The following is a 115343-nucleotide window of genomic DNA, read 5'->3' on the forward strand; positions in this document are numbered from 1 at the left end:
AACGCCGGCCACGGCTCCCAAGCCGTCATCATCACCCAAGACCACAACGGCCGCGCCCACGCCTGGAACGTCGTCAACCACAACGGCAACCTCACCTACATCGACGCCCAAACCGGCCAACGCAGCAACACCCCCCTCCACGACGGCACCAACGGCGTCCACGCCATCCCCCTCAACCCCAACCGCCAACCCATCCCGAGTTCCGCGCCCAAGCAGAGCGGCTCAGGGAACCCAGGGCCTTCGAAGCCGACCGGCGAGGACCGTCGGCCTCCCGCAGAACCAGCGGGCGGCAAGCACAAGGCGGAGAACGAGAGTCCGGACGGCAGTGAGGGCCCGAGCAAACCGAAGAAGCCCAAGAGGGACAGCGCCGAGAAGAGGCGGCAAAACCTAGCTGATTCTGAACGTCGATTCGACAGTTCCGAATACAAGGGGTCCGCCGAATACAACACAGCGCAGGAGGCCACCGACACGCATGACGGCATGTTGGGCGACGACGCGCAACGACGCCTGCGTCAGACGCACGACGTGCTCCAGATGGACATCGGCCCGGTCGTGGATGCAGTACACAGGTGGGCTGAACCGAAGACCCCTGGGACTGAAGCGCCGCTGCTCCAAGCTGTCCGTGAGATCAAGGCACACGGCGCTCTGGACGTGGAACACCTCAACACCATTCTCCCGGGATTCCGCGACCTGGACCGGCATCAGAGAATGGCCGCGCTCGCCGGCATCGCCCGTCTGAGCAACGCTGTGCACCGCGAATACTCGCCCCTCAATGTCCCCGTCAAGGAAGAAGGCGCACCAAACGGCGGAGTGCGGATCCACGACGGACATTCGATTAAGGGTGGCTCGCTGGCGAATGACCCCAAGGCGTTTGCTCGCGAATACGCAGCACGACAGAGCGTCCCGAAGAGCGACGACGACTCAAAGGCCGCCAAGGAAAAGCGCCTGAAGGACATCAACGTACAGAAGCGGCGCCTCACAGCCCTGTGGACCCAAGAGGTCGAGAAGGCAGCGGACGACATCTTCCGCCCCGATATGTCCGGCCGAAATTACATGGCGCTCGAAGTCACTGAAACCGACAAGGACGGAAACAGTCGAATACATTACGTGATCGACTCTTCCGTTCCACCCGGCTCCGCAGAGGGAGATGAAGTTTCCGCTCACTCTGAGCCGCTGGGCGGAGAAGCGCTGCGACGGGCACAGGCGACCAATCCTGACCGGCAGTTCAAGCTGACCGGCCTGTACACCGAGTACGAACCCTGTGGAAACAGTGGCGAATTGGGCGGGCAGGGCTGCTCTCACTACATCAGTGAAAACTTGGAGCGCCCTGCCAAGGGGCCCGGATCGGAACGCACCAAGTTCAGCGACTTGACGGAACAGCAGATCAAAAATGTCCCTGACGAGAAGAGCGGCGTAGAGGTTTCGTACGCCATTCCCTACCGATACGGCGATGTGGAAGCCGACACTCTCGGCGAAAACGAAGCCACGGTGCAACGACAGGAGAACCTCAAGATCAAGTGGGGTGTCGGCATGAACCAGGTACGCGGAGAGCTTCTGATCGCATGGGACAAGGCGATACAGACCAGGCAGCCCCAGGTGCCGTCACCGGCAGCACCGTCGCAGCCGTAGTACGGTCGAGTCCACTACCTGCCCTTCACTGTCGACATCGATCGGAGCCGTCACCCCGTGCTCTACGACGAAGCACTCGCTCGCCTTACTCGTTGGCTGGAAGAGCCGCTGGAGGGGAGCTGCATCCTCCCGGTCAGAGGGGCTGTGGGGGCAGGTAAGACACGACTTGTCAAGGAAATCCGCGAGCGTGCCACAGCAGCGTCCTACGTGGATTGCCGTGGCCTGGACATGGATGGCGTTATCGCCGCCCTACTTGCTGAATGGGGGTACGAGCCCGGGTTCCTCCGAAAGCGGAAAAACCCCCTGGATGACGCGGTCCGGGAACAGTCCAGAAACCGGACGGAACTCGTCGTTCTCCTCGGAAACGTGCAATGGGCAGGCAGATCCGCCACTTCGACGGAACCTCGGCGCATCGCCGAATCCTTGGTGCCGGCACTCGCGGTCTATGGCGGGCGAGCGGTACGCATCATTATGGAAGGTGATGCCGAGCAGGCGTCGGTACGACCCCCTCTCGCCGACGCTGGCGGGATTCTCCTGGACGATGGTGATACTCATGAGCCATACGGCCGGGTTTCCCGGCTCATCACACAACACCCGCGCCTTCGAGCACTCGCGGCAGCAGAGGCTCGGCAGATCGCTCTGCCCGTCTGGGAAGCTTTGTGTGACGCACTGGAGGTCCCCGGGACCATCGAGGACCTGCGTGAATCCCTGCTCACCATGCCGTCGGATATCGTCACTTCACACATTGACACCACGGGCGTGGAACGAGTCGGTTTCCGAACCGACGGCATACATCACCTCTTTCGATCGGAACAGGGTGCAACGGTTGCGGAACAAGGCCGTATCACTGACGCCCTGCTGACCGGTGTCACACACTCCGAGCACCCACAACGGGCTCAGGTCGGTGACCATTTCACAGAGTACGCGGCGTTTGCGTTGCCCGTGCATGCGGCGCTCGCCGGCCGACTTCCTGAATTGCTCGATTCGACCACGTTCCTGGTTCACGCGGATTACCGCACGATCTTCACCGGATTGGCGCTGGCCTATCCACACGGTGTTCCGTTCGGCACGCGGGCTTCCGCCATCCACTACTTGGAGGCGGATGGCGTCGAGCCCGCCAGCCAAGAGGAGTGGCTTTCCTGGCTGCACTGGGCCGAAATGAATCGCGGTGAAACGGAGTTTGCTTCCCAACTGGCCAGCGCCGCCCCTTCATTGCCATGGACAACCCGATGGACACGGTGGCGACCGTACGGAGTCCTCGGCCCCTCCCCCAGCGACCAAGCGGCCGCCGAGAACCTGGTCATGGGAAACCTCCACGGTTCTCCCGTCGTCGCTACGCAGACTGCACTCGATGAGGACGAACTGCCGGACGACTGCGATTTCGACGCCGATGGCTGGTCTCAGGAGCAGGTCTGGAGTCTGCAGGACGGCACACCTTTGAGCGGAACTCGCATCGTCACGGAGTACTGGGCCGTGACAGGGGAGATCGAGCGCGTCGAAGGACGCGAGTTTGAAGAATATGAAATCCCCCTCGACCAGAACGGCGGCCCTGCCCCCCGGGCACCGGAGTCCGCCGAACGTCTGGCGGCCGGCGGTGACGGTGTGTGGGTCTACGGCGGTGGTGGTGGCGTCTTCGTCATCGATGTGGCCGATCCGAACAGAGTCGTCGAAAGCCCGTCCTGGCGCGATGCACCGCTTCTGAGCACGCACAACCTGTCCGCGCGCTGGCCGGTGCCGGAGGCCGCAATCCGCCCGGACGCACCGACGCATCGGTGGCTGGAGGAAATCTTCGAGGACGCCCCCTGCGTTCTCCTTGATGCCACGCAACTGCCCAGCGGCCTCTCGGATACGCGTAGCCGCGCCTTCCTGGCTGGTAGCGGTCTCCCCGCCCTCGAAGACGACCTCCCTTTCGCCGCCCTCTCGGACCTCTCGGAGACGGGCCTGCAAGAAGGCTCGTGGCCCGCACATACGCCTCGCCCATCAGAAGCAGGCACCTTTTACCGCCTAGGCCGATGGATGCGTTCCGACTTGCTGCTGGACGGGGCCACGGGGCGGGTCTTCCAGGGCTCCGACAGTGATGAGAACGAACGACAACTCGCCAGCAGCCTTCCCCAATTCCTTACTGTGCTTGCCCTCTACTGGCTCGTCCGCTGGAGCAATGTCACGACTACGGAAGAGCGCCGGGATGCCACGCGAAGCCTGCAAGCCTGGGCCGCAGACATTGACCCGATCACTGCTGGACACCCACATTGGGACGCCATTTTCCGCGGCCATTGGGATGATCGTGAACAGCTCTGACCAGCGCACAGCCAGAAACCCTCGGCCCCGAGTTCTCGCGAATGCATGACGGTCATAACTTTTGCCCTCATCGCCATGTGGGCCGCATGGGCTTGACCTTCCCTACATATAACAGTGTAAGAAGCAGCCCCAAGCCCAAGCGGGGACGTCAGTAGAGGCATAATGGGCAACCAGGAACGGTCACCGAACATCACGTCGAACGAGGATGCCGTTTCCCTCATCACCGAGTGGTGGGGGGACGAGCGCCCCGGCGGCAAGTGGACCCATGTGGCGGATACTTCAGGACGCGACGGCGCCGAGGTGCTGCGCGAGGTCCACCGCACCATCGCCGGCAGCGTTCTGCTCGATGCCACCGGGCGTACCGCCGAAGAGTTGCACGCCGAAATACTAGGGATTCTTGGCGTTGACCTCTCTCCAGGCAGCCGCCGGAATTGGCGTGTGTCGTTGCGGAGGCTGGAAGAGCCCCGGCTCGTCCTCGTCATCAATGCTCACCGGGCGGGAGTCACGCGCTTCTCGTACGAGCCGGAAAGCCTCCTTTCCCGAACGGTTCAGGGATTGAGCGGTGGCAAGGCTGGACTTGTCGTTCACAGCGGGCCGGTGAGGCGCTCCGTACGTGCACCCATCGCGGTGCAGGTGGAGGGGCAGGAGTCCACGAATCGCGACTGGCCGCAGTCTGTCCGTGCCCTGGCTTTGTCGGAGCCGCGCGTCGTGCCCCTGCGCATGTGGGCTGAGCTCACCGCCGCTCTGACCGGCGAACGACCGACGGAGTCCGCCCTTTCGGAAGTCCTGACGGAGTTCCCGGACGCGCTTGCCTCCGACGAGAGCGGCGTCCGGTTCATGGACGAAAGCCTCGCCGAAGAACTGCGCCGCGGTACGGACGAGCGGGAGGTCGAAAACGTCAACCGGCATCTGGTCCGGTGGCTGTGTGACCTCTCTCCGGAATTCCAGCACCCGGAGGGGTGGAGCAAGCACGGCCCCGAAGGCGCCTATGCGGCGACCGGACTTGCCATGCATGCCGCACGTGCCGGCTGTTACCAGGGGCTTCCCGCAGACTACGAGGGGCCTGCGCGGGTCTTCGGTGATCTGCTCCAGGACGGGCAAGCGATGGCGAACGTCCCCCAGCTTTTGCTGCTGGACGCCGCCGCCTGTGCGAGCTTCGGCACCCTTCCCGGCAACTCGGCCGCCGCGGACGCCTCCTACCTTTGGCTGTACGGCATGATTCCGGCCGCGCAAGGGGAATGGGCCGCCTGGCTGTACCTCATGGCCACCGCGCGCGGCGACGACTCGTTCGCCTCCGCCGTCGCCGCATCCGGCGTGGACCTCCCGTGGAAGGTGAAGTGGACGCAGTGGCGGCCACCGGGTGCCTACCACCATCGCTACCTCTCATTCCGCGCCTGCGACGGCATGGCGGAAGTGCAATGGCAAGGACGGCCGGCCGTTGCCGGCCTCTACGACGCCGACGAGTCCACGACTCTCTGGGACCCCCTCACCGGCCAGCTGCTGGCCGGGCCCTGGTACGGGGAGGACATTCCGGAGGAGCATCTTCCCGACCTGTCGTGGCCCGATGAGGAGGAGGATGCGGGACCCACGACGTTTGACGAGCTTTTCGAGTCCATGCCGGACGAGCCTGCGGCCCACGAGCTGCTGCTCGCCGCTCCCCCGCTGGCTCTTGAGGATGTGACCGTCCTGGGTGGTGCCGGTGGCCTGTTCGCCGTCGAACCTGCGGCAGGGGGACCTTTCGCCGGTACCACCTCCTCCGAAGTGCGTCCCCTCTCCGGTCCATACGTGGCGGCAAACGAAACGACACCCGTCGATGCACCGCCGCCCGGCCCGGCAGATCTGATCGAGTTGTACGGCGCCGACGCGTTCCGGAAGTTCGGAGATGGGGACCTCCCCGCCGCACTCACCGACCCGGCAACCCGGCGCGCTCTCACCGACCTCGGCCTTCCCGCCGTGGATGAGAGCGGCATGGCGCTCTACCCCTGGGGGTGGGCCGGCCGGCTGCCCGAAGCCCTGGACCAGGTCTCCTGGCCGTCGGGCATCGATGCCCTCGAAGAGACCGGCCCGCTCTTCCAGATCGGGATCTGGATGGGCGGCGACCTGGTCATCGACGGCCACTCAGGTCACGTACTCCGCATCCCCACAGAGCCCGACGAGGAACATCTGGCAGCCCTGCCCGCGGCCTGCAGTCTGGAGAGCTTCCTGACGCTGCTCGGTCTGTGGGTCACTGGCCTCCGCCTCAAGGCCGTCATCGAGGACGACGAGCTCTACCTGTTGCGGCAGCACGTGCAGAGCGCCCAGTTGCTCGTCGACGAAACAGGCGCGGAAGCTCCTGCGTGGTCATATGCCTTCCTCAACGACTGACCGATGCCGCACGGCAGAAGTTGAGTGTGGCCCAATAGAGCCTCGCGAGGGCCGGCGACAAGGCAAACGCGAGCCACCGGAGTGCCGTCAAACCGCCAAGGCGGAAGTCACCAAGGCGGAACAAGCTCACAAGAAAGCCGGCGGCGCACTCAAGAACTCGGTGGGTGAACCGCGATCCAAGACTCAAGCTCGCATGGTCAGGCTGGAGAGGGCAAGGGGAACTTCCTGACCATGGTCGCGCTGTGGATGGCCGCCCACCTCACACCTCACCAGGGACCTGGTCGACGGCGACGAGGCATACCTCCTGCCCCACCATGTCCTCACCGCCCACCGGAACATCGACCCGACCGGAGCCGAAGCCCCCGCCTGGTCGTACGCCTTCCACAATCCCTGACACACACCCACGCGTTGTCGCGCGCCCCTGCCCCTGAGCCAGCTGAAGAGGAGAGAGGCTCCATGCCGGAGACCGAGCCGCCGGCGGAATCGGCACCCCAGATTCCTGCAACTCCCGCGGAAGCACTGGAGATCGCCAGTTCAAGCTTCAAGCCCCGTTGCCACGACGGCACCCTGGCACCTCTGCACGTCGAAGAATTCGACATCGGCTACCTCATCTACGCCACCTTCCCGCCCACGGAGCCACGCTCATTCGGCGGCAGCCATCTCGTGATCTCCAAGAGCGACGGTGCGCTGACATACGTCCCCAACTTCCCCCCGCAATCAGCAATCGGCCTCTATCGCAAGCGCCACCACCCCAACCCCTAACCCTCGGCGTTGCGCGGTAAATGCCGTCATCGATCGGTAGGGGCTCAATACAACGGCTGGACCCGTCGGATTTCGTCAGGCATCGGCGGCACATGGCCTCCGCCGCCGTGCGTACATCCACCTGCCTGCCCATGGCGGGCGAACTACGGAACGAGGCGGCCCACGCCTGTACGGACCGTTTCGATCGCGAGAAGCAGCAGCAGGGAGTGGGATGACCGAGCGCGAGCCGACGTCCGGGGAGGTCGCTCCCCACGAGGTGATGCCCCTTCTCCTGCGCTGGTGGAACGAGTGGCACACCGGTGACCCCTGGGCGCATCTGGCCGACCCTTCGGGAATTGCCGGTGCTGCGGTGCTGCGGGAGCTGCACCAGCAGATCGGGGGCAGCATCCTGGTGGATGCCTCGGGGCGTACCGCCGAGGAAGTCATGGCCGAGGTGTTGCACCGAGTCGGTATTGACGTGTCACCCGCCAACCGGTGGAACTGGCGCGCCGAGCTCGACCGATTGGGAGAGCCGCGGCTCGCCCTCATCGTGAATGCACATCGTGCGGGCCGCACTCGTAGCTCGTCCGAAGGGCGGCGCCTGGTGACTCAGGTGACCGACCGCCTCAGCGGGGGCCCCGTGGGCGTGCTCGTCCACACGCTTCCCGAGGCGCTGCCGCCGCTCGCCGATGCCGTCTTCTCCCTCCGTGACCGTGCAGACGGCGGTGGCTCCTGGCCGACGCCGCTGCGTGCGCTGGCGCTCTCCCAGCCCCGGGAGGTGCCGGTGCGCGTCTGGGCCGAACTCACGCACGCGCTCGGCAAGGAACCGGTGGCCGAAGGCGTGCTCCACGCCGTACTGGAGGACTTCTCCGACCACCTGATGTCCGGGACGCACGGAGTGTCCTTCGCCGACGAGGGCCTGGCGGAGGAACTGCGACGGAGCGCCACGGACGACGAGATCAACCGCGTCGACCGGCACATGACCGAGTGGCTGACATCGGTCTCACCCGAGTTCCGCCATGCCGAGGGATGGGCCGCAGCGAGTCCCGAAGGGCGCTACGCGGCCTTCGGGTTGGCCATGCACGCCGCACAAACGACCCTCGTCGCGTCGGGACCGGCCGAGGATCCGGGTCCGGCCACCCCCTTCGGCGCTCTCCTCCAAGACGGCGGGGTACTGGCCAACATCCCGCAGACGACCCTGATGGACGCCGCACGGTGCGCGTTCCTGGGTGACCTGCCGGGAGGTACCGCCGCCGGCGACGCGGTCCATCTCTGGTCCTACGGCGTGATCCCGTCCCGTCAGCCGGAGTGGGCCGCGTGGCTGCACCTGATGGCCATGGCCCGTTCGGACCGCTCCTTCGCCGCGGCCGTCGCGGACTCCGGTGTGCGGCTGCCCTGGAAGACGACGTGGTCGCATTGGCGTCCACCGGGTGGGTACCACTGGCGGTACCTCGAACCGGGCCCCGTCGACGGACTGACCGCAGTGTGCTGGCAGGGCCGTGCCGCCGTTGCCGGCCTCCACACCTGGACGTCCCGCGCCGACATCTGGGACGCGGTCACCGGCGAACACCTCGCCGGCCCCTGGCACGAGGAGATCCCGGAGGCTCACCACGCCGATCTGACCTGGCCGCAGCCGGACGACGCGGGAGCTGAGGCGAAAGCGGACGAGGACCGTTCGGGTCCCGAAACCGTCGAAGACCTTGAGGACGCCATGTCGGACGCGGAAGCGCTCCACGACACGCTTCTCGCCGGCCCCCCGCTCTCCCGCAACGGCCAGATAACTATCGGTGGTTCGGGCGGCCTCTTCGCCATCGAAATTCCGGAGGACGCAGAGTTCTCCGGTTTCCACTCACCGAACGTGGAACCCTTCTCCGGTCGCTACGCCTTCACCACGGCGACCGTTCCCGTGGACGCCTCCCCGCCCAGCCCCGCAGATCTGGTCCAGATGTACGGGGCCCATCGCCTCCACACCTTCCCGGCACAGTTGCTGCCCGACGGCCTGACGCTCGAAGCCACGCGCCGCGTGCTCATGGAATACGGCCTGCCGGAAATGAGCGATGAAGACGGTATGGGTATTTACCCGCGCGGTGACCACCGAATGAGCATCTTCGACGAAGTCACCTGGCCAACGGACATCGACCCCATCGAGGAGTCCGGCCCCTTCTTCCACATCGGTTTCTGGATGGGCGGGGAGCTCGTCATCGACAGCCCTACAGGACACGTACTGCGCATTCCCACAGAGCCCGGAGAGGAACACCTCGCGGCCCTACCGGCGGCGCACAGCCTGGAGAACTTCCTCACCATGGTCGGTCAGTGGGTCACCGGCCACCTCATCAAGGAACTTGTCGACGGTGATGACGAGGCACGTCTCCTGCCCGATTACGTACTCGCCGCCCACAAGCGCATCGACCCGATCGGAGCGGAGGCTCCGGCCTGGGCCTATGCCTTCCACTCGCAGTGACGGGGCGGTGCCTTCGACGTCCGCAACCGACCTCTGCGACAAGGGCCAGGCTTTCCTCTACGCGTAGCGACTTGCTGCTGGACGGAGCCGTGGGACGGGCCTTCCAGGGCTTCGACGATAATGAGAACGAACAACAACTCGCCGGCGGTCTTCCCCGATTCCTGACGGTGCCGGGCCACTACTGGCTCGCCCGCTCAAGCAACGTCACGACGGCGGAAGAGCGTCGAGATGCCAGGCCGAGCAGGCAAGCCTGGGCCGCGGCCACTGGGATGATCGTGAACAGCTCTGACCAACACGCAGCCACAAGACTTCAAGACGCCGTAACCGTCATCAGCGACTGGTGGCAGGAGTGTCCCCCCGGTGGCCGTCCGGCGTATGTGCTCGACCCGTCCGGGACGGACGGCGCGTCGGCCCTCCAGGAAGCCCACCGGCGCATCGAGGGAAGCGTCCTCGTTGATGCGCAAGGACTCACCTCGGAAGAAGTTCACCAAGAGGTCCTCGTCGCCCTCGGGGTGGACCTCTCGCCGGGCAGCCGGAGTCGCTGGCGGAGTTCCGTTCGGCAGCTGACCGAGCGGCGGCTCGCGCTCGTCACCAATACACACAGGGCGGGCCAAACCCGGCGTTCCTACGAACCGGAACGCCTCATCTCCCGCACCGTCCCGGGATTGAACAGCGGCAATGTCACCGTGCTGGCGCATACCACTCCCCGCGACCTCCCCGCCCGGTCCGAGGTGATCCTTCGGCTGTCGGAGAGCGAGCCCTCGGAAGCGCTGGAATCCCCTCTTCTGCGGGCGCTGGCCTTGGCGGAGCCGCGCGACGTTCCCCTGCGGATATGGGCTGAGTTGGCGAGCGCCCTGACCGGTGAGCCGGTCGCCGAGACAGCCCTCACCCAGCTTGTCGACGACCGTTCCGATCTGGTCCAGCTGGGCCCGAACGGCGTGGCCTTCCTCGACGAGGGTGTGGCGGAGTGGCTGCGGAAGGAGACGCCCCCAGCGGAGATCGCGCGGGTCAGTCAGCACCTCGTCGACTGGCTCCAGCGCACCGCGCACGAATTCCGGCATTCCGAGGGATGGGACCGTTCCGGCCCCGAAGGCAGGTACGCGGCGGCCGGGCTCGCCGCTCACGCGGTTCAGGCGGGAGCGCTGGAAGAGCTGTTCCCCCGCGGCGATGTGCTCGCCAATATTCCCCAAACCGCCTTGATGGATGCCGCGTGCTGCGCGTTCGGCGGTCATGTACCGGGAAATTCAGCCGCCGGTGACGGCATTCACCTGTGGTCGTACGGAGTGGTCCCGGCCAGCCAGTCGGAATGGGCGGCCCTGATGCACCTCATGGCCACCGCACGGCAGGACACGGCATTCGCCTCCGCGGTCGCCGGGTCCGGGGTCGAGCTGCCGTGGAAAACCGCATGGACTCACTGGCGGCCGCCCGGTGGCTACCACGTCAGCTACACCCAGCCGATGGTGCTGACCGCGCTGGCCGAAGTGCGCTGGGACGGCCGCCCCGCTGTTGCCGGTCTCTGTGAGCGCAAGCGCCCGGACGCAGCGATCTGGGACGCCGAGACCGGTGAGCTGCTCGCCGGGCCCTGGCAGGGAGACGACATCCCCGAGGGTCATCTGGACGCTCTCTCCTGGCCGCACCCGGCCGACGCCGGCTCCCCGGACGAAGCCGGCCGACGCCCGGGGCCCCGGACGTTCCACGATCTGTACGACGGCGTCCCTGCAGGCCGCAGCGCGCACCGCACCTTGCTGGAAAGCCCCCCGCTGCCCGTCGGCGATTTGGTGATCCTCGGCGGATCGGGCGGCCTCTTCGCGCTCGAGCCACGTGCGGGAGAGGAGTTCGCCGGCTTCGGATCCGGCGCTGCCGAGCCGCTGTCCGGTCCGTATGCCGCAGTCGGCCCGACCGCGCCCGTGGGCGCCCCGCCGCCCAGCCCGCAAGATCTCATCCCGCTGTACGGCGAAGGGGAGATCTTCGAGCTCGACGAGGAGGAAGTGCCCGACGACCTCACGGACGAAGCGGCACGGCGCACACTCCTTGAATTCGGTCTTCCCGACATGCGGGAATTCGGTATGGGCCTCTACCCGTACGGGGATTCCCGCTTCGACGTGATGGACGAAGCCTTCTGGCCCGACGACGTCCCCCCGGTCCAGGAGACCGGACCGTTTTTCCAGATCGGCTTCTGGATGGGCGGCGAACTGGTCGTCGACGGCCCCACCGGGCACGTGCTGCGCATTCCCACAGAACCCGATGAGGACCATCTCGCGGGCCTGCCCGCCGCATGCAGCGTCGAGCGTTTCCTCACCATGGTCGGATTGTGGGTCACCGGTCTCCGCATCAAGCAGACGATCCACAACGACCTCGAAGCCGTCTTGCTGCCGCAGTACGTGGCGCACGCGCAAGCGTCCGTCGACAGCACCGGCGCCGAGGCTCCCGCCTGGTCGTACCTCTTCTACAACGAGTGATGCCCGGCCGCCCTCAGCGCGTCGCGGACCCCAGGGCGAATTGTGAGCTGTTGCGGTCGTCGCTCAGTTCGACGTTGGTGATGCTGACGGAGATATGGGTGTCGTCGGAGAAGCGGAGTCGCAGGCGCATGTCGAAGCGCCAGGTGTCGTCGCCGTTCGGGTGGATGGTGACGGTTGCCGTGCCGTTTTCCACGTCGGACTTCTCGATGCCGGTCAGTACCGCGAGCGGGTAGGGGCCTGAGGTCATGCCGTCCTTGAATTCTCCGAACGGTACGGAGAGGGAGGCGACTTCCACCGCGTCGGGTGTCGCGAGGGAAAGATTGATGCCGGTGTCCCAGTCACGGTTCTCATTCGCGGTGATGAAGCTGACCGCTCCTGCCGCGAGCGTCACGTTGTCGGTCATGCGAGCCCCCCTGGCCTCCGCGGGGGCCTTCCGGTCCGCCCCCGGCGTCGCCTGGTTCTTTGCCAGGCAGGCAAGCGCACACGCGTAGGACCGGGAGAGTTCCCACAAAAGAGTGAACTGCCGGTGCCGGGTTGATGGTTGGCGGACGATCCGCGCGGTGGCGGCGCTGCCTCCGTCGCGATGCAGGGGAATCTGTGGGGGCGATTGTCAGTGGGGCGGTTCATCATTACGGCATGACTGACAGCGCCGAAAGCATCCGGGAAGTCCTCGCCGACGACGACCAGGTCGCGGCCCACGCGAGGGCGAACACGGCCGCCCTGCTGGCGGAACTCGTCGACGGGGGGTGTGTGGAGCCGTGGGCGGCTCTCGACGACGGGGAGGCGGATGACGAGTGGCCCGGCTGCCTTCAGTTCTCCTTCGAGTGCCCGCAGGGGTACGAGGGCGATCTCGTCATGCCGGGCGTGCCGCTCGCGGTCGTGAAGGAGGGGACTGCGGAGGGGCCTTGGGCGCTGCTGCACAACGGCGTCGCGTACGGGTGGGCAGATCTGGTGGCGGAGCTCTGTTCGTTCGACGCGGCTCGGCAGACCATCTGGGCCAACGTGGAGCGGCTGGTGGGTGCGCTCAACGAGCGGGGACTTCCGCTGGGGGAGGCGGAGGTGAACGCCGATCCGGATGCGAGTGGCGATTCCTGGGTGACGTACCTGCTCGCGGTGAACGGGCGGACGGTGCGGGTGTCGGTGCCGGACGTGGCGGTGGGGCCGGGGCTTGCCCAGGAGATGTATGTGGAGGGGTATCCCTTTGCCTGGGAGGCGGCGTTGGAGGCGATAGGTGGTGCGGCCGCGGGGGCGGTGGTGGGCTGAAGGGGCTTTGCGACGGCTGGGCGTGCGTCGGCCGTTTCGTAGAGATGCAATGCGGGCGTCACGGTCGTGCGGCAGAGTGGACGGTCGCGCGGTGGTGATCGACGATCACTGGCGGAGACGCACCGAAGCAGTGGTGAGCGAGCGGTAAACGGAAGTTACTGGCGGGGTACGAGCTCAGGGGGCGACGGCCATGGCGGGGACGTTCGGCAGGCGACGGTTGATGGCGGGCGGCGGTGGGGCGGTCCTCGCCGCGGCGCTGGCCACGGCTTGTGGGTCCAACACCGGCCGTGGGGGCGGTGGTTCGGGGGTCGGGCTCCGTCAGTGGTACCACCAGTACGGGGAGCCGGGGACCGAGCAGGCCGTGAAGCGGTACGCCGCCGCGTACAAGAAGGCCGAGGTCACCGTGCAGTGGCGGCTCGGGGACTACGACCGGCAGACCGCGGCCGCGCTGCTCACCGACTCCGGGCCCGATGTGTTCGAGGTCAACGGGCCACTGCTGGACCAGATCCAGGCCGGGCAGGTGGTCGATCTGACTGCCGAGATCGAGCCGGTGAAGGACGACTTCAACCAGGCCGTGCTGGCGCCGAAGATCTGGCAGGGGAAGGTCTGGGGCATTCCGCAGGTCATCGACATGCAGATGCTCTACTACCGCAAGAGCGCGCTGAAGGACGCCGGGGTGGAGCCGCCGCGGACGCTCGACGAGCTGGTGGACGCGGCGAAGGCGGTCAGCGCGAAGAAGAAGACCAAGGGGCTGTTCCTGGGGAACGACGGCGGGGTGGGGGTGCTGAGCGGTACGCCGCTGTTCGCTGCCGGGCTGAGCCTGATAAGCGAGGAGGGGAAGGTCGGGTTCGACGATCCGGCCGCGGCGCGGGTGCTGGGGAAGATCCGGCAGCTGTACGCGGACAAGTCGCTGCTGCTCGGAGCCCCGACGGACTGGTCCGATCCGGCGGCGCTCGTCCAGGGGCTGACCGCGATGCAGTGGTCGGGGCTGTGGGCGCTGCCGCAGATCAAGAAGGCGTTGGGGGACGACTTCGGGGTGCTGCCGTTCCCCCCGGACGGGAGCGGCGGCAAGCCCGCCGTTCCGGTGGGGGCGTACGGCTCCGCGGTGAGCGCGCGGAGCAAGCACACCGCGCAGGCGAAAGCCTTCGCCAAGTGGCTGTGGGTGGAGCGGACCGATTTCCAGCGCGACTTCGCGCTGTCGTACGGCTTCCACATCCCGGCCCGGATCTCGCTCGCGAAGCAGGCCGAGCAGCTGCGGGAGGGCGCGGCGGCCGACGCGGTGCGGTTCGCGACGGAGTACGGGCACGCGGAGCCGCTGCTGTGGACCTCGGCGAGCCGCACGGCGTATCAGGACGCGCTGAGCCGGATCATCAAGGACGGCGCCCACCCGGAGGGTGAGCTGAAGGGCGTGGTGCGGAAGGTCAGCGCCGAGCTCCAGCGGGTCAAGAAGAAGTGAGGGCCGGAGTGCTGGGGCCACAGCGGCGGAATCTGTGGTTCTGGGTGTTCGTCGGGCCGTTCGCCCTCGGGCTGGGGCTGTTCACGTACGTGCCGCTGGTCTGGAGCCTCTACCTCAGCTTCTTCGACGCCCACAACACGGTGAGCCCGGACGCCTCGGACTTCGTCGGCCTGGGCAACTACGGCGCGATGCTCAGCGACGGCGCGTTCCTGGCCAGCCTGGGGACGTTCGTGCTGTTCACGGCGTTCATCGTGCCGGCGACCTATGTGCTCGCGCTCGCGCTGGCGCTGATGGTCAACCGGCTGCGCGTCGCCCAGGCGTTCTTCCGCTCGGTGTTCTTCCTGCCGACGGCCTGCTCGTACGTCGTCGCGGCGCTGATCTGGAAGCTGTCGATCTTCAACGGGGTGCGGTTCGGGCTGGCCAACACCGTGCTGGGGTGGTTCGGCGCGGACCAGACCGCCTGGCTGTCGACGACCCACCCGCCCTGGTACTGGCTGGTCATCGTGACCGTACGGCTGTGGCTGCAGGCCGGGTTCTACATGATCCTCTTCCTGGCGGGGCTGCAGCGGATCTCACCGCAGCTGTACGAGGCGGCGGCGGTGGACGGGGCCCGGCCGGGCTGGCAGACCTTCCGGCACATCACCTTTCCGCAGCTGCGGGCCACGTCGGTCGCCGTGGTGCTGCTGTTGGTGATCAACGCGTTCCAGGCGTTCGACGAGTTCTACAACCTGCTGAGTGACGCGCGCGGGTATCCGCCGTACGCCCGGCCGCCGTTGGTCTACCTGTACTACACGGCGCTGGGCCAGGATCAGAACCTCGGGCTGGGCAGCGCAGGTGCGGTGATCCTGGCGCTGATCATCGCGGTGGCGACGGTGGTACAGGCCCGGTGGTTCGGGCTCGGCCGCAAGGGGGAGGACTGAGCGCGATGCAGGATGCGCTGACGAGGGCGGGGCGGGCGCTGCGGGTGGTGCTGCTGGTCGCCCTGGCACTGCTGTTCCTGGTCCCGTTCTATCTGCTGGTGCGCAACGGGCTCGCCAGCGAACGGGACATCACGGCACCGGACTGGACGTTCTTCCCGCACGCGCTCCAGTGGTCGAACCTGACCGAGGTCTTCCGGGACCCGAACCTCCCCCTGGGGCGGGCGCTGCTCAACTCCACGCTGATCGCGGTGTCGACGACGGCCGGCACGGTCGTGCTGGCCTCGCTCGCGGGGTACGGCCTGGCCAGGATCCCGTACCGGCACGCCAACGTCGTCTTCTACGCGATCCTGGGGACGCTGATGGTGCCGGCGGCCGTGACGTTCGTGCCGAGCTTCGTGCTGGTGTCGACGCTGGGATGGATCTCGACCCTGCGCGGGCTGATCATTCCGACGCTGTTCAGCGCGTTCGCCTGCTTCATTTTCCGGCAGTACTTCCTGGGCTTCCCCAAGGAGCTGGAGGACGCGGCACGGGTCGACGGCCTCGGCTACTGGCGGACGTACTGGAAGATCGTGGTCCCGAACTCCCGGCCGGTGTTCGCCGCCGTCGGCACCATCGTCTTCATCGGGGCCTGGAACGCCTTCCTGTGGCCGCTGGTGATCGGGCAGGACCAGGAGTCCTGGACGGTGCAGGTCGCACTGTCCACGTTCACCACCGCGCAGAGCCTCAATCTGCATGAGCTGTTCGTGGCCGCGGGGGTCTCGATCGCCCCGCTGGTGGTCGTCTTCCTGCTGCTCCAGCGGTACATCGTCGCGGGAGTGGAGCGCAGCGGGATCGACGACTGAGGCGCGAGGCGCGACCGGGGCATTGAGCGCTCCGGCACCGAGAAGGTACGGTGCGTGGCATGAGCACGCACTTGGAGGTCCGTGAGGTGGCGCCGCGCGACCGCGGCCCCCACGGCACGTGCGCGCCCCGCGGCCTGAGCTTTCTGCGCCGCCGTGGCCGGGTGGGGTCTCCCCCGGCCTGTTGTCGCCGTACCGCCTGAGCCGTCCGGCGGTCGCCCGGGCTGATGCCCGGCCGGCCTACGTCCGCCCCGGTGGCCGCCGCCTCCCTGACGCGGCGCTGCTCACGCCCTCGTGAGCCCCAGCCCTCCCTGGCAGGCCCCGCCGCCCCGGCTCATCCTCCGTACGCCCTGCACTCCTGTCCCGTACACCCCCGTACGCCCCGTAGGCCCCCGCCTCCCCGCCTCGCCGCTCCCCGCCCCTCCAGGAGGACCCGTTGACCACCGTCGCCGATGCCACCACCCCCGCCGCTCCCGCCGCCTCCGCTACCTCAGCCGCCTCCGTCGCTCCCACCTCCCCCGCCTCCCCCATCACCCCCGCCGCTCCCGTCCTGCGCTCGCACCGCATCCCGGCGGACGGGCTGTACGAGGGACCGCGGACGCTGCGCCGTACGCCCGACGGCTGGGAGGACCGGCCGTACGAGCGCTTCGAGGTCGTGCCGCAGGCCGCGACGATCGGGGCCGAGATCCGTGGGCTGGACCTGTCCCGACCGCTGTCCGGGGGGCTGCGCGCGGAGCTGAACCGGGCGCTGCTGGAGTGGAAGGTGCTGTTCTTCCGCGGCCAGCACCTTACTTCCGAGTCACAACGTGAATTCGCCGCCAATTGGGGGGAGTTGGAGACCAACCCACTGCTCGCACAGGGTGATTCCCGGGACGTGGTGCGGTTCGACAAGACGGCCGGCGGGGTGCCCACGTTCGAGAACGTATGGCACACGGACGTCACGTTCCGGGAGCGGCCGGCGCTCGGTGCGGTGTTGCAGTTGCAGTTGCGCGAGGTGCCGCCCACCGGTGGAGACACCATGTGGGCCGATATGGCCGCGGCGTACGACAATTTGCCTTCGGAAATCAGGGCCGCGATCGACGGGGCGCGGGCGGTGCACGACTATCTCCCGGGCTTCGCTCGCTTCTACTCCCCCGCACAACTCGCGCCATTCCAGGAGCAGTTCCCGCCCGTCGAGCATCCGGTGGTGCGCCGGCACCCGGAGACCGGGCGGCGGATGCTGTTCGTCAACGCGTCCTTCACCACGCGGATCGTGGGCTGGGACGAGACGGCCGGTGACCGGATGCTACGACTGCTGTTCCAGCAGGCGCACGTACCGGAGTTCCAGGTGCGGTGGCGCTGGCAGGCCGGCGATCTCGCGTTCTGGGACAACCGCGCCACCCAGCACTACGCGGTGAACGACTACGGGAGCGCGCGCCGGGTCGCCGAACGGGTCGCCATCGCGGGCGACCGCCCGTACTGACGGGTGCCTCGCCACCTGTACGGGCGGGGTGCACCACCCCGCCCCGGCGGCGGCCTCCCCGGCCCGCCACCCCGCCGACGACGCCTGGCCCACCACCCGGCCGAGGACGCCCGCCCCGCCCGCACTCCGCTCACCCAAGCACCGCGCACCCGCGCACCGCTCCCCCTCAGGCCGGTCGCCCGTAGGCCGCCTCCTCCGCCGGCCGCGCGCCGCGCAGCAGGGCCGCGCCCAGCGGGGTGAGGGTGTGCAGCACCGCGTTGCCCTGCCGCAGCGTGTTCAGCAGCCCGGCATCCCGCAGTACGGTCGCGTGCTGGCTGGCGGAGGCCACCGAGACGTCGGCGCGGCGGGCGAGTTCACTGGTGGTGCAGCCGACTCCGATGCCCTGGAGTATCGCGGAGCGGGTCTGGCCGACGAGCCGTCCGAGGGAACGTTCCTGCGGAACGTGCGGCGTGAGCCGCGGCGCCGGGTGCTCCACGGGGTAGACCAGGACCGGCGTCAGGTCCGGGTTGTGGAACGTGACCGGGGTGCGGCGGCAGAAGTACGAGGGCAGCAGGAGCAGCCCCCGGCCGTTGAGATGCAGTTCGCGGTCCACCGGGTAGTCGGCCTCCAGGACCGGCGGGCGCCAGCGCATCATCGGCGGGAGCGAGGCGAGCAGCCGGTCCGCGCCGCCGTCGAGCAGGGCCCGGCCGCGGGCCGCCCGGTCGGCCTCGATGCGGCCCTGGACGCGCGACCAGTACGGGGCGACGGCCACTTCGTAGTAGCGCTGGAGGACCCCGGCGAGCCGGCCGAGGCCGCGGCTGTCGCCCTCGGCCATCGCCCGTATCCACGACGGGAGCGGGCGGGTGGCGGTGGACAGCCGGGAGAGCTCGTCGTGCAGCCGGACGGCGGGTGTCTCGCGCAGTGCGGCGAGGGCATCCCCCATCCCGAGGAGCCCTTCGGCGGGCGTCAGGAAATCGGGGAAATAGCCGCGCGTGGGCACCAGCGGCGCCAGCAGACGCGCTTCGCCATTCAACTTTCCACGTGTTTCCGATCGCCATTTGCCGAACGCGGAATCGTCCCGCCGGTCGCGCAGTCGGTGAAAGCTCAACACCGTCTCCCACAGCGCGTCCGGGCGCGCCGCAATGCGCACACGGGCCAGATCGAGTCCACTGAAATGGACGCGTAACACCGAACCTCCACCCCTGTTTGCTCAGTCGGCCCCCGGCACGCCTGAGTATGCACGCCAACACGCGCGGTCACCATGCCCTTTTGGCCAGACTTGAAAGGGCTCGCGCGACCCGGCGGGCGACGGCAATGCTTGTACTCAATTCGACGGCGGCGCGACCGGCCCGGATTGCTCGATCCCGTGGGGGGTGATGGGCAAATAACCGGCCGCTCGGCAGCCCCGCCGAAGGCCGCCTTCCCGCGCCGACCGGGGTGGCGGCAGCTCCCGAGGGGGGAGTCCGGAGAAAGCGAGGGCGGCACCTCCGCACAGGTGCCGCCCCCGTCCGGGTGCCCCGCGCGGGCGTCCCTCGTCGGGGCGCGCCGCGGCCGGGAGAACGGCGGTGCCGTGCCTCCCACGCCCGCCCGCACCACCGGGTGAACTCCCGCACTCTTCCGGGCGAGACCGTGTGCCCGCCAGGAGTGCTACGCCAACGCCGAGGGCGGCACCTCCGCACAGGTGCCGCCCTCGTTGGGGTGCCGGTGCCGACGGCCGGGCGGGTGAGGGTAGGAGGCCCGTCCGCGGCACCGGAGGTTTTGCGGGGCACCACGGACGCGTTGCGCGCCCCGCGGTGCCCGGTGGGTCAGCGGCTGTCGCTGCCCTTCGACTCGGCCGCCGCCCGGCCCGCCTCCAGCCGTGCGACCGGGATGCGGAACGGGGAGCAGGAGACGTAGTCCAGGCCCACCTCGTGGAAGAAGTGGACGGACTCCGGGTCGCCGCCGTGCTCACCGCAGACGCCGAGCTTGAGGTCCGGGCGGGTGGCCCGGCCGGCCGCGGCGGCGTTGCGGACCAGCGAGCCCACGCCGTCCTTGTCGATGGTCTCGAACGGGCTGACGCCGAAGATGCCCTTCTCCAGGTACGCGGTGAAGAAGCTGGCCTCGACGTCGTCGCGGGAGAAGCCCCAGACCGTCTGCGTGAGGTCGTTCGTGCCGAAGGAGAAGAAGTCGGCGGACTCGGCGATCTGACCGGCCGTGAGGGCGGCGCGGGGCAGCTCGATCATCGTGCCGAGGGTGAGCTTGAGGTCGACCCCGTAGGTCTTCTCGACCTCGGCGATGACCTGCTCGGCCTCCTCGCGGACGATCTCCAGCTCCTGAACGGTGCCCACCAGCGGAATCATGATCTCCGCGCGCGGGTCGCCGTTGGCCTTCTTGCGCTCGGCGGACGCCTCGGCGATGGCGCGCACCTGCATCGCGAACAGGCCGGGGATGACCAGGCCGAGGCGCACGCCGCGCAGACCCAGCATCGGGTTCTGCTCGTGCAGCTTGTGCACGGCCTGGAGCAGCCGCAGGTCGTTCTCGTTGGCGTCCTTGCGGGCCTCGGCGAGCGCGACCCGGACCGACAGCTCGGTGATGTCGGGCAGGAACTCGTGCAGCGGCGGGTCCAGCAGCCGGACGGTCACCGGCAGCCCGTCCATCGACTCGAACAGCTCGATGAAGTCGGCCTTCTGAAGCGGCAGCAGCTGGTGGAGCGCGGCCTCCCGGTCGCTCTCGGTGTCGGCCAGGATGAGCCGCTCGACCATCTCGCGCCGCTCACCGAGGAACATGTGCTCGGTGCGGCACAGGCCGATGCCCTGGGCGCCGAAGCGGCGGGCGCGGGCGGCGTCCTCGGCGTTGTCGGCGTTGGCCCGGACGCGCAGCCGGCGTACCCGGTCCGCGTACGCCATGATCCGGTGGACGGCCTTGACCAGCTCGTCCGCGTCGTCGGCGCCGGCGTGCATCCGGCCCTCGAAGTACTCGACGACCGGGGAGGGCACGACCGGGACCTCGCCGCGGTAGACCTTGCCGGTGGAGCCGTCGATGGAGACGACGTCGCCCTCTTCGATGACGGTCCCGTCCTGGGTCGTCATCCGGCGGGACTTGGTGTCGACCTCCAGCTCCTCGGCGCCGCAGACACAGGTCTTGCCCATGCCGCGGGCGACGACGGCGGCGTGCGAGGTCTTGCCGCCGCGGGAGGTGAGGATGCCCTCGGCGGCGATCATGCCGTTGAGGTCGTCGGGGTTGGTCTCGCGGCGGATCAGGATGACCTTCTCGCCGGAGCGCGACCACTTGACCGCGGTGTACGAGTCGAAGACGGCCTTGCCGACCGCCGCACCCGGGGAGGCGGCGATGCCGCGGCCGATCAGGTCGGACTTCGCGCTCAGGTCGAAGCGGGGGAACATCAGCTGCGCCAGCTGCGCGCCGTTGACCCGCTGGAGGGCCTCGGCCTCGTCGATCAGGCCCTGGTCGACGAGCTGGGTGGCGATCCGGAAGGCGGCACCGGCGGTTCGCTTGCCGACCCGGGTCTGCAGCATCCACAGCTTGCCGCGCTCGATGGTGAACTCGATGTCGCACAGGTCCTTGTAGTGCGTTTCGAGCGTCTCCATGATCTGCATCAGCTGGTCGTACGACGCCTTGTCGATCTGCTCCAGGTCCGCGAGCGGGACCGTGTTGCGGATACCGGCGACGACGTCCTCGCCCTGTGCGTTCTGGAGGTAGTCGCCGTAGACGCCCTGGTGGCCGCTGGCCGGGTCGCGGGTGAAGGCGACGCCGGTGCCGGAGTCGGGGCCCAGGTTGCCGAAGACCATGGAACAGACGTTGACGGCCGTGCCGAGGTCGCCGGGGATGCGCTCCTGGCGGCGGTAGAGCTTGGCGCGGTCGGTGTTCCAGGAGTCGAAGACCGCGCGCACGGCGAGGTCCATCTGCTCACGGGGGTCCTGCGGGAAGTCGCGGCCGGTCTCCTTGGCGACGATGTCCTTGAAGTGCGCGACCAGGCCCTTGAGGTCCTTGGCGTCGAGGTCGACGTCGACGCGGACGCCCTTGACCTGCTTGGCCTCCTCCAGCGCCTCCTCGAAGAGTTCGCCGTCGACGCCCAGCACGGTCTTGCCGAACATCTGGATCAGCCGGCGGTAGGAGTCCCACGCGAACCGCTCGTCACCGGCCTGCGCGGCGAGGCCGGAAACCGACGCATCGGAGAGGCCGATGTTCAGAACGGTGTCCATCATGCCGGGCATGGAGAACTTCGCCCCGGAACGCACCGATACGAGCAGCGGGTCGTCGGCCTGGCCGAGCTTCTTGCCCATCTTCTGCTCAAGGGCGTCGAGGTGCTCGGAGACCTCGGCACGCAGTGCCGCCGGCTCGGTGCCGCTGTCGAGGTAGACCTTGCAGGCTTCGGTGGTGATCGTGAAGCCCGGAGGGACGGGAAGCCCCAGGTTGGTCATCTCGGCGAGGTTCGCGCCCTTGCCGCCTAGCAGGTCCTTCAGGTCCTTGTTGCCCTCGGTGAAGTCGTAGACGAACTTCGCGGACGAAGGCTGGGTTACGTGGGGATCTTGTGTTTCCGGCACGGCACTGACTCCTCGCCGACGGGCTGCCCTGACGGCCAGGAACATACCCAGATCGAAGGCGTATGGGTACGTCCACTTGGTCGACATACGTGCGTAACCAGCCGTCCGCCACCAGATCGAAAGTGATCACGCGTTCAGGCGACCCTTCACTACCTGAATGCATCACTCCACTACGCTGTCAGTGGCGCCCTCGTGTGATACACAGCGTGACGAATAGCTTGATCACTCGAACACATGATGCGTGGCACCGGGTGCCACCCTTGGAGAGATGGAGCCCGGCGCCAATTGCTCATCTGAGCGCAACCCCTATCAGGGGTGGCGAGAATCACGCGCTCATGTGTGAGCGGGTCCCATCATTTGGACCCCCTGAGTGCTCCTCGATCAGGAAATTCCTCGCCCGGAACACCTACCTGGTTCCCCCCGGGAGGCAGATCTGCACCCAATTCGGCCACCCGCCACTCCGGAGGCGGCCCCGGGAAGAACTGCCAGGCCATGGTTCCCGGCCAAGGTGAGGCACGCTTCCGCGTCCGAGGTCGTATACGGCCTGGACGGGAGTGCCGGCACGGCGGAGGGGCGCGAGGTCCTCGCGGGAGGCGCTCAGTGCTGCGGGCGGCGTCCGCTGCGCCGGGGCGGCGGGTCCTGGCCGTCGAGCAGCTCCAGCCGGCGTTCCGCGCCGCGGGTCTCGACCTGGAGCACCACCCGGCGCAGCAGATCCGCCAGGTCCTCCGCCTCGTCGTCGCTCAACGCCGCGGTCACGAAGACCTCTTCGGCGTTGAACTCCGGGACGATCCGGGCCATCAGCCGCTCGCCCTCGGGCGTGAGGGCGAGCAGGGCGAGCCGTCCGTCGGCCGGGTGCTCCTTGCGTTCCAACAGGCCACGGCCCTGCAGGGTGCGGGCGACGCCGGTGAGCGTGCCCTTGGAGATGCCGGCTTCCTCGGCGACCTGCCGGGTCTCGGGCTCGCCGCGGATCCAGACCACCCACAGCACGACGAACGACGTCCAGGTCAGCTCGGCGGCGCGCAGCACGGAGTTCTCGACGTGCTGGCGCACGGCGGCCGCGGCGCGGTAGAGGGCCGCCACCGCGGCCATCTGCTCACGGCGGAGCGGGAGGTCACCGAGCTTGGCGCGTACGGCCTGCTCGGTCTCCTCGATGGACCGGTGTCCGCTCACCACAGCGCGCTCTCCCTCGGCCCGCATCCCGTACGGACTCAAACGGTAACGCGGTCCCCGTGGGGCCGCGCGGCGCGCTCAGCCGCCCGACGTGTCCAGCTCCGCGTCCGCGTCCACGCCCGCGCAGTCGTACGGGTCGTCCAGCCAGCCGTCCGGGAGGACGACGCGGTTGCGGCCCGACGTGCGGCCGCGCGGGCCGTCCGCGCCGGCCGGCCACGGCTGGTCCAGGTCCAGCTCCGACAGCAGCGCCTCCAGCTCGTCGAGCGAGGAGGTCACCGCGAGGCTGCGGCGCATCTCGGAGCCGATGGAGAAGCCCTTGGTGTACCAGGCGACGTGCTTGCGGAAGTCGATCACGCCGCGCGCCTCGTCGCCGATCCACTCGCCGAGCAGGGTGGCGTGCCGCAGCATCACGGCCGCGACCTCCTTGAGCGTGGGCTCGGCGTAGGTGCCCGTCCCCTCGAAGCCGGCGACCAGGTCGCCGAACAGCCAGGGCCGGCCCAGGCAGCCGCGCCCCACGACCACCCCGTCGCAGCCGGTCTCGCGCATCATCCGCCGGGCGTCGTCCGCCGACCAGATGTCCCCGTTGCCGAGCACCGGGATCTCGGGGACGTGCTCCTTCAGGCGCGCGATGGCGTCCCAGTCGGCGGTGCCGCCGTAGTGCTGAGCCGCGGTCCGCCCGTGCAGCGCGATGGCGGTGACGCCCTCCTCGGCCGCGATCCGCCCCGCGTCCAGGTAGGTGATGTGGTCGTCGTCGATGCCCTTACGCATCTTCATGGTCACCGGCAGGGCGCCCGCGTTCGCCACCGCCTCGCGCAGGATGGAGCGCAGCAGATTGCGCTTGTACGGGAGCGCCGAGCCGCCGCCCTTACGGGTCACCTTGGGGACCGGGCAGCCGAAGTTGAGGTCGATGTGATCGGCGAGGTCCTCGTCCGCGATCATGCGGACGGCCTTGCCGACGGTGTCCGGGTCGACGCCGTACAGCTGGATCGAGCGGGGCTTCTCGGTCTCGTCGAAGTGGATCAGCTGCATGGTCTTCTCGTTGCGCTCGACCAGCGCCCGCGTCGTGATCATTTCGCTGACGAACAGGCCCTTGCCGCCCGAGAACTCCCGGCACAGCGTCCGGAACGGGGCGTTGGTGATCCCGGCCATCGGCGCGAGGACCACAGGCGGCTGCACGGTGTGCGGACCGATCTGCAGCGGAGTCATGGGGCTGTCTTCCTCGGCTTCCTTCGACGGGGCGGGGCGGGCGGGCCGCAGCCGTACGGACGGGTGGACCGGCCGGCCGCTGCGACCTCCTATTGTCCCGCACCGCGGGAGTGGCCCTGCCGGGACCGCGGGGGCGGGCCTGCCGGGCACGGGACGACGCGGATCGTTGTAGCGTTCAACCATGCCTGACCTCAGCCGCCGGCGTCGACTCCTGGTACTGGCGATCTGCTGCATGAGCCTGCTGATCGTCAGTCTGGACAACACCGTTCTCAACGTCGCCCTGCCGTCGATGCAGCGTGAGCTGCACGCCTCGGTCTCCGGGATGCAGTGGACGATCGACGCCTACACCCTGGTGCTGGCGTCGCTGCTGATGCTGGCCGGTTCGACGGCCGACCGGCTGGGCCGGCGGCGGATATTCATGGTGGGGCTGGTGGTCTTCGCGCTCGGCTCGCTGCTGTGCAGCCTGGCGCCCGGCCTGTCGTGGCTGGTGGTCTTCCGGATGGTGCAGGCCGTCGGCGGTTCGATGCTCAACCCCGTCGCGATGTCGATCATCACCAACACCTTCACCGACCCCCGGGAGCGGGCCCGCGCCATCGGGGTGTGGGGCGGGGTCGTCGGCATCAGCATGGCGGCCGGGCCGGTGATCGGCGGGCTGCTGGTGCAGAGCGTCGGCTGGCGCTCGATCTTCTGGATCAACGTCCCGATCGGCGCGCTCGCGCTGTTCCTCACCCTCCGCTACGTCCCCGAGTCGCGCGCCCCCAGGCCGCGCCGGGTCGACCCGGTGGGCCAGCTGCTGGTGATCGCGCTGCTCGGCTCGCTGACGTACGCGATCATCGAGGCGCCGGGCGCCGGCTGGACCTCCCCGGAGATCCTGGGCTTCGTGCTGGTGGCACTGGTCTCGCTGGCGGCGCTGATCGGATACGAGCGGCGCCGTACGGAACCCCTGATCGACCTGCGGTTCTTCCACAGCGCGCCGTTCAGCGGCGCCACGGTCATCGCGGTGTGCGCCTTCGCCGCGCTCGGCGGCTTCCTCTTCGTCAACACGCTGTACCTGCAGAACATCCGCGGGCTGTCCGCCCTGGAGGCCGGGCTCTACATGCTGCCCATGGCCGGGATGACGCTGGTCTGCGCACCGCTGTCGGGACGGCTCGTCGGCAGCCGCGGCCCCCGGCTGCCGCTGCTGCTCGCCGGTACGACGATGGGCGCGAGCGGGCTGCTCTTCGCGGCCTTCGACGCACAGGCGAGCAACACCCTGCTGTTCACCGGCTATGTCCTCTTCGGCATCGGGTTCGGCCTGGTCAACGCGCCGATCACCAATACCGCGGTCTCCGGTATGCCACGCGCCCAGGCCGGGGTGGCCGCCGCCGTGGCGTCCACCAGCCGGCAGGTGGGGCAGTCGCTCGGCGTCGCGGTGATCGGCGCCGTACTGGCGGGCGGGGCGTACGCCGCGGCCGGCGGGCAGCAGTTCGTCGCGGCGGGCCGGCCGGCCTGGTGGATCATCGCCGGCTGCGGCGCGGCCGTCCTGCTGCTCGGCGCCCTGACGACGGGCCGCTGGGGCAAGGCCACCGCCCGGCGCACCGCGGCGCTCTTCGAGGAGGACCGGCCGGGACACCGCCCGGCCGACGCACGGTCGTAGGGCGGCGCACCGCCGGCTGCCCCGCCCGGCGGGCCCGTCACGCCGCGGCGAGCGCCAGCTTCTCCAGCTGCCGGAGCCGCTCGTGGGTGGTCTCGTCCACGGGGGTGTAGGACAGCAGCTTCGGGCCGGGGTTGGGGCCCGTCCACAGGCTGGTGGCGGTCACCTGGAGGACGCCCACCTGGGGGTGGCGGAAGAGCTTGACGGAGCTGACCGGGCGGATGACCTCGTGCTGCGCCCAGATCTCCCGGAACTCGGGCGAGGCGTCCGTCAGCCGCGCGACCAGCGCCTTCCAGGCGGGTTCCGCGACGTGCTCGGCCATCGAGGCGCGGAACTTGGCGGCCATCACCCGCATCGTGGCGTCCAGATCGACCACGCACGCCCGCCACTCGGGGTGGGTGAACGCCAGCCACATGCAGTTGCGGTCCTCTTCGGGCAGTGCGTCGAGGTCGCACATCAGCCGCCCGTAGGTGCTGTTGTAGGCGAGGATGTCGAACCGGCTGTTCTGGACGACCGCGGGGAACGGCGCCAACTGCTGGAGCATCTGCCGCAGTTCACGCGAGACGCCGGTGCACTCCTTGCCCGGCAGCGGATCGACGGCTCCGGCGAGCGCGAAGAGGTGGCTGCGCTCGGCGCGGTCGAGCAGCAGCGCGCGGGCGACCGCGTCCAGGACCTGCGGGGAGACGTGGATGTCCCGGGCCTGTTCGAGCCAGGTGTACCAGGTGACGCCAACGGCCCCCAGATGCGCGACCTCCTCGCGGCGCAGCCCGGGCGTGCGGCGGCGGGCACCGCGCGGCAGGCCGACCTGCTCCGGGGTGATGCGTTCGCGCCGGCTGCGCAGGAAGGCGGCCAGCTCGGCCCGGCGCACGGCGTCGTCGCCGGCTGCCGTGCCCGGGCGCGGGCCGGCGCCGGGCGACGGGGCGGCGGACGCGGCGGGGCGTGTGGCAGCCTGCGTCAGGGTCGCATCAACGGTCATGCTTCCAGGGTGCCGCAGCGCTCAGCCGGTTGCCAGGTAGCACCGGTACCAGGATAAGGACACTCTGGTACCCCTCTGAGCGGTAGACGATCGTCGACACCGTGAGCGATACCCGAGCACAGACCCCCACTCTCGAAGCACCGGCCGACGCGCCGCGGAAGCCCGCCGTTCCGGCGCTGCTGACCCCTCTCGGTCTGCTGACCGTCCTGCTGGGCGCCGCCCTGCCCATGATCGACTTCTTTATCGTCAACGTCGCCCTGCCGACCATCGACCACGACCTGCACGCGGGCCCCGCGATGCTGGAGATGGTGGTGGCCGGATACGGCGTCGCCTACGCCACGCTCCTCGTCCTGGGCGGCCGGCTCGGCGACATGGTCGGCCGCCGCCGGCTGTTCCTGTGGGGCCTGGCCACCTTCGGCCTGACCTCGCTGGCCTGCGGTCTCGCCCCGGACGCCGGCACGCTGGTGGCCGCCCGGGTCACCCAGGGCGCCGCGGCCGCGCTGCTGCTGCCGCAGGTGCTGGCCACCATCCAGGCCACGACCTCCGGCAAGCGGCGCGCCCGGGCCCTCAGCCTGTACGGCGGCACGGCCGGCGTCTCCAGCGCCGTCGGCCAGGTGCTCGGCGGGCTGCTGGTCTCCGTCGACCTGGCGGGTACCGGCTGGCGTGCGGTCTTCTTGGTGAACGTGCCGATCGCGGCGGCGGCCTGGCTACTGGCCGCCCGTACGGTGCCCGAGACCCGCTCGCCGCGCCCGAGCCGCGTCGACGGCCCCGGTACCGCGCTGCTGGCCGCCACCCTGATCACGCTGCTGCTGCCGCTGACCGAGGGGCGGGCGGCCGGCTGGCCCCTGTGGTCCTGGCTCCTGCTGGCCGTCTTCCCCTTCGTCGGCACCGCGTTCGTCCTGGTCGAGCGGCGGGCCGAGCGTTCCGGGCGCACGCCGCTGGTGCCGCCCTCGCTCCTGCGCATCCCGTCCGTGAACAGCGGGCTGGCCATGATCGTCCCGTTCTCGGTGGGCTTCGGCGGGTTCATGTTCGTGGTGGCCGTCGCCCTGCAGAACGGCCTGCGCTACGGCCCGTTCGCGGCCGGTCTGTCGCTGGTGCCGCTCTGCGCGACCTTCTTCATCGCCTCGCTCGCCGGGCCGCGGCTGGTCGGCCGCTTCGGACGGCGGGTGGTGATCGCCGGTTCGCTGATCCAGGGCGCCGGGCTGATCGCGCTGGCGCTGACCGTGCACGCGAGCTGGCCCGGTACCTCGGTGGCCGGTCTCGCGCCGAGCATGGCGGTCCTGGGCTTCGGGCAGGGCATGGTGCTGCCGGTTCTGATGCGCATCGTGCTGAGCGAACTGCCGGTGGCGCAGGCGGGCGTGGGCGGCGGCGCGATGGTCACCACCCAGCAGTCCGGGCTCGCGCTGGGCGTGGCGACCCTGGGCACCCTCTTCCTCTCGCTGCTGCCGAGCGTCGGCATCCGCGATGCGCTGCTCGCCGCCCTGCTGACCCAGCTGGCGATCGTCGCGGGGACCACGGCGCTCGCCCTGCGGCTGCCGCGTTCCGTGCGCTGACCTGCGGAAAGGCGCACGGGGACACCTGGGCTCACACGTGACGGCTGACAGATATTGAAATCTGTCAGCCGTCATGCCATGCTGAATGCACGAAGGATCCCGACGGTTTCTCCCGTTGACCGCCGGCGCCGCCACCGCCGTGCGGGCCCCTCCGGCACCCGCCGGATCCCCTCCGACCTCCCCTTCTCATTCAGGAGCACACAGTGCAGACCCGCACCCTGGGCACCACCGGCCCACAGATTTCCGCCCTCGGCCTCGGCTGCATGGGCATGTCCGCCCTCTACGGCGACAGCGACCGCGCCGAGTCCCTCGCCACTGTCCACGCGGCCCTCGACGCCGGCGTCACCCTGCTCGACACCGGCGACTTCTACGGCATGGGCCACAACGAACTCCTCATCAACGAGGCCCTGCGCACCGCCCCCGCGGCGGCCCGCGAATCCGCCCGGATCAGCGTCAAGTTCGGCGCCCTGCGCACCGTCGAGGGCGGCTTCACCGGCTACGACGGCCGGCCCGCCGCGGTGAAGAACTTCGCCGCGTACTCCCTCCAGCGCCTGGGCACGGACCACATCGACATCTACCGCATCGCCCGGCTCGACCCGGACGTCCCGGTCGAGGAGACCGTCGGCGCCATCGCCGAGCTGGTCGAGGCCGGCCATGTGCGGCACATCGGCCTCTCCGAGGTGGGCGCGGAGACCCTGCGCCGGGCCGCGGCCGTCGCCCCGATCTCCGACCTCCAGATCGAGTACTCCCTCCTCTCCCGCGGCATCGAGGACGCGATCCTGCCGACCGCCCGCGAACTGGGCATCGGCATCACCGCGTACGGCGTGCTGTCCCGCGGCCTGATCAGCGGCCACTTCAGCCGCGACCGCAAGCTCGCCGCGAACGACTTCCGCGGTATGAGCCCGCGGTTCCAGGGCGAGAACCTCGCGCGCAACCTCGACCTGGTGGACGCGCTGCGCAAGATCGCCGAGCAGAAGGGCGTCTCGGTCGCCCAGATCGCCATCGCCTGGGTGCTCGCGCAGGGCGAGGACATAGTCCCGCTGGTCGGTGCCCGCCGCCGCGACCGGCTGTCCGAGGCACTCGGCGCCCTGGACGTCACGCTGGACGCGGAGGACCTGGCCGCGATCGAGCGGGCGGTCCCGGCCGATGCCGCCGCCGGCGCGCGCTATCCGGCCGCGCAGATGGCCCACCTCGACAGCGAGCGCTGACCGCAGCGCGGGCGAGGGCGACGGCCAGGTACCGTCCGTAGGTACCACCACCGCCGCCCCGCGCGCTCCCCCGAAAGGCCGGCCCGCCCCATGCCCCCCGAGACGTTGACCCCCGAGCGCATCCTCGAAGCCACCGAGGAGGTACTGCGCCGCTACGGCCCCGCCAAGGCCACGGTCGTCGATGTGGCGCGCGCCCTGGGCGTCAGCCACGGCAGCGTCTACCGCCACTTCCGCACGAAGGCGGCGCTGCGCGAGGCGGTCACGGCGCGTTGGCTGGAGCGGACGAGCCAGAAGCTGTCGGCGATCGTGACGGAGGACGGCCCGGCACCGGAGCGGCTGGACCGCTGGCTGACCACCCTGTTCGAGGCCAAGCGGCACAAGGCCGGTGATGATCCCGAACTGTTCGCCACCTATATGACCTTGATCGGCGAGAGCGGCGGAGCGGTCGACCGCCACGTCACCGACCTGGAGTCGCAGCTCACGACGATCATCGAGGCCGGGGTCAGCGAGGGCGCCTTCCACACGCCCGCACCGGCCACCACCGCGCGCGCCGTCTTCGACGCCACCGGCCGCTTCCATGACCCGTGTTACGCCGCGGAGTGGTCCCGCCCGGAAATCACCGCCGACTTCGAAGCGGTCCGCAATCTGGTCCTACGCGGCCTCCGCGGCTGAGACACCTCCGGAGGTCGCCCGAATCGGGAGCCGGAGAGGCACGGTCGGACGGGGCATGTGCGCAGGGTGTCCGGTCAACTGGCTGATGTCCTGCGGACGGACATTCGCACCCGGCACGGAGAAGCGGTCCTGCTCCGGCCGGTCACGGTGGAGGACGTACCCGCGCTGATGCCGATGTTCCGCGCCGCCGTGACCACCCGGCTGACGGGCGGACACGACGACGGGGAGCCCGACGAGCCGCAGCTACGGGCCTGGTACGGCACCCGCGGTGATCAGGAATGGTCCCGGCACCGCGGCCGCCCCGGAAGCCCGCCCGACGTGCCCGGAAACCGGCCCGGACCTCCCGGCACCTGCGCCCGGGGTGCCCAGGCCGTGTCCGACGGGTCAGCGAGCCTGCTGTGGGGGCAGTGGGGCCGTGAGCTGGCCGGCGGAGCGGTCAGCGTCCGTACGGGGGTGGCGGTTCCGCGACGGCATGCCTGCGGGACCGAAGGGTGGCGAGGCCGAAGGCCAGTCCTCCGGCGATGAACCAGGGGTTCCAGAGGGCCAGCGTCCAAGCGCGCTGCCCCACACTCACGGAGGTGTTCAGATCCGTTGCGTTGGTCAGCAGCAGCACCTCGATACCGATGCCACGGACCAGCAGGAGGGCACTGACACCCCATCCCAACCACCTGGCCAGCAGAGCGGGAACGCCCCGGAGCCGGGGCCGGGCAAGCAGCCATGCCAGCAGCGCGCCGAGGAGGCAGAGTGCACCCACACCCCACAAACCGGCCACCACGAACCACAGCGGGCGCGTGGTGGCCAGCGGACCGGCGGAGATGCTCAGCCCCACCTCACCGCCCACGGCCCAGTAGAAGTGCAACCCGGCGAACGCGGCCGCCCACGAGCAGGCGATACGCCCCCACAGCGTGGACGGTTCCGCACCCGTTCGCTCCGGTTGGCGCCTCACCGCCGGCCCTCACCGGCATCGCGCCGGTCAGCGCACGGGCCGCCCGCTTCCTGCGGCACCACGACGAACGCGGTGCCCTTGATCAGGTCGATGCTGGAGCGGGGCGGCGCACCGTCACTCTCGTCGTCCCGCCGGAGCAGCTCCACCCGCCGCTGCTCCAGCTCCACCGTCTTGTTTCCGTTCACGACCGCCGTGAATTCATCGAAGGCGGTGTTCGACAACGACCGCCCCGTGCGCCTGCGGAGCCACGGGATCAAGCCCAGCCCCGTGAACCCTCGCCACGCGCTCTCCACCAGGGCGAACAAGGCCAGCAGCCCCGCCAAGGCCGGGAACGACATGAGCCAGACCGTCACAGATGACCCCTCATCGTCCAGCAACGCAATTGGCTTCCGGAAATCGGCGGAAGGGTCGGCGTCGTTCTCATCGGACGCGCGGACCGGGAGAACTCGGAGTTCCGGACATCGGTCCGCGCATGGACCGCCCGCACAGACACTCCGGCACCCGTCGCAGAAGATTCGTATGCGCTGATTGCCATGGGATCACTGTTCTGGACCCGCAGCGCACAGGCATCGGGCCGACGCATGATCCGCTTCCCCCATGCGGCGGAGGCACAGCCATGGAGATCCGCCGCAAGGAGGAGTGCCATGAGAGCAGGCCGACTACCGCTATCTGACAGGACGCAACAGCCACATTGAGGTGGGGGCTTCGGGGCTGGACGAGCGCTGGCAACGAGGCGTTGAGGCTCAACGGCCCGAAGCGGACTCGCAAGCATGGAGGGTTAGGGTGTCCCGGCGATCACCTCGTAGGGCGCCTCGATGGCACTTTCACCGGAAATCGCGGGAGGGGCGGGCAAGCAGGTGGACAGTGACCTGCGGCATGCATCTGTCATGGCGCTCGGCGAGCTCGGGCGAAGTCACGACTACCGCGACCGGGCGGATGCCGGTCACGGCCTGGCAGGGTTCGCCGAGATGCAGACGGCCCTTGGGCCGCTGCTGGGGCTCGTACTCGACCCGGATGACACCTTCGTCACCCGGCGGACCGCGGAAGCCTTGCTCCGGCGAAAGGACAGGGTCGGGCTGACGGTAGTCGCGTCCGCACTGGCCGTCGCCGATTCGCATCACAGCGAGTGGATCCACACCGCGATCGTCGATGTATTCAGCGTCTTCTCCGACGATCGGGACCACGCGATACAGCTGTGCGAGGAGATGTCACGGGGCGCCGACGAGCGCGTTGCCCTGGGAGCCCGTCAGCTGCAGGAAATTCTGGCAGAGATCGATCCCGTTCTTCGCCCTGCATAGTGGGCGGAGTCGCGGCCTGCAGTGCCCTCATCGTGCGCCACCGGCCCGCACGGTGTGCGCTACCGGACCCGCCGGTAGCTGCTGCCGTCCTTCGGGCGGGCCAGCAGACCTGCCACGACCAGATACCGGCGCAGCGCCGAGCAGTCTTCGTGCACGGTCAGCAGCGCCTCGTTGACCTCGCGCTCGCTGTACTCCCGGTCCCGCTCGAACAGCGTCTCCGTGAGGTGGACGAGCAACTGCTCGCGCCGGGCCGCCTTCCGCGGAATCGCCGTCAACCGCCCGCGGGAGAACAGGGCGGCCACGCCCTGCGCTCTGTCGCTCGTTCCCTGAGGTGTCATGCCGGGCAGCCTCTCCCGTACGCCACCGGCCGGCAACGCATTTTCGGCGGCAGCACGACGAAGGGCCCGCCCACGGCCGTATGACCGAGGACGGGCCCCACACCCGGTATGCCCGTTACTTCTTGAAGCCGTAGTCCAGCAGCTTCTTCGCGTCGGCCGTGCGGTTGGGGACCGACGAGGACGCGAGGACCGCACCGATGACGGTCTTGCCGTTCCGGGTGGCGGCGAAGACCAGGCAGTACTTGGCCTCCGGACCCGAGCCGGTCTTCACGCCGATGGTGCCCGCGTAGCTGCCGAGCAGAGTGTTGGTGTTGTCCCACGTCATGTAGCGGTAGCCGCCGCTCTTCGTGGTGACCTTCTGCTTGGTCGACTTGGTGCCCACGACCGTACGGAACGTGGAGTACTTCATCGCGTTGCTGGCGAGCTTGGTCAGGTCGCGCGGCGTGGAGTAGTTCGAGCCGTGCCCGATGCCGTCGAACGAGTCGAAGTGCGTGTTCGTCAGGCCGAGGCTCTTGGCGGTGGCGTTCATCTTGCCGATGAACGACTTCACCCGCGCGTCCCGGGTGGACCCGGAGCCGAACTTGTCGGCCAGCGCGTACGCCGCGTCGCAGCCGGACGGCAGCATCAAGCCGTACAGCAGCTGGCGGACGGAGACCTTGTCGCCGACGATCAGCCGGGCCGACGAGGCCCAGTTGTTGTTGACGATGTAGTCGCTGTACGCCTTCTGGACCGTGACCTTGGAGTCAAGATTCAGATTCGGCTGCCCGAGTACCACCCGGGCAGTCATGATCTTGGTGGTGGAGCCGGTCGAGCGACGGGTGTCCGCCGCCTTGGTGAACAGGGACTTGCCCGTGCCGTTGTTCATCACGAAACCGCCCGCGGCGGTGATCGTGGGCGTCGGGAGCGTGGCGGCCTGCGCCGGAGCGGCGAACGCCCCGGCGGTGAGGACGGCTCCAGCGGTGATGGCGACCGCAGAGACGCGACGAATGCCCTTAATGCCGGTTTTCAAATTGACTACTCCAAATACCCCTGCAGTGCGGCCCATATGAGAAAGCCGCTCGCTCATGAGACGCGTGAGAAGGGCTGATGGATGCGCCCGGGGACGGCTTTGTTACCGGACTAATGCACTACGCCCCGCCTCACCGCTCAGCCGCCCCCCGAAACCCCGCGCTACGGCTGGTCGCCGACCCCCAGGAAGTGCAGCACCGCCAGCACCCGGCGGTGATCAGCGTCCGCCCTCGGCAGGTCCAGCTTCGCCAGAATGTTGTTGATGTGCTTGGCGACCGCGCTCTCGCTGACCACCAGACCGGCGGCGATCCCCGCATTGGAGCGGCCCTCGGCCATCAGGGCGAGCACCTCCCGCTCACGGGCCGTCAGCCGCTCCAACGGGTCGCTCGACCGCCGCACCAGCAACTGCGCGACGACCTGCGGGTCGAGCGCGGTACCGCCGTCCGCCACCCTCCGCAGCGCCTCGATGAACTCCTCGACGTCCGCGACCCGTTGCTTGAGCAGATATCCGACGCCGCTGGTGTTGGCCGCGAGCAGATCGGCGGCGTAGCGCTCCTCGACGTACTGCGAGAGCAGCAAAACGGCGGTCGACGGCCACTTCTGCCTGATCGCCAGGGCGGCCCGCACCCCTTCGTCGGTGAAGCCCGGCGGCATCCGCACGTCCACCACCGCGAGGTCAGGGCGGTGCTCCTCGACCGCGGCGAGCAGCCCCGGCGCGTCCCCCGCCTCGGCCGCCACCTCGAAGCCGGCCATCTCCACCACCTTGACCAGCCCGATCCGCAACAGCACGGAATCCTCGGCGATCACGGCACGCCTCACCTCGGGCACGGCAGCTCCACGCTCATCATGGTCGGTCCCCCCACAGGGCTGCTCATCCGGAATGTTCCGTCCACGGACCGCACGCGCTGGGCGAGCCCCGTAAGGCCGGTCCCCCTGGACGAGTCGGCGCCGCCCGCCCCGTCGTCGGCGATCACCACCCGTAGTATCCCGCCCAGCCGGGTGACCGTCACCTCCGCCCGGCTCGCCCCCCGCGCATGCTTGGCCACGTTCGTCAGCGCCTCGGAGACCACGAAGTACGCCACCGCCTCGACGGCCGGCGCCACCCGCTCCGACGGATCCTGCGGCAGATCCACCCGCAGCCGTACGGGCAACGGCGCCCGGGCCGCCAGCCCCGACAGCGCCGCATCGAGCCCCAGCTCGTCCAGGACGGCCGGATGCAGCCCGCGCACCAGGGAGCTCAGCTCCTCGATCGCGTCCTTCGCCTCGCGGTGCGCCGCGTCGATCACCTCACGTGCCTCGGGCGGCAGGTCCGTCAGCGTGGCCTTGGCCAGTCCCAGGTTCAGCGCCAGCGACACCAGCCGCTGCTGCGCCCCGTCGTGCAGGTCCCGCTCGATGCGCCGCCGTTCGGCATCCGCGGCGTCCACGATCCCGTCGCGGCTCTCGGTGAGGTCGACGACCCGGCGCGCCAGGTCCTCGCTCGGGTCGGGCCCCAGCAGACCGGGCCCGACATACGTCTCCAGGCGCACCAGGGCCGTGGCGAGGGCGGGTGCCGCGGCGAGCGCGGCGAGTCCGGCGAGGGTGACGTAGAACGCCTGGGTGGTGTAGCCGGGGTGGTCGGCCCGCCACTCCCAGGAGACCCCCCATATCCACACGTACACCGTGGTGGCGGCCACGCCGGTCAACAGCAGCGACAGCAACAGCACTTCGAGCCCGCCGAGCAGTATGCCGACCAGGCAGTGGTAGCCGTACTGCCGCTGCGCCCGCTGCCACCCCGGGCGGGGTATGTCGATCCCGAGCAGCCGCCGGAAGCGCCAGCGCTGGGCCGCGGTCAGCGCCGGCGCGGAGAACACCGCCAGCAGCAGCGCGAACCCGAGGACCACCGGCACGCTGCTGTCCTGCCCCTCGATGATTTCCCACCCGAGGCCGAAGATCATGAACAGCAGGAACCCGGTGAAGAGGTGCAGCGGCGCCCCGAGGGCGAGGAAGGATACGTCGCGGGTCAGGAGGGTGAGAGTGCGCCGCAACCGGGGTGGAATGGTCATGATCGAACGATAGGCGGGGGCGCGGAACGGCAGCCATGAAGCTGCTGCCCGGAACGGGGGTGTAGCTGGTGCCACCCCAAGTCGGACAGCCGCGTTACTGACGGTGGCCGGCCTGAACCGGAGTCTTGATCAGGAGCCCGACGGCCGGGTTCGTGACACCGGAAGAGACCCTCCCCATGACCCTGATCGCCTTCAACTCCCCTGCCGGGAACGGCCGTTGCGCGACGAAGAGCAGCTGGGTCCGCCGCGGGCCGGTACACCTCGGCACGGCCCGCCGTCGGCACGGCCGGATCCTCACCGGCGCCGGCCTGGCCCTGCTGCCCTGGCTCGGATACCTCGCCGCCACCCTGCCGCCCGCCGAGGCCGCGGCCTGGGTCGTCCTCGACGCCCTGGAGGCGGCCGCCCTCCTCGCCGCCGGCACCCGTCTGCTGCGCGCCGACCCCCGCCACCGGGCACCCGCGGCGGCCGCGGCCGTCCTGCTGCTCGCCGACGCCTGCATCGATCTCGCCACCGCCGCCCCGGGTGCGGAGTTCGCCACCGCCGTCGCCATGGCCGTAGCGGCGGAACTCCCCCTGGCGGCCCTGTGCGCCGCACTGGCGGCACACCCGGCGCGAGCCACCCAGGGCACGGGCGCAGGCGCGGGGTCGGGTTGGGGCGCCGGTACGCGTACGGGGTCGGTTTCGGGTTCGGGCACCTAAGGCTCGGCCGAACAGATCCCGTAGGGGTGGCGCGGCCCCCCTTCGGGGCCACAACGCGGCGCGACGGAACCGGTTGCTCTGCTTGCGCGTTGACTCGTCAGGTCTTCGAGGGGAGGGGAAGAACATTGTCGAGTTTGAGCTTCCCGCCGGTGCGCGCGGTCGGACGCGGGGCGGCCTGGTACCGCGGTGACTGCCATGTCCATTCCGTGCGCTCGGTCGGTGGAGAACTCACTCCCGAAGAGTTGGCGCTCGGAGCCCGCGCCGTCGGGCTCGACTTCATCGCGACGACAGAGCACAGATCTGCTGCGGAACCCGGTGTATGGGGCCATCTGGCTGCCGATGACTTCTTGATCGTTCTCGGCGAGGAAGTGACCACGAAGACCGGGCACTGGCTCGCGCTCGGCATCAGCCCCGGCCAGGTCGTCGATGGGAACTACGGGGTCAGGGACGGATCAATCGATCAGTATCTGGACCAGGTGCATCGAGTGGGCGGCCTGTGCGTGGCGGCGCACCCGCATGCGCCCTATCCGTCGGGCGACTTCATGTACCCCTTCCGAGGCTTCGATGCGGTGGAGGTGTGGAACGGACTGTGGACTTCGGACCGACCCTGGAACGCTGACAACGAGGCCGCCTTGGCGGAGTGGGGGCGGAGCCTCGCAGCTGACATCCAGACGGACTCGTGGCGGCCCGCGATGGGCAACAGCGACACGCACTTGGAGGGGCAGATCGGCGTCCCTCACACTGTGGTCTTCGCCGAGGAGCTGAGTACGGAGGCGATCCTGGTCGGAATCCGCTCGGGCCGCAGCTGGATCGCCGAGTCGGCAGCCGTGGAGGTGTCATTCACGGCCGATGTGGAGGGTCGCGTTGCCGGAGTGGGAGAACGGCTCGCAACTCATGGTGGGGAGGTTGAAGTGCGCGCAGCGGTGCAGGGCGTGCCGGCGGCGACCGTCAGCTTCCACACCGATCGAGGGAAGGTCCACCGCGCATCCCTACCCGCTGACGGAGCAGGAGTGGTGCACTGGCACACAACGGCGGAGGACTCGGCGTTCGTCCGCATCGAGGTCCGCCATCCCGACGGACCCGTCGCCGCACTCACCAATCCGATCATCCTGACCTGACTGATCAAGGCACGCTCAACGCGGCGCGACGGAGCGGGCATTCCCGAAAAAGCAGTGGTGCCGGGCCCCCGAGGGACCCGGCACCACTCCTGTCCGGCGGTACGGCGTCAGCCGCACCCCGGCCGTGACGTCAGCAGCCCAGCAGGCGCCCGCCCAGGTACGCCTGGATCTGGTCCAGCGAGACCCGCTCCTGCTTCATCGTGTCGCGCTCGCGCACGGTGACCGCGTTGTCGTCGAGGGTGTCGAAGTCGACGGTGACGCAGAACGGCGTGCCGATCTCGTCCTGGCGGCGGTAACGGCGGCCGATGGCGCCCGCGTCGTCGAACTCGATGTTCCAGTTCTTGCGCAGGTCGTCCGCGAGGCCCTTGGCCTTCGGGGAGAGCTGCGGGTTGCGGGACAGCGGCAGCACCGCGACCTTGACCGGCGCCAGGCGCGGGTCGAGCCGCATGACCGTGCGCTTCTCCATCTTGCCCTTGGCGTTCGGCGCCTCGTCCTCGATGTAGGCGTCGAGCATGAAGGCAAGCATCGCGCGGTTCACGCCGGCCGCCGGCTCGATGACGTACGGAGTCCAGCGCTCGCCGGCCTCCTGGTCGAAGTACGACAGGTCCTGGCCGGACGCCTTGGAGTGCGCGGACAGGTCGTAGTCGGTGCGGTTGGCCACGCCCTCCAGCTCGGAGAACTCGGTGCCGCCGAAGTTGAAGCGGTACTCGATGTCAGCGGTGCGCTTGGAGTAGTGCGAGAGCTTCTCGGCGGGGTGCTCGTACCAGCGGATGTTCTCCTCGCGGAGGCCGAGGTCGCGGTACCAGTTCCACCGCTGCTCCATCCAGTACTCCTGCCACTGCTCGTCCTCGCCCGGCTTGACGAAGAACTCCATCTCCATCTGCTCGAACTCGCGGGTCCGGAAGATGAAGTTGCCCGGAGTGATCTCGTTCCGGAAGGACTTGCCCATCTGCGCGATGCCGAACGGCGGCTTCTTGCGCGAGGTCTGCTGGACCTGGGCGAAGTTGGTGAAGATGCCCTGCGCGGTCTCGGGACGCAGGTAGGCGACCGAGGCGGTGTCCTGCGAGGGGCCGAGGTGGGTGGAGAGCAGGCCGGAGAACTGCTTGGGCTCGGTGAAGCCGCCCTTGTTGCCGCAGTGCGGGCAGTTGACGTCGGCCAGGCCGTTCTCGGGCAGCTTGCCGTGCTTGGCCTCGTACGCCTCTTCCAGGTGGTCGGCGCGGAAGCGCTTGTGGCAGGAGGTGCACTCGGTGAGCGGGTCGGTGAAGGTGGCGACGTGGCCGGACGCCTGCCACACCTCGGGGGCCAGGATCACCGACGAGTCGATGCCCACGACGTCCTCGCGCGAGGTGACCATGGCACGCCACCACTGACGCTTGATGTTCTCCTTGAGCTCGACGCCCAGCGGACCGTAATCCCAGGCAGCCCGAGAGCCGCCGTAGATCTCACTGCAGGGGTATACGAAGCCACGGCGCTTGCTCAGGCTGACGATGGTATCGATCTTGTCGGCGGCCACGGTGCTCTCTTCATTACGACGACGAACGATGGATGGCAGCGCCCTCACGCCTCGGCGGGGGGTGGTGGTCGAGAGGCGGATGAGCGAATAGTTCAGGGTACCGGCGGGCGTGCCCCCCGGACCAAATCGATTCCGGGCCGCTGTCGGCCCGCTCACACCGGCCCGAGGTTTATTGACAATCGTTTCCAGGTTTGTTGAAAATGAGTGTCATGAACATACGCCGTCATCTCACCACCGTGGCCGTCGCCGGAGCCGCGGTGCTCGGCCTCGTGGCCCTCTCCGCCTGCGCCCCCACAAGTAACGGGCGCACGGAGGACGGCAAGCTGAGGGTGACAGCGTCCTTCTATCCCATGGAATTCCTCGCCGAGCAGATCGGCGGGAAGCACGTCGAGGTGACCGACCTCACCAAGCCCGGCGTCGAACCGCACGACCTGGAGCTCACGCCGAAGCAGACCGCCCAGCTCGGGGAGTCCGGCGCGGTCGTCTACCTCAAGGGCCTGCAGCCCGCCGTGGACGCCGCGGTCGCCCAGTCCGGCGTCAAGCACGTCGCCGACGCGGCCGCCCTGACCCCGCTGGAGAAGCACGGCACCGAGGTCGACGGACACCACCACACCACCGGCGACAACCACTCGCACTCGGATTCCGAGGGCGGCAAGGACCCGCACGTCTGGCTCGACCCGGTGCGGTACGCCCAGGTCGCCCGGGGCGTCGGCAAGACCCTCGCCCAGGCCGACCCGGGCCACCGGGCCGAGTACCGGAAGAACGCCGACGCCCTGGTCAAGAAGCTGAACGGCCTGGACAAGGAGTTCCGGGACGGGCTGAAGCAGCGCTCGTCGGACACCTTCCTCACCACGCACGCCGCGTTCGGCTACCTCGCCGAGCGGTACGGCCTGACCGAGGAGGCCATCAGCGGCCTCGACCCCGAGTCCGAGCCCAGCGCCCACCGCATCAGGGACTTGCACACCCTCGCCGCCGAGCACCACGTCTCCACGGTCTTCTTCGAGACGATCGCCAACCCGGCCACCGCCAAGACCCTGGCCGGCGACCTGCATCTGAGGACCGACGTGCTCGACCCCCTGGAGGGGATCACCGGCACGTCCCGCGGCAAGGACTACTTCGGCGTGCAGCGCGCCAACCTGGCCGCGCTGCAGAAGGCGCTCGGCAGCAAATGACGGACACCGCACACCCGCAGCACGCAACGGAGGTCCCCATGAACCAGCCGGTCATCGACCTGCGCGCCGCCACCGCCGCACTGGGCGCCCGCCCCGTGCTGCGCGGCGTCGACCTCACCGTGCACGGCGGCGAGGTGGTCGCCCTGCTGGGCGCCAACGGATCGGGCAAGTCCACCGCCGTACGGTCGGTGATCGGCCAGGTCCCGCTCACCGGCGGCACGCTCTCGCTCTTCGGTACGGAGTTCCGCCGCTTCAGGGACTGGGCCCGCATCGGCTACGTCCCGCAGCGCACCACCGCGGCCGGCGGCGTCCCCGCCACCGTCCGCGAGGTCGTCACCTCCGGCCGGCTGGCCCGTACGAAGCTGGGCATCCTGCGCAAGGCCGACCGGGCCGCCGTGCACCACGCGCTGGAACTCGTCGGGATGGCCGACCGCGCCAAGGACTCCGTCAACGCGCTGTCCGGCGGGCAGCACCAGCGCGTGCTGATAGCCCGGGCGCTGGCCGGCGAACCGGAACTGCTGATCATGGACGAGCCGATGGCCGGCGTCGACCTGGCCAGCCAGGAAGTGCTCGCCGCCGCGCTGCGCGAACAGGTCGCCCGGGGCACCACCGTGCTGCTGGTGCTGCACGAGCTGGGCCCGCTGGAGCCGCTGATCGACCGCGCGGTGGTGCTGCGCGACGGCTGCGTCGTCCACGACGGCCCACCCCCCGAGGCCGTGGGCCAGCACGCCCTGCCCGGCCACGACCACGTCCACCCGCACGCCGACGCCGCCGCGGAGCCGCTCCGCACCGGCCTGCTGAGCTAGGGGCTGCGCGACCCATGGAAATCCTCACCTACGCCTTCATGCAGCGGGCCCTGATCGCCGCCCTGATCGTCGGCATCACCGCCCCCGCCATCGGCATCTACCTCGTCCAGCGCCGTCAGGCCCTGATGGGCGACGGCATCGGCCATGTCGCCCTCACCGGCGTCGGCCTCGGCTTCCTCCTCAACACCAGCCCGGTCTGGGTCGCCACCGCCGTCGCCGTCGCCGGCTCCGTCGTCATGGAACTGATCCGCTGGTACGGCAAGACCCGCGGCGACCTCGCGCTGGCCATGCTGTTCTACGGCGGCATGGCGGGCGGCGTGATGCTGATGAACCTCTCCGACGCCGGCTCCAACGCCAACCTCGGCACCTACCTCTTCGGCTCGATCACCACCGTCTCGCCGCAGGACATGACCACGATCTACGTGCTCGCCGCCCTGGTCCTGGCGATCACGATCGGCCTGCGCCGCCAGCTCTTCGCGGTCTGCCAGGACGAGGAGTTCGCCCGGGTGACCGGACTGCCGGTACGGCTGCTCAACCTCCTGGTCGCGGTCACCGCCGCAGTCACCGTCACCGTCGCCATGCGCGTCGTCGGACTGCTGCTGGTCAGCGCCCTGATGGTGATCCCGGTCGCGGCCGCCCAGCAGATCAGCCGCAGCTTCGCGGTCACCTTCGCGGTGGCCGTCGCCATCGGTGTCGTGGTCACCCTTACGGGCACCGCCACCTCGTACTACGTGGACGTCCCGTCCGGCGCGACCATCGTGCTCTTCGCCATCGCCCTGTTCGTGGCCTTCACCGCGCTCGCCGCGCCGCTCGCGAAAAAGCGCGCCAAGGCTGCCGCCGGGCCCGGGGACGGGTGCACCCTGGAGGTACCCGGCGGCCGCACCCCCGCGGACGACGTGAGCGTGGCCGGATAGCGGCGGCGAACCGGCCGGGAGATAGATGTAGGGGTAAGCGTCTCACCAGGCATCCGGTTATCACCTGGCACAATGGCGGGACGCATGCGCAGGGGGAAGTCCTGACGTCCTAGGGAGGCAACGGTGGCGACGAGCGCGGGATCTCCGGTTCGCGGCCGGTCGACGCGGCAGCGGACCGCGGTGTCCGCCGCACTCGACGAGGTCGACGAGTTCCGCAGTGCGCAGGAGCTGCACGACATGCTCAAGCACCGCGGCGACTCGGTCGGACTGACCACCGTCTACCGCACGCTGCAGTCGCTCGCCGACGCCGGCGAGGTCGACGTGCTGCGCACCAGCGACGGCGAGGCCGTCTACCGCCGGTGCAGCACCGACGATCACCACCACCACCTCGTGTGCCGGGCCTGCGGCAAGGCCGTCGAGGTCGAGGGCCCCGCGGTGGAGAAGTGGGCCGACCAGATCGCCACCGAGCACGGCTTCCAGGACGTCGCCCACACCATCGAAATCTTCGGGACCTGCGGCGACTGCGCCGGCCGGGCCGCCGAGAAGCAGTAGCGACGACGCGTACGAGAACGGGCCGCCCCGGTGACCGGGGCGGCCCGTTCCGCGCGTGCGGGCGCGTGTGGCGCCTCCGGGCGCCTTACTTGGCCGTCTGCCCGTCCGGCTCCGGGGCGGCGCCGAAGCGGCGGTCCCGCTTCGCGTACTCCAGGCACGCGTCCCACAGGTTCCGGCGGTCGAAGTCCGGCCAGAGAATGTCCTGGAACACCATCTCCGCGTAGGCGCTCTGCCAGATCAGGTAGTTCGAGGTCCGCTGCTCACCGGACGGCCGGACGAAGAGGTCCACGTCCGGCATGTCCGGGTAGTACATGTACTTCGCGACGGTCTTCTCGTTCACCTTCGACGGGTCCAGCTTTCCGGCCCGTACGTCCGCCGCGATGGCCGCCGCCGCGTCCGCGATCTCCGCCCGCCCGCCGTAATTCACGCAGAAATACAGCGTCATCGCGTCATTGTTCTTGGTCTGCTCCTGCGCGATCTGGAGCTCCTGGACCACGGACTTCCACAGCTTCGGCATCCGCCCGACCCACCGGATGCGAATGCCCAGCGCGTCCATCTCGTCGCGCCGCCGCCGGATCACGTCGCGGTTGAAGTTCATCAGGAACTTGACCTCGTCGGGCGACCGCTTCCAGTTCTCCGTCGAGAAGGCGTAGAGCGAAAGGTTCTTCACGCCCATTTCGATGCAGCCCTTGAGGACGTCCAGGACGACGCCCTCGCCGACCTTGTGGCCCTCGGTGCGCGGCAGTCCGCGCTCCTTGGCCCACCGGCCGTTGCCGTCCATGACCACGGCCACATGGTTGGGAACCAGCTCCCCGGGAATCTTCGGCGGCCGCGCGCCGGAGGGGTGCGGCTCGGGCGTGACGTACTCGCGTCGGTTACGGCCCAGAATCCCGCGTCGTGCCATGCGGCCCACTTCTCCTATGTGTCGGCTTCGGGGGTTCGGTTGTGTGGCGTGTGCGTGCTGCTCTGCGTACGGCTACGGCTACGGCTATTGCTCGACGTACCGGAGGGAGCGCAGTCCCCGCTCCAGATGCCAGTGCAGGTACGCCGTGACCAGCCCGCTGCCCTCGCGGGCGTGCCGGGCCTCGCAGGCGTCCGCGGACTCCCAGTCGCCGGTCAGCAGCGCGCTGAGGAGCCCGATCGCCTCCGAGGAGGGTACGACGCTCCCGGGCACCCGGCAGTCGCCGCAGATCACCCCGCCCGACGCGACCGAGAAGAACCGGTTCGGGCCGGGCATCCCGCACCGCGCACAGCTGTCGAAGCTCGGCGCGTAGCCGTTGACGGCGAGCGAACGCAGCAGGAAGGCGTCGAGGACCAGGTGCGGGGCGTGCTCGCCGCGGGCCAGCGTCCGCAGACCGCCCACCAGCAGCAGGTACTGCTGCACCGCGGGCTCGCCCTCGTGGTCGGTGAACCGCTCGGCGGTCTCCAGCATGGCCGTGCCGGCCGTGTAGCGGGCGTAGTCGGTGACGATCCCGCCGCCGTACGCGGCGATCGTCTCGCTCTGCGTGCACAGGGGCAGCCCGCGGCCCACGAGCTCGCTGCCGCGGGCGTAGAACTGCACGTCGACGTGCGAGAAGGGCTCCAGCCGTGCGCCGAACTTCGACTTCGTGCGCCGTACGCCGCGCGCCACGGCCCGCACCCGGCCGTGGCCGCGGGTGAGCAGCGTGATGATCCGGTCCGCCTCGCCCAGCTTCTGGGTGCGCAGCACGATGCCGTCGTCGCGGAACAGACTCATGGCGCCCATTCTCGCCCATGGCCGGAGCGGGTCGGGCGACTTCACCGTTCGCACACGCAGGGTGACGCTACGGAACTACGCTGGGCTCATGACCAACACGTCACAGCAGGTCGGCTGGGAATTCTGGGGCTCCGAACTCAAGAACCGGCGGGAGGGCGCCGGTCTGAGCCAGGAGGAACTGGGGCGGCGGCTCTTCGCGTCGCACGCGTTGATCAGCAGATTCGAGTCGGCGGAGCGCCGGCCGCGGCTGGACATGGCGATCCAGATCGACCAGGCCCTGCAAACCGACGGCTTCTTCGAGCGGCTGTGCCGAAAGCTGCTGGAGGCATCGCCGTACGCGTCCTATTTCGCGGCGGTGGCGGAGCTGGAGCGGGTGGCTACGAAGATCTGTGAGTTCGAACCGACGGTGATTCCGGGACTGCTGCAGACGGCGGCTTACGCCAGGGCCATCACCGTCGCGACGCACCCCTTCGCGGTCGATGAGGTCATCGAGCAGAAGGTCACGTCCCGCATGGAGCGGGCCCACGTGCTCAAAGCCACTACGCGGCCCGAGTATTGGGCAATCCTTCACGAAAGCGTGCTGCGTATCCCCGTGGGGGGACCAGCCGTCATGGCCGAGCAGCTGATGCGCCTGGCAGCCTTGGCGCACGACCGCAAGATCCTCGTACAGGTCGTACCGTTCACGGCAGGGGCCCATGCCGCCATGGGCAAATCGCTGCGCCTCATGGAGTTCAACGACGCACCGCCAACGGCCTATACAGAAGGCGCGTACTCGGGGAATTTGCTGGACGATCCGGCCGTGGTGAAGTCCGCTCAGGGGGCTTACGATCAGCTGAGGGCCGCCGCCCTGTCCCCGGAGGCGACCCTCCCCCTGATCAAATCGGCGGCTGAGGACTTCACACGATGCGCGAGTACGACCTGAGCACGGCTCGGTGGCGTAAGAGCACCTACAGCGACGGCAACGGCGGCAACTGCATCGAGGTCGCCGACCACTTCCCCGGCGCCGCCACATGGCGCAAGAGCAGTTACAGCAGCGGTGCTTCCGACAACTGCGTCGAGGTCTCCGACGATCTCCCCGGCGTCGTCCCCGTCCGTGACAGCAAGGCGGGCGCCGACGGGCCCGTCGTCGCCGTTCCCGCGTCCGCATGGTCCGCTTTCATCGGGGCCGTCAAGAACGCGCGGTTCACGGACGCCTGACCGACCTTCACCGTGCCGGCACAACAGGCACACACCGGCCCCGCCATCTGACCTGGATGACGGGGCCACATCACGTTAGTGTCCGGTCATCGCGGGCGGAAGGTGACCTTCCGTACTTCTCAGTCACCCCTTGGGATCTGGCCCTCACGGCACGTCAACTCCCCGGTAGCATCCGGTGATGATCGGCAACACGACGCCGTGCAGGCCGGCCGACCCAGTCAGTACCCCACTTGAGGATCTCGATGACATCCATACCGGAGGCGCTGTTGTGGTGCCTCAGCGCAGGTACGGCCGCCGCCGTGGTCCTGGCGGCGCTCTCGATCCGGGCGAGCGGCCAGCGCAAGGCCCTCAGAGGACGCCTGACCGCCGCTGAGGAACAGAACAGCGCCACGCTCCACAGCAATACGGAGCTGTCGGCCCGGCTGCGTGCCACCGAGGCCGAGATCCGGCACCTGGCCGGGACCCGGCTCCCCGACCTCACCCTCGCCCTCGCCCACCCGCACGTGCCCGTGCGAGGGCTGATGGACGCCCGGTTCGCCGGGTCCGAGACCGACCAGGCGCTCAACGCCGTACTGGAGCAGGTCAGCGAGGCCATCACCAAGGAGCGGGCCCGGGTCGACGCGGCGGCACAGTCCACCCTCCGTGGCGCGACCACCACCATTCAGGCGCTGCTCTACCGGCTGCAGACCGCCCTTCAGGAGATGCAGCACCGCTACGACGACCCGAACGTCGCCCAGGACCTGCTGAACGCGGACTTCCTCAACGAGCAGGCACTGCGGCGCATCCAGGCCACCGGTGTGGTGTGCGGGGCCTGGCCGGGACTGACCCGGGAGGACTCCTACCTCGCCGAGCTGGTGGTCGGCGCCGCCTCGCGGCTGCGCGGCTACGAGCGCGTACAGGTCAGCAACCAGCTGCGCGACCCGGTCGCGGTGGTCGCGCGCGCGGTCGAGCCGATCGCCATCACCGTCACCGAGCTGCTCGCCAACGCGCTGCACCACTCGCACCGTGAGCTGCCCGTCACCGTGACCCTCCAGCAGGGCAACCGCGGCGCCTCGGTCATCATCGACGACTACGGCGTCGGGATGCACGAGGACGAGGTCAAGGCCGCGATGGAGCTGCTGGCGAGCAACACCGATCTGCTGCTGACCCAGCTCGGCGACCCGCCGCGGTCCGGCTTCGCGGCGGCCGGCCAGCTGGTGCGCCAGTACGGCTTCGGCGTGCACATCGAGTCGTCGCCGTACGGCGGCGTGCGGGCCGTGGTCTACATCCCGGGTGACCCCCTTCTCACCCTCCTCGACGAGAGCACCCAGCCCATGTCCGTGATGGCTCCGCTGCCGCACCGTTCCGGTGCGTCCGACCGACCCGCGGTACTCCCGACCGGAGCCACCGCCCCCGTACCCCACACCCCCACACCGCACACCCCTGCTCCGGCCGCTCCGGAGCAGGCATCGGGCATGCCCGCGCAGTCCGACCCCGCCGCGGCTCCCGCCGACGGTGGACTGCCGCGCAGGCGCCGCCGGACGCCGGTGACGGAGCAGGAGCAGGACCAGAGCCTGCCGCGCACCGACCCCGTCCGCGAACGGTCCCCGGAGGAGGCCGCCTCTCGCTGGGCCGCACTCCAGCAGGGCACCGAATCCGGCCGTGCCGCAGCCCACACAGAACCCCCTCGCAGTCCCGAAGGGAACGCCCAGCCATGAACAGCCCCACTCGCCGCCGCGTCACCGAGGACAAGTCCTGGGTGCTGGCCCCCCTCCTGGAGCTGCCGCATGTTATCCACGCAGCCGTGATCTCCGGTGACGGTTTCATCGAGGGATCGTCGCCCGGTCTGAAGCGGGACGCCGCCGAGGGCGTCGCCGCCATGATGTCCGCGCTCCAGGGCGCCGGACGCGCGGTGACCGCGGCGTTCGCCGAACGGGACGACGCCCGGCTGCGGCAGACCGTCATCGAATCCGAACAGGGCTGGGTCTTCGCCATACCCGCGGGCGAGAACACCTGCCTGGCCGTCTTCGCCGGACCGGAGGTCAATATGGGAGTCGTCGCGCACCACATGCAGATCCAGGTGACGACGCTGGGCAGCAAGGTCATGAACAGCCCGGCGCGGGACCTCGGCAGCCAGGCATGACCCCGCGCCAGAGTACCCGGCGCCTCGTACCGGCCTATCTGGCGACCGGCGGACGCGCCCAACCCAGCCGCAACACGTTGGACCGGCTCACGCTGCTGCACAGCGGGGGGATGCCGATCGCCAGTGAGGTACGACCGGAAGAGCACCGGATCCTGGAGCTTCTCCAGCCCGGAGCCTTGTCTCTGGCCGAGGTCGCAGCCCATCTCCACCTGCCCGTCAGTGTGGTGAAGGTGCTGGTGGCCGACCTCGTCGATGCCGGCCTCCTGCACGCCCGTGTCCCCATCCCCGAAGCCGAGCAATTCGACCGGCAGATCCTGGAGAGGGTTCTCGATGGACTCCGCTCTCTCAAGTCCTAGCAACGGTCCCGGCACCGACGGCATGTACCTCTCCGGAGCCGACCAGACGCTGGTCAAGCTCCTGGTCGCGGGGCCGTTCGGGGTCGGGAAGACCACGCTCATCCGGGCGCTCTCGGAGACCCCGCCGCTGCACACCGAAGAGGTGATGACGCAGTCCGGTGCGTTCGTCGACGACCTCGCCGGTGTGCGGGAGAAGACCACGACCACCGTCGCCATCGACTTCGGGCGGCTGACGCTGCCCGGGGACCTGGTGCTGTACCTGTTCGGCACCCCCGGACAGAAACGATTCCGTCCGCTGTGGCAGGACATCGCGCGCGGCGCGCTGGGCGCGCTCGTACTCGCCGACACCCGCCGCCTCGCGGACTCCTTCGAGGTGATGGACATCATCGAGGAGGCGGGGCTGCGCTACGCGGTCGCGGTCAACACCTTCCCCGACGCGCCGCATTACGACGCCGAGAAGCTCCGCGAAGCCCTCGACCTGCACCCCGAGACGCCGCTGGTGATGTGCGACGCGCGCGACCGGGACCAGTCCGTCGACGCGCTGATCGCGCTCGTCGGGCACGTTCTCGCCCATACGCCCCAGGAGAACCAGACCTCGTGACTTCCCCGTACGAGCCGGGCGCCGCCCCGCCCCCCGGCTGCCCCGCCCATGCCCAGGGCGGCGCGGCCGCCGGGCCGGCACAGGCGCCCGCACAGGCCGCCCCCGCGCCCGGCAGCCCGTCGCTGGACCAGGGCGAGCAGCACGCCCTCGTCAAGCTGTACGAACCGGACTTCGCGGCCGACCCGCACCGCTACTACGCCTATCTGCGGCAGTACGGCGCGCTGGCGCCGGTGGAGATCGCGGCCGGCGTGACCGCGATGCTGGTCACCGACTACCGGGCCGCGCTCGACCTGCTGAACGACGAGACCACCTGGTCCAAGGACTCCCGGGCCTGGATGCAGACGGTCCCCCCGGACACGGCGGTCATGCCGATGCTCGGCTGGCGGCCCAACGCCCTGTTCAACGACGGGGAGGTGCACCGGCGCTACCGCCAGGTGATCACCGACAGTTTCCGGCTCGTCGACCCGCAGGAACTGCGGAACCGGGTCCGGCACACCGCGGACACCCTGATCCAGAAGTTCGGCGCGACCGGCGAGGCCGACCTCGTCCCCGCCTACGCCCAGCAGCTGCCCCTGCTGATGTTCAACAACCTCTTCGGTATGCCCGACGAGTACGGTGACCAGCTGATCGCGGCGATCACCGGGCTGATGGACTGTGCCACGCCGGAGGAGGCGGCCGCCGCCGACGCGGCGTTCACGGCGTACATCATGGAACTGGTGGGCCGGAAGAAGGCGGCCCGCGGACCGGACCTCACGTCCTGGTTCCTGGACCACCCCAACGGCCTGTCCGACGAGGAGGTCGCCGCGCAGATCGTGGTGACGATGGCCGCGGGCAACGAGCCGCTGGCCAACCTGGTCGCCAACGCGCTGTCCCGGATGCTCTCCGACGACCGCTACTACAGCACCCTGTCCGGCGGTGCGCTCACCGTGCAGGACGCCATCAACGAAGTGCTGTGGAACGACCCGCCGATGGGCCAGTACTCCGCGCACTACGCCCGCCGCGACGTGTTCTTCCACGGCACCTGGGTGCGCAAGGGCCAGCTGGTGCTGGTCTCCTACGCGGCGGCCAACACCCAGTTCGGCGAGGTCACGCAGGACAGCGGCTCGGGCAGCGGCGCGCACCTGACCTGGGCGTCCGGCCCGCACGCCTGCCCGGTACCGCGGCACGCGCTGGTGATCGCCATCACCGCCATCGAACGTCTCACCGCCTGGCTCTCCGACATCGAACTCGCCATCCCCAAGAGCGAGTTGCGGTGGCGTCCCGGCGCGTTCCAGCGGGCTCTGGCAGCTCTTCCGGCCCGCTTCACCCCCATCACCCCCGACCAGGCAGGAGCCACGCCGTGGGACAACAGCTCGTCGCCCTCGACCCGTCCGGATCCGACATCTACGGAGAGGCCGAGCGCCTCCGTGCGCTAGGTCCCGCCACCCGCGTCCAGATTCCCGAGGGCCCCGAAGCCTGGTCGATCACCAGCCACGCCCTTCTCAAGAAGCTGCTGACCGACCCACGCGTCTCCAAGAACCCCCGGGAGCACTGGCCGGCGTGGCAGCGCGGCGAGTACCACGACAGCTGGCTGCAGACGTGGGTCGGCGTCAACAACATGTTCACCGCGTACGGCGAGGACCACCGGCGGCTGCGCAAGCTCATCGCGCCGGCCTTCACCGCCCGCCGCACCGAGGCCATGCAGCCGTCCGTCGAGCGCATCACCGCGGCGCTGATCGACGGCCTCGCGGCGGTCCCGGCCGGCGAGGTCATCGACCTGCGCGCGCGCTTCGCGCACCCGCTGCCCATGCAGGTCATCTGCGAGCTGTTCGGCATTCCGGGCGAGGACACCCGCGCGGAACTGGCCCGGCTCGCCGAGTCCATCATGACCAGCGTCGACCCGGAAGAGGCCGGGATGACGTTCGTGGCCACCCAGGAGCTGCTGAGCGGCCTGGTCGCGCACAAGCGCCGGCAGCCCGCCGAGGATCTGACCAGCCTGCTGGTCTCCTCGCGGGACGACGAGGGTCACAAGATGAGCGAGCAGGAGCTGATCGACACGCTGCTGCTCGTCCTGGTCGCCGGACACGAGACCACCGTCAACCTCATCGGCAACGCGGTGCACAACCTGCTCACGTACCCGGAGCAGTTCAAGCAGGTGCGCTCCGGCCAGGCGTCCTGGAACGACGTCATCGAGGAGACCCTCCGCTGGTCCCCCAGCGTCGCCAACCTTCCGCTCCGCTTCGCCGTCGAGGACATCGAGATCGAGGGCGGACCCACCATCCGCAAGGGCGACGCGATCCTGCCGTCGTTCGTCGCGACCGGCCGCGACCCCGGCCAGCACGGTCCCACCGCGGACGAGTTCAACATCCGGCGCCCCGACGTGGAGCACCTCAGCTTCGGCCACGGCGTCCACCACTGCCTGGGCGCTCCGCTGGCCCGGATGGAGACCCGGATCGCCCTGCCGGCCCTCTTCGAGCGCTTCCCCGACCTCCAACTCGGCGTGCCCGTCGAAGAGTTGGCGCCGTCGAACGGTTTCATCACCAGCGGCCTGAGCAGCCTGCCGATCCGGCTGACGCCCGCCGGCTGAGCCGCGTACGGATCGGCCGTCACCGGACCCCGTCACCCTTCGCGGTGGCGGGGTCCGCGCGCGTTTGCGGGGCGACCTTCCGCGGCTGCTGCCGCGCTCAGGACGGCGTGCCGGCGGCGGCCGCCAGCAGGCGCTGGGTCTCGGCCGGGCGCAGCATCAGCGCGCTGCCGACCGTGGCCAGGACCTCGCGTTCCGCGGGGAGGTAGGAGCCGTCGGCGAGGGCGATGCGGGCGCCCTGGAGGAGCAGTGATTCCCGGCCCGCGGGGGCGAGGTGGGGCGCGAGCGGCTCCAGCGACTCGTGGAGCTCTATGGCCAGCGCGGTGCCGCACGGGTCGAGCCCGGCGTGGCCGCAGTGGCCACCGGTGACCGCGTCGTAGGTGCCGGTGAGCCGGCCGGTGTCGGCGGCGAGCGCGGCGAGCAGGGTGAGCAGCTGGTCCTCGGAGCAGTCCGCGAAGCCGGCCGCGCGCACCGCGCTGACGGCGCGGTCGCGGACCGCGCGGGAGGACGTGCCGCCGGCGGCCAGCAGGGCGAGCGTGACGGTGTGGACGGCGTCCCGCAGCATCGCGGAGAAGCGGACGGTGGTGGGGTGGTCGAGGGCGTCCAGGCCGAAGTGGCCGTGGCACGCGGAGCATTCCAGGACCGGGCCGGTGATGCCGCGGGTGAGCAGCGGGATGCCGAGGACGGTGAGGCGGCGGGTGCCGCTGCGGCGGGCGTAGTTGCGGTCGCCGCCGCAGTCGGGGCAGAAGAACTCGCCGTCGGCGACGGTACGCCAGGACGTGCGCACGCCCATCACACACATCTTGTGCATCGCGTCAGTCCTCCATACGCTCCGGCCCCGTCGCCGCATTGGACGTGATGTTAGCCACATGAGTGATGCGGCGTCAGCATCTCGTATCGGACAACTGGCCGGACCGTGCCGGAGCTCCGCCCTCCCGGGGGGAGAAGGGCGGAGCCGCTTGACGCCGCCCGGGGGCGGGGGCCCGGTCAGCCTTCCGAGGTCAGCGCCCGGCTCACCTGCCGCGCCTGGTTGTCCAGACCGCGGGCGTTGGGGTGGACGAAGGTGCACGCCTCGCCGGTACCGGGAATCTCCTTGCACTCCTCCGACGGCTCGTCGGTCTGGTTGCCGTCACCCGTGAGGTTGTCCCTGATCCCGTACATCCACTTCGTGTCCCCGCTCTCGCACACCCCGTGGCCCACGCTGGGCCCGTAGATGTCGACGTAGGAAGCGCCGTGGTGGCCGGCCTGCCGTTCGAGCAGGCCGTTGAGTTGCCGCTCGAGCCGGTCCAGCCAGGGCATGTCGCCCTTCTTGACGCTGCCGAGCTGGTTCCAGTGCAGGAACGTGCAGCCGGAGTTGTGCGGAACGATGGCCGGATATCCGACGACGGCGACCCGGGCGTGCGGGGCGCGCGCACGGATCACGCTCATCATCCGGTCGAAGTCGCGGTCGAGTTGCGCGAACCGCTCCGCCAGCCAGTCCTCGCCCCCGCCGCCCTCGGTGTAGTACTTCGTACAGGGCGCGGTCTGCAGGGGTTTGGTGATGCCCAGCTCGATGCACTGGAGCATGATGGGACCGAAGCCGAGGGAGTTGCCGCCGATGCCGACGGTCACCACGTCCGTATCGGAGGACAGCGCCTCGACCTGCGGGCGGAGGTCGCTCCAGCCGCCCGGTGGCGGAATCGACGGTGGTCCGTAGATCTTGTCGGACGGCTGGGGCTCCAGGACTCCGTCGACGACCTCGGCCGCCCCGCACGTCACGTCCGTCAGTGCCAGGCCGAGCTGCTGGGCGACCTGGTGGGGGTAGTTGCGCCCGGAGCGGCCGCAGCCGTCGTGCTCCTCCCAGGGGCGGACGAACACCCCGGCGCTGTACGAGTCGCCGAGCGCGACGTACTCGGGGCGGTCCACGGCCGCGGCGGGTGCCCCGGACGCCGGTGCGAGGGCGGCGCCGACCAACGCCAGGGCGGCGGCCCCGGCCAGCACCAGCCGGGAGAGGGCGGGCCTGTGCAATCTGTTCATCTGCACGTCCTTGGTGTCCGCGCCGCGGCCTGTCCCACGGGCGCTCCTCACCAAAAGTACTGAGGGAATTACGCAGAGTGATCTGCGCGGACATCAAACCCCACCTTCAGGTGGACGGGGCGCACACGCCGGCGCCCCCGCCGCCCGGGGTGGGCGACGGGGGCGCGGAGGCGCACTACGGCGGGGTCAGCGGCCCGCGCGGTTGACCGCGGAGACGACCGCCTTCAGCGAGGCGCGCGTGGTGTTCGCGTCGATGCCGATGCCCCACAGGACCTTGTCGTCGATCGCGCACTCGATGTACGAGGCGGCCTGCGCGGAGGCGCCCTCGCTCATCGTGTGCTCCTGGTAGTCCAGCAGGCGGACGTCGACGCCGACGCCCTGGAGCGCGTCGAAGAACGCGGAGATCGGGCCGTTGCCGGAGCCGGTCAGGACGGTGTCCTGGCCGTCGACCACCGCTTCGACGGTGAGCGCGTCGACGCCGTCCCGGTCCGTCGTGGTCTGCCCGTTCTTGACCTGGATGCGGCCCCACGGGTTCTCCGGGTTGGGCAGGTACTCGTCCTGGAAGGCGGACCAGATCGCGGCCGGGGTGACCTCGCCGCCCTCGGCGTCGGTCTTCTCCTGGATGATCCGGGAGAACTCGATCTGCATCCGGCGCGGCAGGTCCAGCTTGTGGTCGTTCTTCAGGACGTAGGCGATACCGCCCTTGCCGGACTGCGAGTTGACGCGGATGACGGCCTCGTAGGAGCGGCCGACGTCCTTGGGGTCGATGGGCAGGTACGGCACCGCCCACTCGATGTCGTCGACGGTCTTGCCGGCGGCGGTCGCCTCGGCCTGCATGGCGTCGAAGCCCTTCTTGATGGCGTCCTGGTGGGAGCCGGAGAAGGCGGTGTAGACCAGGTCGCCCGCGTAGGGGTGGCGCGGGTGAACCTCCATCTGGTTGCAGTACTCGCTCGTCCGACGGATCTCGTCGATCTGCGAGAAGTCGATCTGCGGGTCGACGCCCTGGGAGAAGAGGTTCATGCCCAGCGTCACCAGGTCGACGTTGCCGGTGCGCTCGCCCTGGCCGAACAGGCAGCCCTCGATGCGGTCCGCGCCCGCCATGATCGCCAGTTCGGCGGCGGCCACGGCCGTACCGCGGTCGTTGTGCGGGTGGACGGACAGGCAGACGTGCTCGCGCCGGGACAGGTTGCGGCTCATCCACTCGAAGCGGTCCGCGTGCGTCGACGGCGTCGAACGCTCCACCGTGGCGGGCAGGTTGAGGATGATCTCACGGCCGTCCTCCGGCTGCCAGACGTCCATCACGCCCTCGCAGACCTCCAGCGCGAAGTCCAGCTCGGTGTCGGTGAAGATCTCCGGCGAGTACTGGTAGCCGAAGATCGTGTCGTCGCCCAGCAGCTTGTCGGCGTACTCCATGACCAGCCGGGTGCCGTCCACCGCGATCTGCTTGACCTGCTCCTTCGAGCCGCGGAAGACGACCCGGCGGAAGACCGGCGCGGTGGCGTTGTACAGGTGGACGGTGGCGCGGTGGGCGCCGCGCAGCGATTCCACGGTCCGCTCGATGAGTTCCTCGCGGGCCTGGGTCAGCACCGAGATGGTGACGTCCTCCGGGATCGCGCCCTCTTCGATGATGGAGCGGACGAAGGCGAAGTCGGTCTCGCCGGAGGAGGGGAACCCGACCTCGATCTCCTTGTAGCCCATGCGTACCAGCAGGTCGAACATCGCGCGCTTACGCGCCGGCGACATGGGGTCGATCAGGGCCTGGTTGCCGTCGCGGAGGTCGGTGGACAGCCAGCGGGGCGCCGCCGTGATCCGGTTGTCCGGCCACGTGCGGTCGGGGATGTCGACGGCTTCGTAGCGGCCGTACTTGTGGATCGGCATCCCGGAGGGGCGCTGCAGCTGGGTGGCGTTGGTGAGCGGCGTACGGCGACCGACGGCGTTGGCAGCGGGGCTCGACGGATTCGTCATGGTGCGTAGGGCTCCTCGTGTGTCCGCGGGGGAGGCACGGCCGACGGGGCGAAGGATCGCAACACCGAACTCCGCGGGGAGGGGGTCGGCCTACGACTACAGGCCCTCGCCGCGGCAGCTAAGGAGAAGCAGCCCGAAACGCATGATGCAAGCACCCTAGCTGAGGTCCGGCCCGAGTGGCGGGTGCGTATCAGTATGCGGGACCGAGACCGGCATTTGCCGTCAAATGCGATGAACCACACAAATTCGGGAATCTCCACCGCAGGCAGTGACACCGGCACTACACAGTGCCACCGTTTGTCCATGGACCTCAACGCCGCAGATCGCGAATCCGCCACCCCCCGCACTCCCGACCACCCGGTCTTCTGCACGATCATCCCGCCGCACATCCTCGACAACCTGGCGCAGTCGGACGACCCCGCCCGGCACGGACCGGCCCGCCGCACGCTGGAGCACGACCACGCCCGGCGCACCCAGCGCCGTGCGATCGCCGCCGAGGACCGCACCCCCGGGGAGCCCGGCGCCGGCGCCGACAAGCCGAAGCGCACGATCTACGACGCCGGCCATCAGGAGAACCTGCCCGGCAGGAAGGTGCACGCCGAGTCCGACGGCCCGTCCAAGGACGCGTCGGTCAACCGCGCGCACGCGGGCCTGGGCGCGACCTTCGCGCTCTACCTCAAGGTGTACGGCCGCAAGTCCATCGACGGCGCCGGCCTGCCGCTCGACGCGACCGTGCACTACGGCGAGAAGTACGACAACGCCTTCTGGGACGGCGAGCGGATGGTCTTCGGCGACGGGGACAACGACCTCTTCCGGGACTTCACCATCCCCGTCGACGTCATCGGCCACGAGCTGACCCACGGCGTCACCCAGTACACCGCCAACCTTGAGTACCAGGACCAGTCCGGAGCCCTCAACGAGTCGCTCTCCGACGTCTTCGGCAGCCTGATCAAGCAGTTCGCCCTCGGGCAGACCGCCGACCAGGCCGACTGGCTGATCGGCGCCGACCTGCTCGGCCCGAACGTCACCGGCAGCGCCCTGCGCTCCATGAAGGCCCCCGGGACGGCGTACGACGACGACGTCCTCGGCAAGGACCCGCAGCCCGCCACGATGAAGGGCTACGTCCGCACCACCGACGACAACGGCGGCGTGCACATCAACTCCGGCATCCCCAACCACGCCTTCTACCTGGTCGCGAGCGACCTCGGCGGCAAAGCCTGGGAGCGCGCCGGCCAGATCTGGTACGACGTGCTGACCGGCGGCGAGCTTCCCAAGAACGCCCAGTTCGCGGACTTCGCCAAGCTCACGGTCAAGGCCGCGCAGGCCCGCTTCGGCGCCGGCGCCGAGCACCAGGCCGTGTTGAAGGCGTGGAGCCAGGTCGACATCAACCCGAAGTGACGTCCGGCGGCAGAACCGGGGCGGGGGCGTCCGGCAGGCGCTCCCGCCCCACCCGTGCCTACCGTGTCCGTACGGGGCCCCGTCTCCCTGTCCATACGGGCCCCCATCCGGGGTAGAAGTCCGTCGCAGGACGTCGGAGGAGCCCGTTATGCGCATTCATGTCCATCGCACCGGCGGCTTCGCCGCCATCGACCGCCGCGCCGAGGTCGACACCGCAGACCGTCCCGACGCCGCCGACTGGAAGGAGCTGGCCGAGCAGGCCGTGGCCACCGCCCACACCGAGCCCCCGGTCGGTGTCCCCGACGGCTTCAGCTACCAGATCACCGTCGACGGCCGGACCGTCTACTGCTCGGACCCCCGCCTCACGGACGAACAACGCACCTTGATCACGAAGGTGCTGAAGGAAGGGGCCTAGCACCGCACGGGGAAAGGCCGGGGTGCGTCGTACCCCTTGACAGAGTTACCGGCGGTTACAAAGCTCCCGCCCATGGTGACGAACCCGCTGCCCGCGTTCCCGCCCGGATTTCTCTGGGGCGTGTCCACCTCGGCCCACCAGATCGAGGGGGCCGTCGACAAACGGGACCCGTCGGTCTGGGACGCGTTCACGGCCGAGCCGGGCCGGGTGAAGGACGGCTCGACGGCGGAGGTGGCGTGCGACCACTACCACCGCTACCGCGAGGACGTGGCCCTGCTGCGTGACCTGGGCGTGGACGCGTACCGCTTCTCCGTCTCCTGGCCCCGGGTGACCCACGAGGGCGGCCTCGGCTTCTACGACCGGCTGGTCGACGAGCTGTGCGCGGCGGGCGTGCGCCCGGTGCCGACGCTCTTCCACTGGGATCTGCCGCTGGGCCTGGACTGGCTGGAGCGGGACACCGCGGCCCGGTTCGCCGACCACGCGGCGCGGGTGGCCGACCGGCTCGGCGACCGTGTGGACCGCTGGATCACCCTCAACGAGCCCGCGGAGCACACCCTGTTGGGCCATGCGCTGGGCGCCCACGCACCCGGCCGGAGGCTCCTGTTCGACGCGCTCCCGGTGGCCCACCACCAGCTCCTGGCGCACGGCCTGGCGGTCCGGGCGCTGCGCGCGGGCGGCGCCACGGACATCGGCATCGCCAACTCGCACGGCCCGACCTGGCCGGCGTCCGGCAGACCGGAGGACGTCGAGGCCGCCGACTTCTACGACGTCCTCCTCAACCGCCTCTTCGCCGACCCGCTGCTGCTGGGCCGCTACCCGGACGGCATCGCCGCGCTGCTGCCGGGCGACGTCGAGTCCGACCTGAAGGTGATCGCGGAACCCCTCGACTGGTACGGCATCAACTACTACCAGCCGACGAAGGTGGGCGCGCCCGAGGGCACCGAGAGCGCGTTCTCCGGACTGACGCTGCCCGCCGAACTCCCCTTCTCCGTCCGGGAGATCGACGGCTACCCGGTGACCGACTTCGGCTGGCCGGTGGTCCCCGGGGCCCTGACGGAGCTGCTCACCGGCTTCCGGGAACGGTACGGGGAGCGGCTGCCGCCCGTCGTCATCACCGAGAACGGCTGCTCGTACGAGGGCCTCGACGACCAGGAGCGGATCGCGTTCCTGGACGGGCACCTGCGGGCGCTGCACACGGCCATGACGGCCGGGGTGGACGTGCGCGGGTACTTCGTGTGGTCGCTGCTGGACAACTTCGAGTGGGCGGAGGGGTACACCCGGCGGTTCGGGCTGGTGCACGTGGACTACGGGACCCTGGCGCGCACCCCGAAGTCCTCGTACCGCTGGCTGCGGGACGTGCTGAGGGAGCAGGCCGGCAGGGCCCGGGGATGACCGGGGCGGCCGCTCCGGCGGCGCTCGCGGAGCCGTCGGAGCGGGTGGGGCGGGCGTGGACCACCTCGTTGTCGCTGGTGAACGGGGCGATCTGGGCCGGGTGGTACGGGCCGATCCAGATCCTGCTGGCGCTGCAGGCGGCGGAGCTGGCACCGGCGGGCACCGCCAAGGAGTCGGTGCTGGCGTGGGTGACCGGGGCGGGAGCCGCCGTCTCGATGGTCGCCAATCCGTTGTTCGGGGCGCTGTCGGACCGTACGACCTCGCGGCTGGGGCGGCGGACGCCGTGGATCGTCGCCGGGGTCGCGGGCGGGGCGGTGGCCCTCGTGCTGCTCGCGGGCGCGCGGAGCGTGGCGGCGATGGCGGTCGGGTGGTGCGGCGTGCAGCTCACGCTCAACGCGGCGTTCGCGGCCGTCACCGCGGCCTTGCCGGACCGGGTGCCGCCCGGCCAGCGGGGCGCGGTGGGCGGCTGGCTGGGGGCCGCGCAGATCCTGGGCGTGGTGGCCGGGACGGGGCTGGCGACGGCCGGGGGCGGGTTGGCCGGCGGCTACCGGGCCTGCGCCGCCTTCGCGGTGCTGGGGGCGCTCCTGTACGTGCTGCTGCACCGGGACCTGGTGCTGCCGGCCGGGCGGCGGCCCGCGGCCGGACCGGTGGCCGTGCTGCGCGGGCTGTGGATCAGCCCGCGTCGCCATCCCGACCTGGCCTGGGCCTGGCTGACCCGGTTCCTGATCAACCTGGGCAACGCGCTGGCGCTGCTGTACCTGCTCTACTACCTGCGGGACGTGCTCCGGCGGCCGGACCCGGGCGGCGGGGTGCTGATCCTGACCGCGCTCAACGGGGTCACGCTGCTGGGCACCGTCGTCGTGGGCGGGATCTGGTCGGACCGCACCGGGCGGCGCAAGCCGTTCGTCCTGGGCGCCGGCGTGATCATGGCGGCGGCCACCGGGCTGCTGGCCGGCTGGCAGACCTGGACGGGCGCGCTGTGCGCCGCGGCGCTGCTCGGCGTCGGGTTCGGGGTCTTCACGTCCGTCGACCTGGCGCTGATGACGGAGGTGCTGCCGGCCGCCGCGGACCGCGCCAAGGACCTCGGCGTCATCAACATCGCCAACTCGCTGCCACAGGTGGCCGCCCCGGCGCTGGCCGCGCCGCTCGTGCACCACCTCGGCGGCTACCGGGTGCTGTACGCCGTGGCGGCCGCGATCGGGCTGGTGGGGGCGTTGCTGGTGCGGCGGATCCGCGGGGTGGCGTGACGCCGCCCCGCGCCCGGGCTCAGAAGCCCAGCTTCCGCAGCTGCTTGGGGTCGCGCTGCCAGTCCTTCGCCACCTTGACGTGCAGATCGAGGAAGACCGGCGTGCCGAGCAGTGCCTCGATGTGCTTGCGGGACTTGGTGCCGACCTCCTTGAGCCGCTTGCCCTTCGGGCCGATGATGATGCCCTTCTGGCTGGGCCGCTCGATGTAGACGTTGGCGTGGATGTCCAGCAGCGGCTTGTCGGCGGGGCGGTCCTCGCGCGGGAGCATCTCCTCGACCACCACGGCGATGGAGTGCGGCAGCTCGTCGCGTACGCCCTCCAGCGCGGCCTCCCGGATCAGCTCGGCGACCATGACCTGCTCGGGCTCGTCGGTGAGGTCGCCCTCCGGGTAGAGCGCCGGGCCCTCGGGCAGCAGCGGGACGAGCAGATCGGCCAGCAGCGACACCTGGGCGTCACCGACCGCCGAGACCGGGATGATCTCGGCCCACTCGATGCCCAGCTCCTTGCCGAGCTGGTCGATCGCGATCAGCTGGGCGGCCAGCGCCTTGGAGTCGACCAGGTCGGTCTTGGTGATGATGGCGATCTTGGGGGTCTTCTTGATGTCGGCCAGCTCGGCGGCGATGTAGCGGTCGCCGGGGCCGATCTTCTGGTCGGCGGGCAGACAGAAGCCGATGACGTCGACCTCCGACCACGTGGTGCGGACGATGTCGTTGAGGCGTTCGCCGAGCAGCGTGCGCGGCTTGTGCAGACCGGGGGTGTCGACGAGGACCAGCTGGGCCTCGGGGCGGTGCACGATGCCGCGCACCGTGTGCCGGGTGGTCTGCGGGCGGTTGGAGGTGATCGCCACCTTCGTGCCGACGAGAGCGTTCGTCAGGGTGGACTTGCCTGCGTTGGGGCGCCCGACGAAGCATGCGAAGCCGGCGCGGTGCGGGGCGGAGGACTCTGTACGAACGCTCATGGCGCCCATTCTCCCCGATGCCGGGCGCCGCTCCGACCACGCCGGGCGACGCCCGCCCCCGAGCCCCCGCCGTCGGGGCCCCGCACGGGGCCCCGGTCCTACGCCTCGCCCGCGGGGACCGTGGTGTGCACGGTGCCGTCGAGGCCGGCGACCAGGACGGGCGTCGCGGGGCCGCCGAGGTCCCGGACGGCCGCGCGGTCCGCGTCGCCGGCGCCCTCGGCCTCGGTGACCACGGCCGCGGCCTCCAGCGAGGTGGCACCGCTGGCGACGGCCATGGCGACGGCCGTCTGCAACGCGCTGAGCTTCAGCGATTCCAGGGCGACGGTGCCGGCGACGTAGGTGCGGCCGGTCTCGTCGCGGACGGCCGCACCCTCGGGCACGCCGTTGCGGGCCCGCGCCGAGCGCGCGAGCGTGACGATCTTGCGGTCTTCGGGGTCCAGCGGTGCGGCATCGGTCATACCGGCGAGCATATGCGCCGCCCCCGCCGCGTCCGTAGCGGGATCACCCGGCGACCGTCTCCGGTGTCCGGGTGGGATGGCTGCCCCGGTCCCCCGTGGCCGGGGCAACCCGCGTGGCAAGATTTCTCGGACGATTTCTCTCACGCGCGGCGGCCGCCTTTCGGCAACCGCCCGAAGATCTTTCCACGGTGCGCCGGGCAGAATCCAGTCCCACCGGAAATGGCTTGCAGAACATTTCCGGTGCACTGGAGATAAGTAGCCCGGCGCACCACCGCAGGCGTTTTCCCGCGGTGTGCGGCAGGTCGATGGTTCCGGTGTGCGCCGGGATTACCCGGAGAGTTCCGCCGTGTGCGGGGATTACGCGGAGAGCTCCGCCGGCTCGCCCGCGTCCGCCGAGCGGATCGGCTCGCACACCACCGTGACGATCTTGTTCCGGCGGCCGGCCGGGGACTCGGCGGTCAGCCGGAGCGCCTTCAGCCCGGCGTCGGCCGCGTACTCGGCGACATCGACCTCGGCGGTGGCACCGGCGATCGGCACCCGGCCCAGCAGCTTGGCCAGCAGTCCGCCGACCGTTTCGACGTCCTCGTCGTCCAGCTCGGCCAGCCCGTACAGCTCTCCCAGGTCACCGATATCGAGGCGGGCGGTGACGCGATAGCGGCCGTCACCGAGATCCTCGACCGGCGGCAATTCCCGGTCGTATTCATCGGTGATCTCGCCGACGATCTCTTCGAGGATGTCCTCGATGGTGACGATTCCGGCGGTGCCGCCGTATTCGTCGATGACCACGGCGACGTGATTGCGGTCCTGCTGCATTTCGCGCAGCAGATCACCGGCATTCTTCGTGTCGGGCACGAAGACGGCGGGCCGCATGGCCGTGGAGACCAGCTCGGTCTCGGCGTCGCGGCTGATGTGCACCTTGCGGGCGAGGTCCTTGAGGTAGACCACGCCGACGATGTCGTCCTCGTTCTCGCCGGTCACCGGAATACGGGAGAAGCCGGAGCGCAGGGCGAGGGTCAGCGCCTGGCGGATGGTCTTGAAACGCTCGACGGCGACCAGATCCGTACGCGGCACCATCACCTCGCGGACGAGGGTGTCGCCGAGCTGGAAGACGGAGTGCACCATCCGGCGCTCCTCGTCCTCGATCAGCGACTCCTGCTCCGCGAGGTCGACCAGCGAACGCAGCTCCGCCTCGGAGGCGAACGGGCCCTTGCGGAAGCCCTTGCCGGGCGTGAGGGCGTTGCCGATGAGGATCAGCAGCTGCGGGATCGGGCCCATGATGCGGGCCAGCGGCAGCAGGACGTACGCCGCGACGGTGGCGGTGTTCAGCGGGTGCTGGCGGCCGATCGTCCGCGGGGAGACGCCGACGGCCACGTAGGAGACCAGCACCATCACGGCGATGGCGACGGTCAGCGCCTGCCAGGTCTTGTCGAAGGAGCGCAGGCAGGCGTAGGTGACCAGCGCGCCGGCCGCCATCTCGCAGCCGACCCGCACCAGCAGCGCCACGTTGAGGTAGCGGGTGGGGTCGGCGGCGACCTGGGCGAGCTTGGCGCTGCCCCGGCGCCCGGAGCGGACCGCCTCCTCGGCCCGGAAGCTCGTGGTACGCGCCAGACCGGCCTCCGCGCAGGCGGCCAGCCAGGCGATCACGATGAGCAGGACCGCGACGGCGATCAGCTGGGTGGTCATCGCGGGCGCCCGTCAGGTGACGGTCGGGGCCGGCGAGGGGCCGGTCAGGCCCCGCTCCGTGCGCCAGCCGTCGACGATCGCCGCCTGGAGCCCGAACATCTCGGCCTTCTCGTCCGGCTCCTCGTGGTCGTAGCCGAGGAGGTGGAGCACACCGTGGACGGTCAGCAGCTGGAGCTCCTCGTCCATGCTGTGCCCGGTCGGCGCCTCCTCGCCCTGCTTCTTGGCGACCTCCGGGCACAGCACGATGTCACCGAGGAGCCCCTGCGGGGGCTCCTCGTCGTCCTTGGCCGGCGGACGCAGCTCGTCCATCGGGAAGGACATGACATCGGTCGGACCCGGCAGGTCCATCCACTGCAGGTGGAGCTGCTCCATGGCCTCGTCGTCCACGACGATGACGGACAGCTCGGAGAGCGGGTGGATACGCATCCGGGCCAGGGCGTAGCGGGCGACGTCGAGGATCGCCTGCTCGTCGACGTCCGTGCCGGACTCGTTGTTCACGTCGATGGACATGAGGGGAGTTGCTTCTCGCTTCTTGATCGCGCGGTGCTCGGGCTCACTGGCCGTTGCGGCTGTCGTACTTCTCGTAGGCGTCGACAATACGGCCGACGAGCTTGTGGCGGACCACGTCCTGGCTCGTGAGCAGTGAGAAGTGCACGTCGTCGACGCCGTCCAGGATGTCCCGGACCTGGCGCAGACCGCTCTTCGTGCTGCCCGGCAGGTCGACCTGGGTGACGTCGCCGGTGACGACGATCTTGGATTCGAACCCGAGGCGGGTGAGGAACATCTTCATCTGCTCGGGGTTCGTGTTCTGCGCCTCGTCGAGGATGATGAACGCGTCGTTGAGCGTCCGGCCGCGCATGTACGCCAGCGGCGCGACCTCGATCGTGCCCGCGGCCATCAGGCGCGGGATGGAGTCGGGGTCGAGCATGTCGTGCAGCGCGTCGTAGAGCGGACGCAGATACGGGTCGATCTTCTCGTAGAGGGTGCCGGGCAGGAAGCCCAGCCGCTCGCCGGCCTCGACCGCGGGACGGGTCAGGATGATCCGGTTGACCTGCTTGGCCTGCAGCGCCTGCACGGCCTTCGCCATCGCCAGGTACGTCTTGCCGGTACCCGCCGGGCCGATCCCGAAGACGACGGTGTGCTTGTCGATGGCGTCGACATAGCGCTTCTGGTTCAGCGTCTTGGGCCGGATCGTGCGCCCGCGGTTGGACAGGATGTTCTGGGTGAGCACCTCGGCGGGCGTCTCGCTCACCGCACCCTCGCCGTCCTCCGCCGCGCGCAGCATGGCGATGGAGCGTTCCACTGCGTCCTCCGTCATCGGTTGTCCGGTGCGGAGCACCAGCATCATCTCGTCGAAAAGGCGCTGGATGAGGGCGACTTCCCGGGCGTCGCCGACCGCGCTGACTTCGTTGCCCCGGACGTGGATGTCGGTCGCCGGGAAGGCTCTTTCGATCACACGCAGTAGCGAGTCCCCGGAACCCAGGACCGTCACCATCGGGTGCTTGGCCGGGACGGTGAACTGTGCGCTCGCCTGCGGCTGCATGGGTGTCTGAGTCATAGGGTGGCCCAGTGGCCTGCTCAACCCCGTCCTTCGCTCATAAGACGTGCCCCTCTGAGGTGCCTGCCTGCACTGACTCCTTGCGCTACCAGGGTACGACGGTGCACCGACAAGCCCGAGGGCTTTTCCGCACCGCCCGGCCCGGCCGGCCGCAACGGGGGCCGGAGGGCTCTCAGGCCGGGTGGCGGAAGCCGAGCGTGGGGACGGCGCGGGCCAGCGGGGCGGGCCGGTAGGCCGCCGGCAGCACCTCGTCCAGGAAGGCGTACTGGCGGCGCAGCGCGCCCGGCGCCCCCGCCTCGTACGTCCGCACCTGCTGCCACCAGGCCGCGATCTCCGCCCAGCCCGGCGCGGAGAGCGAGCCGCCGAACTCCTGCACCGACAGCGCGGCGCTCAGCCCCGCGAAGGCCAGCCGCTCGGCGAGCGGCCAGTCGGCCAGCGTGCCGGTCACGAACCCGGCGACGAAGACGTCGCCGGCGCCCGTCGGGTCCAGTGCCTGCACCGCGATGGCGGGCACCTCGGCGGTCTCCCCGGTCCGCCCGTCCACCGCGTAGGCGCCCTCCGAGCCGAGCGTGACGACCGCGAGCGGTACCAGGTCGGCGAGCTTGCGGGCGGCCGCGCGCGGGCAGTCCGTCCGCATGTAGCGCATCGCCTCCTCGGCGTTGGGCAGGAACGCCTCGCAGTGCTCCAGGTCGGCGAGGTCGGCCGGGTCCCAGCGGCCGCTGTCGTCCCAGCCCACGTCCGCGAAGAGGCGGCTGCCGCGGCCGGCCGCGCAGCCCAGCCAGCCCTCCCGGCGCCCCGGCACCAGCGAGGCGACGCAGGCGCGGGACGGCGGCGGGCAGCCCGGCGCGTGCTTGCCGTCGAAGACGAAGTCCGGCGGCGGCGCCTCGTGGCCGTGCGACACCATCGTGCGTTCGCCCTCGTACGCCATGGAGACGGTCACCGGGGAGTGCCAGCCGGGGACGGTGCGGGAGAGGGACAGGTCGATGCCCTCGCCCTGTTCGAGCGCCTCCCAGCAGTACTCGCCGTACTTGTCGTCGCCGAACGCCGCGGCGAGGGAGGTGCGCAGCCCCAGCCGGGCCAGCGCGGTGGCCATGTTGGCGATGCCGCCCGGGCTGGAGCCCATGCCGCGGGCCCAGGACTCGGTGCCGCGGACCGGCGCGGAGTCCAGGCCGGTGAAGATGATGTCCAGGAAGACCGTGCCGGTGAGGTACACGTCGGTGCGCGGATCGCCGTCGGCGCGCACGGCGGCCAGCGGATCGAGGGCCGGTGGCACGGCGGCCGGGCCCGTGGGCGGATGGACATCACCTCGGCTGCTCACCGTGCACGCCCCTCTCGTATCGGCACGTGCCGCCAGTGTGCCTGATGCTGCGGTACGTTCCGCCCCATGAGGCTCACGATTCTCGGCGGGGGCGGCTTCCGGGTGCCGCTGGTCTACCGCGCGCTGCTGGACGACCCGGCGGGATCCGTCTCCGAGGTGGTGCTGCACGACACCGACGCCCGCCGGGTGGGAGTGATCGCCGAGGTGCTGACACGGCTGGCGCACGGCCACCGGGCGCCGGTGCCGGTACGGGTCGCCCACGGTCTGGACGAGGCGCTGACCGGCGCCGACTTCGTCTTCTCCGCGATACGGGTGGGCGGTACGGCCGGCCGGATCCGCGACGAGCGGATCCCGCTCGCCGAGGGCGTGCTCGGCCAGGAGACGGTCGGCGCGGGCGGCGTCCTCTACGGCCTGCGGACGATCCCGGTGGCGGTGGACATCGCCGAACGGGTCGCCCGGCTCGCCCCGAACGCCTGGGTCATCAACTTCACCAACCCGGCGGGCATGGTCACCGAGGCGATGTCGCAGGTGCTCGGCGACCGCGTCATCGGGATCTGCGACTCCCCCGTGGGGCTGGTGCGCCGGGCGGCGCGGGCGGCCGGAGCGGACCCGTCGGCCTTCGCGAGCGGCCGGATCGGCTACGACTACGTCGGCCTCAACCACCTCGGCTGGCTGCGGTCGTTGACGCTGGACGGCACCGAACTGCTGCCGCGGCTGCTCGCCGACGACACCGCGCTGGGCTCCTTCGAGGAGGGCCGGCTGTTCGGCGCGGAGTGGCTGCGCACCCTCGGCGCGCTCCCCAACGAGTACCTGCACTACTACTACTTCCGCCGCGAGACGCTCGATTCGGTGCGCGACACCCCGGAGACCCGCGGCGAGTTCCTCGACCAGCAGCAGGGCGGCTTCTTCGAACGGGCCGCGGCGGGCGGCGGCCCGGAGGCGGCGTACGCGCTGTGGGAGCGGACCCGGCTGGAGCGCGAGGAGACGTACATGGCGCACAGCCGGGAGGCCAGCGGCGGCTGGCAGCGCGACAGCCACGACCTGGAGGGCGGCGGCTACGACCGGGTGGCGCTGGCGCTGATGCACGCCATCGTGGGCGACAGCGGGACCCGGCTGATCCTCAACGTCCGCAACGGGACGACGGTGCCGCAGCTGGCGCCGGACGCGATCGTGGAGACGGTGTGCGAGGTGACCGCGCGCGGCGCCCGGCCGCTGCCCTGCGCGCCGCTGCGCGAGGACCAGTTGGGGCTGATGCTCCAGGTCAAGGCGGTGGAGCGGGCGGCCGTCGAGGCGGCCCTGTTCAAGGACCGGGGCGCGGCGCTGCGGGCGCTGGCGCTGCATCCGCTGGTGGACTCCCCCGCGGTGGCCGCCCGCATCCTTCAGCGGGCGGCCAAGGAGGCGTGAGGGGCCCGTCCCGGGGCGTTCAGTGGCCGCGGGCGATCCACTCGTCCAGGTGCGGGGCCTCCGCTCCGATCGTCGTCGGGTCACCGTGACCGGTCAGCACCCGCGTACCGGGCGGCAGCGTCAGCAACCGCTCCCGGATCGACCCGACGATCGTCGGGAAGTCGGAGAACGACCGTCCGGTGGCGCCCGGGCCGCCCTGGAAGAGCGTGTCGCCGGTGAAGACGGCCCCCAGCTCGGGCGCGTGGAGGCAGACCGCGCCCGGCGCGTGGCCGGGCGTGTGCAGCACCCGCAGGTCGGTCCCCGCGATGGTCAGCACCTGGCCGTCCGCCAGCTCCGCGTCCGGCGCGGTGTCCGGGTGGGTCATCTTCCACAGCGGCAGGTCGGCGGGGTGCAGATGGATCCGCGCCCCGGTGCGGGAGGCCAGCGCCGGGGCGGCGTCGATGTGGTCGTTGTGTGCGTGCGTGCAGATGATCGCGCGCAGCGTCCGGCCGCCGAGGGCCGTGAGGATGGCGTCGGCGTCGTGGGCGGCGTCGATGACGATCGCCTCGTCGTCGTTGCCGACGATCCAGACGTTGTTGTCGACGTCCCAGGTGCCGCCGTCGAGGGAGAAGGTGCCGGAGGTGACCAGGTGGTCGATGCGGGCCGCCATCAGAACGTCACCACCGAACGCAGGACGTCACCGGCGTGCATCCGCTCGAAAGCCTTCTCCACGTCGTCGATGCCGATGGTCTCGGTGACGAACGCGGCGAGGTCGATCCGGCCCTGCTGGTGCAGGTCGATGAGCATCGGGAAGTCGCGGGACGGCAGACAGTCGCCGTACCAGGAGGACTTGAGGGCGCCGCCGCGGCCGAAGACGTCCAGCAGGGGAAGTTCCAGGGTCATCTCGGGGGTGGGCACACCCACCAGGACGACGGTGCCGGCGAGGTCGCGGGCGTAGAACGCCTGCCGGTACGTCTCGGGCCGGCCGACCGCGTCGATGACGACGTCCGCGCCGAAGCCGCCGGTCAGCTCGCGGATCGCCTCGACGGGGTCGGTGGTGCGGGAGTTGACGGTGTGGGTGGCACCCATGGAACGCGCGGTGGTCAGCTTGCGGTCGTCGATGTCCACCGCAATGATCTTGGAAGCGCCGGCCAGGTACGAGCCGACCACCGCCGCGTCCCCGACACCGCCGCAGCCGATCACCGCGACCGCGTCGCCGCGCCCCACCCGGCCGGTGTTGAGGGCGGCGCCGATGCCCGCCATCACCCCGCAGCCCAGCAGACCCGCCACCGCGGGCGACACCTCCGGGTCGACCTTGGTGCACTGCCCGGCGGCGACCAGCGTCTTGTCGGCGAAGGCGCCGATGCCGAGCGCGGGGGTCAGCTCGGTGCCGTCCTTCAGCGTCATCTTCTGCTCGGCGTTGTGCGTGTCGAAGCAGTACTGCGGGCGGCCGCGCCGGCAGGCCCGGCACTGACCGCACACCGCGCGCCAGTTGAGGACGACGAAGTCACCGGGCGCGATCTCCGTGACCCCCGCACCGACCGACTCCACGACGCCGGACGCCTCGTGCCCGAGCAGGAACGGGAAGTCGTCGTTGATGCCGCCCTGCTTGTAGTGCAGATCGGTGTGGCACACCCCGCACGCCTGGACCTTCACCACGGCCTCGCCGGGGCCCGGATCCGGCACCAGGATCGTTTCCACCCGCACCGGTTCGTTCTTCCCCGGCGCGATCACGCCGCGCACTTCCTGTGCCATCGGAACAGCCCCTTTCAAAGATCACGTACGGGACCACTGTGGCGCACCGCCACTGAGCCGTGCCTCACCGTACGCGTGCCGGGCGACCTGGCACAGGACCTCGGCCGGGTCCGTGATCACCGGCCGGGGCCCGGTGCCGGATCGCCCGCGCGGGCGGCCCGGCGGGCGGGCGAGCCGGTCACCAGCGCGGGACGGCGGGGGCGGTCCAGCCGGGGTCGGCGCGCCGCATCGCCGCGGCGTCGTCGCGGTCGCGCAGGGTGCCGTCGTCGGCCAGCCACCGGCGGTGCAGCACGGCGAGCCGGTCGCGGTCGAGCTCGACGCCGAGGCCGGGGGCGTCGCCGACCGTCACCCGGCCGTCGTGGAAGGCGAGCCGCTCGGTGAGGACGTCCTCGGTCTGCCAGGGGTAATGGCTGTCGCAGGCGTACCGGAGACCGGGCAGCGTCGCGGCGACCTGGGTCATCGCGGCGAGGCTGATGCCGAGGTGGGTGTTGGAGTGCATGGACACCCCGACGCCGAACGCGGCGCAGACGGCCGCGAGTTCACGGGTCGCGCGCAGCCCGCCCCAGTAGTGGTGGTCGGAGAGCACGATTTGGACGGCGTCCCGGGTGAACGCCTCGGCGATCTCGCCGAAGGTGGTCACGCACATGTTGGTGGCCAGCGGCAGCCGCGCCCCGCCGGGCGGTGTGCCCGGCCCGCCGCCGGGACCCGTACCGCCCAGTGCGGCCGCCACCTCCGCCATGCGGGCCGTGCCGCTCACCGGGTCCTCCAGATACTCCAGGACGTCCCCCAGTTCCTCCGCGACCGCGAGCGCGGTCGCCACGCTCCAGGCGCCGTTGGGGTCCAGCCGCAGCGGCCGGCCGGGGAACGCCTCGGCCAGCGCCTTGATCGCCGCGACCTCCTGCGCCGGCTCGAACACCCCGCCCTTGAGCTTGAAGGACGTGAAGCCGTAGGTGTCGGCGAACCGGCGGGCCTGGGCGACGACTCCGGCCGGGTCCAGCGCCGCGCCCCAGTCGTCGCGCTCGCCCCGGCCGTCCGGGTGCGCGGCCCAGCGGTAGAAGAGGTAGGCGCTGTACTCCACCGTGTCGCGGACCTTGCCGCCGAGCAGGGCGTGGACGGGCAGGCCGACGGCCTTGCCCCAGGCGTCCAGGCAGGCGACCTCGAACCCGGAGAGGACCGAGAGCCGCAGCTTGTCGGCGGTCCGGACGCCGCGCAGCCCGCCGACGTCCACCGCGTCCGGGCCGGTCGCGGCGGCCGCGTCCCCGCAGACCTCGGCGGCGAGGGCGGGCAGGCCGTTCAGGTCCGTGACCGAACGGCCGATCAGCGACCCCGCCAACGGCTTCGCCAACTCCAGGTACCCGGCGTCCCCGTACGTCTCACCGAGTCCCGTGACGCCGCGCTCGGTGACCACCTCGATGATCAGGCGAGGGGTGTACGGCTGGTGCACACCCTGGGTGTTCAGCAGGGGCGGATCGGCCACCAGGACCGGGGTGAGCCGGACCTCGGCGAGGGCGAGGGCGTTCTCACGGTCGGTCATCCGCAGGCTCCTACGAGGACGGCAATGTTCCTGTATACGTATGGAGTTCATGCATGCGGTTGGAGCCTAGGGATCGCGCGATCGGGCCGTCAAGCGCCCCGGCCGCACCACCCCACCGGTGCGCACCCTGACCACCTGCCAGGCTTTGCCAATCATTGAATCTTCGCGCGTAGATAGCGATATAACGCTCTGTTAAACCTACCGATGACCACTCGCGCCACCCCCGAAGGAGCCGCGCATGCCGCGCCCCGATCGCTTCCGTCCCGCCCTCTCCCGTCGCGCCCGTCTCGGCGCCGCGACGGTCGCCGCCCTCGTGGCCGGCACCGCCGTCTTCGGTATCGGCCAGGCCACCGCCGAACACTCCGTGCCGCGCACCGACAAGGAGATCCCGAACCTCACCCAGGTCCAGGACAAGATCAAGGCGTACTACGGCGACACGGTCACGGCCGACGGCGAGCACTACGCCTCCCCGCGCAGCAACTACGCCCGCCAGGTCCACGGCATCGAGGCCAAGGCCCGCGCCTACCTGACCAAGGCCCTCGCCAAAAACACCCTGAGCGGCAAGAAGGCCAAGCCGGCCATCGTCCTCGACATCGACGACACCACCCTGCTCACGTACAACTACGAGCTCCAGGTCGGCTTCCACTTCACCCCGGAGAGCCAGGACAAGTACCTGGAGAGCACCGACATGGACCCGGTCTTCGGCATGAACCGGCTCGTCAACTGGGCGCACGACAAGGGCGCCGAGGTCTTCTTCCTCACCGGCCGCAAGGAAGCGCAGCGCGACTGGAGCGTCCGCAACCTCAAGAACGTCGGCTACGACGTGGCGCTGGACCGCCGCCACGTCTACCTGAAGGACAAGGAGCACCCGCCGGCGTACCTGCCCTGCGGTGCCGCCTGCACGACCATCGAGTACAAGTCGGGCACCCGCAAGCACATCGAGTCGCTCGGCTACAACATCGTCGCCAACTTCGGCGACCAGTACAGCGATCTGAGCGGCGGGGCCGGGGACCGGACCTTCAAGCTGCCGAACCCGATGTACTACCTGCCGTAGGGCAGGGGGGCGTGCGCCCGGCGGGCCGTCCTCCGCCGGGCGCTCAGCGCCGCTTGGGCACCGGCACCCGCATCAGGTCCCTGGCGATGGTCAGCTCGCCCGTGAAGCCCGCCGCCCGCGCCTGCCGCTCGAACTCCGCGGGGTCGTCGTAGCGCTGCGAGAAGTGCGTCAGCACCAGATGCCGCACGCCTGCCTGCGCGGCCACCTCGGCGGCCTGGCCTGCGGTCAGATGACCGTGGTCGACGGCCAGTTGGACGTCCTCGTCCAGGAACGTCGACTCGATGACGAGCATGTCCGCCCCCTCCGCAAGGGCGTGCACGCCGGGGCACAGCCGAGTGTCCATGACGAACGCGAACCGCTGGCCGGGGCGCTGCTCGCTCACCTCTTCCAGGGTGACGCCGTTCAGCTCGCCGAGCCGCTGCAGCCGCCCGACGTCCGGCCCGGCGATGCCGTGCGCCGCCAGCCGCTCCGGCAGCATCCGGCGGGAGTCCGGCTCGACGATGCGGTAGCCGTACGACTCGACCGGGTGCGAGAGCTTGCGCGCCTCCAGGACGTACGCCGCCGAGCGCTCCAGCTCACCGTCGACGGCGACCGGCCGCTGGACCAGACGGACCGTCTCCCGGTACGCGGTGGCATAGCGCAGCCGCTCGAAGAAGCGCTCCCCGCTGGCCGGGTAGTGGGCGGTGACCGGGTGCGGCACCCGGTCGAGGTTGATCCGCTGGATCACCCCGGCCAGGCCGAGCGAATGGTCGCCGTGGAAGTGCGTGATGCAGATCCGGTTGAGGTCGTGGGCGGCGACCCCGGCGCGCAGCATCTGCCGCTGGGTGCCCTCACCGGGGTCGAACAGCAGCCCCTGGCCGTCCCAGCGCAGCAGGTAGCCGTTGTGGTTGCGGTGCCGCGTGGGAACCTGACTCGCGGTGCCGAGGACCACCAATTCACGTACGGACACGGTCGGTTACCCGGGCGGCCACTGCAGGCCGCGGCCGCCGAGCACGTGCAGGTGCGCGTGGAAGACGGTCTGGCCCGCGCCGGCACCGGTGTTGAAGACGACCCGGTAGCCGCGGTCCTCGACCTTGTCCTCGGCGGCGACCTCGCGCGACTCGCGCAGTATGTCGGCGAGGACCTGCGGCTCGGCGGCGGCGAGGGACGCCGCGTCGGGGTAGTGCACCTTGGGGATCACCAGGACGTGCGTCGGCGCCTGGGGGTTGATGTCGCGGAACGCGACGGTGGTCTCGGTCTCCCGGACGATGGTCGCCGGCACCTCCCCCGCCACGATCTTGCAGAACAGGCAGTCGGCCTGCGGTTCTCCCGCCACCGGTGGCTCCTCCCGGGTCATCCCGTACGCACGGTGCGCACGGCCTCGGATGCTACCGGGCGGCACGCGGCGCGGCCCCACCCCACCCGTACGCCGCGCGGGGCACGCCACCGGCGGGGCGACGCACGACGGCGCGGTGGCCGGGCCGCCGGGATGCGGGGCCCGGGATCACTAAGCTGGACCGTGATCGCTTTCGCCCACCATCGGGAGTTATGCACCATGGCAACCACGCGCACCGCCACCACCCACTGGGAGGGCAACCTCCTCCAGGGCAAGGGCACCGTCGCCCTGGAGTCCTCCAACGTCGGCACGTACGACGTGAACTGGCCCGCCCGCGCGGAGCAGCCCAACGGCGTCACCAGCCCCGAGGAACTGATCGCGGCGGCCCACTCCTCCTGCTACTCCATGGCCTTCTCGCACGGCCTGGCGGGCAAGGGCCACACCGTCGAGGCCCTGGACACCCGCGCCGACGTCACCTTCCAGCCCGGTGAGGGCATCACCGGCATCGCCCTGACCGTCAAGGCCCGCGTCCCCGGCCTGTCCGAGGAGGAGTTCCAGGCCGCGGCCGAGGACGCCAAGAAGAACTGCCCGGTGAGCCAGGCGCTGGCAGGCGTCAAGAACATCACGCTGGCGGCCGAGCTGCTGGCCTGACCCGGCCGTCCGTCATTGCGCGGAACGGCGGTGCGCCGACAGGCTTTCGGGGCTGTCGGCGCACCCCTGCGCGGCCCGTCGCCCCGAGGCCGGCTACGGCAGCGGTGGTGCCCAGCCGAGAACGAGGCACGCGAAAAGGCTGAAGATCCACAACACGGCGAGCGCCGCGACCACGCCCAGCGCCGCGATCCCGATCACCACTGCCTTTGCCCCCGCGGAATTCGCCATGCCCCCATGATCCTCCCGCCCGCGTCCGGCAGGCCGGCGGGGTGCCCCTGGGGAGACCGGGGAAGCCGGCCAAGGCCGTGTCTTTCGGCCTAGGCCGTGTCTTTCGGATCATGCCGGGCCCGCGACGCCCGGCACCGCGCCTCGCGGCGTTCTCGTCGGTCGCCGACGTCCCCCAGCTACCGCTGGGAGGTGCCCCCACCGCGTCGACTCCCTCCTCGGCCTTGCGATGCACGGCACCGGACGCCGCGGGCTGCTCCGACCTGATCCGAAAGACACGGCCTAGCTCCAGCGCCCGGTGCGTCCCAGCAGCAGGGCGGTGGCCGCGGTGCCCGCCGTGGAGGTGCGCAGCACGGTCGTCCCCAGCCGGTACGGCTTGGCGCCCGCCTCGGCGAAGGTGGCGAGCTCCTCCGGGGAGACACCGCCCTCGGGGCCGACGACGAGCACCAGGCGCCCGGTGGCGGGGAGTTCCGCGGTGGCGAGCGGGGAGCTGCCCTCCTCGTGGAGGACGGCTGCGAAGTCGGCGTCCGCGAGGAGCGCGGCCACCTGCTTGGTCGTCAGGGGGTCGGCCACCTCGGGGAAGGTCAGCCGACGCGACTGCTTGCCCGCCTCACGGGCCGTGGCGCGCCATTTGCCCAGCGCCTTGGCGGCCCGCTCGCCCTTCCACTGGGTCACACAACGCGCCGCCGGCCAGGGCACGATGGCGTCCACGCCGGTCTCGGTCATGGTCTCCACGGCCAGCTCGCCGCGGTCGCCCTTGGGGAGTGCCTGGACGACGGTGATCGTCGGGTTCGGCGGCTCCTCGGTGCGCAGCTCCGCGACCGCGACGGTGAGCCGGTCCTTGCCCTCGACGCCGGCGACGGTGCCGTGGGCCCCGGCGCCGCGGCCGTCCGTCAGCACGACCTCCTCGCCGACCCGCAGCCGGCGCACCGACACCGCGTGCCGCCCCTCGGGGCCGTCCACGGTCAGCGTGGCGCCGGCGCGTACGTCCGCGAGCGAATCGACGAGGAAGACGGGCGCGGTCATGAGGCGCCGCCGTCGGCGGTCCGGCCCAACGCGGCGCGCGCGGCGTCCATTTCGGCCGCGAGGACCTCGACGAGCTGGGCGGCGGGCATCGCCCGGGCCAGCCGGTGCCCCTGCCCCGCCCACAGGTTGATCCCCTGCGCGTCGCCGGCCTTGGCCGCGGCCTTGCGCACGGTGGAGGTGAGGTAGTGCACGGCGGGGTAGGCGGCCGGGGCGTACGGGCCGTGCTCGCGCAGGAAGCGGTTCACCAGCCCGCGGGCCGGCCGCCCGGAGAACGCCCGGGTCAACTCCGTATGCGTGAACAGGGGGTTGGTCAGCGCCTGCTTGTGGAGCGGGTTGGCGCCCGACTCCGGCGTGGCGAGGAAGGCGGTGCCCAGCTGCGCCATGGACGCCCCGGCCGCCAGCACCGCCGCGATCTGCGACCCGCGCATCAGCCCACCCGCGGCGATCACCGGGATCTGTACCGCCTCCCGTACCTGGCCGAGCAGGGCCAGCAGCCCCAGCCCGGCACCGGTGCCGTCCGCGTGCGGATCGTCCCGGTGGGTGCTCTGGTGGCCGCCGGCCTCCACGCCCTGCACACACACCGCGTCCGCGCCCGACCACTGCGCGGCCTGCGCCTCGGCGGCGGTGGTGGCGGTGACGACGGTGTACGTACCGACCTTGGCGAAGCCGTCGAGCACCGCGCGCGACGGGCAGCCGAAGGTGAAGGACACCACCGGCACCGGGTCCTCGCGCAGGATCGCGAGCTTGGCCTCGTAGTTGTCGTCGCTGGGCCCGTCGGTGTCACCGAGTTCGGTCTCGTACCAGGCGGCCTCGCCGGCGAGCTGTTCGCGGTAGACGTCGACGGCGGCGGAGTCGGCCAGCGAGGGCTGCGGCATGAAGAGATTGACGCCGAAGGGCCGGTCGGTCATCGACCGCAGCTGCTTGATCTCCTGGTACATCCCGTCGGCGGTCTTGTAGCCGCCGGCGAGGAAGCCGAGACCGCCGGCGCCGCAGACGGCGGCGGCCAGCTCGGGTCCGGAACCGCCTCCCGCCATCGGGGCCTGCACGATGGGGTAGCGGCAGAGATCGGTTGGTGCGGTGGGCATGCGCACATCGTGTCACGCCCACCGCACCGCACCGAACCGGGGCGGGCCTGCCTACCGCCCGTTGAAGGCGTCCTTCAGCCGCGAGAACAGCCCCTGCTGTCCCGGCTGGAACTGGCCCGTGGGGCGTTCCTCGCCGCGGAGCTTGGAGAGCCGGCGCAGCAGCTCCTCCTGCTCGGGGTCGAGCTTGCTGGGCGTCTGCACCTCGACGTGGACGATCAGGTCGCCGCGGCCGCCGCCCCGCAGATGGGTCACCCCGCGCTGATGCAGCGGGATCGACTGGCCGGACTGGGTGCCGGGCCGGACGTCGATCTCCTCCACCCCGTCGAGCGTCTCCAGCGGGCACTTCGTGCCCAGCGCCGCCGCCGTCATCGGGATGGTGACCGTGCAGTGCAGATCGTCGCCGCGTCGCTGGAAGACCGGGTGCGGCAGCTCGTGGATCTCGACGTAGAGGTCACCGGCCGGGCCGCCGCCGGGGCCGACCTCGCCCTCGCCGGCGAGCTGGATGCGGGTGCCGTTGTCGACACCGGCCGGGATCTTGACCGTCAGCGTGCGGCGGGAGCGGATCCGGCCGTCGCCCGCGCACTCGGGGCACGGGGTCGGCACGACCGTGCCGAAGCCCTGGCACTGCGGGCACGGCCGGGAGGTCATGACCTGGCCGAGGAAGGACCGGGTGACCTGCGAGACCTCACCGCGGCCGCGGCACATGTCGCAGGTCTGCGCCGAGGTGCCCGGCGCCGCGCCCTCACCGGTGCAGGTGGTGCAGACGACCGCGGTGTCGACCTGGATGTCCTTGGTCGTGCCGAAGGCCGCTTCGTTCAGCTCGATGTCGAGCCGGATCATGGCGTCCTGGCCGCGGCGGGTGCGCGAGCGCGGCCCGCGCTGCGACGCGGTGCCGAAGAACGCGTCCATGATGTCGGAGAAGTTGCCGAAGCCCGCGCCGAAGCCGCCCGCGCCCTGGCCGCCGCCCGCCTGCGAGAGCGGGTCCCCGCCGAGGTCGTAGACCTGCTTCTTCTGCGGATCCGACAGGACCTCGTAAGCGGCGTTGATCTCCTTGAACCGCTCCTGGGTCTTGGGATCCGGGTTCACGTCCGGGTGCAGCTCGCGCGCCAGCCGCCGGAACGCCTTCTTGATCTCGTCCTGCGAGGCATCGCGCCGAACGCCCAGGACCGCGTAGTAATCCGTGGCCACTTACGACTCCGCCAGGATCTGTCCGACGTAACGTGCCACTGCGCGTACCGCTCCCATCGTTCCGGGGTAGTCCATGCGGGTCGGTCCGACCACGCCGAGTTTGGCGACTGCCTCGTCGCCCGAACCGTAGCCGACCGTGACGACCGATGTGGACGTCAGGCCCTCGTGGGCATTCTCATGCCCGATGCGTACGGTCATTCCCGAGTCCTTGGCCTCGCCGAGGAGCTTGAGCATCACCACATGCTCCTCAAGCGCCTCGAGCACCGGACGGATGGTCAGGGGGAAGTCGTGTCCGAAGCGCGTGAGATTGGCGGTGCCGCCGATCATCAGCCGCTCTTCGGTCTCCTCCACCAAAGTCTCCAGCAACACCGACAGCACTGTCGAGACCGTGCCGCGGTCGTCCTGCTCGAAGGACTCCGGGAGATCCTGCACCAAGGGGGGCACATCCGTGAAACGGCGGCCCACGACCCGGCTGTTCAGCCGCGCCCGCAGGTCCGCCAGGGATGCCTCGGCAAAGGGGGCCTGGCAGTCGATGAGCCGCTGCTCGACCCGTCCGGTGTCGGTGATGAGCACGAGCATCAGGCGGGCCGGGGCGAGTGCCAGCAGCTCGACGTGCCGGACCGTGGACCGGGTCAGCGACGGGTACTGCACGACCGCGACCTGCCGGGTCAGCTGCGCCAGCAGCCGGACCGTGCGGCCCACCACGTCGTCGAGGTCGACGGCACCGTCCAGGAAATTCTGGATGGCCCGCCGCTCGGGGCTGGACAGCGGCTTGACGCCGGCCAGCTTGTCGACGAAGAGGCGGTAGCCCCTGTCGGTCGGGATCCGCCCGGCACTCGTGTGCGGCTGGGCGATGTAGCCCTCGTCCTCCAGCGCTGCCATGTCGTTACGGATCGTGGCCGGGGACACCCCGAGCTGATGCCGCTCGGTGAGCGCCTTGGAGCCGACCGGCTCCTCCGTCCCGACGTAGTCCTGGACGATGGCGCGCAGCACTTCGAGCCTGCGTTCACTGAGCATGGCGCGCACCTCCAGTCCGGCCGTCCGCCGTCTCGTTACTCCCTGGCACTCACACGGGCCGAGTGCCAGACCTTGAGCCAGTGTACGGCCGGGTAGCACCGGCACGGCAAGGGCGACCTCACGCGGCACGCCTGCGATGACCGTGTTCGGCCGATCTGCCGGGCAACGCTATCGCGAGGGAGCTAGCGTCTCGGTATGCGCACTGCTTGGGAAGAGGCCGGTTGGGAACAGCTCGGTGACGGTGTCGCCAGACGCCGTATGACGGGCTGGGACGAGACGATCGGCGTGATCGCCGGGTCGGCCGGCGTCATGATCGTCGACACCGGGGCGACCCTGCGCGACGGCGCGGATCTGCGCCGGACGGTACGCGGCGTGCTCGGCCGGGACGTGACGCATGTCGCGCTCACCCACCCGCATTTCGATCACGTACTGGGCACCGCCGCGTTCGCCGGCGTCGAGGTGTTCGGCGCGGCCGGCCTGGGCGATCTGCTGCGCCGCAGCAAGGACTCGCTGCGGGACGCCGCGATCCGGCACGGCGTCGACCCGGACGCCGCCGCCGAGGCCGCCGACCTGCTCGTCGCCCCGCACCACCACGTGCACGGCCAGCTGACCGTGGACCTCGGCGACCGGCAGGTGCTGCTGGCGAACGTCGGCCCCGGCCACACCGCCCACGACCTGGCGGTCCTGGCCCCCGGCCGGCACGGCGCCCGCGAGATCGTCTTCTGCGGCGACCTGGTCGAGGAGTCCGGCGAGCCGCAGGCGGGCCGGGACGCCCTGCCGCAGCGGTGGCCCGCCGCGCTGGACCGCCTGCTGGCCCTGGGCGGCGAGGACGCGCTGTACGTCCCCGGCCACGGCGCCGTGGTGGACGCCGCCTTCGTCCGCGCCCAGCGCGAGGCCCTGGCCACCCGCTTCGGCGTCGCTCCCGCCCCTTGATCTCACACCGACCTCCTGATCCCCGGCCGACCGCCGCCCCTGCCGCCTCGTCCGTCTCGTCCTTCTTCGTCCTTCGCACAGAAACAGAAACAGGCCCCATGCAGAGCAAGCGCTACAGCCCCGACCTCACCCCGCCGTGGAAGAAGCAGCGCCCCGCCCCCGAGGTGCCGGCCGACCCCGACCTGGTCGTCGAGGAGGTCGGCACGGGATTCTGCGGCGCGGTGATCCGCTGCGAGAAGACCGCCGAGGGCCCGACGGTCACCCTGGAGGACCGCTTCGGCAAGCACCGCGTCTTCCCCATGGCCCCGCGCGGCTTCCTCCTGGAGGGCAAGGTCGTCACCCTGGTCCGCCCGCAGAACCGGCCCGCGGCGCGCGGCCCGGCCCGTACGGCATCGGGATCACTCGCGGTGCCCGGCGCCCGCGCCCGGGTAGCGCGCGCGGGGCGCATTTACGTGGAGGGCCGGCACGACGCCGAACTGGTCGAACGGGTCTGGGGGGACGACCTGCGCATCGAGGGCGTCGTCGTGGAGTACCTGGAGGGCGTCGACGACCTCCCGGCGATCGTCCGCGGCTTCTCCCCCGGCCCGGACGCCCGCCTCGGCGTGCTCGTCGACCACCTGGTGCCCGGCTCGAAGGAGTCCCGGATCGCGGCCGAGGTGACCGGGTCGGACGTGCTCGTCGTCGGCCATCCGTACATCGACATCTGGGAGGCGGTGAAGCCGTCCTCGGTCGGCATTCCGGCGTGGCCCGTCGTCCCGCGCGGCCAGGACTGGAAGACGGGCGTGTGCCGGGCGCTGGGCTGGCCGGAGAACACGGGCGCGGCCTGGCAGCGGATCCTGTCCTGCGTACGGTCCTACAAGGACCTGGAGCCGCAGCTCCTCGGACGGGTCGAGGAGCTGATCGACTTCGTCACGGCAGGCGATGCGGCCTGACGCCCTTGAGGGTGCCGAACTCGCCGGTGGCCAGCTCGACGTCGAGGAGCGGCAGCGGCACCGGGTCACCGAACTTGGTGATCCGCTGCACCGCGTAGTCGGCCTCGTCACCGCTGCCGGCGGGTTCGGTGAGCAGGACGCACTGGCCCATGACGGGATCGATGATCAGGTAGACCGGTACCCGGCCCGCCGCGTAGATCGAGCGCTTGAGCAGGTAGTCGCGCTGGACGCTGGTCCTGGAGACGACCTCGACGAGCATCGTGACGGCTGCGGACGGCAGCAGCCGGCCGGAATCCGGCCCGGCGCCGTGTTCCAGCACCACGAGATCGGGCACCGGCTCGCTGTGTTCGCTGAGGATGTCGATGTCCTGCGTCATCAACCATTCCCAGCGGTCGCTGGGCACCTGCAGCGCCACGGACCGAACAATGCGGTTGTGGACCAGATCCGGCCCCGCCATCATCACGATTTCCCCCCGGAGGAGCTCAATCTTGATGCCCTCGGGAACCTCAAGGTTCTCGAAGAGCTCCGTCATCCGGCGTTCATCCACAGCGGTCATCTCCATGGCCTCCGTTTCCCGTCGCCGTGTATACGGCACAGGCTAAGAAGAGCCTAGGCGGCGGTGCAGGCGCATCGCATTGGTTCACTCGTTCGGGTATCAGTCCACCAGATCCCGCACCACCGCGTCGGCCAGCAGCCGTCCGCGGAGGGTCAGGACGGCCCGTCCTTCCCCGTACGGTCCCGCCTCCAGCAGGCCGTCCGCCAGCGCCCGCTCGGCCGCCCGGGTCCCCGCCGGCGCCAGCAGGTCCAGCGGGCAGCCGTCCGCGAGGCGGAGTTCCAGGAGGATGCGCTCGACGCGGCGGTCCTCGTCGGTGAGGAGTTCCCGGCCGGCGCCCGGGGAGCGGCCCTCGGTCAGGGCCTGGGCGTAGGCGCCGGGGTGCTTGACGTTCCACCAGCGGACGCCGCCGACGTGGCTGTGGGCGCCGGGGCCGGCGCCCCACCAGTCGGCGCCGGTCCAGTACAGCTCGTTGTGGCGGCAGCGGGCGGCGTCGGTGGTGGCCCAGTTGGAGACCTCGTACCAGCGGAAACCGGCCGCGGCGAGGCGTTCCTCGGCGATGAGGTAGCGGTCGGCGTGCACGTCGTCGTCGGTCATCGGGACCTCGCCGCGGCGGATCCGGCGGGCCAGCTGGGTGCCCTCCTCGACGATCAGGGCGTACGCGGAGACGTGGTCCGGGCCGGCGCCGAGGGCGGCGTCCAGGGAGGCCCGCCAGTCGTCGTCGGTCTCGCCGGGGGTGCCGTAGATCAGGTCCAGATTGACGTGGTCGAAGCCGGCGGCGCGGGCCTCGGCGACACACGCCTCGGGGCGCCCGGGGGTGTGCGTACGGTCGAGGATCTTCAGGACGTGCTGCCGCGCGCTCTGCATCCCGAAGGAGACGCGGTTGAAGCCGCCCGCGCGCAGTTCGGCGAGGTAGCGCGGGTCGACGGACTCGGGGTTGGCCTCGGTGGTGATCTCGGCGTCCTGGGCGAGGCCGAACTCGTCACGAATCGCCGCCAGCATCCGGCCCAGGTCGGCGGCGGGCAGCAGGGTCGGGGTGCCGCCGCCCACGAAGACCGTCTCCACCTGGCGCGGGTCGTCGCCGAGGACCTTGCGGGCCAGCCGGATCTCCTCGACGAGGGTGTCGGCGTAGTTGTCGCGGGAGGCCAGGGCCCCGCCGGAGCCGCGCAGCTCGCTCGCGGTGTAGGTGTTGAAGTCGCAGTAGCCGCAGCGGGTCGCGCAGTACGGCACGTGCAGATAGAAGCCGAGGGGCCGCCCGGCCGCCCCCGCCAGCGCAGGACGGGGCAGCGCCCCGTCGTCGGGCATCGGCTCACCATCAGGCAGTGCGGAAGGCATGGGAACCATTGTCCGTCATCGGCGGACCACCCGGTTCGGGCCGGGTACGGGGGCCCGGCCGGCCTCAGGCGGGGCCGCCCGCCGCCTTCAGGACGAGCAGTGCCAGGTCGTCGTCGGGTGGGGTGGGGTCGAAGGCGTGGACGGTGTTGCGGAGGTGGTCGGCGAGGGCGGTGGCGTCGAGGCCGGCGCCCGCCGCGAGGGCGGTGGCCAGGCCGTCCTCGTCGTCGAAGAGCCGGCGGCCGGAGCGGCGCTCGGTGACACCGTCGGTGACGCACAGCAGCGTCTCGCCGGGGCAGAGGTCGAACGATTCGCTGACGTAGGTGGCGTCCTGGACCACGCCGAGCAGCATCTGCGGCGCCGCGACGACCCGGACCGTGCCGTCCGTGCCGAGGACCAGCGGCAGCGGGTGGCCGGCGCTGGCGAGGGTGCAGCGGGCGCCGCCGGAGCCGCTCGGGTGGGGGACGATCTCGCCGTAGAGGAGGGACAGGAAGCGCGCCTGTTCGCCCTCCTCGCGGATCTCGACCGGCGCCTCGGCCCCGGCGCCGGCCGCCGCGACCGCCGCCGCGACCGCCGCGACGGAGTCGGCGGCCTCCCGGGCCATCGTCTTGTTGAGCCGGTCGAGGACGTCGGCCACCCCGAAGCCGTCGCGGGCCAGCAGCCGCAGCACCGGCCGGGCGAGGCCGGTCACCGCGGCCGCCTCGGGCCCGCTGCCGCAGACGTCGCCCAGCGCGAAGCACCAGCGGCCGTCGCCCGCCTCGAAGAGGTCCCAGAAGTCGCCGCCCGCCCAGGCGCCCTCCCGCGGCTCGTAGACCACCGCGGACTCCACGCCGGGCACCTGGGCCCGCCCCCGGGGCAGCAGCCGGCGCTGCAGGACCTGGCTGATCCGCTCCTGGCGGCTGTACGCGCGTGCGGTGGCCACGGCACGCGCGACCCGGCGGCCCAGGTCCTCCAGCAGGCCGACCACGTCGTCGGGGAAGCCCAGCAGCCCGCCCCGGCCGAGCAGCAGCGTGCCGAGCCGGCGGCCGCCGGCGACCAGCGGGCAGGCCAGCGCCGCACCGCCCGGCTCGTAGCCACCCGACTCGTGGCCGCCCGGCTCGTAGCCACCCGGTTCGTCGGGCCAGGGCCAGCGGACCGCGGCGGGCGCGCTGCCCGGCGAGGCACCGGCCGGGACCTCCGGCGGCTGTTTCTCCAGCGCGGCGCGCAGCGCGTCGGTACGGCTCTCGCTGGCGTGCCAGACGCCGGCCAGCCGCTGTTCCTCACCGCTCGCCGCGATGCCCCGGCCGGGCGCGCCGCCGTCCCCGTCGTGGAGCCACACCGCGCACCAGTCGGCGAGCCGCGGCACGATCAGCTGGGCGGCGAGGGCGGCGACCTGATCGGCGTCGAGCTGGCCGGAGAGCAGGTCGGACGCCTCGGCGAGGAAGGACAGGGCGCCGTTGTCGACCCGGCCGGCGCCGGGCTCGCGGCGGGCGGGCCGGCGCGCCGCGGGGGCGAGGAGTTCCGCCGCCCGCAGTTCGCGCTGCAACTGGTCGTCGTAAGGGATCTCCGGCTCCGGCCGCTCACCGGCGCCGGGCACGTCCACGTCAACGGGCAGCCGGAACCACACGGTCTTCATGGTCCGGTGGTAGGTGATGCCCCAGGACTCGGCGACCGCGCTGATCAGGCGGAGGCCGTGGCCGCCGCTCTCGGCCGCGGCCCCTTCGGCTCCGGCGCCCTCGGCCGGGGCGCCCTGCTCGCGGGCCCGGATAGGACGGGTGGGGTGGCGGTCGGAGACCTCGACGACGACGCCGGGGAGCGCGGCGGCACCGGGGTCGGCCTCGGCCTCCCGCCCCGGAGCGGGGTCCAGCCGGCAGCGCAGCTCGACGGTGGTGCCCGCGTGCACCACCGCGTTGGTCACCAACTCGCTGACCAGCAGCACCGTTTCGTCAGCGAGCCGGCCGGTGAGGCCCTCCGCGCAGGGCAGCCGCTGGGCGGTCCACTCGGCGAAGGAGTCCCGGACGAACTGCCGGGCGGCGGACGCGGCCTGCGGGTCGCCGGGCAGCCGGACGCTCCGGGCGCGGACGGCGGGCCCGGCGGAACCGGTGACGGAACCGGCCGCGGCAGGCCCGCGGGCCCCGCCGCGCATCCCGCCCGGCCTCGTCGTGCGCGTCGCCATGACGTCGTCGTCCCGTGGAGACGAAGTGGTCGTCCTCATTGAGCAACTCCCGAGCAGCTCCGCTACAGCGCCGGATGCGCCACCGACAGAGTGACAGAACGAGCGCACCCATAAGCACCGAGTCACGGAAGTGCGAGGTCATCGCCGCCAATTCGGCTGACGCGCCCCGGGAGTTGGCGCACAGCGGTACGGGGCGGACCGCGCCGGCCCGCCCCGCCACCCCGCGCGCGGGCGCTACGCCTCGCGCGACCCGGCGTACATGTCCTCCAGCAGGTCCTTGAACGCCCGCTCCACGACCGGCCGCTTGATCTTGAGGCTGGGGGTCACCTCGCCGTGCTCGATGTCCAGGTCCCGCGGCAGCAGCCGGAACTTGCGGATCTGCTGCCAGCGCTGGAGCCCTTCGTTGACCCGCTCGACATAGCCGTCGATCAGCTCACGCACCTGGTCGGTCGCGACGACCTCGGCGTACGTGCGGCCCTCCAGGCCGTGCTCCTTGGCCCAGCCCATGATCGTCGGCTCGTCGAGGGCGATCAGCGCGGTGCAGAAGTTCCGGTTGGCGCCGTGCACCAGGACGTTGGAGACGAACGGACAGACCGCCTTGAACTGGCCCTCCACCTCGGCCGGTGCGATGTACTTGCCGCCCGAGGTCTTGATCAGGTCCTTCTTGCGGTCGGTGATCCGCAGATAGCCGTCCGGGGACAGCTCGCCGATGTCGCCGGTGTGGAACCAGCCGTCCTCCTCCAGGACCTCGGCGGTCTTGTCCGGCAGGCCGTGGTAGCCCTCCATGATGCCGGGGCCGCGCAGCAGGATCTCGCCGTCCTCGGCGATCCGGACCTCTGTGCCGGGCAGCGGCTTGCCGACCGTGCCGGTGCGGTATGCCTCGCCGGGGTTGACGAAGCTGGCCGCGCTGGACTCCGTCAGGCCGTAGCCCTCCAGGATGTGGATGCCGGCGCCGGCGAAGAAGTAGCCGATCTCCGGGGCGAGCGCGGCCGAACCGGAGACCGCGGCGCGCAGCCGGCCGCCGAAGGCGTCCCGCAGCTTGCTGTACACCAGCGCGTCGGCGACCTTGTGCTTGGCGGCGAGCGCGAACGGCACCGAGGCGTTGCCGGTGCGCCGGAAGTTGTCCTGCGAGACCTTGGCGTACTCGCGGGCCACCTCGGCCGCCCACTGGAAGATCTTGTACTTGGCGCCGCCGCCCTCCCGGGCCTTGGCCGCGACGCCGTTGTAGACCTTCTCGAAGATCCGCGGGACGGCCGCCATATACGTCGGCCGGACGACCGGAAGATTCTCGATGATCTTGTCGACCCGGCCGTCGACGGCGATCACCTGGCCGGTCGCGATCTGCCCGGCGGTGAGCACCTTGCCGAAGACGTGCGCCAGCGGCAGCCACAGGTACTGCACGTCGTCCTGGGTGACCAGGCCGGTCGACTGGATCGCGCGGGCCATGTACGACCAGCAGTCGTGCGGCAGCCGTACGCCCTTGGGGCGGCCGGTGGTGCCGGAGGTGTAGATGAGCGTCGCGAGCTGGTCGGCGCGCAGCCCGGCGACCCGCTCCTTGACGCACTCGGGGTGCTGCTCCAGATAGGCGGTGCCGCGCTTCTCCAGCTCGGCCAGGGTGAGCACCCATCCGTCGGGGTCGTCGGCCGCGGGCTCGGCGCCCGCCTCGTCGATGACCACGACGTGCGCCAGGTCGGGCAGCTCCGCGCGCCGCTCACGCGCCTTGGCGAGCTGTCCGGCGTCCTCCGCGATCAGCACCCGGCTGCCGGAGTCGGCGAGGATGTACGCCGTCTCCTCCGCGTTGGTGCTGGGGTAGACCGTGGTGGTGGCGGCGCCGGAGCAGAGCACGCCGAGGTCGGCGAGGATCCACTCCACGCGGGTGCCGGCGGCCAGCGCCACCCGCTCCTCGGGCCGCACACCCAGTGCGATCAGCCCGGCGGCCACGGCGTAGACCCGGTCGGCGGCCTCGGCCCAGCTGATCGGCTTCCAGTCGTCCGGTCCCTGACCCGAGGCCGGCGGCACGGGGTAGCGGTATGCCTCGATGTCGGGCGTGGCCGCCACCCGCTCCAGGAAGAGGTGGGCCACCGAGGGCGGCCGGTTTTCGATCAGCGTGTGGGTGTCCGTCACGGCGTCCTCCGGGGCCCGCTTCGTTGCGTGGTGACTCGCGAGTAACCTTTGAGCAGTGATCAGACTAGAGCGCGTTGCGCCGACGCGTAAGGGGCTACGGCCTACTGGTTCACGATGTGACCAGTGCGATAGGTGTACGTAGCACCCTCATCGCCCGCCCGGTGAGCCGAGCCGATCACCGCACACCGGACCACACCGGGCGACAGGCGCCGGGAAGCGGCGGAACGGCACGCTCCGCATTCATTCCGACGGGGAGCCGGGGGCCACCCGGAAGGTCTACGGGTGTCCCCGTCCGGCCACCGCCCGGAAAAACAGCAGGGCGCCGGCCCCCGCGGGGAACCGGCGCCCGGGCCGCACAAGGGCGGCCGCGCCTGCCTTCTTCTCGCCTGCTTCGCCTCGGTGTCTACTTCTTCTTGGCGTCGCCGTCGGAGTCCGAGGACAGCACCGCGATGAAGGCTTCCTGCGGAACCTCCACGCTGCCGACCATCTTCATCCGCTTCTTGCCTTCCTTCTGCTTCTCCAGCAGCTTCCGCTTACGGGAGATGTCACCGCCGTAGCACTTGGCGAGGACGTCCTTGCGGATGGCGCGGACCGTCTCACGGGCGATGACCCGGCTGCCGATGGCGGCCTGGATCGGCACCTCGAAGCTCTGCCGCGGGATCAGCTCGCGCAGCTTCGCGACCAGCCGGACGCCGTAGGCGTACGCCTTGTCCTTGTGGGTGATCGCGGAGAACGCGTCGACCTTGTCGCCGTGCAGCAGGATGTCGACCTTGACCAGGTCGGCGGCCTGCTCGCCGGTGGGCTCGTAGTCCAGCGAGGCGTAACCGCGGGTCTTGGACTTGAGCTGGTCGAAGAAGTCGAAGACGACCTCGGCGAGCGGGAGGGTGTAGCGGATCTCGACCCGGTCCTCGGAGAGGTAGTCCATGCCGAGCAGGTTGCCGCGGCGGGTCTGGCACAGCTCCATGATCGCGCCGATGAACTCGCTGGGCGCCAGGATCGTGGCCCGGACGACCGGCTCGTGCACCTTGTCGATCTTGCCGGTCGGGAACTCGCTCGGGTTGGTGACCTCGTGCTCGCTGCCGTCCTCCATGTCGACGCGGTAGACCACGTTGGGGGCGGTGGCGATCAGGTCGAGGCCGAACTCGCGCTCCAGACGCTCGCGGATGACCTCCAGGTGCAGCAGACCGAGGAAGCCGACGCGGAAGCCGAAGCCGAGCGCCGCGGAGGTCTCCGGCTCGTAGACCAGCGCGGCGTCGTTGAGCTGGAGCTTGTCGAGGGCGTCGCGCAGCTCCGGGTAGTCCGAGCCGTCCAGCGGGTACAGCCCGGAGAACACCATCGGCTTGGGGTCCTTGTAGCCGCCCAGCGGCTCCTCGGCACCCTTGCTGAGCTGGGTGATCGTGTCACCGACCTTGGACTGCCGGACGTCCTTCACACCGGTGATGAGGTAGCCCACCTCACCGACGGACAGGCCGTCGGCCGCCTTCATCTCCGGCGAGTTCGTGCCGATCTCCAGCAGCTCGTGCGCGGCACCGGTGGACATCATCTTGATCCGCTCGCGCTTGCTGAGCGTGCCGTCGACGACCTTCACGTACGTCACGACGCCGCGGTACGCGTCGTAGACCGAGTCGAAGATCATCGCGCGGGCGGGGGCGTCCTTGACGCCGACCGGGGCCGGCACCTCGCGGACGACCTTGTTCAGCAGCTCGGGCACGCCGACGCCGGTCTTGGCGGAGACCTTCAGCACGTCCTCGGGCTCGCAGCCGACCAGGTTGGCCAGCTCCGCGGCGAACTTCTCGGGCTGCGCGGCCGGCAGGTCGATCTTGTTGAGGACGGGAATGATCGTGAGGTCGTGCTCCATCGCCAGGTAGAGGTTGGCGAGGGTCTGGGCCTCGATGCCCTGGGCGGCGTCGACGAGGAGGATGCAGCCCTCACACGCGGCGAGCGAGCGGGAGACCTCATAGGTGAAGTCGACGTGGCCCGGCGTGTCGATCATGTTGAGGATGTGGGTCGTGCCACTTCCTTCTTCGCCCTCGGAGGGGCTCCAGGGCAGCCGGACCGCCTGGGACTTGATCGTGATGCCGCGCTCGCGCTCGATGTCCATGCGGTCGAGGTACTGCGCGCGCATCTGCCGCTGGTCGACGACACCGGTGAGCTGGAGCATCCGGTCGGCGAGCGTCGACTTGCCGTGGTCGATGTGCGCGATGATGCAGAAGTTACGGAGGAGGGCCGGATCGGTACGGCTCGGCTCCGGCACGTTCGTAGGGGTCGCGGGCACGCAGGGTCCATTCAGTGAACGCGGGTAGGCGGGACTCGGGTATATGACGTCTTCCCATGGTCCCATGCGCAGCGGGGTCGGTCGGGTGTGGGCGCCGCCGCGGACCGCCGGCGGGCGGGGGCGGGGCGGCGTTCGGGGACCGTGGGCGGCGTTCAGGGTCGGTCGCGGGCACCGTTCAGGGCCGGTTTGGGAGGCCGTAGGCCCTGCTGGTAGCCTGGTCCACTGCGCTTCGTGCCCTCTCTCGTGCGCGGCGCAACTCGAAACTCCAACGAACCTGAAAAGGCTCTTTCGTGGCGAACATCAAGTCCCAGATGAAGCGGATCAAGACCAACGAGAAGGCTCGTCAGCGCAACAAGGCTGTCAAGTCCTCCCTGAAGACCGCGATCCGTCGCACCCGCGAGGCCGTCGAGGCCGGCGACCTGCAGAAGGCCGCGACCGCCCAGGCCGAGGCTGCCAAGAAGCTTGACAAGGCTGTCAGCAAGGGTGTCATCCACAAGAACGCCGCCGCCAACAAGAAGTCGGCGCTGGCGAAGAAGGTCGCCGGCCTCAAGGGCTGAACCTTCCCGTAGCACCCGCTGCCTCGGCAGCACCCCGTAACACCTCTGCCGACAGGGACCCAGCGGCCCCTCTCTCCGCTCCCTGACCGGTGCACCACCGCGCCGCACACGGCCTGCGTTCGCCACGCGGGTGCGGCGCACCCGGCCCACCCGGCGGTCACCACCGCCGAGGAGCCACCAACGCTTGACACGAAGGCCCCGTTCCGCCCCTTCCCCAGGGGTGGGACGGGGCCTTTGTGATGCACGGGGCGTGAGCGAACTCCTCGGGCCGAAACGAACCTCTTCGGGCTTCAGCGGGCTGTGGACAGGTGGACAGCCGGCCTCCTGGGCTCCGGCTTTCGCCTTTCCGGCCGCCCCGCTTCCGGTTTTCGGGGGTCGCGCTTCCGCTTTTTCCGGGGTGCACGGGCGGGTCCGATTTCGGAGGGTTCGGCTACGCTGCGTCCATGTCCATACCGGGGGATCCGAATCCGCACAACCCTTACGCCCAGCCGCAGCCCTCTCCATACGGCCAGCCGCCCGCGCAGCCGAACGCGACACCGCCGGCGCAGCAGAATCCGTACACACAGCAGCCGCCACCACAATCCCCGCCCGCCCCGCCACAGCCGCCGCCCGTCCCGCCGCAGGGCCCTGGCGGCGGCTACGGCTATCCGGTGGCCGGCGCACCCGTAGGGACGCCCGGTGTTCCCGGGGTCCCCGCCGCTCCGGGCGCTCCCGGCGGTACGGGCGGCCGGGGCGCGGCCGGGTGGCTCTGGGCGATCGGCGGCGCCGTCGCCGCCTCCGCGATCTGGGGCTCCCTGCTCTTCGCCACCGGCGGCTTCTCCTCCGAGCCGAGCCCCGACCTCGCGGGCTACGCCTACACCAGTGATCTGTGCGCGGCCACCTCGATGACGCCCTTCGAGGACGCCCACTTCAAGGCCAAGGCGAACACCGGCTCGTCCTCGAAGGACGCCAACCCCCAGCACAGCGGCGCCCAGCAGACCTCGCTCGACACCATGTGGTGCAACGTCTCGCTGCAGCAGGACAGCACCAGCACCAGCGCCGCCGACTACTCCTCGAACTGGCTCTACAGCGCCGCCACACTGCACAAGAAGACCGACCCGGCACCGGAGTTCGCGGACAACTACCGCTCGTACGAGAAGCAGGACACCTCGATCGGCTACAAGGTCGAGTCCGTCTCCGGCATCGGCGACGAGGCGTACCTCGTGACCAGGAACGACGAGAGCAGCAGTAGCGGCTCGTATGTGATCCTCGGCGTCCGGGACGGCTGGATGACCTATCAGTCGACGTGGTCCAGCTACGCATCGGGCAGCAGCACGAGCAAGCAGCCGACTTCCTCGGAGGTCGCCACCATGCTGAAGACCAGCGCGACAGAGACCCTCAAGCGAATGCGGAGTTCGAGCTCCCGATAAGCGCCGGGCGGCCGCCGGCAGCCCGGCGGGCGGTGGCGGTCGGCGCGCTGTGCGCGCCGGGTGAGGGGGCGGGCGGGCACGCGCGAGCGGCCGGGCGCCCCCTCCTTCCTCAGCGCGACCGTGCCGCCCGGGCGATGGCGACCACGGCCTTCTCCAGCGCGTAGGCCGGATCGTCACCGCCGCCCTTGACGCCCGCATCGGCTGCCGCCACCGCGCGCAGCGCCGTCGCCACACCGTCCGCCGACCAGCCGCGCATCTGCTGCCGCACCCGGTCGATCTTCCAGGGCGGCATGCCCAGGTCGCGGGCGAGGTCACCGGGGCGGGCGCCGCGCGGGGCGGAGGCCAGCTTGCCGATGGCCCGCACCCCCTGGGCGAGCGCGCTCGTGATCATGACGGGGGCGACCCCCGTGGCGAGGGACCACCGCAGCGCCTCCAGCGCCTCCGCGGCCCGGCCCTCGACGGCCCGGTCCGCGACGGTGAAGCTCGACGCCTCCGCCCGGCCGGTGTAGTAGCGGGCGACGACGGCCTCGTCGATCGCGCCCTCGACATCGGCGGCCAGCTGCGAACAGGCCGACGCCAGCTCCCGCAGATCGCTGCCGATCGCGTCGACCAGCGACTGGCACGCCTCGGGCGTCGCGGACCGCCCGACCGCCCTGAACTCGCCCCGCACGAACGCCAGCCGGTCCGCCGGCTTGGTCATCTTCGGGCAGGCCACCTCACGCGCCCCGACCTTACGGGCCGCGTCCAGCAGGCCCTTCCCCTTGGCACCACCGGCGTGCAGCAGGACGAGCGTGATCTCCTCGGCGGGCGAGCCGAGATATGCCTTCACGTCCTTGATGGTGTCCGCGGACAGGTCCTGGGCGGCCCGCACCACGACGACCTTGCGTTCGGCGAAGAGCGAGGGGCTGGTCAGCTCGGCGAGGGTGCCGGGCTGCAGCTGATCGGGGGTGAGGTCGCGTACGTCGGTGTCCGCGTCGGCCGCGCGGGCAGCCGCCACCACCTGCTGCACCGCGCGGTCCAGCAGCAGGTCTTCCTGGCCCACCGCGAGCGTGACGGGGGCGAGCGGGTCGTCGTGAGCTGTCTTCCTGGCCATCGCGATCCAGCATCCCACGCCCCACTGACACCGCCGTCACTGCGCACCACGCCCACCACCGGCGCCTCGCCTCACCAAAACCGCGAACGTCACGCATCACCGGCACCACGCATCACCGGCACCACGCATCGCTGACACCGCGCATCACCGGCACCCCATATCCACGCACGGCATCGGCACCACGCATCCCGGACGCCGCCAGGCGCTGCGTCCGACACCCAGGACCCACCTGCGGTAAAACCCGGGCCCTCCGGTGCCCCAGCGCCCCGGGCACGCCCCCCATGGCCCCCCGCCCGCCCGGGCCGCACCCGCTCTGCCGGACAATGGTCCGGTGAACGACGACGACACCCTCCGCGCCAACAGCCACGCACGGCACGTTCTGGTCCTGCCCGACCGTGACGCCGCCGAGGAGGTGGCCGAGGCCCTGACCGAACGCTTCGGCGTCGCCGAAGAACCCCAGCTCGTACGGGATGCCCTGGCCGGCGAGGACGACGCCGAGGACGCCCAGTGGCTGGTGGTCGTCGAGGACCCGGGCGCCGCCCATGACCCGGCCCTGCTGGACGAGCTCGCGGCGGAGTACGAGGGCTGGCGCGAGGCCGAGTAGCGCGGGAGGGCAGAGCCGACCGCGCCCGACCAACCTCAGTCGGGCGGGCCCTTCAGTGGGGCCGGCCGAGGAGTGGGACCGGCCGATCGGAGGAGCCGGTCGTGGCCTCAATGAGACCGGTCGGCCACCACGGGCTCCCGGGCCAGCACGAACCCGAAGTGTTCCCGGTAGGCGGCGAGGACCTCGTCCGCCTGCACCTGGCGCTCCTCCCGCTCCCCGCCCGGCCCGGTGATCACGAGCGTACGGCCGGAGAGCGTGACCCGGCCGGTCTCCGCCAGCCGTGAGCACACCAGGGACTGCGTGAAGTGCGACCTGGGCGACGTCTGGTGCCACCAGCACCCGACCTCGAACTCCTCGAACCACGCGGGCGTTGTTCGAGCCGGTACTGCGGCGTGCCGTCCCGCAGCACATCGAGGTCGCCCTCCGCCGTCTCCTCCAGACGGAACACACCGGCCGGATCGCTCTGCTCGTCCCGGCTGTCCCAGCGCAGCGGGAAGTGGCTGTGCCGTCCGAAGCCCACATCGGCGAGCCACGGCCCGTCGGGCGTCTGCACCCGCAGTGCCATGTGGTCGTACGGGATGCCGAGGCCGCCGTCGCCGAACACGCGGGCGGACAGCAGCGCGACCTCGTATCCCAGGGCCCGCAGCAACAGGGCGAAGGCTCCGTTGAGCTCGTAACAGAAGCCGCCCCGCCGGGCACCGACGATCTTGTCGAGCAGCGGCTGCTCGGCGAGGTCGATCTCCTCACCGAGGTGGAGGGAGAGGTTCTCGAACGGGACCGTGCGCAGATGGCTGAGGTGCAGGCTCCGCAGCGCCTCCGCATCGGGGTGCGCGGGGCGCGCGGCACCGATGCGGTCCAGGTAGGCGTCGGTGGCGGCGTCGTCCATCAGGGGGTGTCCTCTCGGAAGCGAACCAGCGGCAGGTGCGCTCCGCCGCCGAGCTGCGGGCATCCGGCGCCCCTCCGGGAGTCTACTGATCCGTTCGGCGACTGCCCGGGCCGCGGTGGCGGGCCGGCCGCCGCGGCCGAGGGATGAACCTCTGGTGACCGGCTGCTGAAGGCGGCTCACGGCGGGGCGCGGGTCCTCAAATATTGGACCTCCTGTCGCCCGTTCACCTGTGCGAGGTTGCCGTGGCTCTGCCGGACACCGAGACGATCCTCACCGCGGCCGGGCTCGTGGCGACGGCAGTGGTGTGGGCCGTCGAGCGGTTTCTGCCGGGCCGCAAGCGGATCGGGTATCGCGTCCAGATGGACACCGCGATCGGCATGAATCCCCAGGACGCCCACAGTCTGGTGCAGTTGCGGCTGCTGCGGCAGGACCAGGAGATCAGTGATGCGACGCTCGCACTGCTGCGGTTCGAGAACGACGGCGGCAAGGACATCGTCCGGCAGGACTACCAGGAGCCGCTGACGGTCGAGTTCACCGGCCGCACCGTCATCGGGGTCGAGGTGCCGGACGCCAACCCGGCCGATCTGGTGGGCATGCTGACCCGCAACGGCAGCGGGCTGCGGCACGACGGCGGCCGGCTGTTCCTCCCCAAGGTGCCGCTGAACAAGCGGAACCACTTCAAGCTGCTGGTGCTGCTCTCCGGTCCCGGAACGGACGCCGGAAACGAGGGCGGCCCCACCGGCGGCGCCGGGGCCGTGACCGTCGGCGGATTCCTCAGCGGCGGGAGGATCCGGCGCAACGCCCAGCGCTGGGGGCCGCGCAAGCTCAGCCTCGCGCTGGGTGGCACGTTCATCGTCCTGCTGGGACTGCTCGGCGGACTGCTGCTCAGCGGGCGGGTGTCGCCGGCGCCCGGCACCTGTGCCGCCGGGCGGCTGACCGTCGACGGCTCCACGGCGTTCGCCCCGCCGATGCGGGAGATCGCCCGCCAGTACCGGGCCCGGTGCGCGGGCGCCGAGATCACCGTCTCGGGGAGCGGCAGCCTGTCCGGACTGGGCAACCTCAACCGGGAGGGCAAGCCGGCCACCACCGAGGGCCCCGGCTTCATCGCCGTCTCCGACGTCCCGGCGCCGTCCCTCTACCGGCGACTGGAGGGCAACCGGGTCGGCGTCATCCTGCTCGGTCTCGTCGCCAACGAGAAGGCCGGTATCGACAACCTCACCTCCGACCAGGTCCGCGGAATCTACGACGGGACCTACACCAACTGGAAGCAGCTGCACGGCAACGACCTGCCGATCCGCCTCGTCAGCCGGGACGCCGCCTCCGGCACCCGCCGCGCCTTCGAGACGTCGGTGCTGCACCGCTCGGAGCCCGGCGTGGTGTCGTCGTACGACTGCGGCGACAAGGACCGCGACGAGCGAGCGCGCCTGACGCGCTGCGAGGTGAACGGCACCAAGAGCCTGCTGGACGCGGTGGACCGGGTACCGGGAGCGCTGGGCTACGCCGAGGTCTATGCGGCGGCGCAACGGAAGCACGTGGTCAGCGTGCGGCTCAACGGGCACGAACCCGACATCGAGTGGGGACGGCAACGCGATTACCCCTTCTGGACGGTGGAGTACCTCTACACGTACGGGCGGCCCGAAGACGGCTCTCTGACCGCGAAGTTCCTGGCGTTCATGGACTCCGACACGGCGAAGAACATCATGCGGATGTACAAGCACGTGCCCTGCGCCGACCGGCAGAGCCTGCCGGCCACCGTCTGCCGCCCCTGACCGGCCGGCGGGCCGGCCCCGCACGGGTCCGCCGGCCACCGGGCGGACGACCACCGGGCGGACGGCCACCGTCGCGGCGGCCGTTGACGGCCGCGGAAAGCCTGGCCGGGGTGCCCAGGACCGCGATCGCACCGTCGGTATCCGTACGCAGCACCCGGGCGCCCTGGGCGCGCAGCGCCGCGATCGTCCGGGGCGCCGGATGCCCGTACGGATTGTCCGCACCGCAGGAGATCAGCGCCAGGCGCGGCGCCAGCCGGTGCAGCAGCGGCGGATCCTGATAGGCGGAGCCGTGGTGCGCCACCTTCAGCACGTCGACGGCACCCAGCTCGGGATGGGCCGCCAACAACGCCTGCTGTGCGGGCGGTTCGAGATCTCCCAGCAGCAGGAGCGTCAGCCCGCCCGTACGGACGAGGAGGGTGACGCTGGCGTCATTGGGGCCGTCGAGCGCGTCGGGGGGCACGGCGCGATCGGGCCCCCGGGCCGCCGATGGTGCGGGAGCAGGCCAGAGGACCTCCCAGGTCAGCGGACCGAGACGGCGCCGCTCGCCCGGTGCGGCGGACACGATCGGCACACCCTCGGCCGCGGCCGTGCTCCGCACGAAACGGGCCTGACCCGGCGGGTCGAGAAGCGTGGTGGTCTCGATGGCGCCGACCGAACGGCCGCGAAGGACGCCGGGGAGCCCGTCCACATGGTCGGCGTGGAAGTGGGTCAGGACGAGGAGGGGGATCCGGCGGACGCCGAGGTCGGTGAGGCAGCGGTCGATGGCACGGGGCTCGGGGCCGGTGTCGACCACCAGCGCCGTACCGTCCCCGGCAGCCAGCACCAGGCCGTCGCCCTGCCCGACGTCGCAGACCACGGCCCGCCAACCGGCCGGCGGCCAGCCGGTGATCACGCGGGTGAACGGCGCGGGCCGGCACACCGCCAGCACCACCGCCAGCGCACAGAGCACGCACAGCCAGCGGCGGCGCAGCACCCGACGGCCGACCGGCACCAGGACCGCGATGACGGCCGCCAGCGCCAGGCCGCCCACCCAGCCGCCGGGCCACTCGAACTCCGCTCCCGGCAGCGCCGCGCCCCGCCGCGCGACCGCCGCGATCCACTCGGCGGGCCAGCCCGCGCACCAGGCCAGCACCCTGGCGGCCGGCAGCGCGAGCGGAGCGGCGGCGAGCGCGGCGAAGCCCAGGACGGTCGCGGGTGCCACGGCCAGCTCGGCCAGCAGGTTGCAGGGCACGGCGACCAGGCCCACCCGGGCGGCGAGCACGGCGACGACCGGTGCGCACACCGCCTGGGCGGCGGCCGCGGCGGCGAGGACCTCGGCGAGCCGGGGCGGCACCCGGCGCCGCTGGAGGGCCGCGCTCCAGCGTGGCGCGAGCAACAGCAGGGCGCCGGTCGCCAGGACGGAGAGCAGAAAGCCGAAACTCCGGGCGAGCCAGGGGTCGTAGAGCACCAGCAGCAGAACGGCGGCGGCGAACGCCGGGAGCAGGGTGCGGCGACGCCCGGTGCCGATGGCCAGCAGCGTGATCAGACCGCAGGCCGCGGCACGCAGCACACTCGGGTCCGGGCGGCAGACGACCACGAAGGCGAGCGCCAGCGCGCCACCGATGACGGCGGTGCCGCGCAGCGAGAGCCCCAGGCGCGGCGCCAGCCCACGGCGCTCGGCGCGCGTCGCGAGATGCGGCGGGCCGATCAGCAGGGCGAGCACGATCGTCAGATTGCTGCCGGAGACGGCCAGCAGATGGGTCAGGTCGGTGGCGCGGAAGGCGTCGTCCAGGTCCGACGGCACCCGCGAGGTGTCCCCCACCACGAGCCCCGGAAGCAGCGCGCGGGCATCAGGCCGGAGGCCGTCGGTGGCCTCGCGGAGCCCGGCGCGCAGACCTCCCGCCAGCCGCTGCAGCGGGGTGGGCGGCCGGGTCACGACCGGCGGCCCGTCGCCGGTGACCCGGAGCACGGCGGCGGCCTGATCGCCCGACGTCAGCGGCGGTACGGCGCGTGCCACGACCCGGACGCGGGTCGAGGGCAGCAGACCGCGCCAGGCGGCGGACGCGGCGTGCGCCAGGGCTGCCGGCCCCGACCGGTCGCCGGCTTCCCGCTGCCGTACGACGACCAGGGCCGGGGTGCGGACGGCACTCACCCCACCGTCCGGCGCGGTGACGCGGACCGCCTCGGCGTCGAACACCAGCGCCGGGGGCGTCCGTTGGGAGCCGCGGACCCTGGGCCGGGTCAGCCGGGGGTCACCCGTCACCTCCAGCTCGACCGTGACCCGCGCGTACTGCTTCGCGAGGGCGGGCAGCGGCCCGCGCCGGACGTCCGCCGCGTGCAGCGCGGCGGACGCGGCCCCGGCGGCGGCGCAGAGCAGCACGGCAGCCAGGGCGACACACGCTCCGGCCGACCACGTACGGGGACCACGGGAACGGCTCGACCCGGGCCCTGGACGGCGCGGATCACGGCGCGGATCCTCTGGCGGTCGCTCCCCCTCCGGATTTCCCTCGGGCTCACGCTCCGCCCGACGCCGGACGACGGCCACCCTCAGCGCGACGGCGGCGAGCACCACAGCCGCACCGCAGGCCACCGCCACCACGCCACCAGGTGCGCCCAGGGCGACCGCCGCAGCCACCCAGGCCGCCAGCGCCGGCGCGACGAGCCGCAGATCGGCCGGCCCCTCCTGGCGTGGTTCGGAGGCGCCGTGCGCAGACGCCGCCGTGGCGTGCACCGTGGCGCGGGCGCTGGTCACGGCTCCACCAGAGGGCGGAGATCGGCGAAGCGGCGGTCCCCGATGCCGGTGACCTGGCGGAGCTGCTCCACGGAGGTGAACCCACCGTGCTGGGTACGGAATTCGATGATGTGGCGCGCCAGGACCGGGCCCACCCCGGGGAGGGCGTCCAGCTGCTGCTCGGTGGCCGTGCTGAGACTGACCGGCCCGGCCGGACCGCCGCCCGCGCCCGGCGCCCCACCGCCGCCCACCGCGCCAGGACCGGCGCCTCCCCCACCCCCGGCGCCCGCGCCCGCTTCACCGACGACGATCTGTTCGCCGTCGGTCAGCAGCCTGGCTCGGTTCAGTCCCCGCGTGCTCGCCCCCCGCAGCACCCCACCCGCGGCCTGCAGCGCGTCGATCACCCGCGCGCCCTGAGGCATCCGGTGAATCCCGGGGTGCCGGACCTTGCCGACGACATCGACGACCAACTGCCGCCCCCGGCCGCCCGGTGGGCCGCTCGCCGACGCCCCGGCGGACACCGCACCCGACGGCGACAGCGACGGAGCCGCCTCCCCACCCGGGCCGGGCCCCCGGCCCGCCGACGGCCGTTCGGCCGCGGGTGCCCGTACGGCTTCCGGGCGCCCGGTCCAGAAGTGCTGCACGGCGAAGCCCACCGCGACCACGAGCACCAGGGCCAGGGCGGCGAGCGCCTTGGGGTCGGTACCGCACCGTGACTGGACCCACAGCGGTAGCCGTTCCCGTAACGCGAGCCACGCGCGGTCAAGACGACGCAGGCCGGGCCGACCGGGCGGCGGGGGCGCCGGGTCCGGGTCCGGGTCCGGGGCCGGGGCCGGGGCCGGGGCCGGGTCCTCCGGGGGATCGTGACCGGGTGGCGGCGGTCCGGCGGCCACCGCCACACCCGCGTCGCCGAAGATCGCCGCGATCCGAGCCCGTACGCGCTCCCGCTCACCGTCCCGCCCCGGGTCGGGCGACGGATGCGTACCAGGAGAAGCCGGCGTACCGGCTGACGTGCGCGTACCGAAGGAGGGCTGCCTACCGGGAGCAGGGGACGTACCGACCGAGGTGTGCGTACCGACCGAAGTGTGCGTACCGGCTGACGTATAGGCACCGAGTGACGTATGTGTACCGAGCGAGGTGCCCGTACCGAGAAAGGTGTTCATAGCCGCGACGCTAAGCACCCCGCGGAGATCTCGCTGAGCTGCCTCAAATCCGGTGGACAGCCGGCGATTTGTGGATAACTCCGTCACCCACAGGGCTCACCGCACCCCCGCTCACCGCGGGGACACCACAACCCCCAGCAGCCCCGGCCCCGTATGCGCGCCGATCACCGCGCCCACCTCGCTCACGTGCAGCTCGTTCAGCCCGGGCACCCGCTCCCGCAGCCGCTGGGCCAGCGCGTCCGCGCGCTCCGCCGCGGCGAGATGATGGACCGCGATGTCGGCCGGTCCCTCGCCGGCCCGCTCCGCCGCGATCTCCTCCAGCCGTGCGATGGCCTTGGACGCCGTACGGACCTTCTCCAGCAGTTCGATCCGCCCGTCGGCCAGTTGGAGGAGCGGTTTGACGGCGAGCGCGGAGCCGAGCAGGGCCTGGGCCGCGCCGATCCGGCCGCCGCGGCGCAGGTAGTCGAGGGTGTCGACGTAGAAGTAGGCGGAGGTACCCGCGGCGCGCTTCTCCGCCGCGGCCACGGCATCGTCCGCGTCGCCGCCGGCCTCCGCCGCCTCCGCGGCGGCGAGAGCGCAGAATCCGAGGGCCATGGCGACCATGCCGGTGTCCACGACGTGTACGGGCACCGGCGCCTCCTTGGCCGCCATCACCGCAGCGTCGTACGTGCCCGAGAACTCCGAGGAGAGGTGGAGCGAGACGATGGCGCGCGCGCCGGCCGCCGCGACCTGCCGGTAGGTGTCCGCGAACATGCTGGGGCTGGGGCGGGAGGTCGTCACGGGGCGGCGCTTCTGGAGCGCCTGGGCCACCGATCTGGCGGAGATCTCGGTGCCCTCTTCCAGGGCCTGGTCCCCCAGGACAACGGTCAGCGGTACGGCCGTGATCTGGTGGCGCTCGATGGCCGCCCGCGGCAAGTAGGCCGTGGAATCGGTGACGATCGCGACATGGCGGGACATGACTTGGAGATTATCCGGGGAACGGGATGCCGCACAGTGCGGGCCCCTCCCCAAGATCTTCCATGTTTGCCCAAGGCTCTGCCAAGAGCCCTGTGGACCGCGTCGTCATCCGCTCCTGCGGCCACTCCCGGGGCCGGCGCCAACCCGCTTCAGCCGCTTTTCCGGGGCCCCCGCCCCCGCCCCACCCCCTCGCCGCGTCCCCACGCGTCGCCCGCGTGTCCGCCCGCTCACTCCCGTCGCCGTGCCTCCGCCTCCCGGACGTCCCCCCGACGCGGCTCCGCCCGACGGGCCTCCGCCCGCTGCTCCTCCGTCCGCGGGGCCTTCTGCCACGGGTGAGCCGGCTGGGTGCGGGGATCCCGGGCGGTGAGCGCCGGCGGAACATCGGAGGCCGGGCCCCCGGATGAGCCGCGACCGGCCGTCTCCGGGACGGCACCCTGGCGAGCGGCGTCCGTCGCCGGGGAGCCGTCGGCGGTGCCCGCCCGCAACCGGTCGCCCGCCACCGATTCGCCCGCGACCGGATATCCCGGGTCCTCGGTCCAGTGGCGCAGCGCGCCGGCCTCCACATCGATCTGGTCGCTGAGCGCCGCGAGATCGTCGTCGGCGAACCTGCGCGCCCGGTCGCGGGCGGCCCACCGCAGCGACTCCGCGGAGTGGGTGATCCGTTCCATCCGCTCCCGCAGCTCCGGGAGGCGGGCGCCGGTGGTGGCCCGGTCGGGCTCCCGTTCCAGCCGCTTGAGCTCGGCGTCCAGCTCATGGCCGTGGGCGCTCAGCCGCTCGAAGAGGCCGATCGCCTCACTGAGGGAGGCGTCCTCGCCGGCTGCGCCGTACAGCGCGTCCTGGGTGGCGCGCATGGACGTACGGAGCGAGAGCCGCAGCTGCGCCAGTTCGCCGACCACGCCGGGCTGGGCGAGCTGCCGGGCCCGGAGGGTGGTGTCCTCGACCGTCCTGCGGGCCTGGGCGACCGTACGGTCCACGCCGCGCTTGGCCGCCTTCACCGCCTTGACCGTGAGGAAGACTCCGGCCAGGACGAACAGCACGAAGAGCAGTCCGACGATGGCGGCGGCGGCTTCCATGGGATCTCCCCAGACGTGTCGGCGGGCCGCAGGTGTGGCCCGCGCCCTGTCTCTCCACGGTAAACGGCGCGGGCAGGTTGCGGGTTCCTGACGAACCCCCAACCTGCCCGTAGGGGAAAACCCTGTGCCCGGGGCGAAGGCCCGGGCCGCGGCGGCCCGCAGGCCCTGGGAACACGGCCCCACGCCGGGTCCGTGCGCCCTCGGCGGGCCGCCCCCGCGCGCCCTACGCCGGCACGATGTTCACCAGCTTCGGCGCCCGGACGATCACCTTCCGGATGCCCGCGCCGTTCAGCGCCGCGACAACCGCAGGCTCGGCCAGTGCCGCCGCCTCCAGGTCCGCGTCCGAGATCGACGGGGCGACCTCCAGACGGGCCTTGACCTTGCCCTTGATCTGCACGACGCAGGTCACGGTCTCGTCCACCACGTAGGCGGGGTCGGCGACCGGGAAGTCCGCGTGGACCACGGACCCGGTGTGGCCCAGCCGGCGCCACAGCTCCTCGGCGATGTGCGGGGCCAGCGGGGCGATCAGCAGAACCAGCTGCTCCGCGACCGTGCGGGAAACCGGGCCGCCCGCCTTGGTCAGGTGGTTGTTCAGCTCGGTCACCTTGGCGATGGCCGTGTTGAAGCGCAGGTTCGCCATGTCCTGCGCGACGCCGTCGATGGCCTTGTGCAGCGCGCGCAGGGTGGCGTCGTCCGGCTCGGTGTCGACGACGGTGACCTCACCGGTCGCCTCGTCCACCACGTTGCGCCACAGACGCTGCAGCAGGCGGTACTGGCCGACGACGGCCCGGGTGTCCCAGGGGCGCGACACGTCCAGCGGGCCCATCGCCATCTCGTACAGGCGCAGGGTGTCCGCGCCGTACTCGGCGCAGATCTCGTCCGGGGTGACGGCGTTCTTCAGGGACTTGCCCATCTTGCCCAGCAGCCGGGAGACCTTGCCGCCCTCGTAGTAGAAGACGCCGCCCTCGTGCTCCTCGACCTCCGCCGCCGGGACGGCGATGCCGCGGCTGTCCCGGTAGACGTACGCCTGGATCATGCCCTGGTTGTACAGCTTGTGGAACGGCTCGGCAGACGAGACGTGGCCCAGGTCGTACAGCACCTTGGACCAGAAACGGGCGTACAGCAGGTGCAGGACCGCGTGCTCGGCGCCGCCCACGTACAGGTCGACACCGCCGTGCGGCTGCCCCTCGCGCGGACCCATCCAGTACTGCTCGACGTCCGGGTCGACCAGCTTGTCCGCGTTGGTCGGGTCCAGGTAGCGCAGCTCGTACCAGCACGAACCCGCCCAGTTGGGCATGGTGTTGGTCTCGCGGCGGTACCGCTTGGGCCCGTCGCCCAGGTCCAGCGTGACGTTGACCCAGTCCTCGTTGCGGGACAGCGGGGTCTCCGGCTGGGTGTCGGCGTCGTCCGCGTCGAAGGTGCGCGGCGAGTAGTCCTCGACCTCCGGCAGCTCCAGGGGCAGCATCGACTCGGGCAGCGCGTGCGCCACGCCGGCCTCGTCGTAGACGATCGGGAACGGCTCGCCCCAGTAGCGCTGCCGGCTGAACAGCCAGTCGCGCAGCCGGTAGTTGACGGTGCCCTCGCCGATGCCCCGCGCGGCCAGCCAATCGGTGATCTTCGCCTTGGCCTCGGTGACCCCCAGGCCGTCCAGCGAGATGTCGGAGCCGGCCGAGTTGACGATCTTCGCGTCGTACGAGGCGAAGGCGTCGTCCCAGGTGGCGGGGTCGGTGTCGCGACCGTCCGTCGGCTCGACGACGCAGCGCATCGGCAGCTCGAAGGCGCGGGCGAAGGCGAAGTCGCGGGTGTCGTGGGCCGGCACGGCCATGATCGCGCCGGTGCCGTAGCCCATCAGGACGTAGTCGGCGATGAAGACCGGGACCTGCTCGCCGCTGACCGGGTTGGTGGCGTGGACGCCGGTGAAGACGCCGGTCTTGTCCTTGGCCTCGGCCTGCCGCTCGACGTCCGACTTGGAGGCGGCCTGCTTGCGGTACGCGGCGACGGCCTCGGCCGGGGTGGCGTGGCCGCCGGTCCACACCTCGTGGGTGCCCTCGGGCCAGGCGTCGGGCACCAGGGAGCCGGTACCGTCGCCGTCCTCGGCGCCGGCGATCAGCGGGTGCTCCGGCGCCAGCACCATGTAGGTCGCGCCGAACAGGGTGTCCTGGCGGGTGGTGAAGACGGTGATCTTCTCGTCGCCCACGGGGAAGTCGACGCGGGCGCCCTCGGAGCGGCCGATCCAGTTGCGCTGCTGCAGCTTGATGGCGTCCGGCCAGTCCAGCGCGTCCAGGTCCCGCAGCAGCCGGTCGGCGTAGGCGGTGATGCGCATGTTCCACTGGCGCAGCTTCGCCTTGAACACCGGGTAGTTGCCGCGCTCGGAGCGGCCGTCGGCCGTGACCTCCTCGTTGGCCAGCACCGTGCCCAGGCCGGGGCACCAGTTGACCGGCGCGTCGGACGCGTACGCCAGGCGGTACTCACCCAGGACATTGGCGCGCTCGACGTCGCTCAGCTCGCTCCAGGAGCGGCCGTCGGGGGTCTGCCGGGTGCCGGCCTCGAACTGGGCGACCAGGGTGTCGATCGGCCGGGCCGCGTCCGCCTCCGGGTCGTACCAGGAGTTGAAGATCTGCAGGAAGATCCACTGGGTCCACTTGTAGTACGCCGGGTCGATCGTCTCGACCGAGCGGCGCTGGTCGTGGCCCAGGCCCAGACGGCGCAGCTGACGCCGCATGTTCACGATGTTGGCCTCGGTGGAGACCCGCGGGTGCGTGCCGGTCTGCACCGCGTACTGCTCGGCCGGCAGACCGAAGGCGTCGAAGCCCAGGGTGTGCAGGACGTTGTGGCCCGTCATGCGCTGGTGGCGGGCGTAGACGTCGGTGGCGATGAAGCCCAGCGGGTGCCCGACGTGCAGTCCCGCACCCGAGGGGTACGGGAACATGTCCATGATGAACTTCTTGGGGCGGGCCACCAGCTCCGCGTCGCCGGCCAGATCGCCCTTCGGGTTCGGGGCCTCGTAGGTCCCCTTCTCCTCCCAGAAGTCCTGCCAGCGTGCCTCGATGTCGGCGGCCAGCGCGGCCGTATAGCGGTGCGGCGCTGCCACCTCGGCAGCGGTGGTCGTCTCGCTCATCGTCTCAAAGCTCCATCGATCGTCTCTGCCTGCGGAAACGCGCCTCGTACCCGGCATCGCCGGAAACAAAAAGACCCCTCGCACAGGAGGGGACGCCGCGCCGATTCCGACGGGGTCTGTCAACCGTCGGTACTGATCAGCGCGGCCCGCTAAGCAGAAGGCGTACGGCACGCATGGCGCCAGGGTACCGCAGGGCGTACGGGGCCCGCGCTGAGGATTACCCCCAGACGGGCCCCGCCCCCGTTACGCCCCGCTCCTGCCGTCGCGCCACCTGGTCAGGGCCGGGCGGGCAGGAGCACTGTCGCGCGCCCCGGCGTCAGTGCCGGTAGGAGCTCACATAGCCGGCACCGGGGGTGCCCACGCCGGTCACGTCGTCGTAGCCGACGGTCGCCTGGAGGGAGCTGTCCTTGCCCAGGCTGCGCAGCGAGGTCGTGGTGCCCTTGCTGCTGTCGGCGCCGTTGACGAAGTCGACCCGGACGACGGCCAGGTCACGGCCGGCACCCAGCGGGTGGTCGGTGACGTCGTGGTACGCCGAGGTGCCGTAGCGCTGGTAGATGGCCGGGTTGGCGAAGCCGATGGCGATGCCGTGCCGGGCCTGCTGCGCCAGCGCCTGGACGCCCGCGATCACCGGGGCGGCCAGGGAGGTGCCGCCGATGCGGTACTCGTCGTAGCCGAGCTTTCCGTCCGGCAGGGTCTGGGTCTGGCCGACCAGGAAGCCGGTGTTGGGGTCGGCGACCGCCGAGATGTCCGGAACGGTGCGCATGGCACCCTTCAGGGCGATGTCGGACAGCTCGTGCGGGACGACTCCACGCTGGTAGTAGGGCTGCGCGACGTTCTTGCTGACGCCGCCGCCGGCGCCGCCGTTGAAGGCGCCGGGGAAGCCCGCCCAGCTGCTGCCGTCCTTGGACAGCAGCGCCTTCTGGGTGCCCCAGCCGGTCTCCCACTGGTAGGCGTCGTGCTTGCCGACGGCCAGGGAGGTGCCGCCGACCGCGGTCACCCACGCGGAGTTCGCCGGGGTGTCGACCTGCTTGGTGCCGGTCTTGGCGACCTCGTCGCCGTTGTCACCGGAGGAGAAGTAGAAACCGATGCCCTGGACGGCGCCCTGCTGGAACAGCTGGTCGTAGGCGGCCGCCACCTCGGGGGTCTCGTTCGCCTCGATGTCGCCCCAGGAGTTGGAGACGATGTCCGCGAGGTGCCCGTCGACGACCTTGCCGAGCGAGTCGAGCAGGTCGTCGTCCATGCAGGAGGCGCCGCCGACGTAGACGATGTCCGAGTCGGGCGCGACCGCGTGCACCGCCTCGACGTCGAGGGTCTCCTCGCCGTACCAGCCGGCCGCACCGCAGTCGTCGATGTGCGTGTAGCCGTCCGGCAGGACCTGGGAGAGCTGGCCCTTGCGGTAGCGCTGGTCGCCGTTACGGGCGGCGTACTTGGCCGCGTCCTGGGCGATGGTCGGCGAGGCGTACGCGTCGGTGATCGCGACGGTCACGCCCTTGCCGGTCCACTTCTTCGCCCCGTAGGCGGCGCGCAGCTGCTTGCCCGTGTAGCCCTTGATCGCGTACGGGGCCTTGCTCCCGTAGGCGGACGGCAGCGTCTTGTCCGTCTTGGAGCCGTAGTACGAGGAGAACGGGCCGGAGTTGCGGAAGACGCCCTCCGGCGGCGGCAGTTCGCCGGAGTGGTGCTTGGCGAGCTTGGGCGCGTTGTCCAGACCGGTGACCGTCAGCACCGCGTCGGCCAGCGAGGCCGGCGCGGAGGCGGTGGTGGACGGCGCGTGGTAAGTGTGCCCGCCCTTGAGGTAGTTGTGCAGGTCGGTGGCGAAGGCGCGCTCGGCGGCGGCCGTGTCGCCCTGGACCGTGACGTAGCGGTTGGCGGTGCCGGTGACCTTCAGGCCGGACTTCTTCAGCCAGTCGGTCACCTTGGCTATCTGGTCGTGCGTGGCGCCGTACCGGGCGCGCACCTGGGCCGGGCTCAGGTACTTCCCGTACGAGGCGGACTGCGGGTCGGACACCGCCTTGGCGTAGTCCGCGAGGCCCTTGGCGTCACGACCGGCCAGGTAGACGCGAGCGGTGACGGCCGTGGAGTCCGGGGTGGCGCCCCGGTCGGCCTGCCGGGTCGCCCACAGGGGCTTGGTGCCCAGCAGCGCGTGCCGACCCCCGTCGTGCCCCGCGGCGTCGGCGGCGGGCGCCCCGAGCGCGAGCGTCCCGGCGACCAGCGGCAGCGTCGCTGCCCAGGCCAGACCGGCGCGGGCGCGCGGTGTTCTGGTGCGGCTTGATCTCATGTAACCCCCTGCTGTGGCGATGCGGTGCGCTGCGGGGTGACGCGGTGCGCCGGCGCGCCGGGGCGCGGCACCTCACGAGCGGTGAATGCGTCGGATGTGACGCTCACGCGATCCGCCACTCTTTCGGTGAACCGTTCATGTCAGGGGCATGCGATCACCAAGAAGAGACCAAAGAACGGCAAGGACTGGTCAGGAATGGCCAGGAACCGGACGGTCAACTCGTCATAGCGGACGGGCTGTTGACCAGATATCGACGCAACCCCGGAGGAACCACCCGCCCCTGAGGAGGGCCACTCCTGAAGAGGGCCACCCCCGCGCCTGCGGGTCACGCCCGCATCCCCGTACGCGCCGACGCCACCGCCCACACCCCGAAGCGGGCGCACCGCCGCGGCCTCAAGGACCACGCAGCAGAGCGGGCCGTCCATGATGGACGGCCCGCTCTGTCTCTGTGGAGCTAAGGAGAATTGAACTCCTGACCTCCTGCATGCCATGCAGGCGCTCTACCAACTGAGCTATAGCCCCAGGTCTTGTTACCGCCCGGTTCCCCGCTGCGGCATCGCCTACATTACACGGCCCTCCCCGGCTTCTGCCAAATCGTTCTCCCGGGGCCCCTCCGGCCGGGTGCGCGGTACTGTCGGCGAGACGTGCCCGATTCGTCCTGGGGGAGCCGTACGTGACCGCGCTGGAGCTGGAACAGTCCACCCCACCCCGCGGCCCGCACCCCCGCAGGGGCACCGTCCGCCGGCACCCCACCCTCGCGGCGGCCCTGGCCTGCCTGGTCTCCTTCACCGCCTTCTGGGTCGCGCAGCGCCTCGCCCACGTGACGATGATCGACCTCATGGTCTACCGCGCGGAGGGCCTCACCGTCCGCGCCGGCGACTCGCTCTACGACATGGTGGCCACCTCGGCGCACCTGCCCAACACCTACCCGCCCTTCGCGGCGCTGGTGTTCACCCCGCTCACCCTCCTCGGCGTCCCGGCCATGCGCACCCTCGCCACCGCCGGCAACCTGCTGCTGCTCGTCGCCGTGGTCCACCTCTCGCTGCGGCTCGTCGGCCGGCCCCGCCACCTGCCCCGGCCCGCCGCGGCGCTCGCGGTCTCCGCGCTGCTGGTGTGGTGCGAGCCGGTGTGGACGACGCTGCGCTACGGCCAGATCAATCTGCTGCTGGCCGCGCTGGTCCTGTGGGACCTGACCCGCAAGGACACCCACCGCCTCGCCGGCCTCGGTATCGGCCTCGCGGCGGGCCTCAAACTGACACCGGCACTGTTCGCCGTCTTCCTGGCACTGGCCGGCATCGTCCGGGCCGGGCAGCGCCTGCGCTCCGGCGCGGGCCCGCGCACCGCCTGGAACCCCTGGCTGCGGCAGGCCGCCGTCGCCACCGCCACCTTCCTCGCCACCGCCGCACTCTCGGCCCTCGCGCTGCCGCGCGACTCGCGCCGTTTCTGGACGGAGATCGTGTTCGCCGCCGACCGGGTCGGCGATGTGGAGATCACCGCGAACCAGTCGCTGCGCGGGGTCCTCGCCCGGCTGCTGCACACCCAGGACCCGGGCGCTGCCTGGTTCGTGCTCGCCGGCCTGACCGCGGCCCTCGGCCTGGCCCTGGCCGCCGGGTCGCTGCTGCGCGGGCCGGGGGCCCTCCCGGCCGAAGGCAGCGGGAACGCCTGGGCCGCCGTCGCCTGCGCGGCGACCGCCCTGCTGGTCAGCCCGGTCTCCTGGTCGCACCACTGGGTCTGGTGCGTCCCGATGCTGGTGCTGCTCGGCTCGGAAGCGCTGCGCCGTACGGGCACCGGCGCCCGCCGCTGGTGGACCACGACCGTCGCACTGGGCCTCCTCTTCTGCTCGTTCGCGCTGTGGTGGGTGCCGCACCGCTGGCACCAGCACGAGGAGCTGCACCAGAACGCCGGACAGATGCTGCTCTCCGGCATCTACCCGCTCGCCGGTGTGCTCGTGCTGGCGCTGACCGGTGCGCGCCTGTGGCGGCTGAACCGTCCGCTCCCGTCCGTGGATTGACCGGACGGCGGCTCACTGCCCGTCCAACGCCCGGTGCGCGGGGAGCGGTTCCGCCTGCCCGGAACCGTTCGGAACTGCCCGGGGACGGTAAGGAAGTGTCCGGAGCTGCCCGGCAACGCCCGGGCGTTTTCGGAACGCGCGCCAGTTGGCAGGCCCAGGAGGCGGGTTGGCGAGAGCGGGAGGGCGGCCGGCGCAGGCGGGCGGGCGCCTCGGCCAGGGACGGGAAGCCCCCGGCTCAGGCCGTCGCGAACGAGTAGAACCGCTTCAGGGTGCAGTGCTCGTCCAGCAGCCGGCCGTAGATCGGCTCCCCGTCGAGCTCCCGGTAGGTCTCGATGGGGTCGCCTTTTATGACCAGGGCGCGCGCGCATTCCTCGCACCAGTACTGGTAATCGGTGTTGACCGGCTCCATGTCACGGACGATCGGCGTACCGCTGCCGCACCAGTCACACTTCCTGCTGTGGGCGCCCATCCATCAGCTCCAACTGTGGCCGCAGGCCGTACAGACGAAGGAAACGCCGCCATTGTCGCCGAGCACCTGCGCCACGTGGGAGGACCCGCAAGAAGGGCACTGCAGGGCAGTACCGACTCCGGTGCCGGAGACGGCCGCGGGGGTGCCAACGGGGCAGGTGAAACGGAGCGCGTATTCCGGCAGCCAGTCATAGCCCTGCGCCTCGGCCACTTCGAGCAGGTCATTGACCTCCTCGAGGATGCTCGTGGGCATCGCGATGTTCTCCTCCCCTGCCGGCGCCGTCCGATTCTGCCACGGACGGCCGACCGGGTCAGGCCCACCTTCACGTCACCCGGCGAGCCGCCGGGCGGCCACCGTCCGGCGCTAGCTGTGACGTGTCGCACACCTCGAACCGCGGGCGGTGGTTCCGTCCCGGCCCCCTTCGACCGTGCGGATAACGCAGAGATCCCGCCTCCATCTGGAGGCGGGATCATCCGGGTTGTGGAGCTAAGGAGAATTGAACTCCTGACCTCCTGCATGCCATGCAGGCGCTCTACCAACTGAGCTATAGCCCCGGGTCTTGTTCCGCTCCCCCGGGTCTCCCCCGGCGGCGCCGCGAACAAGATGAACTTTAGCCTGCGACCTGCCCAGATGTGAAATCCGGTCCGCCGGGGCCGACCTGCGGGGCTCAGTCGTCGTCGCCGAGCACCGGCTCCGGAAGGGTGCCGGCGTTGTGCTCCAGCAGCCGCCAGCCGCGCGCGCCCTCGCCCAGCACCGACCAGCAGCAGTTCGACAGACCGCCCAGGCCCTCCCAGTGGTGGGCCTCCAGGCCGAGCAGCCGCCCGATGGTGGTGCGGATGGTGCCGCCGTGGCTGACGACGACCAGGGTGCCGTCCTCGGGAAGCTTGTCGGCGTGGTTGAGGACCACCGGTGCGGCCCGGTCGGCGACCTCGGTCTCCAGTTCGCCCCCACCGCGGCGCACCGGCTCACCGCGCTTCCAGGCGGAGTACTGCTCGCCGTGGCGGGCGAGGATCTCGTCGTGCGTCAGCCCCTGCCAGGACCCCGCGTAGGTCTCCCGCAGCGCCGGGTCGTGGGTGACCTCCAGGCGCGTCAGGGCGGCCAGCTCACGGGCCGTGGCCGACGCCCGCCGGAGGTCGGAGGCGACGATGGCGTCCGGGCGCAGGCCCGCGAGCAGCCGGGCGGCCCGCCGCGCCTGGGCGAGGCCGGCCTCCGTCAGCTCGATGTCCGTGCTGCCCTGGAAGCGGCGCTCCAGATTCCAGGCCGTCTGGCCGTGCCGCCACAGGACGATGCGGCGGCCCTGGGCCTTCTTCGTGCCGTTCAGGACAGCTCTCCGTCCTCCGGGCCCGTCGTGGCCTCGGCGTGGGCGGCTGCCTTGCCCCGGGTGGCCTTGGCGTCCTCGGGCAGGTCGAGCTCGGGGCAGTCCTTCCACAGGCGCTCGAGCGCGTAGAACACGCGCTCCTCGCTGTGCTGGACGTGCACGACGATGTCGACGTAGTCGAGCAGCACCCAGCGGGCCTCGCGGTCGCCCTCGCGGCGGACCGGCTTGGCGCCGAGCTCCTTGTTGAGCCGTTCCTCGATCTCGTCGACGATCGACTTGACCTGGCGGTCGCTGGGGGCCGAGGCCAGCAGGAAGGCGTCGGTGATCGAGAGGACGTCACTGACGTCGTACGCGATGATGTCGTGCGCGAGCTTGTCGGCCGCGGCCTGGGCGGCGGCGTTGATGAGCTCGATGGAGCGGTCCGTGGCGGTCACAAGCGGCTTTCCGGGTCGAGGGCAGCTTCCCCGGCCGCTCACAGGGCGGATCGGTCTCAGCCGAGCCGCGGCGCGCGCCGCGGTCCCCATGGGCAACCGGATCAGCGGTCAGGTACCCCACAAGGGTCTCACGGACCACCGACACCCCCGGCAGGGTTTTCGAACCAGCGGGTCAGATCCGGTCGCCGCGCAGGTCAGGGCCGTGGCGGGCGGCCCGGCCCCGCTGTGGGGGCCGAGCGCGCCCGCCCGTCAGCCCTTGTAGTCCTGCCCGAGGACGACCGTGATGTCGGCGTTCGCCGCGCCCTTGCCCTGCTTCACCGCGCCCGCCGGCAGCCCCAGCGTCTTGGCGACCTCGGCGGCCTTCGCCTTCTGGGCGGCGTCCGCGTAGGTGACCTGCGACGTGGCGCGGGCCGCGCCCTCGGCGCCGTCGTCGACGAAGCTGTAGCCGCCGTTGAGCAGCGCGACCTGCGCCTTTCCGGTGGCGGCCCGGGAGCCGGTGGCGTTGCGGACCGCGACCCGGGCGGTCGCGTCGGGGGCGGTCTTCTTGACCGTGCCGCCGAGCACGTCCTTGACCACGCTCGTCGCGGCGGACTGGCTGAGGGTGCCGTTCGCCTGCACGGGCAGCAGGGTCGTGGTGTACGCGCCGGTCTTTGCCAGCTCCGCGCGCTGCGCCAGCGAGCTGCCCAGCTGGGCCTCGGTGAGCGGCGGGTCGAGCACCTGCAGCAGCGCCTTGACGGTGGCGGTGGCGCCGTCGGAGTCGCTGGAGACCTTCTTCAGCGTGGCCTGCATGACCTGCCCGAACCGCTGCAGCTGCTTGAGCTGGCCCTCGCCCGGCGCCTGGTAGGTGGCGTAGGCGACGGCCGCCTGGCCGTTCAGGTCCTGCGCGCGCCCCTGCTTGACCAGCGGGGAGTCGCCCTTCTTGGCGCCCGGCACGGTGGCGTCGGTGTCCAGGGTGATCCCGCCGACCGTCTCGACGAGGTTCTCCAGATAGGGGGTGTCCAGCCGCCAGGTGGCCTTCAGGTCGGCGCCCAGCAGGCTGTTGAGGGAGTCCCGGGTGGGCTCGGCGCCGTCGGCCTTGACGGACTTGCCGAGCGTCGTGGCGGTGCCGTCGTCCTTGGGGACGACGAGGCTGTTGGGCAGCAGGACGGTGGTGCCCTTGTGGGTGGTCTCGTTGTCCACGAGCAGCGCCGTGGAGCTGTTGCCGCTCTTGGTGTCCCGCAGGTGCACGACGAGCACGTCGCGCTTCTGCCCGCCCGCCGCGGCCGCCTGGCCGGTGCCCGGCCCGGCCAGGCCCGGCAGTTTGCCCGCCCACCACAGATAGCCGACGCCGCCGGCGACCAGCAGGGCCAGCACGACGGACAGCGCGACGATCCGGCTGCGGCCGCGCCGCTTGGCCTCCTCGCGCCGCTCGGTGCGGCTCTCGGTGAACTTCAGCCAGTCGATGACGTCTTCGGAGTCCTCGTCCGGTTCCTCGATGAACGAGAACTGCTCGGTGCGGTAGTCCGGGTCGTCCGGGGACGCGCCCTGGGAGCCGCCCGCGGCCCCCGGCTCCCGGTGGTCCTGCGCCGGGGCGCGGCGCCCGTCCTGGGGTTGCGGCTGCTTGTCGTAGGAGAGCTGCTCGTACGGGGACTGCTGGGCCTGCTGCGGGATCCACTCCTGCTGCTGGTGCTGCGGGTGGGTCGCCTGTTGCTGCTGAGGCGTGCCGTAGGGGTCGTACTGCTGCGGGTGGCCGGGGTCGGCCTGCACCTGCTGGCTGCCGTAGGAGTCGTAGCCGTACGCGGACCGGCCGGTGCCGTCCTGCTGCCCCGGGTACGGCTGGTGGCCCTGCTGGCCCTGCTGCCCCTGCTGTGCGCCGTACGGGTCGTAGCCCTCGTAGGCGGAGGGGGCGGCCGGCCGGCCGTACGGGTCGTAGTGCTGCTCGTACGACGGCTGCGCGGCGTCGTGGTACACCGGCTGCCCGTAGGCGTCGTAGGTGTAGCCCTGCTGCCCGTGCTGCCCCTGCTGGTTCCCGTACGGGTCGTGGGCGTACGGGTCCTGCGGCCCGTACGGATCCTGTCGGTCGCTCACCGGTGCCCCTTTCCGTCAGCCCCGTCAGCGGTCGTCGCGGTACAGCTGTTTTTTGTCGATGTAGCGCACCACACCGTCCGGCACCAGGTACCAGACCGGATCCCCCTGGGCGACGCGCGCCCGGCAGTCGGTCGAGGAGATGGCCAGTGCCGGCACCTCGACCAGGGAGACCGCTCCCTCGGGCAGCCCGGGGTCCGCGAGGACGTGGCCGGGCCTGGTCACCCCGATGAAGTGGGCCAGGGACACCAGCTCCGCGGCATCGTGCCAGGTCAGGATCTGGCTGAGCGCGTCGGCGCCGGTGATGAAGAAGAGATCCGCGTCGCAGTGCTCGGCGCGCAGATCACGCAGCGTGTCTATCGTGTACGTCTTGCCGCCGCGGTCGATGTCGATCCGGCTGACGGAGAACTGAGGGTTCGAGGCGGTCGCGATGACCGTCATCAAATACCGGTCCTCGGCCGGGGACACCGTCTTGTGGCTCTTCTGCCACGGCTGTCCCGTGGGTACGAAGATGACCTCGTCGAGGTGGAACTGGCTGGCCACCTCGCTGGCGGCGACCAGGTGTCCGTGATGGATCGGGTCGAACGTCCCGCCCATCACTCCGAGTCGCCGCTTCACGGGCCCTGTGTGCTCTCCCATGCGTGCAGACCCTACTGGGCGGCGCGCGATGCCGGGGGCCGGGTGCCGGGGCTCAGCGGTCCCGGTTGAAGCGGGTGGTGATCCACAGCAGGAGCAGCAGGATGCAAAAGGCGCCGCCGCCGGTCAGGTAGGGGCTCAGGCTGGCGTGGCCGCCCTCGTGTCCGGGTTCGGCGGCGAGGGAGACCAGGGACTGTGCGGTGGTGTGCAGGCTCATCGTCAGCAGGACCAATCCGGGCTGGGGTCGGGCAGAGACTTCCACCACATCGTAAGCGTCGGCTCACTGCGGGCTCACGGCGACTCCACCCAGGAGGGGGCCCGGGGCCGCGCGAGAGGCCCGGCCGGTCAGTCCTGGCCGTAGCCGCGCAGCAGGAACCAGGCGAGGAGGGCGGCGCCCACGACGCCGACGACGATCACGGTACGCAGGATCCACCCGGGTCCGCCGCCGTGGGCGGCCTCCTGGGAGACGGCGAGCAGCACGCTCGGATGCGGCATGACGGTGCGCTTCCTTTGGTACGGCCCGGGTCTTCCGTACCGGCCCGGGCGGTCATTGGTGCGAGCGCCAGCGTACGCCCGAGCATCCAATCGCCTGTCAGCGGCGTCCTCTAGGCTGAAGCACACGCAGTCGAACAGGGGGAGGCCCCAATGACGGAGAGCCCAGGCGGCAGCGAGCACGTACCCAGCCGGGACCGGCGGCGATTCCCCGGAATCTCCTCGCGGTCGTACGAACACCCCGCGGACCGCTCGGCGCTGGTGGCGCTGCGCAAGCTGAGCGGGTTCGACACGGTCTTCAAGACGCTCAGCGGCCTGCTGCCGGAGCGCAGCCTGCGCCTGCTGTTCCTGTCGGACTCGGTGCGGGTCAGCGACCAGCAGTTCCAGCACCTCAACGACATGCTGCGGGACGCCTGCTACATCCTGGACCTGGAGAAGGTCCCGCCGATGTACGTCAACCAGGACCCGACGCCGAACGCCATGTGCATCGGCCTGGACGAGCCGATCATCGTGGTGACGACCGGCCTGGTCGAGCTGCTCGACGAGGAGGAGATGCGGGCGGTCGTCGGCCACGAGGTCGGCCACGCGCTGTCCGGGCACGCCGTTTACCGCACGATCCTGCTGTTCCTGACGAACCTGGCCATGAAGGTCGCCTGGATCCCGCTGGGCAACGTCGCGATCATGGCGATCGTGACGGCACTGCGCGAGTGGTTCCGCAAGTCGGAGCTGTCCGCCGACCGCGCGGGCCTGCTGGTCGGACAGGACCTCCAGGCGTCGATGCGGGGCCTGATGAAGCTGGCCGGCGGCAACCACCTGCACGAGATGAACGTGGACGCCTTCCTCAAGCAGGCGGACGAGTACGAGTCCGGCGGCGACCTGCGCGACTCCGTGCTGAAGATCCTCAACCTGCTGCCGCGCAGCCACCCGTTCACGACCGTGCGGGCGGCCGAGCTGAAGAAGTGGGCGGCCAGCCGCGACTACCAGCGGATCATGGACGGCCACTACCCGCGCCGTGACGAGGACAAGGACACCTCGGTCTCCGACTCGTTCCGCGACTCCGCGGCGCACTACGCCGATTCGGTGCGCAACAGCAAGGACCCGCTGATGGGCCTGGTCCGCGACATCGCGGGCGGCGCGGGCGACTTGGGCGGCAAACTGCGGGACACGGTCTTCCGCGGCGGCTCGCGCGGCGAGGGCCCCGGCAGCGCCAACGGCTCCGGAGAGGCCACGGGCGGCGCGGACGCCTCCTGACGAACCGGCCGGCCGCCGCGTCTAACGGATCGGGTGGCTCGGCTTCGGCTGGGCGGAGGGCGCCAGCTCACCGCAGAGCGAGGGGCTGATCCGGTCCCTGGCGAAGGGGTCGGTGCCCGCGGGCCGGTCCGGGCCGGCGTGCTGTCCCGCGAACAGCGGACGCAGCGCGTCGGCCGGCCGCGAGGAGCAGGCCAGCGGCCCCGCCTGCATGTTGCTCTGCAGCACCTCCAGGCGGTGGTCGGCGAGGTCGTCGCGGCCGACCCGGAGGTGCAGCTCGCGCCGGACGGTGACCAGCGAGGC

The 115343-nt window shown here is 71.0% G+C and carries 100 protein-coding genes, 2 tRNA genes and 1 pseudogene (1 of these 103 running past the window's edge); 45 read left to right on the forward strand and 58 right to left on the reverse strand.

Going from position 1 to position 115343, the window contains the following annotated elements:
• The 6 genes from OO62_RS37600 to OO62_RS02955 form a co-directional block, all read left to right on the forward strand.
• The coding region (locus tag OO62_RS37600; protein ID WP_211267949.1) for a toxin glutamine deamidase domain-containing protein at positions 1-1629 on the forward strand (1629 nt) is incomplete at its 5' end.
• A gap of 57 nt (positions 1630-1686) precedes the next feature.
• Complete coding sequence (locus OO62_RS02935) at positions 1687-3927, forward strand: SUKH-4 family immunity protein (protein WP_129322958.1); 2241 nt, start codon at positions 1687-1689, stop codon at positions 3925-3927.
• A 162-nt stretch (positions 3928-4089) separates the two neighbouring features.
• Entirely contained in the window at positions 4090-6291 is a 2202-nt protein-coding gene (locus OO62_RS02940) for an SUKH-4 family immunity protein (protein WP_033265581.1), read from the forward strand.
• 456 nt (positions 6292-6747) lie between these two features.
• The gene (locus OO62_RS02945) at positions 6748-7053 is read left to right on the forward strand and encodes a hypothetical protein (RefSeq protein ID WP_033265582.1); all 306 of its coding nucleotides are present in this window, start codon (positions 6748-6750) and stop codon (positions 7051-7053) included.
• A gap of 211 nt (positions 7054-7264) precedes the next feature.
• Positions 7265-9493: an SUKH-4 family immunity protein gene (locus OO62_RS02950; RefSeq protein ID WP_033265583.1), complete on the forward strand. Its 2229-nt coding sequence runs from the start codon at positions 7265-7267 to the stop codon at positions 9491-9493.
• A 71-nt stretch (positions 9494-9564) separates the two neighbouring features.
• Positions 9565-11952 carry an SUKH-4 family immunity protein gene (locus OO62_RS02955; protein WP_129322957.1) on the forward strand — a complete coding sequence of 796 codons (2388 nt, stop codon included), beginning with the start codon at positions 9565-9567 and terminating at the stop codon, positions 11950-11952.
• A gap of 13 nt (positions 11953-11965) precedes the next feature.
• Here OO62_RS02955 and OO62_RS02960 read toward each other — a convergent pair whose 3' ends face one another.
• On the reverse strand, positions 11966-12355 hold the full coding sequence (locus OO62_RS02960) for a hypothetical protein (RefSeq protein WP_033265585.1): 390 nt from the start codon (positions 12353-12355) through the stop codon (positions 11966-11968).
• Positions 12356-12588: 233 nt separating this feature from the next.
• Between OO62_RS02960 and OO62_RS02965 the strand changes: the two genes are divergently transcribed.
• The 5 genes from OO62_RS02965 to OO62_RS02985 all read left to right on the forward strand — a co-directional run bounded on the left by OO62_RS02965 (position 12589) and on the right by OO62_RS02985 (position 17892).
• A complete protein-coding gene (locus OO62_RS02965; protein WP_129322956.1) occupies positions 12589-13215 on the forward strand; it encodes a hypothetical protein in 627 nt (208 codons plus the stop codon).
• A gap of 190 nt (positions 13216-13405) precedes the next feature.
• On the forward strand, positions 13406-14671 hold the full coding sequence (locus tag OO62_RS02970) for an ABC transporter substrate-binding protein (protein WP_206738491.1): 1266 nt from the start codon (positions 13406-13408) through the stop codon (positions 14669-14671).
• Positions 14668-15591 carry a carbohydrate ABC transporter permease gene (locus tag OO62_RS02975; protein WP_033265587.1) on the forward strand — a complete coding sequence of 308 codons (924 nt, stop codon included), beginning with the start codon at positions 14668-14670 and terminating at the stop codon, positions 15589-15591. The genes OO62_RS02970 and OO62_RS02975 overlap by 4 nt, the downstream gene beginning before the upstream one ends.
• A gap of 5 nt (positions 15592-15596) precedes the next feature.
• A complete protein-coding gene (locus tag OO62_RS02980) occupies positions 15597-16433 on the forward strand; it encodes a carbohydrate ABC transporter permease (protein WP_033265588.1) in 837 nt (278 codons plus the stop codon).
• Positions 16434-16959: 526 nt separating this feature from the next.
• The gene (locus OO62_RS02985; protein ID WP_033265768.1) at positions 16960-17892 is read left to right on the forward strand and encodes a TauD/TfdA dioxygenase family protein; all 933 of its coding nucleotides are present in this window, start codon (positions 16960-16962) and stop codon (positions 17890-17892) included.
• Between the two features lie 166 nt (positions 17893-18058).
• Here OO62_RS02985 and OO62_RS02990 read toward each other — a convergent pair whose 3' ends face one another.
• The 4 genes from OO62_RS02990 to dusB form a co-directional block, all read right to left on the reverse strand.
• Positions 18059-18904 (reverse strand): ArsR/SmtB family transcription factor, encoded by an 846-nt coding sequence (locus tag OO62_RS02990; RefSeq protein ID WP_033265589.1) that lies wholly within the window; start codon positions 18902-18904, stop codon positions 18059-18061.
• 772 nt (positions 18905-19676) lie between these two features.
• Positions 19677-22457: a pyruvate, phosphate dikinase gene (gene ppdK, locus OO62_RS02995; RefSeq protein ID WP_398742055.1), complete on the reverse strand. Its 2781-nt coding sequence runs from the start codon at positions 22455-22457 to the stop codon at positions 19677-19679.
• A gap of 552 nt (positions 22458-23009) precedes the next feature.
• Positions 23010-23582: a MarR family winged helix-turn-helix transcriptional regulator gene (locus OO62_RS03000; RefSeq protein WP_033265769.1), complete on the reverse strand. Its 573-nt coding sequence runs from the start codon at positions 23580-23582 to the stop codon at positions 23010-23012.
• A 78-nt stretch (positions 23583-23660) separates the two neighbouring features.
• On the reverse strand, positions 23661-24788 hold the full coding sequence (dusB, locus tag OO62_RS03005; RefSeq protein ID WP_033265591.1) for a tRNA dihydrouridine synthase DusB: 1128 nt from the start codon (positions 24786-24788) through the stop codon (positions 23661-23663).
• Positions 24789-24969: 181 nt separating this feature from the next.
• Here dusB and OO62_RS03010 point away from each other — a divergent pair, with 181 nt between their 5' ends.
• Positions 24970-26424, forward strand: a complete 1455-nt coding sequence (locus OO62_RS03010; RefSeq protein ID WP_033265592.1) for an MFS transporter — start codon at positions 24970-24972, stop codon at positions 26422-26424.
• A 37-nt stretch (positions 26425-26461) separates the two neighbouring features.
• Here OO62_RS03010 and OO62_RS03015 read toward each other — a convergent pair whose 3' ends face one another.
• Positions 26462-27397, reverse strand: a complete 936-nt coding sequence (locus OO62_RS03015; RefSeq protein ID WP_033265593.1) for a helix-turn-helix transcriptional regulator — start codon at positions 27395-27397, stop codon at positions 26462-26464.
• Positions 27398-27498: 101 nt separating this feature from the next.
• On the opposite strand from OO62_RS03015, the gene OO62_RS03020 reads away from it, so the two are divergent.
• The 3 genes from OO62_RS03020 (at position 27499) to OO62_RS03030 (ending at position 30830) form a co-directional block, all read left to right on the forward strand.
• On the forward strand, positions 27499-28950 hold the full coding sequence (locus OO62_RS03020) for an MFS transporter (RefSeq protein WP_033265594.1): 1452 nt from the start codon (positions 27499-27501) through the stop codon (positions 28948-28950).
• A 203-nt stretch (positions 28951-29153) separates the two neighbouring features.
• Positions 29154-30158, forward strand: a complete 1005-nt coding sequence (locus tag OO62_RS03025) for an aldo/keto reductase (protein WP_033265595.1) — start codon at positions 29154-29156, stop codon at positions 30156-30158.
• A gap of 90 nt (positions 30159-30248) precedes the next feature.
• Positions 30249-30830, forward strand: a complete 582-nt coding sequence (locus OO62_RS03030; RefSeq protein WP_033265596.1) for a TetR/AcrR family transcriptional regulator — start codon at positions 30249-30251, stop codon at positions 30828-30830.
• 436 nt (positions 30831-31266) lie between these two features.
• Here OO62_RS03030 and OO62_RS03035 read toward each other — a convergent pair whose 3' ends face one another.
• Both OO62_RS03035 and OO62_RS03040 read right to left on the reverse strand, forming a co-directional pair.
• Positions 31267-31776 (reverse strand): DUF3995 domain-containing protein, encoded by a 510-nt coding sequence (locus OO62_RS03035; RefSeq protein ID WP_051732605.1) that lies wholly within the window; start codon positions 31774-31776, stop codon positions 31267-31269.
• Positions 31773-32114 (reverse strand): DUF6191 domain-containing protein, encoded by a 342-nt coding sequence (locus tag OO62_RS03040; RefSeq protein WP_063738968.1) that lies wholly within the window; start codon positions 32112-32114, stop codon positions 31773-31775. Before OO62_RS03040 ends, OO62_RS03035 begins: the two co-directional genes overlap by 4 nt.
• A gap of 477 nt (positions 32115-32591) precedes the next feature.
• On the opposite strand from OO62_RS03040, the gene OO62_RS03045 reads away from it, so the two are divergent.
• The gene (locus tag OO62_RS03045; RefSeq protein ID WP_228332443.1) at positions 32592-33074 is read left to right on the forward strand and encodes a hypothetical protein; all 483 of its coding nucleotides are present in this window, start codon (positions 32592-32594) and stop codon (positions 33072-33074) included.
• Positions 33075-33133: 59 nt separating this feature from the next.
• On the opposite strand, the gene OO62_RS03050 is transcribed toward OO62_RS03045, so the two are convergent.
• From OO62_RS03050 to OO62_RS03065, 4 genes are all read right to left on the reverse strand, one after another.
• Positions 33134-33412 (reverse strand): DUF2087 domain-containing protein, encoded by a 279-nt coding sequence (locus OO62_RS03050; RefSeq protein WP_033265598.1) that lies wholly within the window; start codon positions 33410-33412, stop codon positions 33134-33136.
• A gap of 115 nt (positions 33413-33527) precedes the next feature.
• The gene (locus tag OO62_RS03055; protein WP_033265599.1) at positions 33528-34421 is read right to left on the reverse strand and encodes a D-alanyl-D-alanine carboxypeptidase family protein; all 894 of its coding nucleotides are present in this window, start codon (positions 34419-34421) and stop codon (positions 33528-33530) included.
• A gap of 161 nt (positions 34422-34582) precedes the next feature.
• Positions 34583-35227: a response regulator gene (locus tag OO62_RS03060; RefSeq protein WP_033265772.1), complete on the reverse strand. Its 645-nt coding sequence runs from the start codon at positions 35225-35227 to the stop codon at positions 34583-34585.
• Positions 35228-35235: 8 nt separating this feature from the next.
• Positions 35236-36462 carry a sensor histidine kinase gene (locus OO62_RS03065; protein WP_033265600.1) on the reverse strand — a complete coding sequence of 409 codons (1227 nt, stop codon included), beginning with the start codon at positions 36460-36462 and terminating at the stop codon, positions 35236-35238.
• 176 nt (positions 36463-36638) lie between these two features.
• On the opposite strand from OO62_RS03065, the gene OO62_RS03070 reads away from it, so the two are divergent.
• Together OO62_RS03070 and OO62_RS03075 are read left to right on the forward strand one after the other, a co-directional pair.
• Positions 36639-37160, forward strand: coding sequence for a hypothetical protein (locus OO62_RS03070; protein WP_228332445.1), 522 nt, complete (start codon positions 36639-36641; stop codon positions 37158-37160).
• A gap of 134 nt (positions 37161-37294) precedes the next feature.
• Positions 37295-38278 (forward strand): CehA/McbA family metallohydrolase, encoded by a 984-nt coding sequence (locus tag OO62_RS03075; RefSeq protein WP_164993268.1) that lies wholly within the window; start codon positions 37295-37297, stop codon positions 38276-38278.
• Positions 38279-38408: 130 nt separating this feature from the next.
• Here OO62_RS03075 and OO62_RS03080 read toward each other — a convergent pair whose 3' ends face one another.
• Positions 38409-39791, reverse strand: coding sequence for a glycine--tRNA ligase (locus tag OO62_RS03080; RefSeq protein ID WP_033265601.1), 1383 nt, complete (start codon positions 39789-39791; stop codon positions 38409-38411).
• Positions 39792-40000: 209 nt separating this feature from the next.
• Between OO62_RS03080 and OO62_RS03085 the strand changes: the two genes are divergently transcribed.
• The 4 genes from OO62_RS03085 (at position 40001) to OO62_RS03100 (ending at position 43235) form a co-directional block, all read left to right on the forward strand.
• Positions 40001-40963 (forward strand): metal ABC transporter substrate-binding protein, encoded by a 963-nt coding sequence (locus OO62_RS03085; protein ID WP_033265602.1) that lies wholly within the window; start codon positions 40001-40003, stop codon positions 40961-40963.
• Positions 40960-41769, forward strand: a complete 810-nt coding sequence (locus OO62_RS03090) for a metal ABC transporter ATP-binding protein (RefSeq protein WP_033265603.1) — start codon at positions 40960-40962, stop codon at positions 41767-41769. Before OO62_RS03085 ends, OO62_RS03090 begins: the two co-directional genes overlap by 4 nt.
• 14 nt (positions 41770-41783) lie before the next feature.
• The gene (locus OO62_RS03095; RefSeq protein WP_033265604.1) at positions 41784-42683 is read left to right on the forward strand and encodes a metal ABC transporter permease; all 900 of its coding nucleotides are present in this window, start codon (positions 41784-41786) and stop codon (positions 42681-42683) included.
• 123 nt (positions 42684-42806) lie between these two features.
• Entirely contained in the window at positions 42807-43235 is a 429-nt protein-coding gene (locus OO62_RS03100; RefSeq protein ID WP_033265605.1) for a Fur family transcriptional regulator, read from the forward strand.
• 85 nt (positions 43236-43320) lie between these two features.
• Here OO62_RS03100 and OO62_RS03105 read toward each other — a convergent pair whose 3' ends face one another.
• Positions 43321-44139, reverse strand: a complete 819-nt coding sequence (locus tag OO62_RS03105) for an isoprenyl transferase (protein WP_033265606.1) — start codon at positions 44137-44139, stop codon at positions 43321-43323.
• Positions 44140-44223: 84 nt separating this feature from the next.
• Positions 44224-44970, reverse strand: a complete 747-nt coding sequence (recO, locus tag OO62_RS03110; RefSeq protein WP_033265775.1) for a DNA repair protein RecO — start codon at positions 44968-44970, stop codon at positions 44224-44226.
• Positions 44971-45058: 88 nt separating this feature from the next.
• On the opposite strand from recO, the gene OO62_RS03115 reads away from it, so the two are divergent.
• The 8 genes from OO62_RS03115 to OO62_RS03150 all read left to right on the forward strand — a co-directional run bounded on the left by OO62_RS03115 (position 45059) and on the right by OO62_RS03150 (position 51812).
• Positions 45059-45892 (forward strand): helix-turn-helix domain-containing protein, encoded by an 834-nt coding sequence (locus OO62_RS03115; protein WP_033265776.1) that lies wholly within the window; start codon positions 45059-45061, stop codon positions 45890-45892.
• Positions 45874-46167 (forward strand): DUF397 domain-containing protein, encoded by a 294-nt coding sequence (locus OO62_RS03120; protein WP_033265607.1) that lies wholly within the window; start codon positions 45874-45876, stop codon positions 46165-46167. Before OO62_RS03115 ends, OO62_RS03120 begins: the two co-directional genes overlap by 19 nt.
• A gap of 242 nt (positions 46168-46409) precedes the next feature.
• Complete coding sequence (locus tag OO62_RS03125) at positions 46410-47864, forward strand: ATP-binding protein (protein ID WP_033265608.1); 1455 nt, start codon at positions 46410-46412, stop codon at positions 47862-47864.
• Positions 47861-48289 carry a roadblock/LC7 domain-containing protein gene (locus OO62_RS03130; protein ID WP_033265609.1) on the forward strand — a complete coding sequence of 143 codons (429 nt, stop codon included), beginning with the start codon at positions 47861-47863 and terminating at the stop codon, positions 48287-48289. The genes OO62_RS03125 and OO62_RS03130 overlap by 4 nt, the downstream gene beginning before the upstream one ends.
• Positions 48286-48645 (forward strand): DUF742 domain-containing protein, encoded by a 360-nt coding sequence (locus tag OO62_RS03135; protein WP_033265610.1) that lies wholly within the window; start codon positions 48286-48288, stop codon positions 48643-48645. The genes OO62_RS03130 and OO62_RS03135 overlap by 4 nt, the downstream gene beginning before the upstream one ends.
• A 22-nt stretch (positions 48646-48667) precedes the next feature.
• Positions 48668-49246 carry a GTP-binding protein gene (locus OO62_RS03140; RefSeq protein WP_078616996.1) on the forward strand — a complete coding sequence of 193 codons (579 nt, stop codon included), beginning with the start codon at positions 48668-48670 and terminating at the stop codon, positions 49244-49246.
• Positions 49243-50661 (forward strand): cytochrome P450 family protein, encoded by a 1419-nt coding sequence (locus OO62_RS03145; RefSeq protein WP_033265612.1) that lies wholly within the window; start codon positions 49243-49245, stop codon positions 50659-50661. Before OO62_RS03140 ends, OO62_RS03145 begins: the two co-directional genes overlap by 4 nt.
• On the forward strand, positions 50586-51812 hold the full coding sequence (locus tag OO62_RS03150) for a cytochrome P450 family protein (RefSeq protein ID WP_033265613.1): 1227 nt from the start codon (positions 50586-50588) through the stop codon (positions 51810-51812). The genes OO62_RS03145 and OO62_RS03150 overlap by 76 nt, the downstream gene beginning before the upstream one ends.
• Before the next feature lie 97 nt (positions 51813-51909).
• On the opposite strand, the gene OO62_RS03155 is transcribed toward OO62_RS03150, so the two are convergent.
• From OO62_RS03155 to leuA, 3 genes are all read right to left on the reverse strand, one after another.
• Positions 51910-52620 carry a TerB family tellurite resistance protein gene (locus OO62_RS03155; protein WP_033265614.1) on the reverse strand — a complete coding sequence of 237 codons (711 nt, stop codon included), beginning with the start codon at positions 52618-52620 and terminating at the stop codon, positions 51910-51912.
• A 176-nt stretch (positions 52621-52796) separates the two neighbouring features.
• Positions 52797-53825, reverse strand: a complete 1029-nt coding sequence (locus OO62_RS03160) for an SGNH/GDSL hydrolase family protein (RefSeq protein WP_033265615.1) — start codon at positions 53823-53825, stop codon at positions 52797-52799.
• 186 nt (positions 53826-54011) lie between these two features.
• On the reverse strand, positions 54012-55790 hold the full coding sequence (leuA, locus tag OO62_RS03165; RefSeq protein WP_033265616.1) for a 2-isopropylmalate synthase: 1779 nt from the start codon (positions 55788-55790) through the stop codon (positions 54012-54014).
• A gap of 303 nt (positions 55791-56093) precedes the next feature.
• Between leuA and OO62_RS03170 the strand changes: the two genes are divergently transcribed.
• From OO62_RS03170 to OO62_RS03185, 4 genes are all read left to right on the forward strand, one after another.
• The gene (locus OO62_RS03170; protein WP_033265617.1) at positions 56094-57188 is read left to right on the forward strand and encodes a M4 family metallopeptidase; all 1095 of its coding nucleotides are present in this window, start codon (positions 56094-56096) and stop codon (positions 57186-57188) included.
• A gap of 148 nt (positions 57189-57336) precedes the next feature.
• Positions 57337-57603, forward strand: coding sequence for a protealysin inhibitor emfourin (locus tag OO62_RS03175; protein ID WP_033265618.1), 267 nt, complete (start codon positions 57337-57339; stop codon positions 57601-57603).
• 72 nt (positions 57604-57675) lie between these two features.
• Complete coding sequence (locus OO62_RS03180) at positions 57676-58995, forward strand: GH1 family beta-glucosidase (protein WP_033265619.1); 1320 nt, start codon at positions 57676-57678, stop codon at positions 58993-58995.
• Positions 58992-60242 carry an MFS transporter gene (locus OO62_RS03185; RefSeq protein WP_033265620.1) on the forward strand — a complete coding sequence of 417 codons (1251 nt, stop codon included), beginning with the start codon at positions 58992-58994 and terminating at the stop codon, positions 60240-60242. The genes OO62_RS03180 and OO62_RS03185 overlap by 4 nt, the downstream gene beginning before the upstream one ends.
• A gap of 19 nt (positions 60243-60261) precedes the next feature.
• On the opposite strand, the gene era is transcribed toward OO62_RS03185, so the two are convergent.
• The 6 genes from era to OO62_RS03215 form a co-directional block, all read right to left on the reverse strand.
• Complete coding sequence (era, locus tag OO62_RS03190; protein ID WP_398742043.1) at positions 60262-61209, reverse strand: GTPase Era; 948 nt, start codon at positions 61207-61209, stop codon at positions 60262-60264.
• An 89-nt stretch (positions 61210-61298) separates the two neighbouring features.
• Positions 61299-61658, reverse strand: a complete 360-nt coding sequence (locus OO62_RS03195) for a cytidine deaminase (RefSeq protein WP_033265777.1) — start codon at positions 61656-61658, stop codon at positions 61299-61301.
• Between the two features lie 357 nt (positions 61659-62015).
• The gene (locus OO62_RS03200; RefSeq protein ID WP_033265622.1) at positions 62016-63341 is read right to left on the reverse strand and encodes a hemolysin family protein; all 1326 of its coding nucleotides are present in this window, start codon (positions 63339-63341) and stop codon (positions 62016-62018) included.
• 12 nt (positions 63342-63353) lie between these two features.
• The gene (gene ybeY, locus OO62_RS03205; protein WP_033265623.1) at positions 63354-63851 is read right to left on the reverse strand and encodes an rRNA maturation RNase YbeY; all 498 of its coding nucleotides are present in this window, start codon (positions 63849-63851) and stop codon (positions 63354-63356) included.
• A gap of 43 nt (positions 63852-63894) precedes the next feature.
• Entirely contained in the window at positions 63895-64899 is a 1005-nt protein-coding gene (locus OO62_RS03210; RefSeq protein WP_033265624.1) for a PhoH family protein, read from the reverse strand.
• A gap of 172 nt (positions 64900-65071) precedes the next feature.
• The gene (locus tag OO62_RS03215) at positions 65072-66217 is read right to left on the reverse strand and encodes a carbohydrate kinase family protein (RefSeq protein ID WP_033265625.1); all 1146 of its coding nucleotides are present in this window, start codon (positions 66215-66217) and stop codon (positions 65072-65074) included.
• Positions 66218-66283: 66 nt separating this feature from the next.
• Between OO62_RS03215 and OO62_RS03220 the strand changes: the two genes are divergently transcribed.
• Positions 66284-67621 (forward strand): family 4 glycosyl hydrolase, encoded by a 1338-nt coding sequence (locus OO62_RS03220; RefSeq protein ID WP_033265626.1) that lies wholly within the window; start codon positions 66284-66286, stop codon positions 67619-67621.
• A gap of 19 nt (positions 67622-67640) precedes the next feature.
• Here the strand turns inward: OO62_RS03220 and OO62_RS03225 are convergent, their stop codons facing one another.
• From OO62_RS03225 to OO62_RS03235, 3 genes are all read right to left on the reverse strand, one after another.
• Positions 67641-68270 (reverse strand): MBL fold metallo-hydrolase, encoded by a 630-nt coding sequence (locus OO62_RS03225; RefSeq protein WP_033265627.1) that lies wholly within the window; start codon positions 68268-68270, stop codon positions 67641-67643.
• A complete protein-coding gene (locus OO62_RS03230; protein WP_033265628.1) occupies positions 68270-69355 on the reverse strand; it encodes an S-(hydroxymethyl)mycothiol dehydrogenase in 1086 nt (361 codons plus the stop codon). The genes OO62_RS03225 and OO62_RS03230 overlap by 1 nt, the downstream gene beginning before the upstream one ends.
• 178 nt (positions 69356-69533) lie before the next feature.
• The gene (locus OO62_RS03235; RefSeq protein ID WP_033265629.1) at positions 69534-70889 is read right to left on the reverse strand and encodes an enolase C-terminal domain-like protein; all 1356 of its coding nucleotides are present in this window, start codon (positions 70887-70889) and stop codon (positions 69534-69536) included.
• Positions 70890-71127: 238 nt separating this feature from the next.
• Here OO62_RS03235 and OO62_RS03240 point away from each other — a divergent pair, with 238 nt between their 5' ends.
• Positions 71128-71943, forward strand: coding sequence for an HAD family acid phosphatase (locus OO62_RS03240; RefSeq protein ID WP_033265630.1), 816 nt, complete (start codon positions 71128-71130; stop codon positions 71941-71943).
• A 43-nt stretch (positions 71944-71986) separates the two neighbouring features.
• On the opposite strand, the gene OO62_RS03245 is transcribed toward OO62_RS03240, so the two are convergent.
• Complete coding sequence (locus tag OO62_RS03245) at positions 71987-72892, reverse strand: ribonuclease Z (RefSeq protein WP_033265631.1); 906 nt, start codon at positions 72890-72892, stop codon at positions 71987-71989.
• Positions 72893-72898: 6 nt separating this feature from the next.
• Positions 72899-73258 carry a histidine triad nucleotide-binding protein gene (locus OO62_RS03250; RefSeq protein ID WP_033265632.1) on the reverse strand — a complete coding sequence of 120 codons (360 nt, stop codon included), beginning with the start codon at positions 73256-73258 and terminating at the stop codon, positions 72899-72901.
• Between the two features lie 219 nt (positions 73259-73477).
• Here OO62_RS03250 and OO62_RS03255 point away from each other — a divergent pair, with 219 nt between their 5' ends.
• Entirely contained in the window at positions 73478-73909 is a 432-nt protein-coding gene (locus OO62_RS03255) for an OsmC family protein (RefSeq protein WP_033265633.1), read from the forward strand.
• 93 nt (positions 73910-74002) lie between these two features.
• Here OO62_RS03255 and OO62_RS41260 read toward each other — a convergent pair whose 3' ends face one another.
• The 5 genes from OO62_RS41260 to hrcA all read right to left on the reverse strand — a co-directional run bounded on the left by OO62_RS41260 (position 74003) and on the right by hrcA (position 78450).
• On the reverse strand, positions 74003-74137 hold the full coding sequence (locus OO62_RS41260) for a hypothetical protein (RefSeq protein WP_266105130.1): 135 nt from the start codon (positions 74135-74137) through the stop codon (positions 74003-74005).
• 279 nt (positions 74138-74416) lie between these two features.
• Positions 74417-75160 (reverse strand): 16S rRNA (uracil(1498)-N(3))-methyltransferase, encoded by a 744-nt coding sequence (locus OO62_RS03260; RefSeq protein ID WP_033265634.1) that lies wholly within the window; start codon positions 75158-75160, stop codon positions 74417-74419.
• On the reverse strand, positions 75157-76245 hold the full coding sequence (locus OO62_RS03265; RefSeq protein WP_033265635.1) for a nitronate monooxygenase: 1089 nt from the start codon (positions 76243-76245) through the stop codon (positions 75157-75159). Before OO62_RS03265 ends, OO62_RS03260 begins: the two co-directional genes overlap by 4 nt.
• Positions 76246-76296: 51 nt before the next feature.
• Positions 76297-77433 (reverse strand): molecular chaperone DnaJ, encoded by a 1137-nt coding sequence (gene dnaJ / locus OO62_RS03270; protein ID WP_033265636.1) that lies wholly within the window; start codon positions 77431-77433, stop codon positions 76297-76299.
• Positions 77434-78450: a heat-inducible transcriptional repressor HrcA gene (hrcA, locus tag OO62_RS03275; protein WP_033265637.1), complete on the reverse strand. Its 1017-nt coding sequence runs from the start codon at positions 78448-78450 to the stop codon at positions 77434-77436.
• A gap of 195 nt (positions 78451-78645) precedes the next feature.
• Here hrcA and OO62_RS03280 point away from each other — a divergent pair, with 195 nt between their 5' ends.
• Positions 78646-79383, forward strand: coding sequence for an MBL fold metallo-hydrolase (locus OO62_RS03280; protein ID WP_033265638.1), 738 nt, complete (start codon positions 78646-78648; stop codon positions 79381-79383).
• A 98-nt stretch (positions 79384-79481) separates the two neighbouring features.
• Positions 79482-80315 (forward strand): DUF3097 domain-containing protein, encoded by an 834-nt coding sequence (locus tag OO62_RS03285; RefSeq protein ID WP_033265639.1) that lies wholly within the window; start codon positions 79482-79484, stop codon positions 80313-80315.
• On the opposite strand, the gene OO62_RS03290 is transcribed toward OO62_RS03285, so the two are convergent.
• The 5 genes from OO62_RS03290 to lepA form a co-directional block, all read right to left on the reverse strand.
• Positions 80293-80871: a Uma2 family endonuclease gene (locus OO62_RS03290; RefSeq protein WP_033265778.1), complete on the reverse strand. Its 579-nt coding sequence runs from the start codon at positions 80869-80871 to the stop codon at positions 80293-80295. The genes OO62_RS03285 and OO62_RS03290 overlap by 23 nt on opposite strands.
• A gap of 99 nt (positions 80872-80970) precedes the next feature.
• Complete coding sequence (gene hemW, locus OO62_RS03295; RefSeq protein ID WP_033265640.1) at positions 80971-82203, reverse strand: radical SAM family heme chaperone HemW; 1233 nt, start codon at positions 82201-82203, stop codon at positions 80971-80973.
• Positions 82204-82267: 64 nt separating this feature from the next.
• On the reverse strand, positions 82268-84394 hold the full coding sequence (locus OO62_RS03300) for a SpoIIE family protein phosphatase (RefSeq protein ID WP_033265641.1): 2127 nt from the start codon (positions 84392-84394) through the stop codon (positions 82268-82270).
• A gap of 195 nt (positions 84395-84589) precedes the next feature.
• The gene (locus OO62_RS03305; RefSeq protein ID WP_033265642.1) at positions 84590-86479 is read right to left on the reverse strand and encodes an AMP-dependent synthetase/ligase; all 1890 of its coding nucleotides are present in this window, start codon (positions 86477-86479) and stop codon (positions 84590-84592) included.
• 403 nt (positions 86480-86882) lie between these two features.
• Entirely contained in the window at positions 86883-88754 is a 1872-nt protein-coding gene (gene lepA, locus OO62_RS03310) for a translation elongation factor 4 (RefSeq protein ID WP_033265643.1), read from the reverse strand.
• A 290-nt stretch (positions 88755-89044) separates the two neighbouring features.
• Here lepA and rpsT point away from each other — a divergent pair, with 290 nt between their 5' ends.
• Together rpsT and OO62_RS03320 are read left to right on the forward strand one after the other, a co-directional pair.
• On the forward strand, positions 89045-89311 hold the full coding sequence (gene rpsT / locus OO62_RS03315; protein ID WP_033265644.1) for a 30S ribosomal protein S20: 267 nt from the start codon (positions 89045-89047) through the stop codon (positions 89309-89311).
• A 443-nt stretch (positions 89312-89754) separates the two neighbouring features.
• Complete coding sequence (locus tag OO62_RS03320; RefSeq protein ID WP_228332698.1) at positions 89755-90720, forward strand: hypothetical protein; 966 nt, start codon at positions 89755-89757, stop codon at positions 90718-90720.
• A 109-nt stretch (positions 90721-90829) separates the two neighbouring features.
• Here the strand turns inward: OO62_RS03320 and holA are convergent, their stop codons facing one another.
• A complete protein-coding gene (holA, locus tag OO62_RS03325; protein WP_033265645.1) occupies positions 90830-91813 on the reverse strand; it encodes a DNA polymerase III subunit delta in 984 nt (327 codons plus the stop codon).
• A 331-nt stretch (positions 91814-92144) separates the two neighbouring features.
• Here holA and OO62_RS03330 point away from each other — a divergent pair, with 331 nt between their 5' ends.
• On the forward strand, positions 92145-92417 hold the full coding sequence (locus OO62_RS03330; RefSeq protein WP_051732615.1) for a hypothetical protein: 273 nt from the start codon (positions 92145-92147) through the stop codon (positions 92415-92417).
• 107 nt (positions 92418-92524) lie between these two features.
• Here the strand turns inward: OO62_RS03330 and OO62_RS36325 are convergent.
• Positions 92525-93303, reverse strand: a pseudogene (locus tag OO62_RS36325) (arylamine N-acetyltransferase family protein).
• A gap of 242 nt (positions 93304-93545) precedes the next feature.
• Between OO62_RS36325 and OO62_RS03340 the strand changes: the two are divergent.
• A complete protein-coding gene (locus OO62_RS03340; protein WP_033265646.1) occupies positions 93546-95072 on the forward strand; it encodes a PstS family phosphate ABC transporter substrate-binding protein in 1527 nt (508 codons plus the stop codon).
• Here the strand turns inward: OO62_RS03340 and OO62_RS03345 are convergent.
• The 7 genes from OO62_RS03345 to OO62_RS03380 form a co-directional block, all read right to left on the reverse strand.
• On the reverse strand, positions 95002-97803 hold the full coding sequence (locus OO62_RS03345; protein ID WP_078616997.1) for a ComEC/Rec2 family competence protein: 2802 nt from the start codon (positions 97801-97803) through the stop codon (positions 95002-95004). The two genes, OO62_RS03340 and OO62_RS03345, sit on opposite strands and share 71 nt — an antisense overlap.
• Positions 97800-98945: a ComEA family DNA-binding protein gene (locus OO62_RS40430; RefSeq protein ID WP_228332447.1), complete on the reverse strand. Its 1146-nt coding sequence runs from the start codon at positions 98943-98945 to the stop codon at positions 97800-97802. Before OO62_RS40430 ends, OO62_RS03345 begins: the two co-directional genes overlap by 4 nt.
• Before the next feature lie 111 nt (positions 98946-99056).
• Positions 99057-99902 carry a DegV family protein gene (locus OO62_RS03355; RefSeq protein ID WP_033265647.1) on the reverse strand — a complete coding sequence of 282 codons (846 nt, stop codon included), beginning with the start codon at positions 99900-99902 and terminating at the stop codon, positions 99057-99059.
• A gap of 227 nt (positions 99903-100129) precedes the next feature.
• The gene (locus OO62_RS03360) at positions 100130-100975 is read right to left on the reverse strand and encodes a hypothetical protein (protein WP_051732617.1); all 846 of its coding nucleotides are present in this window, start codon (positions 100973-100975) and stop codon (positions 100130-100132) included.
• A gap of 223 nt (positions 100976-101198) precedes the next feature.
• The gene (locus OO62_RS03365) at positions 101199-104093 is read right to left on the reverse strand and encodes a leucine--tRNA ligase (protein ID WP_033265648.1); all 2895 of its coding nucleotides are present in this window, start codon (positions 104091-104093) and stop codon (positions 101199-101201) included.
• 316 nt (positions 104094-104409) lie between these two features.
• Complete coding sequence (locus OO62_RS03370; RefSeq protein ID WP_033265649.1) at positions 104410-106368, reverse strand: S53 family peptidase; 1959 nt, start codon at positions 106366-106368, stop codon at positions 104410-104412.
• A gap of 449 nt (positions 106369-106817) precedes the next feature.
• A tRNA-Ala gene (locus OO62_RS03380) sits at positions 106818-106890 on the reverse strand.
• Between the two features lie 151 nt (positions 106891-107041).
• Between OO62_RS03380 and OO62_RS03385 the strand changes: the two genes are divergently transcribed.
• Positions 107042-108379, forward strand: a complete 1338-nt coding sequence (locus tag OO62_RS03385) for a glycosyltransferase 87 family protein (protein WP_033265651.1) — start codon at positions 107042-107044, stop codon at positions 108377-108379.
• Positions 108380-108614: 235 nt separating this feature from the next.
• Here the strand turns inward: OO62_RS03385 and OO62_RS03390 are convergent, their stop codons facing one another.
• The 9 genes from OO62_RS03390 to OO62_RS39885 all read right to left on the reverse strand — a co-directional run bounded on the left by OO62_RS03390 (position 108615) and on the right by OO62_RS39885 (position 113795).
• Entirely contained in the window at positions 108615-108848 is a 234-nt protein-coding gene (locus tag OO62_RS03390) for a hypothetical protein (RefSeq protein ID WP_030413843.1), read from the reverse strand.
• 3 nt (positions 108849-108851) lie between these two features.
• A complete protein-coding gene (locus OO62_RS03395) occupies positions 108852-109100 on the reverse strand; it encodes a hypothetical protein (protein ID WP_033265652.1) in 249 nt (82 codons plus the stop codon).
• A gap of 229 nt (positions 109101-109329) precedes the next feature.
• Positions 109330-109402: transfer RNA gene (locus OO62_RS03400), tRNA-Ala, on the reverse strand.
• Positions 109403-109515: 113 nt separating this feature from the next.
• Complete coding sequence (locus tag OO62_RS03405; protein ID WP_033265784.1) at positions 109516-110169, reverse strand: histidine phosphatase family protein; 654 nt, start codon at positions 110167-110169, stop codon at positions 109516-109518.
• A complete protein-coding gene (gene rsfS, locus OO62_RS03410) occupies positions 110166-110600 on the reverse strand; it encodes a ribosome silencing factor (protein ID WP_033265653.1) in 435 nt (144 codons plus the stop codon). Before rsfS ends, OO62_RS03405 begins: the two co-directional genes overlap by 4 nt.
• Positions 110601-110849: 249 nt before the next feature.
• A complete protein-coding gene (locus tag OO62_RS03415; protein ID WP_033265654.1) occupies positions 110850-112667 on the reverse strand; it encodes an LCP family protein in 1818 nt (605 codons plus the stop codon).
• Positions 112668-112691: 24 nt separating this feature from the next.
• Positions 112692-113303 carry a nicotinate-nucleotide adenylyltransferase gene (nadD, locus tag OO62_RS03420; RefSeq protein WP_051732619.1) on the reverse strand — a complete coding sequence of 204 codons (612 nt, stop codon included), beginning with the start codon at positions 113301-113303 and terminating at the stop codon, positions 112692-112694.
• Between the two features lie 52 nt (positions 113304-113355).
• Entirely contained in the window at positions 113356-113565 is a 210-nt protein-coding gene (locus OO62_RS39445; protein ID WP_129322955.1) for a hypothetical protein, read from the reverse strand.
• A gap of 80 nt (positions 113566-113645) precedes the next feature.
• Complete coding sequence (locus tag OO62_RS39885) at positions 113646-113795, reverse strand: hypothetical protein (RefSeq protein ID WP_164993267.1); 150 nt, start codon at positions 113793-113795, stop codon at positions 113646-113648.
• Positions 113796-113945: 150 nt separating this feature from the next.
• Here OO62_RS39885 and OO62_RS03430 point away from each other — a divergent pair, with 150 nt between their 5' ends.
• Positions 113946-115043: a M48 family metallopeptidase gene (locus OO62_RS03430; RefSeq protein WP_033265656.1), complete on the forward strand. Its 1098-nt coding sequence runs from the start codon at positions 113946-113948 to the stop codon at positions 115041-115043.
• A 21-nt stretch (positions 115044-115064) separates the two neighbouring features.
• On the opposite strand, the gene OO62_RS03435 is transcribed toward OO62_RS03430, so the two are convergent.
• A protein-coding gene (locus tag OO62_RS03435; protein ID WP_033265657.1) for an SCO2583 family membrane protein crosses the window boundary here: on the reverse strand, positions 115065-115343 show its end. It continues 846 nt past the right edge of the window; only the last 279 of its 1125 coding nucleotides appear in the window; the start codon falls outside the window, past its right edge — the gene reads right to left on this strand; it ends in the stop codon at positions 115065-115067.

Source organism: Streptomyces lydicus, assembly GCF_000717345.1.
Lineage (GTDB): Bacteria > Actinomycetota > Actinomycetes > Streptomycetales > Streptomycetaceae > Streptomyces > Streptomyces lydicus.

Excerpts from the sequence above, each read along its gene's own strand:
- OO62_RS02940 (WP_033265581.1), top strand. The coding sequence starts at position 4,090 with ATGGGCAACCAGGAACGGTCACCGAACATCACGTCGAACGAGGATGCC.
- OO62_RS02945 (WP_033265582.1), top strand. The coding sequence starts at position 6,748 with ATGCCGGAGACCGAGCCGCCGGCGGAATCGGCACCCCAGATTCCTGCA.
- OO62_RS02950 (WP_033265583.1), top strand. The coding sequence starts at position 7,265 with ATGACCGAGCGCGAGCCGACGTCCGGGGAGGTCGCTCCCCACGAGGTG.
- OO62_RS02960 (WP_033265585.1), bottom strand. The coding sequence starts at position 12,355 with ATGACCGACAACGTGACGCTCGCGGCAGGAGCGGTCAGCTTCATCACC.
- OO62_RS02965 (WP_129322956.1), top strand. The coding sequence starts at position 12,589 with ATGACTGACAGCGCCGAAAGCATCCGGGAAGTCCTCGCCGACGACGAC.
- OO62_RS02970 (WP_206738491.1), top strand. The coding sequence starts at position 13,406 with ATGGCGGGGACGTTCGGCAGGCGACGGTTGATGGCGGGCGGCGGTGGG.
- OO62_RS02980 (WP_033265588.1), top strand. The coding sequence starts at position 15,597 with ATGCAGGATGCGCTGACGAGGGCGGGGCGGGCGCTGCGGGTGGTGCTG.
- ppdK (WP_398742055.1), bottom strand. The coding sequence starts at position 22,457 with ATGTTCCTGGCCGTCAGGGCAGCCCGTCGGCGAGGAGTCAGTGCCGTG.
- dusB (WP_033265591.1), bottom strand. The coding sequence starts at position 24,788 with ATGACTCCGCTGCAGATCGGTCCGCACACCGTGCAGCCGCCTGTGGTC.
- OO62_RS03010 (WP_033265592.1), top strand. The coding sequence starts at position 24,970 with ATGCCTGACCTCAGCCGCCGGCGTCGACTCCTGGTACTGGCGATCTGC.
- OO62_RS03015 (WP_033265593.1), bottom strand. The coding sequence starts at position 27,397 with ATGACCGTTGATGCGACCCTGACGCAGGCTGCCACACGCCCCGCCGCG.
- OO62_RS03030 (WP_033265596.1), top strand. The coding sequence starts at position 30,249 with ATGCCCCCCGAGACGTTGACCCCCGAGCGCATCCTCGAAGCCACCGAG.
- OO62_RS03040 (WP_063738968.1), bottom strand. The coding sequence starts at position 32,114 with ATGTCGTTCCCGGCCTTGGCGGGGCTGCTGGCCTTGTTCGCCCTGGTG.
- OO62_RS03045 (WP_228332443.1), top strand. The coding sequence starts at position 32,592 with ATGGCACTTTCACCGGAAATCGCGGGAGGGGCGGGCAAGCAGGTGGAC.
- OO62_RS03050 (WP_033265598.1), bottom strand. The coding sequence starts at position 33,412 with ATGACACCTCAGGGAACGAGCGACAGAGCGCAGGGCGTGGCCGCCCTG.
- OO62_RS03065 (WP_033265600.1), bottom strand. The coding sequence starts at position 36,462 with ATGACCATTCCACCCCGGTTGCGGCGCACTCTCACCCTCCTGACCCGC.
- OO62_RS03070 (WP_228332445.1), top strand. The coding sequence starts at position 36,639 with ATGACCCTGATCGCCTTCAACTCCCCTGCCGGGAACGGCCGTTGCGCG.
- OO62_RS03085 (WP_033265602.1), top strand. The coding sequence starts at position 40,001 with ATGAACATACGCCGTCATCTCACCACCGTGGCCGTCGCCGGAGCCGCG.
- OO62_RS03090 (WP_033265603.1), top strand. The coding sequence starts at position 40,960 with ATGACGGACACCGCACACCCGCAGCACGCAACGGAGGTCCCCATGAAC.
- OO62_RS03095 (WP_033265604.1), top strand. The coding sequence starts at position 41,784 with ATGGAAATCCTCACCTACGCCTTCATGCAGCGGGCCCTGATCGCCGCC.
- OO62_RS03105 (WP_033265606.1), bottom strand. The coding sequence starts at position 44,139 with ATGGCACGACGCGGGATTCTGGGCCGTAACCGACGCGAGTACGTCACG.
- recO (WP_033265775.1), bottom strand. The coding sequence starts at position 44,970 with ATGAGTCTGTTCCGCGACGACGGCATCGTGCTGCGCACCCAGAAGCTG.
- OO62_RS03115 (WP_033265776.1), top strand. The coding sequence starts at position 45,059 with ATGACCAACACGTCACAGCAGGTCGGCTGGGAATTCTGGGGCTCCGAA.
- OO62_RS03120 (WP_033265607.1), top strand. The coding sequence starts at position 45,874 with ATGCGCGAGTACGACCTGAGCACGGCTCGGTGGCGTAAGAGCACCTAC.
- OO62_RS03125 (WP_033265608.1), top strand. The coding sequence starts at position 46,410 with ATGACATCCATACCGGAGGCGCTGTTGTGGTGCCTCAGCGCAGGTACG.
- OO62_RS03130 (WP_033265609.1), top strand. The coding sequence starts at position 47,861 with ATGAACAGCCCCACTCGCCGCCGCGTCACCGAGGACAAGTCCTGGGTG.
- OO62_RS03135 (WP_033265610.1), top strand. The coding sequence starts at position 48,286 with ATGACCCCGCGCCAGAGTACCCGGCGCCTCGTACCGGCCTATCTGGCG.
- OO62_RS03140 (WP_078616996.1), top strand. The coding sequence starts at position 48,668 with ATGTACCTCTCCGGAGCCGACCAGACGCTGGTCAAGCTCCTGGTCGCG.
- OO62_RS03155 (WP_033265614.1), bottom strand. The coding sequence starts at position 52,620 with ATGCACAAGATGTGTGTGATGGGCGTGCGCACGTCCTGGCGTACCGTC.
- OO62_RS03160 (WP_033265615.1), bottom strand. The coding sequence starts at position 53,825 with ATGAACAGATTGCACAGGCCCGCCCTCTCCCGGCTGGTGCTGGCCGGG.
- leuA (WP_033265616.1), bottom strand. The coding sequence starts at position 55,790 with ATGACGAATCCGTCGAGCCCCGCTGCCAACGCCGTCGGTCGCCGTACG.
- OO62_RS03170 (WP_033265617.1), top strand. The coding sequence starts at position 56,094 with ATGGACCTCAACGCCGCAGATCGCGAATCCGCCACCCCCCGCACTCCC.
- OO62_RS03175 (WP_033265618.1), top strand. The coding sequence starts at position 57,337 with ATGCGCATTCATGTCCATCGCACCGGCGGCTTCGCCGCCATCGACCGC.
- OO62_RS03180 (WP_033265619.1), top strand. The coding sequence starts at position 57,676 with ATGGTGACGAACCCGCTGCCCGCGTTCCCGCCCGGATTTCTCTGGGGC.
- OO62_RS03185 (WP_033265620.1), top strand. The coding sequence starts at position 58,992 with ATGACCGGGGCGGCCGCTCCGGCGGCGCTCGCGGAGCCGTCGGAGCGG.
- era (WP_398742043.1), bottom strand. The coding sequence starts at position 61,209 with ATGGGCGCCATGAGCGTTCGTACAGAGTCCTCCGCCCCGCACCGCGCC.
- OO62_RS03195 (WP_033265777.1), bottom strand. The coding sequence starts at position 61,658 with ATGACCGATGCCGCACCGCTGGACCCCGAAGACCGCAAGATCGTCACG.
- OO62_RS03200 (WP_033265622.1), bottom strand. The coding sequence starts at position 63,341 with ATGACCACCCAGCTGATCGCCGTCGCGGTCCTGCTCATCGTGATCGCC.
- ybeY (WP_033265623.1), bottom strand. The coding sequence starts at position 63,851 with ATGTCCATCGACGTGAACAACGAGTCCGGCACGGACGTCGACGAGCAG.
- OO62_RS03210 (WP_033265624.1), bottom strand. The coding sequence starts at position 64,899 with ATGACTCAGACACCCATGCAGCCGCAGGCGAGCGCACAGTTCACCGTC.
- OO62_RS03220 (WP_033265626.1), top strand. The coding sequence starts at position 66,284 with ATGAGGCTCACGATTCTCGGCGGGGGCGGCTTCCGGGTGCCGCTGGTC.
- OO62_RS03225 (WP_033265627.1), bottom strand. The coding sequence starts at position 68,270 with ATGGCGGCCCGCATCGACCACCTGGTCACCTCCGGCACCTTCTCCCTC.
- OO62_RS03230 (WP_033265628.1), bottom strand. The coding sequence starts at position 69,355 with ATGGCACAGGAAGTGCGCGGCGTGATCGCGCCGGGGAAGAACGAACCG.
- OO62_RS03235 (WP_033265629.1), bottom strand. The coding sequence starts at position 70,889 with ATGACCGACCGTGAGAACGCCCTCGCCCTCGCCGAGGTCCGGCTCACC.
- OO62_RS03240 (WP_033265630.1), top strand. The coding sequence starts at position 71,128 with ATGCCGCGCCCCGATCGCTTCCGTCCCGCCCTCTCCCGTCGCGCCCGT.
- OO62_RS03255 (WP_033265633.1), top strand. The coding sequence starts at position 73,478 with ATGGCAACCACGCGCACCGCCACCACCCACTGGGAGGGCAACCTCCTC.
- OO62_RS41260 (WP_266105130.1), bottom strand. The coding sequence starts at position 74,137 with ATGGCGAATTCCGCGGGGGCAAAGGCAGTGGTGATCGGGATCGCGGCG.
- OO62_RS03260 (WP_033265634.1), bottom strand. The coding sequence starts at position 75,160 with ATGACCGCGCCCGTCTTCCTCGTCGATTCGCTCGCGGACGTACGCGCC.
- OO62_RS03265 (WP_033265635.1), bottom strand. The coding sequence starts at position 76,245 with ATGCCCACCGCACCAACCGATCTCTGCCGCTACCCCATCGTGCAGGCC.
- hrcA (WP_033265637.1), bottom strand. The coding sequence starts at position 78,450 with ATGCTCAGTGAACGCAGGCTCGAAGTGCTGCGCGCCATCGTCCAGGAC.
- OO62_RS03280 (WP_033265638.1), top strand. The coding sequence starts at position 78,646 with ATGCGCACTGCTTGGGAAGAGGCCGGTTGGGAACAGCTCGGTGACGGT.
- OO62_RS03285 (WP_033265639.1), top strand. The coding sequence starts at position 79,482 with ATGCAGAGCAAGCGCTACAGCCCCGACCTCACCCCGCCGTGGAAGAAG.
- OO62_RS03290 (WP_033265778.1), bottom strand. The coding sequence starts at position 80,871 with ATGACCGCTGTGGATGAACGCCGGATGACGGAGCTCTTCGAGAACCTT.
- hemW (WP_033265640.1), bottom strand. The coding sequence starts at position 82,203 with ATGCCTTCCGCACTGCCTGATGGTGAGCCGATGCCCGACGACGGGGCG.
- OO62_RS03300 (WP_033265641.1), bottom strand. The coding sequence starts at position 84,394 with ATGAGGACGACCACTTCGTCTCCACGGGACGACGACGTCATGGCGACG.
- OO62_RS03320 (WP_228332698.1), top strand. The coding sequence starts at position 89,755 with ATGTCCATACCGGGGGATCCGAATCCGCACAACCCTTACGCCCAGCCG.
- holA (WP_033265645.1), bottom strand. The coding sequence starts at position 91,813 with ATGGCCAGGAAGACAGCTCACGACGACCCGCTCGCCCCCGTCACGCTC.
- OO62_RS40430 (WP_228332447.1), bottom strand. The coding sequence starts at position 98,945 with ATGAACACCTTTCTCGGTACGGGCACCTCGCTCGGTACACATACGTCA.
- OO62_RS03355 (WP_033265647.1), bottom strand. The coding sequence starts at position 99,902 with ATGTCCCGCCATGTCGCGATCGTCACCGATTCCACGGCCTACTTGCCG.
- OO62_RS03360 (WP_051732617.1), bottom strand. The coding sequence starts at position 100,975 with ATGGAAGCCGCCGCCGCCATCGTCGGACTGCTCTTCGTGCTGTTCGTC.
- OO62_RS03365 (WP_033265648.1), bottom strand. The coding sequence starts at position 104,093 with ATGAGCGAGACGACCACCGCTGCCGAGGTGGCAGCGCCGCACCGCTAT.
- OO62_RS03370 (WP_033265649.1), bottom strand. The coding sequence starts at position 106,368 with ATGAGATCAAGCCGCACCAGAACACCGCGCGCCCGCGCCGGTCTGGCC.
- OO62_RS03390 (WP_030413843.1), bottom strand. The coding sequence starts at position 108,848 with ATGGGCGCCCACAGCAGGAAGTGTGACTGGTGCGGCAGCGGTACGCCG.
- OO62_RS03395 (WP_033265652.1), bottom strand. The coding sequence starts at position 109,100 with ATGCCCACGAGCATCCTCGAGGAGGTCAATGACCTGCTCGAAGTGGCC.
- nadD (WP_051732619.1), bottom strand. The coding sequence starts at position 113,303 with ATGGGAGAGCACACAGGGCCCGTGAAGCGGCGACTCGGAGTGATGGGC.
- OO62_RS39885 (WP_164993267.1), bottom strand. The coding sequence starts at position 113,795 with ATGCCGCATCCGAGCGTGCTGCTCGCCGTCTCCCAGGAGGCCGCCCAC.
- OO62_RS03430 (WP_033265656.1), top strand. The coding sequence starts at position 113,946 with ATGACGGAGAGCCCAGGCGGCAGCGAGCACGTACCCAGCCGGGACCGG.